This is a genomic window from Tenacibaculum ovolyticum DSM 18103, from assembly GCF_000430545.1.
In the GTDB taxonomy this organism is placed as follows: domain Bacteria; phylum Bacteroidota; class Bacteroidia; order Flavobacteriales; family Flavobacteriaceae; genus Polaribacter; species Polaribacter ovolyticus.
In genome coordinates, this window is sequence record NZ_AUMF01000016.1 from 1 (window position 1) to 115,343 (window position 115,343).

At 29.7% G+C, this 115,343-nt stretch carries 77 protein-coding genes, 1 rRNA gene, 1 pseudogene and 2 riboswitches (1 of these 81 running past the window's edge); of the genes and pseudogenes, 45 read left to right on the plus strand and 34 right to left on the minus strand.

Features of this window, described 5'->3' with window-relative positions; all coding sequences use genetic code 11:
• Positions 1-116: 116 nt before the first annotated feature.
• A 5S ribosomal RNA gene (gene rrf, locus H518_RS0105715) occupies positions 117-225 on the plus strand.
• A 310-nt stretch (positions 226-535) separates the two neighbouring features.
• On the opposite strand, the pseudogene H518_RS20775 reads toward rrf, so the two are convergent.
• Positions 536-661: pseudogene (locus tag H518_RS20775) on the minus strand (YggS family pyridoxal phosphate-dependent enzyme); the annotation flags it as partial.
• Positions 662-1,401: 740 nt separating this feature from the next.
• Here H518_RS20775 and H518_RS0105725 point away from each other — a divergent pair.
• The 24 genes from H518_RS0105725 to metF all read left to right on the plus strand — a co-directional run bounded on the left by H518_RS0105725 (position 1,402) and on the right by metF (position 32,877).
• A complete protein-coding gene (locus H518_RS0105725) occupies positions 1,402-3,735 on the plus strand; it encodes a GH92 family glycosyl hydrolase (protein WP_043706613.1) in 2,334 nt (777 codons plus the stop codon).
• A gap of 40 nt (positions 3,736-3,775) precedes the next feature.
• The gene (locus H518_RS19325; RefSeq protein WP_043706600.1) at positions 3,776-6,721 is read left to right on the plus strand and encodes a GH92 family glycosyl hydrolase; all 2,946 of its coding nucleotides are present in this window, start codon (positions 3,776-3,778) and stop codon (positions 6,719-6,721) included.
• A gap of 167 nt (positions 6,722-6,888) precedes the next feature.
• The gene (locus H518_RS0105735; protein WP_162143105.1) at positions 6,889-8,430 is read left to right on the plus strand and encodes a basic secretory protein-like protein; all 1,542 of its coding nucleotides are present in this window, start codon (positions 6,889-6,891) and stop codon (positions 8,428-8,430) included.
• Between the two features lie 65 nt (positions 8,431-8,495).
• Positions 8,496-10,358, plus strand: a complete 1,863-nt coding sequence (locus H518_RS0105740) for a helix-turn-helix domain-containing protein (RefSeq protein WP_155995170.1) — start codon at positions 8,496-8,498, stop codon at positions 10,356-10,358.
• A 280-nt stretch (positions 10,359-10,638) separates the two neighbouring features.
• Positions 10,639-10,763: riboswitch (SAM riboswitch) on the plus strand.
• Between the two features lie 122 nt (positions 10,764-10,885).
• Positions 10,886-12,160, plus strand: coding sequence for an O-acetylhomoserine aminocarboxypropyltransferase/cysteine synthase family protein (locus tag H518_RS0105745; RefSeq protein ID WP_028888178.1), 1,275 nt, complete (start codon positions 10,886-10,888; stop codon positions 12,158-12,160).
• A 98-nt stretch (positions 12,161-12,258) separates the two neighbouring features.
• A complete protein-coding gene (thrA, locus tag H518_RS0105750) occupies positions 12,259-15,657 on the plus strand; it encodes a bifunctional aspartate kinase/homoserine dehydrogenase I (RefSeq protein ID WP_028888179.1) in 3,399 nt (1,132 codons plus the stop codon).
• Between the two features lie 61 nt (positions 15,658-15,718).
• Positions 15,719-16,885 carry a trans-sulfuration enzyme family protein gene (locus H518_RS0105755; protein ID WP_043706603.1) on the plus strand — a complete coding sequence of 389 codons (1,167 nt, stop codon included), beginning with the start codon at positions 15,719-15,721 and terminating at the stop codon, positions 16,883-16,885.
• Between the two features lie 28 nt (positions 16,886-16,913).
• Entirely contained in the window at positions 16,914-17,321 is a 408-nt protein-coding gene (locus H518_RS0105760) for an RrF2 family transcriptional regulator (RefSeq protein ID WP_028888181.1), read from the plus strand.
• Positions 17,322-17,438: 117 nt separating this feature from the next.
• Positions 17,439-17,690, plus strand: coding sequence for a DUF2061 domain-containing protein (locus H518_RS0105765; protein WP_028888182.1), 252 nt, complete (start codon positions 17,439-17,441; stop codon positions 17,688-17,690).
• The gene (locus H518_RS0105770; protein WP_028888183.1) at positions 17,690-18,316 is read left to right on the plus strand and encodes a phosphoadenosine phosphosulfate reductase domain-containing protein; all 627 of its coding nucleotides are present in this window, start codon (positions 17,690-17,692) and stop codon (positions 18,314-18,316) included. Before H518_RS0105765 ends, H518_RS0105770 begins: the two co-directional genes overlap by 1 nt.
• 10 nt (positions 18,317-18,326) lie before the next feature.
• Positions 18,327-19,232 (plus strand): sulfate adenylyltransferase subunit CysD, encoded by a 906-nt coding sequence (gene cysD / locus H518_RS0105775; protein WP_028888184.1) that lies wholly within the window; start codon positions 18,327-18,329, stop codon positions 19,230-19,232.
• A 104-nt stretch (positions 19,233-19,336) separates the two neighbouring features.
• Entirely contained in the window at positions 19,337-20,584 is a 1,248-nt protein-coding gene (locus H518_RS0105780; protein WP_028888185.1) for a sulfate adenylyltransferase subunit 1, read from the plus strand.
• An 11-nt stretch (positions 20,585-20,595) separates the two neighbouring features.
• A complete protein-coding gene (locus tag H518_RS0105785) occupies positions 20,596-20,943 on the plus strand; it encodes a 4Fe-4S dicluster domain-containing protein (RefSeq protein WP_028888186.1) in 348 nt (115 codons plus the stop codon).
• A gap of 34 nt (positions 20,944-20,977) precedes the next feature.
• Positions 20,978-23,083 (plus strand): HEPN domain-containing protein, encoded by a 2,106-nt coding sequence (locus H518_RS0105790; RefSeq protein ID WP_028888187.1) that lies wholly within the window; start codon positions 20,978-20,980, stop codon positions 23,081-23,083.
• On the plus strand, positions 23,076-23,849 hold the full coding sequence (gene cobA, locus H518_RS0105795) for a uroporphyrinogen-III C-methyltransferase (protein ID WP_028888188.1): 774 nt from the start codon (positions 23,076-23,078) through the stop codon (positions 23,847-23,849). Before H518_RS0105790 ends, cobA begins: the two co-directional genes overlap by 8 nt.
• Positions 23,849-24,421, plus strand: a complete 573-nt coding sequence (locus H518_RS0105800) for a precorrin-2 dehydrogenase/sirohydrochlorin ferrochelatase family protein (protein WP_028888189.1) — start codon at positions 23,849-23,851, stop codon at positions 24,419-24,421. The genes cobA and H518_RS0105800 overlap by 1 nt, the downstream gene beginning before the upstream one ends.
• A gap of 74 nt (positions 24,422-24,495) precedes the next feature.
• Positions 24,496-25,551, plus strand: a complete 1,056-nt coding sequence (locus tag H518_RS0105805; protein ID WP_028888190.1) for an NAD(P)/FAD-dependent oxidoreductase — start codon at positions 24,496-24,498, stop codon at positions 25,549-25,551.
• 20 nt (positions 25,552-25,571) lie between these two features.
• Entirely contained in the window at positions 25,572-25,901 is a 330-nt protein-coding gene (locus H518_RS0105810; protein ID WP_028888191.1) for a 2Fe-2S iron-sulfur cluster-binding family protein, read from the plus strand.
• 1 nt (position 25,902) lies between these two features.
• Positions 25,903-26,643: a serine O-acetyltransferase EpsC gene (gene epsC, locus H518_RS0105815; RefSeq protein ID WP_043706606.1), complete on the plus strand. Its 741-nt coding sequence runs from the start codon at positions 25,903-25,905 to the stop codon at positions 26,641-26,643.
• A 3-nt stretch (positions 26,644-26,646) separates the two neighbouring features.
• A complete protein-coding gene (gene cysM / locus H518_RS0105820) occupies positions 26,647-27,537 on the plus strand; it encodes a cysteine synthase CysM (protein WP_028888193.1) in 891 nt (296 codons plus the stop codon).
• Positions 27,538-27,600: 63 nt separating this feature from the next.
• Positions 27,601-27,724, plus strand: a riboswitch (SAM riboswitch).
• Positions 27,725-27,772: 48 nt separating this feature from the next.
• Entirely contained in the window at positions 27,773-28,765 is a 993-nt protein-coding gene (locus tag H518_RS0105825; RefSeq protein WP_028888194.1) for a homocysteine S-methyltransferase family protein, read from the plus strand.
• Positions 28,756-31,434, plus strand: a complete 2,679-nt coding sequence (metH, locus tag H518_RS0105830; protein WP_028888195.1) for a methionine synthase — start codon at positions 28,756-28,758, stop codon at positions 31,432-31,434. Before H518_RS0105825 ends, metH begins: the two co-directional genes overlap by 10 nt.
• Before the next feature lie 11 nt (positions 31,435-31,445).
• Complete coding sequence (locus H518_RS0105835) at positions 31,446-31,688, plus strand: hypothetical protein (protein WP_028888196.1); 243 nt, start codon at positions 31,446-31,448, stop codon at positions 31,686-31,688.
• Positions 31,689-31,920: 232 nt separating this feature from the next.
• Positions 31,921-32,877: a methylenetetrahydrofolate reductase [NAD(P)H] gene (gene metF / locus H518_RS0105840; RefSeq protein ID WP_028888197.1), complete on the plus strand. Its 957-nt coding sequence runs from the start codon at positions 31,921-31,923 to the stop codon at positions 32,875-32,877.
• Between the two features lie 2 nt (positions 32,878-32,879).
• Here the strand turns inward: metF and H518_RS0105845 are convergent, their stop codons facing one another.
• On the minus strand, positions 32,880-34,442 hold the full coding sequence (locus H518_RS0105845; protein ID WP_028888198.1) for a hypothetical protein: 1,563 nt from the start codon (positions 34,440-34,442) through the stop codon (positions 32,880-32,882).
• Between the two features lie 132 nt (positions 34,443-34,574).
• Here H518_RS0105845 and H518_RS19330 point away from each other — a divergent pair, with 132 nt between their 5' ends.
• The 6 genes from H518_RS19330 (at position 34,575) to H518_RS0105875 (ending at position 45,035) form a co-directional block, all read left to right on the plus strand.
• Positions 34,575-35,750: a 2-isopropylmalate synthase gene (locus tag H518_RS19330; RefSeq protein WP_051263679.1), complete on the plus strand. Its 1,176-nt coding sequence runs from the start codon at positions 34,575-34,577 to the stop codon at positions 35,748-35,750.
• Positions 35,750-37,132, plus strand: a complete 1,383-nt coding sequence (gene leuC / locus H518_RS0105855; RefSeq protein ID WP_028888199.1) for a 3-isopropylmalate dehydratase large subunit — start codon at positions 35,750-35,752, stop codon at positions 37,130-37,132. Before H518_RS19330 ends, leuC begins: the two co-directional genes overlap by 1 nt.
• Position 37,133: 1 nt before the next feature.
• Positions 37,134-37,712 carry a 3-isopropylmalate dehydratase small subunit gene (leuD, locus tag H518_RS0105860; protein WP_028888200.1) on the plus strand — a complete coding sequence of 193 codons (579 nt, stop codon included), beginning with the start codon at positions 37,134-37,136 and terminating at the stop codon, positions 37,710-37,712.
• A gap of 11 nt (positions 37,713-37,723) precedes the next feature.
• On the plus strand, positions 37,724-38,839 hold the full coding sequence (gene leuB, locus H518_RS0105865; RefSeq protein WP_028888201.1) for a 3-isopropylmalate dehydrogenase: 1,116 nt from the start codon (positions 37,724-37,726) through the stop codon (positions 38,837-38,839).
• Between the two features lie 216 nt (positions 38,840-39,055).
• The gene (gltB, locus tag H518_RS0105870) at positions 39,056-43,567 is read left to right on the plus strand and encodes a glutamate synthase large subunit (protein WP_028888202.1); all 4,512 of its coding nucleotides are present in this window, start codon (positions 39,056-39,058) and stop codon (positions 43,565-43,567) included.
• Positions 43,568-43,571: 4 nt separating this feature from the next.
• On the plus strand, positions 43,572-45,035 hold the full coding sequence (locus H518_RS0105875) for a glutamate synthase subunit beta (protein ID WP_028888203.1): 1,464 nt from the start codon (positions 43,572-43,574) through the stop codon (positions 45,033-45,035).
• Positions 45,036-45,181: 146 nt separating this feature from the next.
• Here H518_RS0105875 and H518_RS19335 read toward each other — a convergent pair whose 3' ends face one another.
• Both H518_RS19335 and H518_RS0105885 read right to left on the minus strand, forming a co-directional pair.
• On the minus strand, positions 45,182-46,294 hold the full coding sequence (locus tag H518_RS19335; RefSeq protein ID WP_051263680.1) for an alpha/beta hydrolase: 1,113 nt from the start codon (positions 46,292-46,294) through the stop codon (positions 45,182-45,184).
• 67 nt (positions 46,295-46,361) lie between these two features.
• Positions 46,362-48,686: a TonB-dependent receptor gene (locus H518_RS0105885; RefSeq protein WP_028888204.1), complete on the minus strand. Its 2,325-nt coding sequence runs from the start codon at positions 48,684-48,686 to the stop codon at positions 46,362-46,364.
• Positions 48,687-48,806: 120 nt separating this feature from the next.
• On the opposite strand from H518_RS0105885, the gene H518_RS0105890 reads away from it, so the two are divergent.
• Positions 48,807-49,787 (plus strand): helix-turn-helix transcriptional regulator, encoded by a 981-nt coding sequence (locus H518_RS0105890; protein ID WP_028888205.1) that lies wholly within the window; start codon positions 48,807-48,809, stop codon positions 49,785-49,787.
• Positions 49,788-49,996: 209 nt separating this feature from the next.
• Here H518_RS0105890 and H518_RS0105895 read toward each other — a convergent pair whose 3' ends face one another.
• From H518_RS0105895 to H518_RS0105905, 3 genes are read right to left on the minus strand one after another with little or no spacing between them, the layout of a single operon-like run.
• Positions 49,997-50,575, minus strand: coding sequence for an NAD(P)H-dependent oxidoreductase (locus tag H518_RS0105895; protein ID WP_028888206.1), 579 nt, complete (start codon positions 50,573-50,575; stop codon positions 49,997-49,999).
• A 5-nt stretch (positions 50,576-50,580) separates the two neighbouring features.
• Positions 50,581-50,904, minus strand: coding sequence for a hypothetical protein (locus H518_RS0105900; protein WP_028888207.1), 324 nt, complete (start codon positions 50,902-50,904; stop codon positions 50,581-50,583).
• Positions 50,905-50,959: 55 nt separating this feature from the next.
• Positions 50,960-51,541: a Crp/Fnr family transcriptional regulator gene (locus tag H518_RS0105905; RefSeq protein ID WP_028888208.1), complete on the minus strand. Its 582-nt coding sequence runs from the start codon at positions 51,539-51,541 to the stop codon at positions 50,960-50,962.
• A 375-nt stretch (positions 51,542-51,916) separates the two neighbouring features.
• Between H518_RS0105905 and H518_RS0105910 the strand changes: the two genes are divergently transcribed.
• Positions 51,917-52,585, plus strand: a complete 669-nt coding sequence (locus H518_RS0105910; protein ID WP_155995171.1) for a hypothetical protein — start codon at positions 51,917-51,919, stop codon at positions 52,583-52,585.
• 262 nt (positions 52,586-52,847) lie between these two features.
• Positions 52,848-53,603, plus strand: a complete 756-nt coding sequence (locus H518_RS0105915) for a hypothetical protein (protein ID WP_028888210.1) — start codon at positions 52,848-52,850, stop codon at positions 53,601-53,603.
• A gap of 549 nt (positions 53,604-54,152) precedes the next feature.
• Here the strand turns inward: H518_RS0105915 and H518_RS0105920 are convergent.
• The gene (locus H518_RS0105920) at positions 54,153-54,884 is read right to left on the minus strand and encodes a tetratricopeptide repeat protein (protein WP_028888211.1); all 732 of its coding nucleotides are present in this window, start codon (positions 54,882-54,884) and stop codon (positions 54,153-54,155) included.
• A gap of 417 nt (positions 54,885-55,301) precedes the next feature.
• On the opposite strand from H518_RS0105920, the gene H518_RS0105925 reads away from it, so the two are divergent.
• Positions 55,302-56,270, plus strand: a complete 969-nt coding sequence (locus H518_RS0105925; protein ID WP_028888212.1) for an IS110 family RNA-guided transposase — start codon at positions 55,302-55,304, stop codon at positions 56,268-56,270.
• Positions 56,271-56,406: 136 nt separating this feature from the next.
• On the opposite strand, the gene H518_RS19340 is transcribed toward H518_RS0105925, so the two are convergent.
• The 6 genes from H518_RS19340 to H518_RS0105955 all read right to left on the minus strand — a co-directional run bounded on the left by H518_RS19340 (position 56,407) and on the right by H518_RS0105955 (position 62,854).
• Positions 56,407-57,072 (minus strand): HNH endonuclease, encoded by a 666-nt coding sequence (locus tag H518_RS19340; protein WP_043706610.1) that lies wholly within the window; start codon positions 57,070-57,072, stop codon positions 56,407-56,409.
• On the minus strand, positions 57,072-58,349 hold the full coding sequence (locus H518_RS0105935; RefSeq protein ID WP_028888213.1) for an AAA family ATPase: 1,278 nt from the start codon (positions 58,347-58,349) through the stop codon (positions 57,072-57,074). Before H518_RS0105935 ends, H518_RS19340 begins: the two co-directional genes overlap by 1 nt.
• Before the next feature lie 246 nt (positions 58,350-58,595).
• Entirely contained in the window at positions 58,596-59,423 is an 828-nt protein-coding gene (locus H518_RS0105940) for a hypothetical protein (RefSeq protein ID WP_028888214.1), read from the minus strand.
• Entirely contained in the window at positions 59,423-61,111 is a 1,689-nt protein-coding gene (locus H518_RS0105945) for a hypothetical protein (protein WP_028888215.1), read from the minus strand. The genes H518_RS0105940 and H518_RS0105945 overlap by 1 nt, the downstream gene beginning before the upstream one ends.
• Positions 61,112-61,644: 533 nt before the next feature.
• Positions 61,645-62,190, minus strand: coding sequence for an HD domain-containing protein (locus tag H518_RS0105950; protein WP_028888216.1), 546 nt, complete (start codon positions 62,188-62,190; stop codon positions 61,645-61,647).
• 190 nt (positions 62,191-62,380) lie between these two features.
• The gene (locus tag H518_RS0105955; RefSeq protein WP_028888217.1) at positions 62,381-62,854 is read right to left on the minus strand and encodes a nucleoside deaminase; all 474 of its coding nucleotides are present in this window, start codon (positions 62,852-62,854) and stop codon (positions 62,381-62,383) included.
• Positions 62,855-63,069: 215 nt separating this feature from the next.
• Here H518_RS0105955 and H518_RS0105965 point away from each other — a divergent pair, with 215 nt between their 5' ends.
• Positions 63,070-64,578 carry a hypothetical protein gene (locus H518_RS0105965; RefSeq protein ID WP_028888218.1) on the plus strand — a complete coding sequence of 503 codons (1,509 nt, stop codon included), beginning with the start codon at positions 63,070-63,072 and terminating at the stop codon, positions 64,576-64,578.
• Between the two features lie 141 nt (positions 64,579-64,719).
• Here H518_RS0105965 and H518_RS0105970 read toward each other — a convergent pair whose 3' ends face one another.
• From H518_RS0105970 to tssD, 5 genes are all read right to left on the minus strand, one after another.
• Complete coding sequence (locus tag H518_RS0105970) at positions 64,720-65,841, minus strand: tryptophan 7-halogenase (protein ID WP_028888219.1); 1,122 nt, start codon at positions 65,839-65,841, stop codon at positions 64,720-64,722.
• 97 nt (positions 65,842-65,938) lie between these two features.
• Positions 65,939-69,124 (minus strand): LodA/GoxA family CTQ-dependent oxidase, encoded by a 3,186-nt coding sequence (locus tag H518_RS19345; RefSeq protein WP_043706611.1) that lies wholly within the window; start codon positions 69,122-69,124, stop codon positions 65,939-65,941.
• Positions 69,125-69,561: 437 nt separating this feature from the next.
• On the minus strand, positions 69,562-69,999 hold the full coding sequence (locus H518_RS0105980; protein WP_155995172.1) for a hypothetical protein: 438 nt from the start codon (positions 69,997-69,999) through the stop codon (positions 69,562-69,564).
• Positions 70,000-70,283: 284 nt separating this feature from the next.
• Positions 70,284-70,751 carry a hypothetical protein gene (locus H518_RS0105985; protein WP_155995173.1) on the minus strand — a complete coding sequence of 156 codons (468 nt, stop codon included), beginning with the start codon at positions 70,749-70,751 and terminating at the stop codon, positions 70,284-70,286.
• A 1-nt stretch (position 70,752) separates the two neighbouring features.
• Entirely contained in the window at positions 70,753-72,366 is a 1,614-nt protein-coding gene (gene tssD, locus H518_RS0105990) for a type VI secretion system tube protein TssD (protein ID WP_028888222.1), read from the minus strand.
• Between the two features lie 592 nt (positions 72,367-72,958).
• On the opposite strand from tssD, the gene H518_RS0105995 reads away from it, so the two are divergent.
• Both H518_RS0105995 and H518_RS0106000 read left to right on the plus strand, forming a co-directional pair.
• The gene (locus H518_RS0105995; RefSeq protein ID WP_028888223.1) at positions 72,959-73,177 is read left to right on the plus strand and encodes a helix-turn-helix domain-containing protein; all 219 of its coding nucleotides are present in this window, start codon (positions 72,959-72,961) and stop codon (positions 73,175-73,177) included.
• Positions 73,174-74,007: a hypothetical protein gene (locus tag H518_RS0106000; RefSeq protein WP_028888224.1), complete on the plus strand. Its 834-nt coding sequence runs from the start codon at positions 73,174-73,176 to the stop codon at positions 74,005-74,007. The genes H518_RS0105995 and H518_RS0106000 overlap by 4 nt, the downstream gene beginning before the upstream one ends.
• Here H518_RS0106000 and H518_RS0106005 read toward each other — a convergent pair.
• Positions 73,971-75,818 carry an HsdM family class I SAM-dependent methyltransferase gene (locus H518_RS0106005; RefSeq protein WP_028888225.1) on the minus strand — a complete coding sequence of 616 codons (1,848 nt, stop codon included), beginning with the start codon at positions 75,816-75,818 and terminating at the stop codon, positions 73,971-73,973. The two genes, H518_RS0106000 and H518_RS0106005, sit on opposite strands and share 37 nt — an antisense overlap.
• A gap of 615 nt (positions 75,819-76,433) precedes the next feature.
• Positions 76,434-77,048, minus strand: a complete 615-nt coding sequence (locus H518_RS0106015; RefSeq protein WP_028888226.1) for a JAB domain-containing protein — start codon at positions 77,046-77,048, stop codon at positions 76,434-76,436.
• A 905-nt stretch (positions 77,049-77,953) separates the two neighbouring features.
• On the opposite strand from H518_RS0106015, the gene H518_RS0106025 reads away from it, so the two are divergent.
• Positions 77,954-78,934, plus strand: coding sequence for a hypothetical protein (locus H518_RS0106025; RefSeq protein ID WP_155995174.1), 981 nt, complete (start codon positions 77,954-77,956; stop codon positions 78,932-78,934).
• 95 nt (positions 78,935-79,029) lie between these two features.
• Here H518_RS0106025 and H518_RS0106030 read toward each other — a convergent pair whose 3' ends face one another.
• From H518_RS0106030 to H518_RS0106090, 13 genes are all read right to left on the minus strand, one after another.
• Complete coding sequence (locus tag H518_RS0106030; protein WP_051263681.1) at positions 79,030-79,617, minus strand: TMEM175 family protein; 588 nt, start codon at positions 79,615-79,617, stop codon at positions 79,030-79,032.
• 28 nt (positions 79,618-79,645) lie between these two features.
• Positions 79,646-80,158 (minus strand): hypothetical protein, encoded by a 513-nt coding sequence (locus tag H518_RS19350; RefSeq protein WP_051263682.1) that lies wholly within the window; start codon positions 80,156-80,158, stop codon positions 79,646-79,648.
• Between the two features lie 136 nt (positions 80,159-80,294).
• Positions 80,295-80,696 (minus strand): hypothetical protein, encoded by a 402-nt coding sequence (locus H518_RS0106040; RefSeq protein WP_028888229.1) that lies wholly within the window; start codon positions 80,694-80,696, stop codon positions 80,295-80,297.
• A 2-nt stretch (positions 80,697-80,698) separates the two neighbouring features.
• Positions 80,699-81,160, minus strand: a complete 462-nt coding sequence (locus H518_RS0106045) for an SRPBCC family protein (RefSeq protein ID WP_028888230.1) — start codon at positions 81,158-81,160, stop codon at positions 80,699-80,701.
• Positions 81,161-81,273: 113 nt separating this feature from the next.
• On the minus strand, positions 81,274-81,837 hold the full coding sequence (locus tag H518_RS0106050; protein ID WP_028888231.1) for an Lcl C-terminal domain-containing protein: 564 nt from the start codon (positions 81,835-81,837) through the stop codon (positions 81,274-81,276).
• 41 nt (positions 81,838-81,878) lie between these two features.
• Entirely contained in the window at positions 81,879-83,015 is a 1,137-nt protein-coding gene (locus H518_RS0106055) for a ferritin-like domain-containing protein (protein ID WP_028888232.1), read from the minus strand.
• Positions 82,997-84,637 (minus strand): GMC oxidoreductase, encoded by a 1,641-nt coding sequence (locus H518_RS0106060; protein ID WP_028888233.1) that lies wholly within the window; start codon positions 84,635-84,637, stop codon positions 82,997-82,999. The genes H518_RS0106055 and H518_RS0106060 overlap by 19 nt, the downstream gene beginning before the upstream one ends.
• Positions 84,634-85,173 carry a hypothetical protein gene (locus H518_RS0106065; RefSeq protein WP_028888234.1) on the minus strand — a complete coding sequence of 180 codons (540 nt, stop codon included), beginning with the start codon at positions 85,171-85,173 and terminating at the stop codon, positions 84,634-84,636. Before H518_RS0106065 ends, H518_RS0106060 begins: the two co-directional genes overlap by 4 nt.
• 15 nt (positions 85,174-85,188) lie before the next feature.
• Positions 85,189-86,796 carry a phospholipase D-like domain-containing protein gene (locus H518_RS0106070; protein ID WP_028888235.1) on the minus strand — a complete coding sequence of 536 codons (1,608 nt, stop codon included), beginning with the start codon at positions 86,794-86,796 and terminating at the stop codon, positions 85,189-85,191.
• Between the two features lie 864 nt (positions 86,797-87,660).
• Positions 87,661-87,798 carry a hypothetical protein gene (locus H518_RS21050; RefSeq protein WP_155995175.1) on the minus strand — a complete coding sequence of 46 codons (138 nt, stop codon included), beginning with the start codon at positions 87,796-87,798 and terminating at the stop codon, positions 87,661-87,663.
• 108 nt (positions 87,799-87,906) lie between these two features.
• Complete coding sequence (locus H518_RS0106080; RefSeq protein WP_028888236.1) at positions 87,907-89,613, minus strand: helix-turn-helix domain-containing protein; 1,707 nt, start codon at positions 89,611-89,613, stop codon at positions 87,907-87,909.
• On the minus strand, positions 89,613-90,464 hold the full coding sequence (locus tag H518_RS0106085; protein ID WP_028888237.1) for a thiopeptide-type bacteriocin biosynthesis protein: 852 nt from the start codon (positions 90,462-90,464) through the stop codon (positions 89,613-89,615). Before H518_RS0106085 ends, H518_RS0106080 begins: the two co-directional genes overlap by 1 nt.
• Complete coding sequence (locus tag H518_RS0106090) at positions 90,464-92,689, minus strand: lantibiotic dehydratase family protein (protein ID WP_028888238.1); 2,226 nt, start codon at positions 92,687-92,689, stop codon at positions 90,464-90,466. The genes H518_RS0106085 and H518_RS0106090 overlap by 1 nt, the downstream gene beginning before the upstream one ends.
• Before the next feature lie 313 nt (positions 92,690-93,002).
• Here H518_RS0106090 and H518_RS0106100 point away from each other — a divergent pair, with 313 nt between their 5' ends.
• From H518_RS0106100 to H518_RS0106125, 6 genes are all read left to right on the plus strand, one after another.
• Positions 93,003-93,506 (plus strand): UpxY family transcription antiterminator, encoded by a 504-nt coding sequence (locus H518_RS0106100; RefSeq protein ID WP_028888240.1) that lies wholly within the window; start codon positions 93,003-93,005, stop codon positions 93,504-93,506.
• 122 nt (positions 93,507-93,628) lie between these two features.
• Positions 93,629-95,740 (plus strand): non-ribosomal peptide synthetase, encoded by a 2,112-nt coding sequence (locus H518_RS0106105; protein ID WP_028888241.1) that lies wholly within the window; start codon positions 93,629-93,631, stop codon positions 95,738-95,740.
• Positions 95,741-95,831: 91 nt separating this feature from the next.
• Positions 95,832-100,766, plus strand: coding sequence for an aminotransferase class III-fold pyridoxal phosphate-dependent enzyme (locus tag H518_RS0106110; RefSeq protein ID WP_028888242.1), 4,935 nt, complete (start codon positions 95,832-95,834; stop codon positions 100,764-100,766).
• Between the two features lie 138 nt (positions 100,767-100,904).
• The gene (locus H518_RS0106115) at positions 100,905-113,462 is read left to right on the plus strand and encodes a non-ribosomal peptide synthetase (protein ID WP_028888243.1); all 12,558 of its coding nucleotides are present in this window, start codon (positions 100,905-100,907) and stop codon (positions 113,460-113,462) included.
• 84 nt (positions 113,463-113,546) lie between these two features.
• A complete protein-coding gene (locus tag H518_RS19355) occupies positions 113,547-114,974 on the plus strand; it encodes an aspartate aminotransferase family protein (protein WP_051263683.1) in 1,428 nt (475 codons plus the stop codon).
• An 11-nt stretch (positions 114,975-114,985) separates the two neighbouring features.
• Positions 114,986-115,343, plus strand: partial view of a cupin-like domain-containing protein gene (locus H518_RS0106125; RefSeq protein ID WP_028888244.1) — the 5' end (the start) only. It continues 530 nt past the right edge of the window; only the first 358 of its 888 coding nucleotides appear in the window; the start codon lies at positions 114,986-114,988; its stop codon lies off the right edge, out of view.

A 115,343-nucleotide genomic window follows, 5' to 3' on the forward strand; every position in this document is an offset into this window, starting at 1 on the left:
CCCATAGGCTTATGTATAGTTCCCGACCTTCGGGTCGGGACGCAAACTCTTTTGATAATTTACGATATGATTTTACTAATATGTTAACTTATACAGTTGAAATATACTGAACGATTTAAGGTGATTATCGCAATGGGGCTCACCTCTTTCCATCCCGAACAGAGAAGTTAAGCCCATTTGCGCCGATGGTACTGCCAATGGTGGGAGAGTAGGTCGTTGCCTTTCTTTTAAACCTCAATCTATAACTAGATTGAGGTTTTTTTTGCGCTAAATTGAAATCAAAACAAACAATTAGTATTTAATAAAACTACCAATCTAAGGGGTATGAGAATGTTGTTTTAATAAGAGTTGAATTTATAAGAATCTGTCATTAAGTACTTTTACTAAAGTATTGTTTGAGTAATATAATAGTGATTATAGCTGACTAATAAATGCATTTAAAGCTGTTCATTTTAGGTTTATATCAATGTGGCAGATGTGGTTTAAATAGATGTATTCCTACTTAATATATTTTGACGATAGATTTTTGGGTTTATCATGTCGTTTCATTCCAGTAATAACTATCAGGATAAATACGTTCGCCAAATATAGCAGTTCCTACTCGTACGATTGTAGCTCCTTCTTCAATAGCAATTTCTAAATCACCACTCATTCCCATAGATGTGACTTTAAGTTTTTACATCGAAATTTTAAATTTCCCTTAAATAAAATAATGTAATACATGTTGATATTCTTACAAATTAAACGTACTTCCAAACGTTTAGTTTAAACATTATTTATATAATGTGGTTCATTTAGAAATTTTAGAAAAAACTTGTTTCAAAATTTTTAAAAAAGACTAGTCAATAAGTATTAAAGTTTCATTAGATCAATAGCAAATTGATCTAAGAATTTACATGTAAGTCGTTAAAAAGTAAAAAGTACTCTAAAATTCATGAATTTTAGAGTACTTTTTTTTTTCAATTAGTTATTTTATATAGATTAATATACTTTCGATGACGAGACAATATCAAAAAAATTAAAGAGCATTGAGTTTTAGAAATGAAAAACTAGAAGTTGTTTGGACACATTCGAGTAACATCACTTAAGTGTATAGCAATTGTTAGAAGGTCAAGAGTCTGGAATTACTATTGCATAACAATTAGGGGATAGAGGTTTTGAAGCGATAAAAAAATAATGATCCTTTATTTGCTATTGATGGTAATCCTACATTTTCAGGATTAAATCAATGAGACCTAACGAAATTGAATCCATTCAAATTTTAATGGATGGTTAAACAAAATTCGGGGTATTAAATTAGCGTTTGAATTAGTTATTATCTTAAGAGACAATATTCCGTAAGGGTGTTGTTTTTTATTTAAAAAAAACAACAAAAATCTTATCAAAATTTTAATGAGTACTATGATTTTATCAAAAATTAAAGAAACAGTAATTTTCACACTATTATTGTCAACTTTATTTTCATGTAAGAAAGAAAAAGTAGAAAACATTGCAAGTAAGCCTAAAACAGATTACACAAAATATGTAAATCCTTTTATTGGTACGAGTAAAATGGGGCATGTGTTTCCTGGTGCAACAGCGCCATTTGGTATGGTACAACTAAGTCCACAAACCAATTTTGAAGTGATGTTTCATGACAACGGAAAATACAACGCTGAAACTTATGAATATTGTGCAGGTTATCAACATCGTGATTCTACGATTGTAGGTTTTGCACATACCAATTTTAGCGGTACAGGGCATGCCGATTTAGGAGATTTTTTAGTGATGCCAACTACTGGAGATTTAGTTCTTGAACCTTTAAAAACAGTAAAAGGTAAAAAAGGCTTTTATTCTGCTTTTTCGCACGATAAAGAAGAAGCTTCTCCTGGGTATTACAAAGTTGATTTAGATAGTTACGGAATAAAAGCAGAACTTACTTCTAGCGAACGAGTTGGTTTTCATAAATATACATTCCCTAAATCAGATGATGCTCATATTATTTTAGACATGGTGTATAATGTATATCATCATGATAATAAAAATGTATGGACATTTATTCGTGTTGAAAACGATTCTTTAGTTACTGGTTATAGACAAACTAAAGGTTGGGCAAGAACTAAAAAAGTGTTTTTTGCAATGCAGTTTTCAAAACCTTTTAAAAGTTATGGTCATAAAAAGTATAACAAAGAAACATATGACGGTTTTTACAGACGTTTTAATCAAAGTGAAAATTTTCCTGAGATGGCAGGAAAAGATATCAGAGCCTATTTTAATTTTGATACAGAAGAAGGTGAGAAAATTAATATTAAGTTTGCTCTTTCTCCAGTAAGTACCAATGGTGCATTAAAAAATTTAGAAGCTGAAATACCGCATTGGAATTTTAATAAAACGAAAGAAGAAACCAAAATTAAATGGAATAATGAACTTTCAAAAATAGAAGTTACTTCTTTAACAGAAGGAGATAAAACAAATTTTTATACAGCGATGTATCATTCCAATCTTTCTCCAATACTATATGAAGATGTAGATGGGAAATACAGAGGTTTGGATCAAAATATTTATACTTCTGAAGGTTTTACTAACTATACAATTTTTTCACTTTGGGATACTTACCGTGCCTTACACCCATTATTCAACATTACACAACCAGAACGTAATAATGATATGATAAAATCTATGCTAGCACATCATGATCAAAGTGTTCATAATATGCTGCCTATTTGGAGTCATTACGCAAATGAAAATTGGTGTATGATAGGATATCACGCCACATCAGTTATTGCTGATGCTATGGCTAAAAACGTTGGTGATTTTGATCATAAACGAGCATTACAAGCTTCTGTAAACACAGCAAAAGTGCGTTATTTTGCTGGTTTAGGAGATTATATGGATTATAAATATGTACCAGATGATAAAAGTAGTTCTTCGGTTTCAAAAACATTGGAATATGCATATAATGATTGGTGTATTGCGCAAATGGCAAAAGAAGTAAATGCACCTTCTGTTGAAGATGAATTTAGAAAACGTTCAGAATATTATAAAAATGTGTATGACTCTTCAATTGGTTTTATGCGTCCAAAATTAGCAGATGGTACTTTTAGAAAAAACTTTGATCCAATGGATACACATGGACAAGGTTTTATTGAAGGAAATGCATGGAATTATGGGTTATATGTACCGCAAAATATTAACAAAATGATTAGTATGATGGGAGGTAAAGAACGTTTTGCAAAAAAATTAGATTCTTTATTTACCATGGAAATAGAAGAAAAATATATTGCAAACCACGAAGATATTACACGTGATGGTATTATAGGTAATTATGTGCATGGTAATGAACCAGGACATCATATTCCTTATTTATATAATTGGACAGGGTATCCTGAAAAAACACAAGCACGTGTTCGTATGATCATGAATACTATGTATGCTCCAACAGTTGAGGGCTTATGTGGAAATGATGATGCAGGTCAAATGAGTGCTTGGTATATTTTTAGCTCTTTAGGGTTTTACCCTGTAACTCCAGGAGCTCCTGAATATGCTTTAGGTAGTCCGCTTGTTAAAGAAGCAATTATTCATTTAAATAATGGTAAAACATTAACTATAAAAACCGAAAATCAGCATAAAGAAAATATTTATGTACAAAAAGTAGTCATTAATGGAAAGGAAATTACTGAATCTATATTACGTCACAAGGATATTATAGAAGGAGGTACTATTACCTTTCATTTAGGAAATAAACCTAAAAAATAAAAAAGTACAATGAGAAGTTATTCAAAAAACCATTATTCTGATGAAAAAAATAGTTTTAAGTCTTGCGGTTATCTTAATAATAGCTTGTACAAAAGATAGTACAAAAACACCTGTAGATTATGTAGATGTTTTTATTGGTACAAAATCTCCTGGGCACACTTATCCAGGAGCTACATTGCCTTTCGGTATGGTACAATTAAGTCCAGATACGAGAAACGATCACACAAGCTGGCCTACATGTGCGGGTTATGATTATACAGATGCATCTATCTTTGGCTTCTCACATACACATTTATCTGGAACAGGAGTTCCTGATTTAGGTGATATTTTATTAATGCCAACAACTGGTAAAATTCATAAAGAAACAGGAACTATTGAAAATACTGAAGCAGGATACCGTTCTAAGTTTAAACATGAAAATGAAACTGCTTCTCCAGGGTATTACAGTGTTATTTTAGATGATTATAATGTAAAAGCTGAGTTAACTACTACATTAAGAACAGGTGTACATAGATATACATTTCCAGAAACCGATGCTGCTCATATTATTATAGATTTAGAGCATAGGGATCCTGTTATTGAAGCAGTGTTTAATATTATAAGTGATACTGAAATTTCTGGATATCGTAGATCAAAAGCTTGGGCAGGGAATCAACGACAGTATTTTGTAGCTAAGTTTTCAAAGCCTTTTGTTTCTTATGAAGTTCTTCATGGAAATACAACTTCTTCAGAAGGAAAAAAGTTCAAAAATAAAAAAATAATAGCGGCTTTAAATTTTGATGCCTCAAATAGTGAAATTTTAGTACAAGTAGCTCTTTCTGCGGTTAGTATTGAAGGCGCTAAAAAAAATTTAGATGCTGAATTTGCTAATTGGAATTTTAACAAAGTAAAGAAGGATGCTAAAGAAATATGGAATAAATCATTAAGCAAAATAGCGATTACTGATACGAATGAAGATAAAAAAGAAATATTTTACACTGCATTATATCATAGTCTTTTAACGCCAAATTTATATAGTGATGTAGATGGGAAATACAGAGGTATGGATGATGGTATTCATATTGCAGATGATTTTAATAACTATACGGTTTTTTCACTTTGGGATACTTTTCGTGGACTTCACCCTTTATTAACTATTGTAGAGCCTGAGGTTACTAGAGATATTGTAGTAACTCTTCAAAAAAAGTATGAACAATTTGGAGAACTTCCTATGTGGGAATTAGCAGGGAATGATACGCGTTGTATGATTGGTTATCATGCGGTTTCTGTGATGGCTGATGCCTATGTAAAAGGAATTACTAATGTCGATGCAAATAAAGTGCTAGAAGCCATGGTTGCCAGTGCAAATGTAGAAAAAAGAGGTATTAATTATTATACTCAATTAGGTTTTGTACCTACAAATAAAAGCAGCCAATCCGTTTCAAAAACATTGGAATATGCATATGATGATTGGTGTATTTCCCAAATGGCAAAAGCAATTGGGAATACTAAAATTTATGAAGAGTTCTCTAAAAGAGCACGTTTTTTTGAAAACTTGTTTGATGCGGAAACTAATTTCATGCGCCCTAGGTATTCTGATCGAAAATGGTATGAAGATTTTGATCCAACTTCAGTAGGACAAACATATAATTTTAATTTTACCGAAGGAAATTCATATCAATACAGCCTTTTTGTTCCGCATGACATAGCTACCATGGTGAACTTAGTAGGAGGGGAGAAACAATTTGATAAATGGTTAGATAATTTATTTAATGCATATTCAAAACAGGAAGAAGAAGATTCAGACGTTTCTGGTTTAATTGGTCAGTACGCACATGGCAATGAGCCAAGCCATCATATTGCTTACTTGTATAATTATGTAGGTAAACCATGGAAAACACAAGAAAAAGTTCATGAGATATTAAACAAGTTATATACATCTGAGGCAGATGGTTTATGTGGTAACGACGATGCAGGTCAAATATCTGCTTGGTATGTATTAAGTAGTTTGGGCTTTTATTCTGTAACTCCAGGAAGCCCGTATTACGTTATTAGTAGTCCAACTTTTACAGAGACTACTCTTAATTTAGATAATGGCAAAAAATTTACTATTAAGGCAAATAATGCTTCAAAAGAAAATATTTATTTTTCTTCTTTAACTTTAAATGGAAATCCATATCCATACTCTTATTTAAAGCACGAAGATATTTTAAAAGGAGGTGAATTGATTTTTGAAATGACTAATAAACCAAATAAACAATGGGCTACAGAAAAAGAATATTGGCTACTTTCTGATACTCAAAAAATAGTTAAAATTCCATACCTAAAATCTGATCACAATGTGTTTTTAACTGATTTGATTATTGATTTAGATTGTGATACAAAGGGTGCGGAAATTTTTTATACCACAGATGGTTCAGATCCATCAAAACAGAGTGAAAATTTTACAAAACCTTTTAAAATTAATAAAAGTACCACTGTAAAAGTAAAAGCTTTTCATAACAGTTTAAATCCAAGTTATACTGCGACTTATACATTAGAAAAGCAAAAACCAGTTAGTGATATAGATAAAAATGAATTGATACAAGGGCTTAATTATAATTACTACGAAGGTATTTTTCGCTCGGTTTATGATTTTTCAAGAGAGAAACCAATATGTATAGGTACGATTAATAATGTTAACATTTCTAAAAGATTACGTGATGAATGGATCGGTTTTTATTTTGAAGGTTATATTGATATTCCTAAATCAGGAACTTATAATTTTGAAATAGCAGCAAATGATGGAGCTCAACTTTTAATTGATGGAAAAGAGTTATTTGAAAGTGATGGTAGAAAGTCTTTTAGTTTTACTCAAAAAAATGATATAATTCTATCTAAAGGATTACATCGATTTGAAGTTAAGTATTTTCAATGCTCTGATAATATTGGTATATCTGCATTTTGGCGAGGACCTAATTTTGAAAGACAAGAAATTCCAATAACTTCTTTTTATAGTAAACGATAAGTTTAAAAATATTTAAAGTATTAGTAAGTGACAATTTATTAATTAGCTGAAGAGTAATGATAATAAATCTTTTTTTGCTAAAAAAAATATAAACTTTTCTGTGCATTCAAAATATAAAAATAAAATAACCTTCACTTTTTATGAATAAAAAAATAAAATTTAAACAAATGAAAAAAATTACTTTGCTTATAGCTATGCTATCCATTGTTTTTGCAGGATGTGAAAACAAAAGTAAAAATGTAAATCCATTTAAACAAGGCTATAAAAATATTGTAGATGAACAAACGATAATAAAAAGTGAGCAATCAAGTTTTAGTAAAACTGAAAGTTTAAAAAAGGTATTTGATACAGATAGAAATACCAAGTTTTTGGTTAATAAACCTAAGAATATAATAATTGTAAAAAATAAAGCTAAATCAGTACTTAAAAAGTATGCGATTACCTCGGCTAATGATGCTCCAGGGAGAGATCCTAAAAATTGGACATTAAAAGGATCAATAGATGGTGTTTCTTGGAAGATTTTAGATAAAAAAAATAATCAAAAGTTTAAAAAAAGAGGTATAACTAATCAATATTTTTTAAAAAGTAATGAGGAGGCATATTCTATGTATAAACTAGAGGTAGAACATTCACATACTTCTGTTTTTGGAGACGATTATCTACAAATAGCAGAGATTGAATTGGTTGCTTTAACTAATGAGCCAGTTGCTGAGTTCACAGTAAATTCTACCAAAGCAAAAATAAAAGATACAATTTACTTTAAAGATGTATCAGCAAATTCACCAGATACTTGGCATTGGGTTTTTGATAATGGAATACCTAATACAAGTAATTTACAAAATCCGACTGTTGTTTATAATATACCAGGTAATCATAATGTTACCTTAATTACAAAAAATAAGTTTGGGATAGATACTTTATTTATAAAAAGAAAAGTAAAAGTTTATGACCCTAAAAACCCGTGGAAAGGTTTTTATTACCCTGAGATAACATTAACACCAACGGATACGGTTTCTGATGGTTATAAGAGAGCAATTTCTGTAATTCCAGATTTTAAAAAGGCGATTAATGAAGTTACTTTAGGTGTTTGTAAACAATTGTATCGTAATATATCCGAAGTCCCTGACTTTGAAAAAGTAAACTTCACTTTTAATTGGAGTAATGTTTTGGCTGCTAGAGGAGGTAATGGATCAGCTATGGAGCTTTGGTTTAGTACAAAATATATTCAAAATGCATTAAAAAATGAACCAGATGGGGCTGTAAAGTATGAACTGTATGGTGTACTTTGGCATGAATTAACGCATGGTTATCAGTTTAGCCCATCAACTGTTGATAATCAATATAAACGAGGATATGATTATTTTGCTTTTCTGGAAGGAGAAGCAGATTTAGTAAGAATTAATGCAGGGTATCATAAAACAAGACATCCTGATTTGGGAGTTGATAAACATAAATATCTTTCGGGGTATACTTCTTCGGGGTTTTTCTTAAAATGGATTGTAGATACTTATGATGATGATTTTATTTATAAGTTTAATGCTTCTGTAAAAACTATTAAACCATGGAGTTATAAATTAGCAATACAAGAAATTTTAAATAAGGATATTGATGATTTATGGAAAGAGTATGAAGAATATATAGCTACTTATAATAAAAATAAGAAGTCTATAAAGAAGAAAAGAATAGATTGGATTAATATGGAGGGGTAAAAGGTAATAGCTTTATTGACTAAGTTTGCATAACAATAGTCGTAAATTTAAAAGTATAGATCAAATTGAATATTTTTTATAGAACATTATTGATAATAGTATGTCTTCATGGTAGTTTGTTGCTTCATTCACAAACTACCAGAAAAGATTCAATACATGATTATTTTAAGCGAGTTAAAGCTTTAATTGATGAAACAAATAAATTAAAAAAGGAAGAATTACCTGATAAGGTACTCTTAAATAAGGTAGAAAGCACAGAAGATAGAGAAAAGGTAGATGTACTCTTGGATCTTTATACATTTTATAAATACAAAAACATTAGTTATGCGAGTAAGTATAATAACGAAGCTTTAGAACTTTCTACAAAAATAAAATATAAAAAAGGTGAATTAGAAGCAAGTTGTAACAATGCTTATCTATTGTTTGTCAACGGGGCTTTTGAAGAATCGATTAGTTTATTAAATAGAATTGACTTACCGACAAATTATGCTACTTTTCCTAATTTACATTCAGATGTTATTTGTTTAAAATCATACATTTACTCAGAAAAGGGGGAGTATGATATTGCTTTAGACGTATCTTTAAAATTATTAAGTTTAGGAGAAAAAGATAATAATGATTACGTTTTAATGAGAGCACATGGTGCATTATTTCATTATTATTTAAGAAATGAAAATTATTCTAGAGCATTAAATCATTGTTTAAAAGGTTTAGACTATATAATTAAAATTGAAGAAGTTCAATACCTATATTTTAAAATTGATGAAATTGCTAGGCTCTTATTTAAACTAGGCGATACAGAAGAAGCTATAAAAACTTATAAATTCTATTTAAAGTTAGAAAGTGAAATGCCTCATTCAGGAGGGTATATACAAAGTATTGTATATATGAATATGTCTGATATTTATACTTCAAATAATCAATTTAATGAAGCTCAAAATTATATATCAAAAGCTTTAAATCTAAATTATAAAAATGATTTTAGATTTAGAATTCCAAGAGCTCTAATTTTACAAGCTAAGTTATATTTAAAAGAGAAAGATACTATAAAAGCAATAGAATTTTATGAGAAAAGTTTAAGTGCAGCAGAAGATATTAATGCTTTTGATGTAGTTCAATCGACAAGCAAAATTTTAGGAAATTTACATGAAAAAAAAGGAGATCCTTCTAAAGCTTACGAGTATATAGCGTTGCATAACTCTATTAAAGATTCACTTTTCACAAATGAAAAAGAGCAAAAAATTGTTATTCTAGAAGCAAAAAGAAAGTTAAAAGAGATTACACAAAAACAAAAAATTTTGGCACTTGAAAACAAAGCTCAAAAAGCTAAAATCCAAACGATAATAAGCATTTTATTAGGAATATTTATTTTAAGTTTAATAGTAGTTTTTGCATATTTAAAAGTAAAAGGTAAAAATAAATTATTGTATATAAGAACAGTTGAGTTAGCAAAAATTCAATTAGAAATGCGTGATAAAATTGCAAAATTAGAAAGTAAATATTGTTTACAAGAGGTTAATCAGTCAGAGCAATTTTTAACAAAATCAAGTACAAATAATGTAATAGATGACAATGTAAAAGCAATTATATTGAATAAATTAAATAAACTAGAAAAAGAATTATTTTTTATTGATCAAAATTGTACACTTAGAAATATTGCAGCGGAATTAAAAACAAACCCAAAGTATTTATCGCAGGTAATTAATCAAGAAAAAAAATCTAATTATAGTAATTACATAAATGAGTTAAGAATAAACTATTTATTAACGAAGTTACTTAAAGAAAAAGATTTTAGAGAAAGCAAATTAAGCTATATAGCGGTATCTATAGGTTATAATAATTTGAATACGTTTAATGCAGCTTTTAAGAAAAGACAAGGGATATTGCCATCTTATTTTATTAGAGAACTGATACAAGAAACTACTTAGTTTTCTAAAATAAAGAGGTTGTAACTACCTATAATTTTTTACTTAATTTTATACTTGTCTGACTACTTTTTTTAGATTGTAGAGTCGGTAATATATTTATTATGATAAAAAATAACGTATTTCTACATATAAAAACACAAAAAATAAGTCTTAAACGCTAAGATTATTGGGTTGTTTAGGAGGAGAAATAGTTTTTTTTAAAAAAAAAGTAAAATAAATTAGGATATTAACTTTTTATAATTGAATATTTGCAGACACGAAGTTCAATAACTTATTGACAATGTTATCAAGAAAGGTGGAGGGATTAGACCCTGTGAAGCCTTAGCAACCCTTTGTTTTAGACAAAGTAGGTGCTAAATTCTACTTAATTTTAGATTCATTTATCTAAAATTGGATAGATAACTCAAAAGTAATTACTCATCTGTAATTACTAAAATTCTTTATAACATTTTTCTAGTAAGTACATTCATTTTATGGATGCATTTGGCTTTTGTTTTAATTTTTTATTAACTCAAAAAACAAGAAAAATGAGTACACAAAAATTTGCAACCAATGCGTTGCACGCAGGACATGATGTAAAACAAACAGGAGGTACAAGAGCAGTTCCTATTTATCAAACAACATCATATGTTTTTAATGATTCAGATCATGCAGCAGACCTTTTTTCATTAAAAGAACTTGGATTTATTTATACACGTTTAAATAATCCAACAAACCAAGTTTTACAAGAACGTTTAGCAGCTATAGAAGGTGGTATCGGAGCTGTCGTTTTTGCTTCAGGAACATCAGCAATTTCAACAGGACTATTAACATTGTTAAAAGCAGGTGATCACATTGTAGCTTCTAGTAGCTTATATGGTGGAACATACAATTTATTAAGCGTTACATTACCTAGATTAGGTATTACAACAACTTTTGTTGATGCTTCAAACCCAGATAATTTTGCTTCAGCTGTGCAAGATAATACCAGAGCTTTCTTTGTAGAATCGTTAGGAAATCCAAAATTAGATGTATTAGATTTAGAAGCTATTTCGATACATTCAAAAGCAGCCAAGGTTCCTTTTATTGTAGATAACACAGTGGCAACTCCTGCATTATTAAATCCAATTAAACACGGAGCTGATATTGTAATTCACTCATTAACAAAATATATTGGAGGTCAAGGTACTTCTTTAGGTGGTGCAATTATTGATGCTGGAACTTTTAATTGGGCAAATGGTAATTTTCCTGAATTTACTGAACCTTCAGCGGGTTACCATGGTTTAGTATATCATGAGGCTTTAGGAGCAGCCTCTTATACTTTTAAATTAATTTTAGAAGGATTACGAGATTTTGGAGGAGCATTAAGTCCAACAAACGCGTTTAACATTATTCAAGGATTAGAAACATTAGAAGTTAGAATTAAAAAGCATAGTGAAAACGCATTAACTTTAGCTAAATGGTTAGAAGAGCAAGATAAAGTAGTTTGGGTTAATTATCCTGGTTTAGAGAGTAGTAAATACAAGAAATTAGCTGATAAATATTTACCAAATGGGCAAAGTGGTATTGTAACTTTTGGAGTAGAAGGAGGTTATGAGGCAGCAAAAACAATAGCTGATACAACTAAACTATTTTCATTATTGGCTAATATAGGTGATACTAAATCTTTAATTATTCACCCAGCAAGTACAACTCATCAACAGTTAAGTAATGAAGCACAAGCAAGTGCTGGAGTTTCGCAAGATTTAATAAGATTATCTGTAGGGCTTGAAAATATTGAAGATTTAAAAGCTGACTTAAAAGAATCATTTTCTAAAATATAAAAAGATAATAGTCTAAGACCGAATGTTTTTGAGTTTTTTGAAATGAGAAAATAATTCTATGTAAATCGTTCGGTTTTAAATATTAAAAAAATAACAAATTGAGAGATAATCTACCTTATATAAATATTCTTAAGTTTAGTACTGAAAGCAATGCTTTTTTTGATGAAATTCCGTTAAGCTATGAAGTTTTTGGAAGAGAATTAGGTACTGCCCCTGTAATATTAATTAATCACGCATTAACAGGTAACAGTGATGTTGCCGGTGAACATGGTTGGTGGAAAGACCTAGTTGGGCAAGAAAAAGTAATAAATACTGAAGCATACACTGTTTTATCTTTTAATATTCCTGGAAATGGGTATGATGGTTTTTTAATTGATGAGTATAAAAAATTTGTTGCTCGTGATATTGCAAGATTATTTTTATTAGGAATTAAAGAACTTAAAATAAATAAATTATTTGCTTTAATTGGAGGTTCTTTAGGAGGAGGAATTGCCTGGGAAATGGTTGTGTTGCAACCACAAATTACTGAACATTTTATTCCGATTGCTACCGATTGGAAATCTACTGATTGGTTGATTGCAAATTGCCAAATACAAGAACAGTTTTTAACAAATTCGAGTAAACCTGTTCATGATGCTCGTATGCATGCAATGTTATGCTATCGTACACCAACTTCTTTTAAAGAGCGTTTTAAGCGCTCAAAAAATGAAGATTTACAAGTGTTTAATGTTGAGAGTTGGTTGTTACATCATGGTGAAAAATTACAAGAGCGGTATCAATTAGCTTCTTATAAATTAATGAATCAATTGTTAAAAACGATTGATGTCACAAAAGGTAGAGTGCATCAAAAAGTATTAGAAACTATAGATGCTAATATTCATATTATAGGAGTTAATTCTGATTTGTTTTTTACAGCAGAAGAGAATAGAGAAACTTATAAACAGTTAGCTTCCATTCATAGTAATGTAACCTATAGCGAAATTAATTCGGTACATGGTCATGATGCTTTTTTAATAGAATACGAACAATTAGAAAAAATTATTGAACCAATATTCAATAAAAATTCAAAAAATAAAAAAATGAAAATTTTAAAATTTGGAGGGAAATCATTATCTAATGAAGGAATACAAAATGTAGTTTCTATTATTGAAGATAAAATTAATGAAGGAGAAAAAATAGCTGTTGTAGTTTCTGCTAGAGGTAATGCAACTGATGAGTTAGAAGGTTTACTAGAGAAAGCTTCAAAGGATGAGCCCTATAAAGAACATTTAGAATTATTTAGAAATTATCAAACTAAAATAACACCATTAGTTGATTTTTCTAATGAATTTTTAAGGTTAGAAGAGCTATTTGAAGGGGTTCGTTTGTTAGGTGATTACAGTGAAAAAATAAAAGATGAAGTACTTGCTCATGGTGAGTTATTATCAATAAAAGTAGTTTCAGAATTATTAAATGAAAGAAATGTAAATGGGCTCGTAACTGACGCAAGAGAGTTATTAAAAACTGATGAGAGTTTTGGTAATGCTTTGCCAATAATAGGATTGTCAAAAGAAAATGTAATTCATCATTTTAAACAATTTAAAGAGAATACAGTAGCTATAATACCAGGCTTTATTGCCTCTAATTTGAAAGGTGAAACAACCACACTAGGTAGAAATGGTAGTAATTATACAGCTTCATTAATTGCAAATTATTTAGATGCAGAAGAGTTACAAAATTACACACATGTAGATGGAATTTTTACAGCAAATCCTGATTTAGTTTCAGATGCTATAAAAATAGAAGAACTATCATTTTCTGAAGCAAACGAATTAGCAAACTTTGGAGCAAATATTCTACATGCAAAAACAATTATTCCATTATTAGAAAAAAACATTAACCTACGTATTTTAAATACATTTAATCCAAAAGATAATGGAACTTTAATTACAGCTAAATCTACATCTAAAGGAATAAAATCACTTTCTGTTTTAGATAAAGTAGCGTTATTAAATTTTGAAGGAAGAGGTTTATTAGGAAAAGTAGGTGTCGATGCACGTATATTTAGAGCCTTAAGTAATGCTGGAATTAGTGTAAGTATAATTTCACAAGGTTCATCAGAGCGAGGTATTGGTTTGGTAATTGATAAAGATAAAGCAGAAGAAGCTGTTAAAGTTTTAGAGCAAGAATTTGAAAATGATTTATATACAAAAGATGTAAATCAGATTTCAATTGTAGATGATGTATCAGTAATTTCTATAATAGGGCAAGATTTAAGTGAATTTCACCACCCTTATAATTCTTTAATAAAGAACCAAATTGTGCCTTTATTATTTAATAATACTATTTCAGGTAAAAATGTAAGTATTGTTGTTAAAAAAGATGAATTACATAAAGCACTTAATGTAATTCATGGTCAAGTTTTTGGAATAGCAAAAAAAATAAACATAGCAGTTTTTGGAAAAGGCTTAGTTGGTGGTACTTTAATAAATCAGATAATAGAAAGCTCTAAATCGGTTTTAGAACGACGAAAAATTCAATTAAATATCTTTGCGATAGCAAACTCTAAAAAAGTATTGCTAAATAAAAATGGAGTTGCTGAAAATTGGGAACAAAACTTAGAGGAAAGCGCTAATGATAGTTCAATAGTAAATTCGATTATAGCATATTCAAAAAAGCATCATTTAGAAAATTTAATTGCAGTAGATAATACAGCAAGTAGTGATTTTATAAAAAATTACATTCCTTTAGTTGAAGCAGGTTTTGATTTGGTTTCTTCAAATAAAATAGCAAATACAGTTTCGCATTCATTTTATAAAGAATTAAGAACATCATTAGATAAAAACAACAAATCATATTTATATGAAACAAATGTTGGTGCTGGCTTACCATTAATTGATACAATAAAATTATTACATGATTCAGGAGAAAACATAACTCGTATTAGAGGTGTATTTTCAGGATCGTTAAGTTACTTATTTAATAAGTTTTCTTCTGAAGAAATACCATTTTCAACAGTATTACAAGAGGCAATAGATAGTGGATTTACTGAGCCAGATCCTCGTGAAGATTTATGCGGGAATGATGTAGCAAGAAAATTATTAATTTTAGCTAGAGAGTTAGATTTAGAAAATGAGTTTGAAGATATTTCTATTGAAAATTTAATTCCAAATGAATTTAGAGATATTACTTCAAAAGAATTTTTAGCGAATTTAGATAAATTAAATTCTCATTTTCAAAATGAAAAAGAACTTCAAAAAGAAAACCATGTGTTGCGATATATTGGAGACTTGCATGGAGATTTACAGCAAAGTAAAGGAAAATTAGATGTTAAATTAGTTTCTGTGCCGGTAGTTTCACCTTTAGGAAGTTTAAAAGGTTCGGATGCTATTTTTGAAATATTTACAGAATCATATGGTGAGCAACCTATTGTAATTCAGGGAGCAGGAGCAGGAGCAAAAGTAACAGCAAGAGGTGTTTTTGGAGATATATTACGATTAGCAAAAAATAATAATTAGGCATTAATGTCATAAAAATATAAGAGGTATTGCATAAGTAGTACCAGTAAAAATAATAAATATGAGTAAGAATTTTGAAACACAAGCGATAAGAACACAAACAGAACGTTCACAATTTTCAGAGCATTCAACACCATTATATTTAACATCTAGTTTTGTTTTTGATGATGCAGAAGATATGAGAGCATCATTTGCAGAAGAAAAAGAGAAAAACTTATATAGTAGATTCTCAAATCCTAATACTACAGAATTTGTTGATAAAATAGTTGCTATGGAAGGTGCTGAAGCTGGTTATGCTTTCGCAACAGGTATGGCAGCTGTGTTTTCTACATTTGGAGCATTGTTAAATGCAGGAGATCATATTGTTTCATGTCGTTCAGTTTTTGGATCTACTCATAGTTTATTTACCAAATATTTACCAAAGTGGAATATTGAAACTAGTTATTTTAATATTACTGAAGTAGATACAATTGAGAGTTTAATTAAACCAAATACTAAAATTTTATATGCTGAAACTCCAACAAATCCAGCTGTAGATATTATTGATTTAGAATTGTTAGGTGAGATAGCAAAAAAGCATGGTTTGTTATTGGTTATAGATAATTGTTTTGCTACTCCGTACCTACAAAATCCTATTAAGTTTGGAGCTGATTTAGTTTTGCATTCAGCAACTAAGTTAATTGATGGACAAGGAAGAGTTTTAGGAGGTGTAGCTGTTGGACGTAAAGATTTAATAAAAGAAATTTATTTATTTTCAAGAAATACAGGGCCAGCAATGTCTCCTTTTAATGCATGGGTTTTATCAAAAAGTTTAGAAACATTAAGTATTCGAGTAGATAGGCATTGTGAAAATGCTTTAAAAGTAGCCAACTTTTTAGAAGAACATCCGAAGGTAAATTTAGTAAAATACCCTTTTTTAAAATCGCATCCTCAATATGAAATAGCAAAAAAGCAAATGAAATTAGGTGGTAACGTTGTTGCTTTTGAAATTAAAGGAGGTATTACTGCGGGAAGAAATTTCTTAAACGCAATTAAAATGTGCTCATTGTCTGCAAACTTAGGTGATACAAGAACAATTGTAACGCACCCAGCATCTACAACACACAGTAAATTAAGTATTGAAGATCGATTAGAAGTGAGAATTACAGATGGGTTAGTAAGATGCTCTATCGGTTTAGAAAATGTAGTAGATATTATTAATGATTTAAAACAAGCTTTAGAGAATTAACAATTAAATAAAAGTGTATTTTTGTAGTATGCTTTCTAAAAAAACAAAATACGGCTTAAAAGCGCTAGCATTTATTGCTAGGCAAGAAAAAGGAGATAAAGTTCAAATAGCAACGATCTCTAAGAGCGAAAATATTTCTCATAAATTTTTAGAAAGTATATTACTTACCTTAAGAAAAGCTGGGTTTTTAGGAGCTAAAAAAGGAAAAGGTGGAGGTTACTATATGTTAAAAGAACCATCAGAAATAAAAATGACAGATGTTATTAGAACCCTAGAAGGACCTATAGCAATGTTACCTTGTGTAAGTTTAAATTACTATGAAAAGTGTAGTGATTGTCCTGATGAAGATGCATGTTCTGTTCACAAATTAATGATACAAGTTAGAGATAATACTTTAAAAGTACTTCGAAATAATACACTAGCTGATTTAGTTTGATTCTAAATAAGGTTTTAATAAATTAATTTTTTTAATAAATGTTTTTTAATTTAAAATGAATAGATACATTTGTTGAATCTTAAAACCTAGTTACCCGATAGGGAATAGAATTTAAAAATGATTTTAGAACAGTTAATAGAAAGAAAGAAAAATTATAAATCTGATAAAAACTCAGAAAATCCATGGAGAAGTTTCGTTAAATCGGTTAGTTGGAGAGTAATTGGAACTATTGATACAGTTTTAATTTCTTGGTTAATAACTGGAGAACTAGCATTAGCTTTTTCTATAGGGAGTATAGAGTTGATAACAAAAATGGTTTTGTATTTCTTTCACGAGAGAATTTGGAACAAAATAAAATGGGGAAAATAATGAGCTTACAAGATGAATTTAATGTTGAAGAGTTAAACAAAGGACTTGAGAAATTAAGTCCAAAAGAAATTGTAGAATGGGTTTTTGAGTTAAACAAGAAAACAATAATTACTACTAATTTTAGACCTTACGAGGTAGCTCTTTTACATTTAGTAACTAAAGATAATCCATCAATAAAAGTTGTTTGGTGTGATACAGGTTATAATACCCCTCAGACATATAAGCATGCAGAAGAGTTAATCGATAAGCTGAGTTTAAATGTTCGTTTATATGTGCCAAAACAAACTGTGGCTCATCGTAATATAACTATGGGACTTCCTTCTGTAGAAGATGAAAATCATGAAAAATTTACAGAACAAGTAAAGTTAGAGCCTTTTAAAAGAGCAATGGCTGAACATCAACCAGAAATATGGTTTACTAATTTACGTAAAGGGCAAACAGCTTTTAGAGATAGTATTGGGGTAATTTCATTTAGTAAAGAAGGAATTTTAAAAGTAAGTCCTTTTTATAACTGGTCAGATAAAGATTTAGATGAGTATTTAAGCGACAATAAACTACCAAACGAGTTTAAATATTTTGATCCAACAAAAGTAGAGAGTAACAGAGAGTGTGGTTTACATATTTAATAATTTTATTATGAGTACAAGAACAATAAAAGTAGGCCCTTTAGAAAGTGAAGCCATATATATATTTAGAGAAGTAGTTTCTCAGTTTGAAAAACCAGTATTGTTATTTTCAGGAGGAAAAGATAGTATAACATTGGTAAGACTTGCTCAAAAAGCATTTTATCCAGCAAAAATCCCTTTTCCTTTAATGCATATAGATACAGGGCATAATTTTCCTGAAACTATTGAATTTAGAGATCGTTTAGCAAAAGAGTTAGGTGTTGAATTAATTGTTAGAAACGTTCAAGACAATATTGATAAAGGAAGAGTAAAAGAAGAAACAGGTAAGTACGCTAGCCGAAACATGCTACAAACCGAAACATTATTAGATGCAATTGAAGAGTTTGGTTTTGATGCATGTATTGGTGGCGCGCGTAGAGATGAAGAAAAAGCAAGAGCAAAAGAACGTATTTTTTCTGTTCGTGATGATTTTGGTCAATGGGATGAAAAAAATCAACGACCAGAATTGTTTGATATGCTAAATGGAAGAATTGATTTAGGACAAAATGTACGAGTTTTTCCTATTTCAAATTGGACAGAGCTAGATGTTTGGTCATATATTAAAAGTGAAGAAATTGAAATTCCATCAATTTACTTTGCACATAAAAGAGCTACTTTTTTAAGAGATGGATTAATATGGTCAGCAGAAGACGATGTTGTTTATAGAGATGAAAATGAAGAGGTAGAAGAAAGAATGGTGCGTTTTAGAACTGTTGGAGACATGAGTTGTACAGCAGCTGTACTTTCTGATGCTGTTGATATAAATACAGTTGTAGATGAAATTAAAGTATCAACTATATCAGAGAGAGGTGCTCGTATAGATGATAAACGATCAGAAGCAGCAATGGAGAAACGTAAGCAACAAGGGTATTTCTAAAATTCACTAAAGTGAATTTTCCATTTAACTAAAGCATTTTAGTCTTTAGTAATTTAAATATAGGCAAATAGTAAAATATAGCTATGAGCCAAAAGCATAAAAAAATGAATGTATTAAAAATAGCAACAGCAGGTAGTGTAGATGATGGTAAAAGTACCTTAATCGGACGTATTTTATATGACACTAACTCATTAACAGATGACAAGCTAGAAGCAATTGAAGAAAAAAGTAAGCAAAGAGGTTTTGATTATTTAGATTTTTCATTAGCTACAGATGGTTTAGTTGCAGAAAGAGAACAAGGTATTACGATTGACGTAGCACATATTTATTTTTCGACCCCAAAAACGAGTTTTATTATTGCTGATACTCCAGGGCATATTGAGTATACACGAAATATGGTTACAGGAGCTTCAAACTCACAAGCATCAATTGTGTTAATTGACGCACGTAATGGAGTAATTGAGCAAACTTACCGTCACTTTTTTATAAATACACTATTAAGAGTTGAAAACGTAGTTATAGCTATTAATAAAATGGATTTGGTTGATTTTTCAGAAGAAAAATTTAATCAAATAAAAAATGAAATTGAATATTTAGCAGGTAAAAGCTCTTATAAAAGTCAAAAATTAACTTTTATACCTATGTCAGCTTTACAAGGAGACAACGTTGTTAAAAAATCAGAAAATACACCTTGGTATAAAGGAGAAACATTATTAGACCATTTAGAAGGTTTAGTTTCTGAAGATTTACAAGAAAAGTCTCAAACACGTTTTCCTATACAAACTGTTATACGACCTAAAACAGATAAATATCATGATTTTAGAGGATATGCAGGTAAAATTTATGGAGGAGATTTAGCTGTAGGAGATTCGGTAACCGTATTACCATCAGCAACAGCATCTAAAATAAAGAGTATTCACTTCTTTGATAAAGAGTATTTAGAAGCTAAAAGAGGAAGTTCGGTAACAATTACTTTAGAAGATAATGTAAATGTAAGTAGAGGTGATATGTTGGTGAAAACAAATGAACAACCAACAGTTGCTAAAGAATTAGATGCAACTATTTGTTGGATGGATAAAGATCCTTTAGAAGCTTCTAATAAGTATTATGTAAAACATGGAGTAAACGATGTGCAAGCAAAAATCATGTCATTATCATCCATTATAAAAACTGATTTTTCAGGAGCAGAAGAAAATCCATCACAATTAACATTAAATGAAATTGGAGATGTAACTTTAAAATTAAGTAAACCATTATTTTTTGATTCTTATGATAAAAATAAAGCAAATGGAACTTTTATTTTAATCAACCCAAAAACAAATAATACTGCCGGAGTTGGCTTTATTAAGTAATTCAGAATAGTATGGCAATTATAATAACCGACGAATGCATCAATTGTGGGGCATGCGAACCAGAATGCCCAAATACAGCTATTTATGAAGGGGCTGAAGATTGGAAATATAGTGAAGGAACTTCATTAACAGGAAATGTTAAATTAAAAGATGGTATTGAATTAGATGCAGATGAAACACAAGAAGCTGTATCTGACGAATATTATTTTATAGCACCTGATAAATGTACAGAATGTATAGGGTTTCATGAAGAACCACAATGTGCGGCGGTATGCCCAGTAGATTGTTGTGTGCCAGATGACAACCATGTAGAAACAGAAGAAGAATTATTGGCAAAACAAAAATTCTTACATAATTAAAAAGTAACGCTTACGAGCTTTAAGATATACAGTAATGCAAAGTTTTAGAACCGAAATAGAAAACCCAATTGTAGAAAAAGATATTCTAGAATTAGAGAGAAAAATCCAACTTTTTAAAGAAGGAAAAATAGACGAAGAACGTTTTAGAAGTTTACGTTTGGCAAGAGGAGTTTACGGTCAGCGTCAATTTGGAGTACAAATGATTCGTATAAAATTACCTTATGGTAAAGTTACTAGCGAACAATTACATAGAATTTCAGACGTTTCAGATGAGTATTCTCGTGGAAGATTACATATCACTACAAGGCAAGATATTCAAATACATCACGTAAGTTTAGATAGAACGCCAGAATTATGGGCGCAACTAGAAAAAGATGATATTACCTTAAGAGAAGCTTGTGGTAATGCAGTAAGAAATATTACAGCATCAGAAACAGCTGGGATTGATGTAAATGAGCCTTTTGATGTTTCACCATATGCAGATGCTACGTTTAAGTTCTTTTTAAGAAATCCTATATGTCAAGAAATGGGACGTAAGTTTAAAATGTCTTTTTCAGGAACAGATGATGATACTGCTATTAGTTTTATTCATGATCTAGGATTTATTGCAAAAATAAAAACTGAAAACGGAGTAACTAAAAAAGGATTTAAGGTCTTATTAGGTGGTGGTTTAGGATCACAGCCAAGACATGCAGATGTTATTTACGACTTTTTAGAAGAAGATGTTTTAATACCAACAATTGAAGGTGTTTTAAGAATTTTTGATCGATTTGGAGAGCGTGCAAAAAGAGCAAAAGCAAGGTTAAAGTTTTTAGTTAAAGAATTAGGTGTTGAAGCTTTTTTACAATTAGTTTCTGACGAAGTTAATGCTTTAGAGAATAAAACATTTAAGGTAGATACAACTGAATTTGAGAAGCCTATACTTTTTCAAGAAATAGCAATCCCTTCAGTAAAAATTGAAGATGAAGATGCTTATGGAAAATGGAAAGAAACGAATGTAATTAAACAAAAACAAGAAGGTTTATTTGCAATTGGAATTAAAGTTCATTTAGGAGATTTTTACACTCCAAAAGCAAGATTGTTAGCCGATTTAGTTAAAAAGTATGCAGCAAATGAAATTCGTTTAACATTACGTCAAAATATTTTAATTCGTCATATTAAAGAAGAATTGTTACCTTTTTTCTATGTAGAATTACAAAAATTAGGCTTTGCAAAAGCAGGTTATAATTCTACAGCTGATATTACAGCGTGTCCTGGAACAGATACTTGTAATTTAGGTATTTCTAGTAGTACAGGAATTGCTGTTGAGTTAGAAAAAGTATTAGAAGAAGAGTACCCAGCATATTTAAACAATAAAGAAATAGCTATTAAAATTAGTGGATGTATGAATGCATGTGGGCAGCATAATATGGCGCACATTGGTTTTCAAGGAATGTCTATAAAAGTAGGTAATTTACAAGCACCGGCTTTACAAATTTTAATAGGAGGAGGTATATTAGGTGATGGAAAAGGTCGTTTTTCTGATAAGTTAGTTAAAATTCCAAGTAAAAAAGGACCAGAAGCATTACGCGTCTTGTTAAATAATGTTGCTGAAAATCAACAAGAAAAAGAAACTTTTTTAGAATATTACGATAGACAAGGAAAAACGTATTTCTACGATTTATTAAAAAAATTATCTGATACAAGTGATTTAGTACCAAGTGATTTTATAGATTGGGGACATTCAGAAAACTACGTAAAAGCAATTGGAGTAGGAGAATGTGCAGGAGTAGTAATTGATTTAATCGCAACACTTTTATTTGAAAGTGAAGAGAAAATAACCAATTCAGAAGAAGCATTAAAGGAAGGTTTATTTTCTGACAGTATTTATCATTCATATACATCTTTAGTTAATACAGCAAAAGCATTATTAATTGCAGAAAATGTAAAAACAAATACACAAGCAGGTATTATTACTAGCTTTCAAGAGCATTTTATAGCTACAGATAAAGTTAGTTTAGAGACCAGTTTTGAAGATTTTGTATATCAAATAAAGAAAGAAGCACCAACAAAAATATTTGCAGAGAGCTATTTAAACGATGCGAAAGCATTTTATAAAAAGATTGATGCTTATAGAAAAACAGCAGTAAGTAATGTATAATAAGATTCCGAAATTAACCGTTGTTGGCGCTGGTCCAGGAGATGTAGATTTAATTACGCTAAAAGCTATTAAAGTTTTAAAAACTGCAGATGTTGTTTTGTATGACGCCTTGGTTAATGAAGAGTTATTAGATTTTATAAACCCAAATGCAGAATTAATTTTTGTAGGAAAACGTAGAGGTTGTTATAAATACCAACAAGAACAAATAAACGAGTTGATTGTTGAAAGAGCAAAAACTCATGGACATGTAGTTCGTTTAAAAGGCGGTGATCCTTTTATTTTTGGAAGAGGAGCAGAAGAAATGGAGTTTGCAGCAGCCTTTAATATAGAAACAGCAATGGTTCCAGGTATTTCATCTTCTTTAGCAGTACCAGCATATCAAAATATACCTGTTACAAAACGTGGAAGCGCAGAAAGTTTTTGGGTAATTACAGGTACAACAAAAGAACATAAACTATCTAACGATGTAGCTTTAGCAGCAAAATCTAAAGCTACAGTAGTTGTGTTAATGGGAATGGGGAAACTAGCTGAAATAGTAGCATTATTTCAAAAAGAAGGTAAAAATGAATTACCAGTAGCTATAATTCAAGACGGAACAACTTCTAGAGAGAAGGTAGGTATTGGAACTGTAGATACTATTTTAAATATTGTAAAAGAAAATGAGTTAAGTAACCCTGCAATTATTGTTTTAGGAGAAGTTGTAAAACATAGAGAAGCTTTAAAAAAGGCAAAAGAAGAATATTCAAGAGAGTTAATAGCTGTATAATGGAACAAAACGAATTATATCCAATTTTTTTAAAAACCAAACAGTTAGAAACACTTATTGTAGGAGGCGGTTTTGTAGCTTTAGAGAAATTAACATTTTTATTAAAGTCAAGTCCAAATTCTAAAGTAACAATGGTTTCTACATTTTTTAGAGAGGAAACACAAGCGTTAGCAAATAAGTTTGGTATACAAATGGTTATTAATAAGTATGATAGCTCTTTTTTAAAAAATAAACACATGGTTATTGCAACAACAGACAATGTTGATGTAAACGTGCAAGTTTATAAAGATTGTAAGCAAAGAAATATTTTAGTAAATGTAGCTGATAATCCACCATATTGTGATTTTTTTATGGGAGGTATTGTAACAAAAGGAAATGTGAAAATTGCAATTTCTACCAATGGTAAATCACCAACTACAGCAAAAAGATTACGACAATTCTTTGAAGAAATAATTCCAGAAGACATTAATGAATTAGTTCAGAATTTAAATAAGTTCAGAAAAACAATTAAAGGAAACTTTGAAAATAAAGTAGTGCAGTTAAATCAATTAACAAAAAGTTTAATAAGTTAAAAGATTGTAACTTGTTATAAAATAAGAAATAAAAGAATTAAAGTTCCTGTATCGCAGGAATAATACAAATACCAATGATACATACAGATATATTAATTATAGGGGCAGGACCTACAGGATTATTTACCATTTTTGAAGCAGGATTGTTAAAATTAAAATGTCATTTAATAGACGCATTGCCACAACCAGGAGGACAGTGTTCAGAAATATACCCTAAAAAACCTATTTATGATATTCCAGCATATCCAGAAATTTTAGCAGGAGATTTAACTGATAAGTTAATCGAACAAACAAAACAGTTTAAACCTGGTTTTACTTTAGGAGAAAGAGCAAATACCATTGAAAAACAAGAAGACGGAACTTTTATCGTAACGACAAATAAAGGAACAAAACATCAAGCACCAGTAGTTGCTATTGCAGGAGGTTTAGGTAGTTTTGAGCCACGTAAACCACCGATTCCTAATATTGCTGATTTTGAAGATAAAGGAGTTGAGTATATTATTAGAGATCCAGAATTATATAGAGATAAAAAAGTAGTAATATCAGGAGGAGGAGATTCAGCTTTAGACTGGGCAATCTTTTTATCTGACGTAGCATCTGAAGTAACGTTAATTCACCGTAGAAATGAGTTTAGAGGAGCTTTAGATAGTGTAGATACAGTACAAGAGCTAAAAAACTTAGGAAAGATTAACTTAATTACTCCAGCTGAAGTAAAAGGAATTTTAGGAAAAGAACACGTTACTGGTGTTGCTGTTGAGAAAAAAGGAGAAGAACCTTTTATTATAGATACAGATCATTTTATACCATTATTTGGTTTGTCTCCAAAATTAGGACCTATTGCAAATTGGGGGCTAGAAATTGAGAAAAACGCTATAAAAGTTAACAATGCTTTAGATTATCAAACAAATATTCCAGGTATATTTGCAATTGGAGATGTAAATACATATCCAGGAAAATTAAAATTAATTTTATGTGGATTTCACGAAGCAACTTTAATGTGTCAAAGTGCTTATAAACGTATTCATCCAGATAAAAAATATGTAATGAAGTATACTACTGTAGGTGGTGTTGAAGGTTTTGATGGAACTAAAAAAGAAGCACCAAAAGCAGTTGTAAAAGCAATTCAATAAAACGATTTAATATTATTATAATGTCAGATATCAACATAAAAATAACAGATAGAGAAGGAGTACTTCATGAAATTTTAGCGCCAACAGATATGGCAATGAATTTAATGGAAGTAATTCGTTCATACGAATTAGCAGAAGAAGGTACTGTTGGTGTTTGTGGTGGTATGGCAATGTGTGCTTCCTGTCAATGTTATGTGAAATCAGAGCATGAATTACCAGAAATGGGAATTGATGAAGATATGATGCTTGCAGAAGCGTTTCACGTAGAAGATAATAGTCGTTTAGGTTGTCAAATTCAAATGAAGCCAGAATTAGAAGGATTAGAAGTTGAATTAGCACCTGAAATGTAACATGTCATTAAATAATTATACACTTACTTTAAAAGATACCGTAGAAGAGTTTACAAAGAAATTATTTTACGCCCTTTTTGATGAGCAGTATTATAAAGAGAATATAAAAACGGTAGAAAATTTATTTTTCGATATAACTGGTAAATTAGATATAAAAGAAGCAAGTATAACTTGGTTACTTTATAAAGCTAAATTTAAAGAAATTCGTCATAAATTAGATTTAGATGCTATTGCTTTTGAAAAAACCGACCCAGCTGCAAAAAGTTTAAGAGAGGTGTATTTAGCATATCCTGGCTTTCATGCGATAGCAGTGTACCGTTTAAGTCATGAATTAATAAAATTGAAAGTACCAGTTTTACCAAGAATGATGAGCGAGTACACGCATGGGGTAACAGGTACTGATATTCATCCAGGAGCAACTATAGGAGATTCTTTTTTTATAGATCATGCTACAGGAATTGTTATTGGTGAAACTACATTGATAAAGGAGAATGTAAAAATTTATCAAGGGGTAACATTAGGAGGAATTCAAGTTAAAAAGAGTTTAGCAGAAACAAAAAGACACCCAACAATAGAAAGTAACGTAACTATTTATGCGAATGCTACTATCTTGGGAGGTGAAGTTATTATTGGTGAAAGTAGTATTATAGGAGCTAATGTATGTGTTACTGAATCAGTACCACCAAATTCATTAGTGATTTATCAATCAGAAAATAAAATTGTTTCAATAGAAAAAAAGTAAATTATGAAGGCAAAAAAAATAACTGACTTTGTTGGAAATACACCTTTAATTGAGGTAAGTAACATCCTTAATAAAAAAGGGGTACGATTGTTTTTAAAATTAGAAGGAAATAATCCAGGAGGAAGTGTTAAAGATAGAGCTGCTTATAATATGATTTTTGAGGCTTTAAATCGAAGAAATATAAAAAAAGGAGATCATTTAGTAGAAGCAACTAGTGGAAATACAGGAATTGCTTTAGCTTTTATATCTAAAGTATTAGGGTTGCATATGACATTAGTAATGCCTGAGAATGCAACTGAAGAAAGGGTTAAAACAATGAAGGCTTACGGAGCTGAAGTTTTATTAACATCTAAAGAAGAAGGAATCGAAGGAGCTAGAGATTTAGCACAAAAGCTACGATATAAAGAAGGGTACTTTATGTTGAATCAATTTGAAAATAATGATAATTGGAAAGCGCATTATAAAACCACAGGGCCAGAAATTTGGAAAGATACTGAAGGGGAGGTAACTCACTTTGTATCAGCTATGGGAACTACAGGAACCATAATGGGAGTTTCTACCTATTTAAAAGAACAAAATCCAAATATTCAAATTATTGGAGCACAACCATCTGATGGTTCAAGAATACCAGGAATTAGAAAATGGTCGGAAGAGTATTTGCCAAAGATTTTTGATAGATCAAAAGTTGATGAAATTATTGAGGTAAGTGAAAATCAGGCAAGAAATCAGGCACGTAAATTAGCGAGTCAAGAAGGTGTTTTTGGTGGAATGAGTAGTGGAGGTGCTGTACATGTTGCGCTTCAAGTTGCAGAAAAAATAGAAGAAGGTATTATTGTAGCTATTATTTGTGATATTGGCGATCGATATTTATCATCAAATTTATATAATTATTAAAAAAATGGTGTAAAAACAAAAAAAGTTTGTTTATTTGCACTGTAGTTCATTAACTTAATACGAATGTTATCAAGAAAGGTGGAGGGATTAGACCCGTTGAAACCTTAGCAACCCTCTGTGTAAACAGAGAAGGTGCTAAATTCTACTTTTATGCTGTTGTAATTTCAGTATTAAAGAGAGATAACGGAAAGAATACTCCTCTTTTCCTGATAACTTCTACTATAAAATATCAGGAATGTCAAAAATTTATAAAGAAATACAAAAACGAATTCTCGTACTCGATGGAGCTATGGGAACTATGCTACAAGCATATAAGTTTACTGAAGAGGATTTTCGAGGAGAACGATTTAAAGAATATCCAACACCACTACAAGGCAACAATGATTTATTGTCTATAACGCAACCTAAGGCAATTAAAGAAGTGCATGCAAAATATTTTGAAGCAGGTGCAGATATTATAGAAACGAATACTTTTTCAGGGACTACTATTGCAATGGCCGATTACCAAATGGAAGATTTGGTATATGAATTAAATTATGAGTCTGCAAGAATAGCGAAAGAAGTCGCGAATGAATTTACCACAAAAGAACCCCACAAGCCAAGATTTGTAGCAGGCTCAATTGGACCAACAAATAGAACTGCAAGTATGTCTCCAGATGTTAATGACCCTGGTTATAGAGCGGTTACTTTTGATGAATTACGCATAGCCTATAAACTACAAGTTGAAGCTTTGATAGATGGTGGTGCTGATCTTTTATTAGTAGAAACTGTTTTTGATACATTAAATGCTAAAGCAGCTTTATTTGCAATAGAAGAAGTAAAGGATGAACGTAAAATTGACATTCCAATAATGTTAAGCGGTACGATTACCGATGCAAGTGGTAGAACTTTATCAGGACAAACAGCTGAAGCATTTTTAATTTCGGTATCTCATATTCCATTATTGTCTGTAGGATTTAATTGTGCACTAGGTGCTAATTTATTACAACCACATTTAGAAGCAATTTCATCAAAAACAGAATTTGCGATATCTGCGCATCCTAATGCAGGACTACCAAATGCTTTTGGAGAATATGATGAAACTGCTGAGGAAATGGCAGATCAAATTGAAGATTATTTAAAGAAAGATTTAATCAATATTATAGGTGGGTGTTGCGGAACAACACCTGAGCATATTTCTGCAATTGCAGAATTAGCAGCTAAATATCAACCAAGAAAATGCAAATAAAACAAGATAAATATTTAAAGCTATCAGGTTTAGAACCTTTAATTTTAAGTGAATATACTAATTTTATTAATGTAGGTGAACGGACTAACGTTGCTGGTTCTAGAAAATTCTTACGATTAATAAAAGAAGAAAAATTTGATGAAGCATTAGCAATTGCTAGGCATCAAGTAGAAGGAGGCGCACAAATCATTGATGTAAATATGGATGATGGTTTGATTGACGGAAAGGAAGCAATGGTTCGTTTTTTAAATTTGATTGCTGCCGAACCAGATATTTGCAGAGTTCCATTAATGATCGATAGTTCGAAGTGGGAAATCATTGAAGCAGGTTTACAAGTTGTACAAGGAAAATGTGTTGTGAATTCTATTTCTTTAAAAGAAGGAGAAGAAAAATTCATATGGGAAGCAACTCAAATAAAACGTTATGGAGCAGCAGTAATTGTAATGGCATTTGACGAAGTTGGTCAAGCTGATAATTATGAAAGAAGAATTGAAATTGCTGAACGATCTTATCGAGTTTTGGTTGATAAAGTTGGTTTTGCATCCGAAGATATTATTTTCGATTTAAATATTTTTCCTGTAGCAACAGGAATGGAAGAGCATCGTAAGAATGCTATTGATTTTATTGAAGCAACACGTTGGGTTAGAGAAAATTTACCAAATGTAAGTGTAAGTGGAGGTGTGAGTAATGTGTCATTTTCATTTAGAGGAAATAATACTGTTAGAGAAGCAATGCATTCTGTTTTCTTGTATTATGCTATTCAGGCAGGAATGAATATGGGAATTGTAAACCCTGCATTGTTGGAGATTTATGATGATATTCCGAAAGATTTATTAGAACATATTGAAGATGTTGTTTTAGATCGTAGGGATGATGCTACTGAGCGTTTATTAGATTTTGCTGAAACAGTAAAAGGTGTTAAAAAACAAGATGAAACAAAAGTTTTAGAATGGAGAAGTTTCCCTTTACAAGAAAGAATTACACATTCTTTAGTGAAAGGAATAGATGAATTTATTATTGAAGATGTAGAACAAGCAAGACAAGAATCTGAAAAACCAATTCAGGTAATAGAAGGTCATTTAATGATTGGAATGAATGTGGTTGGAGATTTATTTGGTGCAGGGAAAATGTTTTTACCTCAAGTTGTAAAATCAGCTCGTGTAATGAAAAAAGCGGTAGCGTATTTAAACCCATTTGTTGAAGCAGAAAAAGGAGAGAAGCAACAAGCTTTAGGTAAAGTTTTAATGGCAACGGTAAAAGGTGATGTGCATGATATTGGTAAAAATATTGTGAGTGTTGTTTTAGGATGTAATAACTATGAGATTGTTGATTTAGGAGTTATGGTTCCGCCAGAAAAAATTATTGAAGCTGCTAAAAAAGAGAATGTAGATATAATTGGTTTATCTGGCTTAATTACACCTTCGTTAGATGAAATGGTGTATTTGGCAAAAGAAATGGAGCGCCAAGATTTTTCGGTGCCTTTGTTAATTGGTGGAGCAACAACATCAAAAGCACATACGGCTGTAAAAATAGATCCACAATATAAAAATGCTGTAGTGCATGTAAATGATGCTTCAAGAGCAGTAACTGTTGTAAGTGATTTATTAAATAAAGAAACAAGTAATGCTTACGTAACGAAATTGAAAAAAGATTATGATGAGTTTCGTGAAAAGTTTTTAAAGAGAGGAAAAACCAAAGCATATGTTTCTATAGAAGAAGCCCGTAAAAGGAAGCTTAAAATAGATTGGGAAACTACGATAATTGGAAAACCGAAAGAATTAGGTATTCAAACATTAGAACAAGTAAGTTTAAAAGAACTACTGCCGTTTATTGATTGGAGTCCATTTTTTAGAAGTTGGGATTTACACGGTAAATACCCAGATATTTTAACTGATGAGGTAGTTGGTGAACAAGCAAGGCAATTGTATGAAGATGCGAAGGTGATTTTGGATAAAATAATTACGAAACAATTATTAAAACCAAAAGCAGTATTTGGGTTATTTGAAGCAAATACAATTAATGATGATGATATTTCTATTCAGAAAAAAGGTGAAGAAATTGCTGTTTTTAGAACCTTACGTCAACAACTTAAAAAGAGAGAAGGAAAACCAAGTATTGCTTTGTCAGATTTTATAGCACCAAAAGAATCTAAAAAGCAAGATTATATGGGAACATTTTGCACGGCTATTTTTGGAGCAGATGAATTGGCGAAAACGTATAAAGAAAAAGAAGATGATTATAATGCAATTATGGTACAAGCAATTGCTGATCGTTTTGCTGAAGCATTTGCAGAATATTTACACCATAGAGTTAGAACTCAACATTGGGGATATGCAGCTGATGAAACATTATCAAATGATGAATTAATAAAGGAAACTTATAAAGGAATTCGTCCTGCACCAGGTTATCCAGCCTGTCCAGATCATTTAGAAAAAGAAACGATTTGGGATTTATTAAAAGTTGAAGAAAAAATAGGAGTAACATTAACAGAAAGTCTAGCAATGTGGCCTGCAGCAGCAGTTTCAGGGTATTATTTTGGTAATGAAGAAGCAAAATATTTCGGGTTAGGAAAAATTACAGATGATCAAGTACGTGATTTTGCTAATAGAAAAGGAATTAAGCTAGATAAGGCTAGAAAATGGCTTCATCCTGCAATAGCTGACAATTAAAAATAAACATAATGAGTGTAAAATTCATAGAATTAAATTTAAGGAATCACATTATTTCTCATGGATATGATGAAAATAATAAAGAGATAACTGAAGAATTTATTGCAGATGTTTTCTCACCAAAAACAATTGCCATTAGTAGAATTAAATCCTTGAGTGATAAATACGTTTTAACAGATTATATAGATGGTAGATGGATTTATTGGGAATATGAAGAATCGTACGAATTGGTTAAAAACGAATTATTAAAATAATAATATAAAACATAAAAAATAAAGCGTATTTAATTAACAATAAATTATCCTTTAGGTAAGATTAAAACTGAAAAACGATAGTAATTTTGAAGCATAAAAAAATCAATAAAATTAGAACAAATGAAAAAGTATAGTTTAGAGATTAAGTTTGTGATTCAGATACTTATAATGTTTACGGTGTCATTATTTATAGCGTCATTTATGTAGTTAAATATGCCTTTGTACTTAAATTATGAAGGTAACTGAACATATTAAAAAAGCAAAAGGGAAAACATTATTCTCATTTGAAATAATTCCGCCAAAAAAAGGAAATAACATTCAAGATTTATATAATAATATAGATCCGTTAATGGAATTTAATCCACCTTTTATAGATGTAACAACATCTAGAGAGCAACATTTATATATTGACAAAGGAAACGGATTATTAGATAGAAAAATAACCAGAATGCGACCAGGAACAGTAGGTATTTGTGCGGCAATAAAACACAAATATGATGTTGATACTGTACCGCATGTTTTGTGTGGAGGATTTACCAAAGAAGAAACAGAATATCTGTTGGTAGATTGTCATTATTTAGGTATTGAAAATGTAATGGCTTTACGTGGAGATGCAATGAGTCATCAACGTTATTTTGAACCATGTAAAGATGGCCATAAATACGCATCTGAGTTAGTAAATCAGATCCAAAGTTTAAATAAAGGAAAATATTTACACGATGTAGTTGAAGCGAATCATAAAGCTGATTTTTGTATTGGTGTTGCTGGTTATCCAGAAAAACATTTAGAATCACCATCTTTACAAACAGATTTAAAGCGATTGAAAGAAAAAATAGATGCAGGTGCTGATTATGTGGTAACTCAAATGTTTTTTAACAATCAAAAGTATTTTGAATTTGTAGATGCAGCAAGAAAAATAGGAATTACAGTACCTATTATTCCAGGAATTAAGCCAATCTCGGTTAAACGTCATTTACAATTATTACCACAAGTATTTAAAATAGATTTACCAGAAACTTTAATAAAATCAATAGATAGTTGTAAAAATAATAAAGAGGTAAGACAAGTTGGTGTAGAATGGTGTATACAACAATCTCAAGAATTGTTAGCAGCAGGAGTACCGCTATTACATTACTACTCTATGGGAAAAAGTGATAATGTTAAAGCGATTGCTAAAGCATTATTCTAAAATTATCTTTTATTTTGAATAAGTTTTTGCTTTATAATTACTGCAACTGGTTTATTTTCTATTTTAGATTCTAGCCAAGAAAGTATGTCTAAATATAAAAAAGCTCTTTTCTCATAAGGATGATTTTCATAAATTTTTAAACGATCATATATCTTTTTAAACTCTTTTTTAATTTGATGAGGAAAAACATCACCTAGCGCTTTTATTGATGAAATGAATTCTTTTTGAACTTCTTGAAGATTTTCCATTTTTAATAAAAAGCGATAGGTGTCCTTAAATTGTCTTTCAAAATCGTAATCTAAACCACATTCATAATGCGCAATTAAGCTTAAAATTCTAGCAAAACATTGTAAATCTTCAGCAACATGAATTTTTTTAGATTTAATAATTTTATTTAAATAAAAAATACACTCTTTATTTTTGTTCATACCAAAGTATAAACTGGCTATTTTATAAAATAAAACAACAATGTGATGGTTATCAAGCCTGTTTTTATATATTTCAATTTTAGTATTTATTGTTTCTACTAAATATTCACCTTCAGAAAAACTACCCTCTAAAAAATGTAAGTGTAATTTATTAGCATAATAATATTGAAAAATTAAAATTTCGGTATTACTATTTATTGGTATTAAGTTATTTTCAATTTCTTTTTCAAAAAAAGTTAGCTCTTCTTTAAATTTAGAATAGTGTTTTATAAAAAATAAACTTTCTAGTAAGTAATTTTTTCCTTTTAGATAAAAAACGGGGTGAATAGCAATGTTTTTAGAATTGTTTTTAAATAAATCTACCCATTTGTTAGCATATTTATAACTTTGAAGAAAATCTTGTGTTAAAAAACTATGCCATAAATTAGCTTTATATAGCCATAACCTTTCTCTAAAACCTAAGTTGTCATATTCATAATTAGGTAATTTAGATTCAAAATAAAAATTAACTTTTTTAAGCTCGGCATCATTTCTTACATATCCAGTTTTTAATAAAGTACCGTATAACTGTAGCGATAAATTAGAAAGCTTACTAGCAATTACGTTTTGCTGACTTAATTTTTTAGCCTGAATAGTTAGTTCATCAGCCCTAGTACTAATACTCCTAGTTATGTACTGACTTTCAATAACTTTTTCTAACTCAACAATTTCATAAGCAATATTTTTTTCCTCATTATCAATAGCAGTATTCTTAGCTTTGTCTAATAATTTTAAACTTTGCTTATATAGTCCTTTTTGATATAGGATAGTAGCAAAATCTAGTAGCTCTCTTATTTGAATTCTTATATTTTTATGAGCAGGGTTCATTCGCAAACTAATTAATATTTGCTTATATAAATGAGCTTTTAAATTAGAAAGTTGTTGTTTACTGACAATACCGCTTTTTATAATTATTTTTTCATCATACTTTTTTTGTTTGTCTAAAAACTTAAAAAGAGAAAAAAATTTAGCGTCATTATTTCCATCTAAACGACCTACATAAAGATTAAATTGACGCTTTTCAGACTTAGATAAAGATTTTATTAAAACAAAAAGAGCATCGTTTTGTTGGTTGGATAGTGTAATGAGTTTCTTCATAACGTACTTGTTTTCAGTCTTTTGTGTTTTAATTTTTCAATTTTAATGTCGTAGGCAATAAGTTTGTAAACGACTTATTGAAGAATCTAATATATACATTTGGATTAATAAAAGGTAAATAAATTAATAGAGATGCAAAACGATAAAGTCCAAATTTTTGACACCACTTTACGAGACGGAGAGCAAGTCCCTGGATGTAAATTAGATACTAAACAGAAGTTAGTTATTGCTGAAAGACTTGATTTTTTAGGAGTTGATGTTATTGAAGCGGGTTTTCCTGTTTCTAGTCCAGGAGATTTTGCATCAGTAAGTGAAATAGCTAAGATTGTAAAAAATGCTACAGTTTGTGGGTTAACAAGAGCGATTGAAAATGATATTAAAGTTGCAGCAGAAGCTTTAAAATACGCTAAATTACCTAGAATTCACACAGGAATTGGAACTAGTGACTCTCATATAAAATTTAAATTTAACTCAACAAGAGAAAAAGTAATTGAACGTGCAATTGGTGCAGTTTCTTATGCTAAATCATTTGTAGAAGATGTAGAGTTTTATGCAGAAGATGCTGGTAGAACAGATAATGCTTTTTTAGCTAAAATATGTGAGGAAGCAATTAAAGCAGGTGCAACTGTTTTAAATATTCCTGATACTACAGGATATTGTTTGCCAGAAGAGTATGGTGCTAAAATGAAATATTTACGAGAGAATGTAAAAGGTATTGAAAATGTAATTTTATCTTGTCATTGTCATAATGATTTAGGAATGGCTACAGCCAATTCTATAGCAGGAGTTATGAATGGAGCACGCCAAATAGAATGTACAATTAACGGTATAGGAGAACGTGCAGGGAACACTGCTTTAGAAGAAGTAGTTATGGTTTTAAAACAACACCCGTATTTGAATTTACAAACAGACATTAATACTCAGCTATTGTATGATACAAGTATAATGGTTCGTGAAAGTATGGGAATGCCAGTACAGCCAAATAAAGCAATTGTAGGAGCAAATGCATTTGCACATAGTTCAGGAATTCATCAAGATGGTGTGATAAAAAATCGCGAAACATATGAAATAATGGACCCTGCTGATGTAGGTGTAACTGAAAGTGCTATTGTATTAACAGCAAGAAGTGGTAGAGCAGCATTAGCATATAGAGCTAAAAAAATAGGATACGAGTTAACCAAATTACAATTAGATTCAGCTTATAAAACTTTTTTAAATTTTGCTGATAAACAAAAAGAAGTAATTGATGACGATCTTCATTTAATTATGCAAAAAGTAAATAAAATATCTAAAATAGTAATGGCATAATGGGAAAAACATTATTTGATAAAGTATGGGATGCCCATGTGGTAGATTCAATAGAAAATGGTCCACAGATTTTATATATAGACAAACATTTAATTCATGAAGTTACAAGCCCTCAGGCTTTTAATGAATTGAAGGAGCGTAACATACCAGTTGCACGTCCAAATAAAATTGTTGCAACGGCAGATCATAATACGCCAACAGAAAACCAACATTTACCAGTTAAAGACGAATTGTCTAGGAATCAGTTAGAACAATTAACGAAAAATTGTAATGAAAATGATATTACTTTATATGGCTTAGGACATAAAAATAATGGAATTGTACACGTTATAGCTCCAGAATTAGGGGTTACACAACCAGGAATGACAATGGTTTGTGGAGATAGTCATACCTCTACACATGGTGCTTTTGGTACAATTGCTTTTGGTATTGGTACAAGTCAAGTAGCTCAAGTATTTGCAAGTCAATGTTTATTATTACAAAAACCTAAGAGTTTACGAGTTTCTGTTAATGGAAAATTAAAGAAAGGAGTATCTCCTAAAGATGTTATTCTTTATATTATAGCTCAATTAGGAACCAATTCAGGTACAGGTTATTTTTGTGAATATGCAGGAAATGTATTTGAAGAAATGTCTATGGAAGGTCGTATGACAGTTTGTAATATGAGTATTGAAATGGGAGCAAGAGGAGGAATGATTGCACCAGATGAAACTACTTTTAATTATGTAAAAGATAGAGAATTTGCACCAAAAGGAAGTGAATTTGAAAAGAAAGTAGCTTATTGGAAAACATTACCATCAGATGCTGATGCTAAGTTTGATCAAGAATATAGTTTTAATGCAGAAGACATTGAACCAATGCTTACTTATGGTACAAACCCTGGTATGGGGATTAAAATTTCAGAAACCATACCTAATGAAGTTGATGCTTCTTTTGAGAAATCATTAGCATATATGAACTTTAAAAAAGGGGAAAGTCTTATTAACAAAGAAGTTAATTATGTGTTTATAGGTAGTTGTACTAATTCTAGAATAGAAGATTTTAGAGAAGTAGCTAATTATGTAAAAGGAAAGCAAAAAGCAGGAAATGTAAATGCTTGGTTAGTACCTGGCTCACAAAAAGTAGCGCAACAAATTCAAAATGAAGGACTACAAACTATTTTTGAAGAAGCAGGTTTCGAATTACGACAACCAGGATGTTCAGCTTGCCTAGCAATGAATGATGATAAAATTCCTGAAGGAGAATATTGTGTTTCTACCTCTAATAGAAATTTTGAAGGAAGACAAGGACAAGGAGCAAGAACAATTTTAGCAAGTCCTTTAATGGCAGCCGCAACTGCAGTAGAAGGAAAGATTATTGATATAACGAAACACTTAAATTAAGATGGAAAAATTTGTAAAATTAATTGATACAGCAGTTCCATTAACAACTGAAAATGTAGATACAGATCAGATTATTCCTGCTCGATTTTTAAAAGCTACAGATAAAAAGGGGTTTGGAGATAATGTATTTAGAGATTGGCGTTTTCATAAGGATGGAAGCATAAATAACGAATTCATTTTAAATAATAAAAACTATAACGGAAGTATATTAATTGCTGGTGATAATTTTGGATGTGGATCAAGTAGAGAACATGCAGCATGGGCTTTAGCTGGTTATGGATTTAAAGTAGTTATAAGTAGTTTTTTTGCAGATATTTTTAAAGGAAACGCATTAAATAATGGTATCTTACCAGTACAAGTTTCTAAAGAGTATTTAGAGAAATTACTAAAAAAAGTAACAGAGAAGCCAGAAGCAGTTGTAATTATTGATTTAGAAGAGCAAGTAATTAAAACAGATGTTGGTATTAGTAAATTTGAAATTAATCCATATAAAAAATTATGTATGATTAATGGATATGATGACATTGATTTTCTAGTAAGTAAAAAAGATAAAATAGAAGCTTTTGAAGCATCATTATAAAAAATATAAGAATGAAATTTAATATAGCTGTAATTCCAGGAGACGGTATTGGACCAGAAGTAACGATACAAGCTCAAAAAGTTTTAGAAGCAGTTGCAAATGTATACGATCATACGTTTATATTTAAAGAAGCGTTAATGGGCGCTTGTGCTATTGATAAAACAGGTAATCCTTTGCCTGATGAAACAATTACTTTGTGTAAAAAAAGTGATGCTATTTTGTTTGGTGCTATTGGAGATCCTAAATATGATAATGATCCAACGGCAAAAGTTCGTCCAGAACAAGGTTTATTAAAACTAAGAAAAGAGTTAGGTTTATTTTGTAACGAACGACCTGTAAAAGCATACCAGCAGTTAATTGAAAACTCTCCGTTAAAAAGAGAAATTATTGAAGGAACTGATATTACAATTTACAGAGAGTTAACAGGAGGAATTTACTTTGGAATTAAAGAAATTAGTGATGATAAGCAAATAGCTTTTGATGGATGTTCTTATTCAGTAGAAGAAATAGAACGTATTGCTCATTTAGCTTTTAAGGCAGCACAGAAAAGACGTAAAAAACTAACATTAGTTGATAAAGCAAATGTTTTAGAAACTTCAAGATTATGGAGAAAAACAGTTACTGCTTTAGCTAGTAATTATCCTGATGTAGCGTTAGATTTTATATTTGTAGATAATGCAGCAATGCAGTTAATTTTAAACCCAAAACAGTTTGATGTAATTCTTACCGAAAATTTATTTGGAGATATATTATCTGATGAAGCTAGTGTTATTGGAGGATCTATAGGTTTATTAGCATCGTCATCTATAGGAAAAGAGAATGCGTTGTTTGAGCCAATTCATGGATCTTTTCCACAAGCAAAAGGAAAAGATATCGCAAATCCATTAGCATCTATTTTATCGGCAGCAATGTTATTAAAGCACCTCGGTTTAAACGAAGAAGCTTTAGCGATTGAGAGCGCTGTTGAAAAATCATTAGAATTAGGAATAACTACAGAAGATATTAGTTCTGATAAGAATTTTGGAACAAGTAAAGTTGGAGATTTTATTGCAGATTATATTTACAATCAAGAAGATAGTAACCTCAACTTTCAAAATATTCATACAGGTCAGAGTACAATTATTTAGACGCTTATAAAAGAATACATTTTAAAACACTACTATAATTTTCATTTTGATAAATTATAGTAGTGTTTTTTTATAATCTATTAAATAATTAATTAAAGAATGTGTATTTATTTTTAATAAAAACCTGTTTTTTATGTGTTTAATTACGTCTTTCGTCTATTTTGTTAAATTATTTTCATTAAATTTTGTATTTTGCTGAATATAATTTAATTTAAGATGAAGAGACAAGGTTTATATTTACCCGAATTTGAACATGAAAATTGTGGTGCAGGTTTTATATGTAATTTGAATGGAGAGAGGACGAATCAAATTATACATGATGCTCTAGAAATTTTAGTGAAATTAGAGCATAGAGGAGGAGTTAGTTCTGATGGAAAGACAGGAGATGGAGCAGGTTTGTTAATTGATATTCCTCATGCTTATTTTAAAAGAGTCTGTAACTTTTCTTTACCAGCACAAAGAGAGTATGCAGTTGGAATGGTTTTTCTTCCCAAAAACTTAAATCAATACAATTTTTGTAAAACAACTTTTGAAAAAGAGCTAGTATCTCAAGGGCTTTCTATTTTAGGTTGGAGAGAGGTTCCTGTCGATTCTTCTCAGTTAGGAGAAATAGCATTAGCATCTGAACCAAATATAGAACAACTTTTTATTGATAAAGCAAAAGATATAAGTGAAGCTACTTTTAAAGCAAAATTATATGCAGCACGTAAAATAGCAGAACATATAATTAGAAAATCTAAAATTTCTGAAAGTGCATATTTTTACGTTCCAAGTTTGTCTATAACAACCATTATCTATAAAGGTATTATAATGCCAGAAGATATTGGTCCTTATTATAAAGATTTACAAGAATTAGATTTAGTTACGCGTTTAGCATTAGTACATCAACGTTTTTCCACTAACACAATGCCAACATGGGAGTTAGCACAACCTTTTAGACATATGTGTCAGAATGGAGAAATAAACACATTACGAGGTAATGTAAGTCGAATGAGGGTACGAGAAGAAATCATGAAAAGTGATGTTTTCGGCCCTCAAATCGATAAATTATTCCCAATAATTTTGCCAGGTAAATCCGATTCAGCTTCTATGGATATGGTTGTTGAATTGTTAACACATACCGAACGGTCATTACCAGAAATTATGATGATGATGATTCCTGAAGCTTGGGAAAAACATGAAACAATGTCTGAAGCTCGAAAAGCATTTTATGAATACAATGGTTGTATTATGGAACCTTGGGATGGGCCTGCATCTGTTCCTTTTACAGATGGAGATTATATTGGTGCTTTATTAGATAGAAATGGTTTAAGACCATCAAGATATACTGTAACTAAGAGTGGTAAATTAATTATGTCTTCAGAGATAGGGGTTGTTGATGTAACTCCAGAAGATGTAAAAAAGCATGGAAGATTAGAGCCAGGAAAAATGTTTCTGGTTGATATGAATGAAGGTAGAATAATTGAGGATGAGGAAATAAAAAGTAAAATTGTTTCAGAACGACCTTATCAAGAATGGTTAGATAAAACACGATTGCATTTAAAAGATGTTCCTTATACAAGTGAAACTTGCCCTATAGAATCTATTGATATAAAAACACGTCAACGCTTATTTAATTATACTTTTGAAGATATTCAAGAGGTAATTACGCCAATGGCTCAAGTAGGTAAAGAAGCTTTAGGATCAATGGGAATTGATACTCCTTTAGCTGTTTTATCAGATAGACCTCAATTAATATCAAATTATTTTAAACAATTATTCGCGCAAGTAACAAATCCACCTTTAGATGGAATTCGTGAAAAAATTGTAACAGACATAAGTTTAAACTTAGGAAAAGATAGAAATATCTTTAGTATTACAGAAAGACAATGTAGAAAGTTAGAAATTCAAAACCCTGTTATTTCTAATGATGATTTAGAAAAAATTAGAAACATTTCTGTTGAAAGTTTTAAAGCTGAAACACTTCAAATTTTATATCCAAAAGCAGAAGGTCTTAACGGATTAGAAAATGCTCTTGACAATATTATTATTCAAATAGAAAAAGCATTAGAAAGAAAGACAAATATTATTATTCTCTCAGATAGAGGTGTAAATCAAGAATTTGCTCCAATTCCGGCGTTATTAGCCTGTTCGTTTGTTAATCACCAATTAAACCGATTACGTAAGCGTTCTTTTTTTGATATTATTATCGAATCGGCAGAACCACGTGAACCACATCATTTTGCAACTTTATTTGGTTATGGAGCAAGTGCAATTAATCCGTATATGGTAAATGAAATTATTCGATCTCAAGTAAACGAAGGTTTTATTGTTGGAATGGATGAGCAAAAAGCTGTTGATAATTTTAATACAGCAATAGGAAAAGGAATCTTAAAAGTGATGAATAAGATCGGAATCTCAACATTACATTCGTATAGAGGTTCTCAAATTTTTGAAATAGTTGGTTTTAATTCTCAATTTGTAGAAAAATACTTTCCGTATACTGCATCAAGAATTGAAGGTATTGGTTTATATGAAATAGAAAAAGAAATAGACCAGCGTTATAAACAAGCATATCCTAACAATCAAATAGATAAAAATTTAAGTTTAAATATTGGAGGTGATTATAGATGGAGAAGAAATGGTGAACGTCATTTATTTAATCCTACAACTGTAGCAAAACTGCAACAAGCTGTTAGATTAAGTGATCAAGATAGTTATGATGTATATGCAAAAGCAATTAATGAGCAATCGGAAAGTTTAATGACTATTCGAGGACTGTTTCAGTTCGATAATTTAGATCCTATTCCGCTAGAAGAAGTAGAACCTTGGACAGAGATTGTGAAACGTTTTAAAACAGGAGCAATGTCATATGGATCTATTTCTCGTGAAGCTCATGAAAACTTAGCAATTGCAATGAATAGAATTGGAGGAAAATCTAATTCAGGTGAAGGAGGTGAAGATAGAAAACGTTTTCAAAAAGATGTAAACGGTGATAGTAGAAATTCAGCAATAAAGCAAGTAGCATCAGGTAGGTTTGGAGTAACTTCTCATTATTTATCAAGTGCAAAAGAGATTCAAATAAAAATGGCGCAAGGTGCTAAGCCTGGTGAAGGAGGGCAATTACCTGGTGAAAAAGTATTACCGTGGATTGCTGCCGCAAGAAACTCAACTCCTTTTGTAGGTTTAATTTCACCACCACCACATCATGATATTTACTCAATAGAAGATTTAGCACAATTAATTTACGATTTAAAAAATGCAAATCGTGAAGCAAGAATTAATGTGAAATTAGTTTCTGAAGTTGGTGTAGGTACTATTGCAGCTGGTGTTGCAAAAGCAAAAGCAGATGTTGTTTTAATTTCTGGTTATGATGGAGGTACAGGAGCTTCTCCACTTACTTCTTTAAAACATGCAGGTTTACCTTGGGAACTTGGTTTAGCAGAAGCGCAACAAACATTGGTTTTAAATAATTTAAGAAGTAGAATAGTTGTAGAGTGTGATGGGCAATTAAAAACAGGTAGAGATGTTGCGATCGCGGCACTATTAGGTGCTGAAGAATTTGGTTTCGCTACCGCTCCTTTAGTAGCTTCTGGGTGTATTATGATGCGTAAATGTCATTTAAATACTTGTCCTGTAGGTATTGCAACTCAAGATAAAGAATTGCGTAAAAATTTTAAAGGAACTCCAGAACATGTAATAAACTTCTTTTATTATATCGCTGAAGAGTTAAGACAAATAATGGCGCAACTTGGTTTTAAAACCTTAAAGGAAATGGTTGGTCAAACGCATAAAATAAATGCAAATAAAGCAATTAAACATTATAAAGCAAAAGGGTTAGACTTGTCGAGTATTTTACATAGACCTACTGGTTATAAGAGTATGATTCTTAAAAATACAGAAGGGCAGGAACATAACTTAGAAAATGTATTAGATTTTACAATTTTAAAAGATTCTCATAGAGCTTTGTATAGAAAAGAAAAAATGAATCTTACGTATCCAATAAAAAATACAAATCGTACAGTTGGAGCAATAGTTAGTAATGAAATATCAAAAATTTATGGACATTTAGGTTTACCTGAAGATACCTTGAATATTAATTTTACAGGCTCAGCAGGACAAAGTTTTGGCGCTTTTGGCGCGTATGGATTAACATTTACAGTAGCAGGTAATACCAATGATTATTTAGGAAAAGGATTATCGGGGGCAAAATTGATTGTAAAAAAACCTGATAAGGCAGATTTTATAGCAGAACAGAATATTATTGTTGGGAATGTTTGTTTGTTCGGAGCAGTAGCAGGTCAGGCATATATTAACGGAATTGCAGGAGAGCGTTTTGCTGTTCGTAATTCTGGAGCTACGACTGTTGTAGAAGGTGTTGGAGACCATTGTTGTGAATATATGACAGGAGGTAAAGTTGTTGTTTTAGGAAAAACAGGAAGAAATTTTGCAGCAGGTATGAGTGGTGGAATTGCATACGTTTATGATGTAGAAAATGAATTTATAAACGGACTCTGTAATACAGAAACAATCGAGTTTGAAGATATTTCAAATGAAGATGCTGAAGAATTAAAGTTAATAATAGAGAAGCATGTTTTATATACTGGAAGTAAAAAAGCTGTAGCAATTTTAGCAGATTGGAATACTAGTTTAAAAAACTTCGTAAGAGTAATGCCAATTGAATATAAACGAGCTTTAAAGCGTTTAGAAACAGAAGAAACAATGTTTGAAGAACTAACAATAGCATAATGTCATGGGAAAAGTAACAGGATTTAAAGAGTTTGAAAGACAAGATGAAACATACACTGCTGTAAAAGAACGTGTAAAAAATTATAAAGAATTTACAATCGCTCTTTTAGAAAAAAAATTAGAGAAACAAAGTTCTCGTTGTATGGATTGTGGTGTTCCTTTCTGTCATAGTAGTTGTCCGTTAGGTAATCTAATTCCAGATTTTAACCATATGGTACATCAAGGAGAATGGAAAAAAGCTTCGTGGTTATTACATTCAACAAATAATTTTCCAGAATTTACAGGACGGTTATGTCCAGCTCCATGTGAAAAATCATGTGTATTGGGTATTATTGAAGATCCTATTTCTATTGAAAATATTGAAAAAAATATTGTAGAACGTGCTTTTAAAGAAGGTTGGATTAAGCCGCAACCCCCAAAAACAAGAACAGGAAAAACAATTGCTGTTATTGGTTCAGGGCCTGCTGGTTTAGCAACAGCTCAACAATTAAATAGAACGGGGCATATGGTAACAGTTTTTGAAAGAGACGATGAGGTTGGTGGTTTATTACGTTATGGAATCCCTAATTTTAAATTAGAAAAAGGTATCATAGATCGTCGTGTCGCAATTTTAGAAGCTGAAGGAATTGTATTTAAAACTAATGTAAACGTTGGTGTGAATTATGAAGTAAAAGAGTTGAAAGTTTTTGATGCTATTGTTTTATGTGGAGGTGCTACAGAAAAGCGTAGTTTGCCAACGCCAGGTATAAATGCTAATGGGGTAGAACAGGCAATGGATTTTTTAACACAACAAACAAAAGTATTGTTTGGTAAAGAGGTGAAAAATCAAATAATGGCTACAGATAAAAATGTAATAGTTATTGGAGGTGGAGACACAGGTTCAGATTGTATTGGAACATCAAATAGACAAGGAGCAAAGTCGGTAATAAATTTTGAAATTATGCCTAAACCTCCGGGGCATCGTTCACCAACGACACCTTGGCCGTATTGGCCTTTACAATTAAAAACATCATCTTCTCATGAAGAAGGCGTAGAAAGAAATTGGTTAATTAATACAAAAGAGTTTGTAACTGATAAAAATGGTAAATTAATAGCTTTAAAAACGATTAACGTTAAATGGAAAATGATTCCTGGGCAACGACCTCTACTTGTTGAGGTTGAGGGAACAGAAAAAACATGGCCTTGCGATTTAGCTTTACTGGCTTTAGGTTTTACTGGTCCTGAGAGTACGCTGGCTGATAAGTTAGTTATTAAAAAAGATTCCCGATCTAATTATAAAGCTGAATATGGAAAATATCAAACAAACATTCCAAATGTATTTGCTGCAGGAGATATGCGTCGTGGACAATCATTAATTGTTTGGGCAATCTCTGAAGGTAGGGAAGCTGCAAGACAGGTTGATCTTTATTTAATGGGGAAATCTGAATTGCCTTCTAAAGATATTAGTGGTGATTTGGTAAGTCTTTAATAAATGAATATTATGTGATGTATTATTGTATAATAAACGATACTATTCTCTTTTTTGAAGAATTATATCTAATAAAATAAAAATCTCAAGTTAATAATTAACTTGAGATTTTATAATTTATATAGATTGTAGAAAAGTCTTATTAGTTACTTTGACTGTAATACTTTGTCTAAAGCTAATTTTGCATGTGTACTGTTAGGATACCATTTCACATTCATTTTTAAAAGTTTTATAGCACTCTTATTTAATTTCTTCTTAATGCAATAGTTGGCTATCCAATCTACTCTCGCTTCAGAAGGTTTCATTTGGGTTCCTATTTTTTTTGATAGTGTTTTAAATTGAGAGGCTAGAATTTCTGGATTTTGAGCAACTGATTTAATAGGAGCTTGGTAATTTTCGAAAATAAAGCGTAAACCTTTAAATTCAGCAGGTAAAGAAACAGTACCATGATCTTCATTTTTGAAAAAATTAAAGGCCCATCGTAATTTTAAATTAGATGCATCTTTTAATAAAGAATGAAATTTCTCAATTTTTTCTAAATGTTTAGTTACGTTTTTTTTATTGAGTTTTGTGTAGTTGTTTTTTGGTTGTATTAAGTTATCTGCCCTTGCTAAATAAAGAGACTTTTTGTTAAACTGTTTTTTAGTAAGTTTTTCTTTGCCTTTTTTTAAAAAATAAGCATTATCCCACCATATACTTGGGTCTATTGAGATGTAAGCATCAAATAATTCAGGTTTTTCTAGTAAAGCATTTAAAACCGCGATCCCTCCAAAAGAATGCCCAATAAAAATAGAAAACTCACTAGTTTTATATTTTTTATTGATCGTTGGTTTTAATTCACTTTCTATGAAATTTAAAAACTTACTATTATCTCCACTTGTTGGAAAGTTTTTTAAACCACTATTTGGTTTATTCATTTTCGTAGGTGTGTAATCTTTGGCTCTATCTTTACTTATAATTCCTACCATAATCATTTCTGGTAATGAACCATAGGGCCCTTTAATTAAAAAATCATGTATACCTGTTATTGAATGAAAATGTCTACTTCCGTCTAAAAAATAAACCACAGGGTATTTTTGAGGAGCATAAATTGTATCATTATAACTAGGAGGTAGATATACCCAGTAATCTTTTTCTTCATTCATTTTTTTTGAAAAAAGACGATGCTTTGTTCCTATTTCTATCTTTTCTTGCGCTATTGTAGTTTGTGAAAAGAAACAAATAGTAAGTAATATTATAAAGGCTGATAAGTGTTTCATTTATTATGGTTTAAGAAACAAACTCTCTTAAATTAACTTTAAGAGAGTTTGTTTTTTGTAAAAAAGATTAAAATTTATAACTAAAAGTAATAACAGTATTCTTTGTTCTTTGTGGTTGTATATTGGCTCCCATATTTGCCCAATACTTCTCGTTAGTTATATTATTAAACTTAAGTCCTACTCTAAAGTCATTATGATCATAGAATAATGAAGAGTTTATAACTGTGTTTCCGGGAATGGTTAACTTATTTCGATCACTTAAAAAAGAATCACTTGTATGGTTAAGACCAAAACCAAAACCAAGACCTTTTAAAACAGTTCTGGGTAATTTATAGCTTGTCCAAAAATTTAAAGTAGTTTCAGGTGAAGCATAAGGAGTATTTCCTATAATTGATTCTTTTCCTTCTAAATATTCACTATCATTATAACCATATCCAGCGATTAAATTCCATCCTTTAAAAGGGTTTGCTATTAATTCTGCTTCAAATCCTTTACTAGCTCTTTTACCATCCTGAATTCTAGACCAATCACCTTTATTATTTTCCCATCTTACGGCATCGTCTATTATAATATCGTAGTAGCTTAAAGTAAAACTCAATTTGTCATTAAACAATTCACTTTTTATACCAGCTTCAATTTGTGTTGCATGTTCAGGGTTAAATTTAGTCGTTTCTTCTGCTGTAATTTCTGGAGCAACGTTTTTAAATCCATCCATATAATTAGCAAAAACAGATACTTTATCTTTTACAATTTGGTATACAGCTCCAAACTTTGGAGATAAAACAGTTTGTTTGTATTCATCTTCTTTATTGTTAAACCAATCTACACGTAAACTCGCCATTATTGATAGATTTTGAGTAACTTCGGTAACGTTTGAGGCGTATACACCAAAACTAGATTGATCTCTTTGACCAATTCTAAAGGCATCATTTTGTGCTAGAAGCGCTTCATACTTTTTAGAGTTAAAATCTAGTTGAGGAGTATTTGCTCCAATACTATCATATATTAATTGTGTTCTTCTGTAGGGAGTTTTTATCTGATAATTGTCAATACCTACTAATAGTTTATTATTTACATTTCCAACTTTAAATTGACCTTTAATGTTTTGTTGTATTTGTGTTATGTAAAATTGACTTGTAATATTCATAATCCTTCTTTTAGCTTCACTATTATTAAAGAAGTCTAAAAACAGGTAATTAGCGTTATTATCAACATTAGAAGAAGATACTATTGTTTGTGATTCCCAATTGTCAGATATTTTATAATTTGCTTCAGCAAAAATACTGTAAGAGTCAGATGTACTGCTTAAATAATCACTACCGTATGAATTATCAAAGTTGTAGTTTAAATCTTCAATATTAGTGATTTTAGAACGACTTATATTAAAGTAAGTACTAGGTGAATTATTTTTATAAAACTCTCCTTCTATTGTTAATTGAAGTCTTTCAGATGGTTTATAAGTTAATGTTGGCGATACAAAAAGATTTCTTGTTAAGCCATAATCTTGAAAGCTATGTTCGTTATGTTTTGCTGCATTAACTCTAAAAAGAACCGTTTTTTCTTTGTTAAGAGGAGTGTTAATATCTGCAGTAATACGAGATAAACTATTACTACCTGTATTGTAGGTAATAGTTCCTTTAAATTTATCATGTGCTTTTTTAGTAACACGATTAACAACACCACCATATGAGTTTGTTAAATGATTTCCAAATAAAGTACCAGACGGCCCTTTTATAACCTCTAAACGTTCAAGATTAGCAGGGTCAGTACCAGTAACAAACGCTGTTGAAACACCATTTCTCATAGCAATATCAGCACTAAAACCACGCATGTTAAACCTAATTCCAGTTCCTCCAGAACCAACACCTTTCATTACATTATTAATACCTGGGGCATTTAGCAAAGCAGCTTCTACATCAACAGCTTGCGTTTCTTCTAATAAAGCAGAAGTTATTACTGAATAAACCTGAGGGTTCTCTATATTTTTTAAAGGAAGTCGTGCTACATATTTTGTTTCTTTTCTATTGAATTTGTTTTTTCGTTTTGATGTAATTGTTATTTCATTTAATACTTCTTGACTTATACTTAAGACTATATTATCAATAGTAATTGTTTTGTTTTCAATTACTGTAACTTCTATTGACTTGTTATTTAGTCCAATAACAGAAAAATTAATTTTTTTAAGACCAACTGGTATGTTTGTTATTTCATAGTTCCCGTTCTCATTTGATACTGTACCTTTATTTGAGTTTTTGATGTAAACAGATACATTTTTTGCAGGTTGATTATCGTTTGTTAATAATCGTCCTTTTATGTTACCTGTTTGTGATACAGCTAGTGCAGACCATAAACAAGTTATAATGAAGGTTAAAATAAATTGCCTTTTATTCATTTTTATTTAGATTAAATATTAATTGTTTTTTCAGGCAAAAGTAAAATCTTATTTTTGTTCGTTGACAACGTAAAAAGTCATAAATAATACGCAAAAAGTAAGTTTTAAAAGTAATAGATTATGAAGTCGGTATTAAGAGGAGAGATGTATGGAAAAGGAAAATTGATAAAAGAATACCCTATTGATTTTAAGGTTGATAAATTTTTTGAAAAAGATCTAGAAATAGATAACATTAATGAAAAAGGAACAATAAAAACAATTAAATTAAAAGGGGTAAGAATTATATTAAGAGATATTAAAACAACCCCTTTTTCTATTGAAGTTTCTCATGATTTTCCTTTTTTTAAACTTCAGTTTGAAATTGAAGGATCGAGTTTATACACACCTAAAAATAGTAATAACAATCAGGTTTATATTTCTAATGGTAGCTATAATTTATTTTATATACCAAAAGTAGATGGAGTTTTAACATATAATACAACATATAGAAAAACAGTTGAAATTGTTTTTACTGAATGGTATTTAAAAACATTGATAGGAAATGATTTTAAAGATGATTTAGTTGAGTTTGGCAAAGCTATTTCAAATAAGAAAATGTTTAAAATGTGGGAAAACAGTATGCCTATATCTGTAGAAATGCAAAAATATTTAGAAGAAATAATAGATTGTAAGTATACAAAAGGTTTAAAAGAAGCTTATCTAAGAACAAAAATTAATGAACTTTTATTAATGTTATTGGCTAAGACCAATGAAAAGGATTATAAGAATAAGACACTAAAAGTTAGTGATAGCAAACAGATTATTGAAATTGAAAATTATATTCGAACTAATATAAAAAAAGAACTAACAATAAATGAACTGTCTTTGAAATTTGGAATAAGTGTAACTAAATTAAAAAATAATTTTAAAACAGTTTATTCTAGAACTATTTTTAAACACTTAACATTTTTGCGGATGGATAAGGCTAAAAAGATGTTAGAAAAAGGGATTCCTGTTTCTGAAGTTTCATATGATGTTGGTTATCGAAATCCGCAGCATTTTACAGTTGCATTTAAAAAAACGTATAAAGTGCTACCTAGTATTGTATTTGAGAAAAAATAAAATAGAAGTTCTCTTAATTTATTTAAGAAACTTCTTTTTAATTCTATTCTGATTTTAACTGGGGATATTTTTAATATACAAGTGTTTCTTTAAAGTTTCTGAAAATAATGCTTAAGTGTTTTGGTATGACTAGGAAAAATAAGCCCTTTTTTCCTACTCAATAAAATAGTATTTTTCTCTCAATTTGTTTTAAAACTGGATGATAGTTGCTATTTGTTCATTTCACCTAGTTTTTCAACCTTTTTTAACCACTTTTCTCTAAATTTTTCTTTAGAAAGTCTTATAGGTTCTATGGTTGTAATTCGTACTTTTTTTACTCCAATAAAGTTTAAAGTTCCTTTTTTAATAGCGTTATGACTTGGGTTTCCATAAATCCACTTATAATACCATGCTGGTTGGTCTAGTGTACAAATTATTCTTGCTGTTTTCCCAATAAAACAAGCATCGCTAAATAATGAGTTATCTCTTTTGACAAAAGCAAATCCAGGAAGTAAAACTCGATCTAAAAAACCTTTCATTATTGCAGGAACAGCACTCCACCAGATAGGATATACCCAAACTAAATGATCAGCCCATTTTAATTTAACTTGTGCTTTTAATAAATCTGGTTCTAATTCTGTACGCCTTCTATATCCAAACTCTAGGTTTGGGTTAAAGTTTAAATCTCGGATATTAATTTCTTCTATCTTAGCATTTGAAAATTCAACTCCTTTTTTATAGGAGTTAGAAAGTGCAAAACTGAAGCTTTCTTTGTCTGGATGTCCGTTTATAATTAGTATTTTTTTCATCTGCTTTAAAAGTATTTTTTTATTTTATTTTCAAATTGAGTGTTTGTTAAGTTCTCTATTTTGAAAAATTTATAAAGAATAAAGCAAGCAGGAAGGGTTAAAAAGAAATTACAAATAATAAAGGAGGCAACACTACAAAAAATAGCTAAGATTTGTAAGCCTTGTTCACCGATATAATTTTGCGCTATAAAATAATAATAGGTGGTTTCAGAATAATTATAAAATTTAATTGATAGCTCATAGAGTAACCAAATTGGGTAAAACCATTTTCTAATAGATTCCCACCATTTTCCCCATACTGATTTGAGTTGTTTATTTTTTTCTTCCATTTTTTATTGTTTTCACAAAAGTCAAACTAATGGAAGAATTATCATTTGATATAAATCAAATTCGGTTTTTGGGGTTTCTAATTCTGCTTAGGGTTTCAAGTGTCATTCCTAAATAGGATGCAATATGGGTGAGTGGAATTCTATTTGAAATTTTAGGATAAATACTTAATAAGTGCTTATATCTTTCAGCTGCTTTGTTAAATTGAATAGTATATAACCTTTCACATAAACCTAACATGGTTAGTGTTACAACTTTGCTAATAAAACGCTCAAAATCATGGTGTTTGTTAGAGAGGTTATCAACGGTGTCTTTTGAAAATTCAATAACGATAGAATCTTCAATAAATTCAATATAATGAGGGCTTGGTTCTTCACTAAAAAAGCTAACTATCGAGGCCATTATTTCGTTTTCAAAAGTAAACCAATCTGAAATATCTTTACCATCTTTTAAATAATATGCTCTTGAGCAACCTTTTACAATTAAGTAGCCTTTTTTAGAAAATTGTCCTTCTCTAACAATTATCTCTCCTTTTTTAAATGTGCAAATTTTAGAGTTAGCAATGAGTTCTTGCTTACATTTATTTGATAAAGGAGAGTAAATTTCTCCAATTTTATTTAATGTTTTTTCAATATCCATTTTTATATACCTATCTTAAGTAATTTATAAAAAGGTAGGTTGTTTATCTCTTGAAATAATCTTTGCTTTTGTAGATTTAAAAAAACACTCAATTATTGAGTAGAATATTGAAAATCTATTATAGAATTTATCAGTGTTTGAGCCCATTTTTTTATTTATTTGCAACAGATTATTCTTATGAATAGCGTACTTGTTTCATAAAACTAAAATAGTTAAAAAAGTAATGTTTTGTAGTGTTTAAGAAAAAAATAAACAATAGTTCGGTTTATTTTGTGGTAGATTAAGGTTTAGATAGTATTTTAGATTAAATTTATTCTTTTTTAAATACCGAATAATAAATTTAAAAAAATCATATCTAGATAAACTACTAATAATATGAATAAAATTCTGATACCATTTGTAATTCTTTCTTTTTTCTTGAGTAATCAAAAAGATAAAAACTTGAATTTTGTAAAAATTAATGAGAAAGTAAAAGAAAAGGAAGAAGTTGTTTCTTTGATTGATACAGTTTCAAACGGGAAGTTTTTGAAAATTTATTCAATTGAAAAGGGTAGAGGAAGTTTGATCGCAGAGTATGGGAATAAAGAGATAAAGCATAAGGTTAATTTACGTGGAGAAAAATATCGACTACTTAGAGCATCTTCAAATGTTGAATGGATTACTGAAAAAAGTTTTTCTGTAGTAGGAGGTTGTGGTTCAGGTTGTAAATATGTTATGATTTTTAACATAGATAGTAAGGAGCCGTTAATTGAAGAGGTTTTGTATTATCTAAAAAATGACGGACAAACTAGTTTTGAAACTGATAATCCGAATTTATACATTGCGACTAATAAAAAAAATCAGGGTGGTTTAAGTTTCGTTATTGTAGATACTGATAGTCAAAAAAGAGATCTTATTTCTTTGCCAAAGAAATGGAATCGTGGGTTAGGTACTGTTTTTAGTGTTGTTGATAAAATTAAAATTAAAAACTCGAAAATTGATGTTTATCAAAATCAAGAAAACGGAGAGATAAAAAAAGTTAGCAAAAAAATAGTATTAAAATAATTATAAGTTAGCTAATAAAGTAGTGTTCTTTAATTGGAAAGGGGGGGCTTATGATAAAAAAAATATTCTGGTATTGCCTAAATAAGTAGTTTTTATCTAAAAAATAAAAGCTCAAAATACGAAGTAGTAGCATTTTGAGCCTAGAATAAAATTGTATAAACTTAATGAAGAACTTATTTGGGGTTTACCTCAGTTTTTTGTTGTCCAACGTTATTCTTGTAACAAATAATTATTTTTATCGTCTTCAGATTAAATAACTGATATGAATTACCCACTAATCAAACCTAAATATTACTTCTCTTTATTTAAAGAAATTCTCCACTTCATTAAAAATCCTACAAACGATAAAAACAGCACAAAATCAACAAAGCAGAAAATTTTTGATACTATTGGTTTACTGATTTTAAAAATGCTTTTCTTGATTCCTGTTGTTTTGTTTTTTGCAGTTGTATATGATCCAGAAAACATACAAAAGGGAAATATGTCTGAACGTTTTACTCCAATTATACTTTTGTTAGTAGGAGTAGTAATTCTGCCGTTTCTTGAAGAAACTCTTTTTAGGCTTTCATTAATATTCAAACCCATTTATTTGGCTTTGACATCAAGTGTTTTTTGCTATTATATTTTGACTAAACTTGTATTTTATACCAAAATTAGCTCTGTAGATGAGAGTTTTTTTATAAGGATTGCTGTTTCAACTTCATTAGGAATAGTTCTTTATTTTATATTCAATATCAAGTCAATAAAAAATGGATTGATTATCTTTTGGAGTAATAACTTTAGAGGTATTTATTATATCGTTTGTTTGTTTTTTGCTTGGTTACATTACTCGAAATACGAGTTAAACTGGACTAATACTCTCTTACTTCCTATTCTAACTTTACCACAATTAATGAGTGCCATAATTTATGGATATATTAGAGTATCTTTTGGATTTCGATATCCATTATTATTGCATATGTCAAATAATTTAATAGGGTTTAGCATGTCTTTTTTGCTATCTACAGATTTAATTTAACTAACTAGGACTAACTTTGTTAATGTTAGCTTCGGCTCAGTGTATGAAACGTAGCGTGTAAAAAGATACTACATTTTTGGGTTTAGCACATAGTCAATTTTTTATAATTTAACTTACCCGTTTTTAAAGCTAAATTAAAAACTTGGTAGCCTTAATGAATGAGTACAAGTATTTGTTTTTGAAGTGATTGATTTTGTTTTATATATCACTTAAATTAGTGATTTAATAAAAAAAATAAATTTAAGAGTTCTAAATTAGAAAGGATAAAACAAGCAAATAAGGTAATACACTTATCTGCTGTTGCTTATAATTTAAAGAAATACTTAAAATCCATTATTAAAAAGGAGAAAAATGATAGAGGAGTATCGTTTTTACATATTTTATCTAAATATGTCTTTAAAAACAAACAAATGTTTGTTTTAAGCTCACTTGATTTTAGTTTTTAGAAAGCCTGCACAAAAAATAAAAGCCCTAAAAGGGGCTTTTTTTATCGTTGTTTTTATAAGATTATTGGCTTGTGTAGCGGTTACCATTGTTAGCCACTGCCTTTTATTTTTTGCAGTATTTTTTAATTCTATTATTAGATATTGAGTCTCCGTGTCTAGCCGCAATTATCCAGTCTTTACATCCTCCAATTTTGTCTCCAGTTTTAAACTTTGCAATTCCTCTATAGCGGTATTTCCAGGCTTTATTTGGATTGTTTTCGTCTTTTTTGGTAAACCTAAGATATTTGTAATCTTCCATTGCACCATTATAATCTTTGAGCTCAACCCTCAAAGTACTTCTCCAACTTCTGGCTAGGTAATAATTATTCCATATGTTGATTGCGTTATTAAAGTCTGCATGTGAGCCGTTATAATCAGCTAGCTTATATTTTAGCGTTCCTCTGAAAAAATAGAAGTTTGATTTATTAGGGTTTATTAAAATAGCATTGTCAAAATCTGATAATGCACCTACAAGGTCTCCTAAATTTTCTTTTGATATTGCTCTATCCCAATATGCATATCCAGTATTAAATACTGAATCGATTTCAATTGATTTTGTAAGGTCAATTATTGCAAGATTATGATTTTCATTTCGAGCATGAAGATTCCCTCTTCTCCAATATAGTTCGGCTGAATTTTTATTCCATTTGATTCCGCTATTGTAAATTTTCATAGCTCCCTCATGATTATTTATTAATTCCTCCCGATGTCCTTTTTCTGCAATATTATTAGCCCACTTGACAGAACAACTAGTCAACAGTAATGCAAAAATCAGTATTTGAAATATATTTTTCATTTTTGGGTTGTAGCTAACGGTTAGTATAAGAAACGTAGGGCAGGTTATAAGTACTTTCGTTTCGGTTTATTACTGAGCTAAATATAAATATTTTGCTTCTATTTTTAGTTTAAATGCCAAATTTTATATTTAGCAGACTTCATAAATAAACACAGAACTTTGGAGTTAACACAAATGCCCTATGTTTTTTATACATCTTAAGTTAGCAATTTAATAAAAAGGTTAAATTTAAGAGTTATAAATCAGAAAGAATAAAAGAGAGAATTAAGGTTAATTTATACGGTGAAGCATTGACTTCGACAACATTGGTAATCCTCTCTCTTTTCTACTAAAAACCACGTTCAGTTCTGTGAGACCTAGATCTCGATTTCAAGTTGTTGTGAGTCAAGTAGACTATTCTTTCATAAATCATTTCTTATGAATAAATATAAGGAAATTTTTGGAGTTGACATTAGCAAAGACGTATTTGATATTCATGGAAGTAAAAGCGGTCATGATCAATTTGAAAATAATGCATCTGGTTTTAAGTCTTTTCTAAAAAGTCTTTCTAAAGAATCATTAGTTGTAATGGAAGCAACAGGTTATTATCATTATCGGTTAGCTCAGTTTTTATTTAAACAAAATATTTTAGTTTCAGTAGTAAACCCTTTATCAGTAAAGCGATTTATTCAAATGAAATTAGCTAAAGTAAAAACAGATAAAAGTGATGCAAAAGCTATTTGTGAATATGGTCAAATCAATGATGTTCCGTTATACAATGCACTAACGGATGTTCAAAGTGAATGCTTACAATTGTTTCGTTTAATGGATAGTTTTTTAAAGAAAAGAAGAGCAACAAAGAATAAAATACATGGAGAAGAGGTTTTAGGTATTCCATCAAAATGGGTTTATCGTTCTTTAAAAAGAGATAAAAAACATTTAGATAAAGAGTTAAAAGGAATTGAAGAAAGGTTATTGTCTCTAGTGAAAAAAGAGCAGCAAGTACAGTTAACATTATTAACAAGTATTCGAGGAATCGGGCTTAAAACAGCTTTATTTATGCTTATAATCACCGATGGTTTTACCAAGTTTGAAAGCTCGAAACAACTTTGTAGTTATGTTGGTATAACGCCTACAATACGAGAGTCAGGGAGTAGTGTAAGAGGTCGAAGTAGCATAAGTAAAGTTGGTAATAGAAAGTTACGGAATCTTTTGTTTTTATGTTCCTTTAATGCATGCAAACACAATAAAGCATGTAGAGATATTTATGAGCGTATTGTAAACAAAGGGAAGAGTAAAAAACTAGCTTTAATAGCTGTTTCAAATAAGTTAATCAAACAAAGTTTTGCTATTGCAAAATCGGGTTTAACTTATGATGAAAAGTATGTTTCCGTTTTGTCAAAGTAAGTAGTGTTTATCAAAAAAATAAAAGCTCAAAATACCAAGTAGTAGCATTTTGAGCCTAGAATAATATTGTATAAATTTAATGAAGAATTTGTTTGGTTTTTACCTCAGTTCTTTGTTGTATGTCGTTTTTTATTCATTAAATAATAGCGTTTTGTCGAATAATTCGATTTCCATTAATGTCTAATGAATAATAGGTTCCATCAAAAGAATCTCTTATTGCTGTTATCACTTCTGGCTCACCACTAAATATTTTTATCCAAATTGAATAAAACCCACTTCCCTTGGCAGTAAGTGCAATTTGATTTGCCATTTCTGGTGTTGATTTACAATTCCAGTTTTCCAGAGATTTTTTGGCAATTAACCAAGCTTGAAGTCTAAAAATCCATCTTGAATCTGCATCAGTTGGTTCATTAGGAAAACCAGGATTCCTATCCAACCCCATAAGTTCTATGGTATTTAAAGCTTCTATTTGAATATTGGCATTAAGAACTCCAATTCCAGCAGTCTCAGAATAATCAAAAGCTAAGTCTGAATTATCTTTATCAGGCCATATATAACCATTTCTGGATGGATTACGAGCTCCTTTAATAGTATTACAATATTTACAAGACAGCAGAAGATTGTCCCAGCTTAGTGGATCACCTCCATTGTTACGGGGAACTATATGTTCTACTTCTATCATATTGGTAATAGGCATTTCACAATATGAACAATACCATCCAATTTGTTTTCCTAAATCATTTCTTGCTTCCTTGTATTGATTGTAATTTTTAGGAGCGGTTCCTTTATCTACTGGTCTCATTAATCTTTAGAATTTTTTATTCTTTCTTGTTCCAATAGAGCATCAAATGCAGGATTCATAGAAAATGGCTTTAATAATTTTGAAAGTTTATTTTTATCTTCATTGTTGATTTTATCACCTTTGGAAATGGCAGATAAATAACCCTTAGCTGAATTATAGAGTTCTGTTTTTTTATTACTCCATTGTGGCATTTCTATTTTTTGCAAAAATTCAGCAATGTCTTCTATACTTAGGTCACTAGCTCCTTGTATTCTACTTAAAGAACAATTATCCAAAACAATCAGCTGATTCATACTTGCTTCTTGAATAAGAAATGGAGAATGAGTAGTTACAATAAATTGGGTTTTAGGGAAATTCTCTAAAAGTTTATTTAATACTGTCTTTTGCCATTTAGGGTGTAAGTGTAAATCTAGTTCGTCTATTAAGACAATACCGGGAGTGTTTTCAAATACAGTAGCTCCTAAGTGTGGGTTAAGTTTGGCATATCTCCAGGCCAAATCTGAAATCAAAGCAAAGAAGCTTCTTAATCCATCACTTAGAAAATTGAATGGCAGAATTCTACCATCATTAAATTTCAAACTTACCCCACGATTTATATCAGGATTGAAATCATAAAAAACATCAGAACAATCAGGTATAGATTTTATGATAATATTCTTGACGACCTCAAATGAATCATCTTTTTCTTTTCTTTGCATTTGAGACAACTCTTTCGAAATAAACCAGTAATTAAAGTATTCTAAATCTGCAAGAGCATTTAAACTTCCGATATATCCTCTAAATCTTGAGCCAATTCCTTTCGGTTTTCTAATTAAACTTTCTAATTTTCTAGGTTTGATAAAGGCATTGTTTCGAAGTGATGAGTAAGATGCTATTACTGGAAGAATTACCTCCTTGTTTTGTCTGACATTGTCTTGTAAGGTTGCTCCAATTTCTTTGAAAATATTTGATTTTCTTGTTTGCGCTCCACCGTTAATAGATTCTTTATTCCTTGTCCATTCGATGTGTCTATCATTGAATAAACCTGATGAAGTAACCTTTAATGGCAATGCATATTCTTGATTAGGAAGAATCCTAATTTGTTCTTGCTTTACTGTAGATACAGGTACGTGTTGGATTCCAACAAATAAAGAACCTATTGCTAGATTAATAGCTTCTAAAACAGCTGTTTTTCCACTTCCATTATCTCCAATGATAATATTAAGATTTGAATCTAGTTCTAGATTTAGTTCTTCAATACCACGAAAATTTGTTATCGAAATGGATTTAAGTTTCATAATTAATTTATAATTTATTTTCGTTTCTCAAATGACATACAACGTTTCGTATAATAAACGTAGGGTAGGTTAGAAGCACTATGTTTAGTTTTATTACTTAGCTAAATATAAATATTTTGATTTTATTTTTTACTTAAAAGACCAATTTTATATTTAGCGGACTTTCTTAATATTTCTAATGTTCAAATTTAACAGAATTGCCCTATGTTTTTTATACTTTGTTGGCAGTAGTTTTTGTTTTCAACTTTAAGATAGTTGGTATTCAGTCTTAATTAGGTTTTTACATTTAACCCAACTACCAGATTCAGGAATTGTATTGTTAGCCTTGTCAATTTTAGAATGGAAAATTCGCCATGTCTTCTTGAAATATTCATTTTCTATTTCAGTTGTCCAAGTTGGATTACGCCATGAAGTAGCCCATCTATTAGCCATAACTTCAAATAATTTTTGATTATACGAAACAACGAGTGTAGTGCAAATTGAAGCAATCTTCTGCAATTGTCCGTAACCAATAGTTATGAATTGTTCTTTATTTGAAGATGGTAAATCTAACATTAGAGCATTTTTTCCAGCTAAAATTCTTGCTGAATGTACTATTCCATGTCTTAATTCACAAATTTTATTAAATTCATTGAGAATAGGAACTAAATCGCTTTTGTTTAATTCTGTTCCAATGTATTTGCGTGTCATTTCTATTATTTTTTTTGAATCTGAAAACGATACGTGTTCAAATGCACCTCGCTCTATTGATTCATTTGGATGCCATAAAACAGATCCAAAATTTATGTTGTTTTCGGCAGCTTTTTTCTTTGATTGTGGGCAAATGATAATCATTTTACCTAATATAGATCGAAAATAATTTTCGGTAGTTGAAATTATTGCTATAGCGTTCATAGAACCATGCCAATCTGTTGAAACCATAGATGGTGCACTAAGAGCTAGTATTGTTCTGACCTCATTGTAAAAGTCATCAATAGGGGAATTACCAGAATTCATTTTATCTTGAACAAAATCAGTAAGATTACCAAGTTGTTCTTGTCCTACAGTTTGTGATATGAGTTTTTTCCAATCCATTAAGCAAAAAATTCTTCAGCGTAAGACTTAATTCTATTTGCCCATTTTGGTCCAATTTGAGGTACCATTCGTAACTGTTTATTATCAGTATCCATTAATAAATCTTTTATACAATTGATATTTGAATTCTCTTTAATAGAGTTTGCTCTGTTAATTGTAATTGGTAATAATGTAATGTCTTGTTTAACAATACTTTCAAATATTGAGGCATCTTTTAATTTTGTTCCACAACTAGAACAAAATTTAGACTCTTCCGAAATTCTTGGTGTATTACAATTAGGACATGCAGGTAAAGAAAGCTTAAACGTAGTGTCACCATCCAATTCAGAGAGTATACCACTGACAGAATATCTAGGGTAATGATGGTTTGGTCTATTTGCAAAAGCAATACTGTATTTTTCTACATTTACACCTCTACTACTGAAAAAGACATTACGATCAATAATACCTGAATAGTGTAATTCATAAAGTTCATAAGCTCCTTTGTCTCCACGGTTACTTATACCTTGATATGAAACTAAGCCAGCATATTGAAAGAATCCTAAAACTTTTGTTAGCTCAGATGGAACTGGGCGTTGTATAGCGATTATTCCACTTTGTTTTTCTGGACTTCCTCCTTTATTAAAGTCTTTATTAATACTAAGAAAACGTTCATAAACACTTCCACCTATGTCTATGAACCTTTCATACATAGGAAGTTTTATTCGTAATGAATCATATATTTGATATGTGCGATTGAAATTATCTTTAATAACTCTTAAAACTTCTTTGTTTGTGAGTTTGATTGTAAAGCTAGTGTCAGAAATATCTGACTTGTAGAATTTTGAGATCATATTCAATAACGACCTTGGTATACCATAAGCAGCGAAACATAATAAATTTAAATTATTTTTAGTTTCTAGAAGCTTATTAAATGGAATTTCTCCTATTCTTGTCTTTAATAAAGAGTGCATGAATTCAAGATATCCTTCGGAAGTAGGTTTTAACCAAACATCTATTTCTTCAGCATCATGTCCAATGTGGAATGAAGAAGAATAATTTGTTACTCCAGGATATACTGCGGCTTTTGGAGAAATAATCTTTGTCTTGAGTTCTCTAAAAAATTCAAAGAAATCTTGCTGTTGTTCAGAAGAGAATGCGTGACCAGCATCATCTAGTAAAAGAACACATCTAGTTAAATTTAGTTCTTTGACTACAATTTCAATCGTTTCAATTAATAGAGCAGAAGTGAGGGTTTCACTTTGAATGTCATCGATATTTCCTAGTTCTAATAATTTGATTACTGACTCAATTCGACCTTTATTCTTAAAAGGTTTTACTTCAATATTTTTGAAGTTTTTATTCTCTAATGATTCATATAAACCGAAAAGAACTTTATAAAGTAACCATTGATTAAACCAATGTGCAGCGTTAGTGTTATTTCTATATAAAGGTTCTAATTTTAAAGATGATTTATAATTGACATAAATAGGCAAAGCTTTTGAATTCGAATCATTAAGTAATTTCTGATTAACTTTAAGTAATAATGTTGTTTTACCACATCCTCTAGGACCAGTAATTAGTTTAGCTCCAGCTTGACTAAGTTTTCGTATAATATTTCCTTCTTCATGTAAGGTAGTTGCCCATTTTTCAAATGAGTCTTGTGAAAGGTATTCAGCTTGTTCAGTAAAAACTTCTTCGTTAATCATGAATATTTGTCTTTTCGTTTGAACTGTTGTTTTTATTATTATTTATAAAATATGTGAATTTACTAATATTTTTTTTATTTTTAATTACTGCCAACAACGGGATATATGTACCAGTACATATATTTCCATTATTTTTAATAACAAATTTAACACAATTGATAGAGTTTATGACACCAAACACTAAATTTTATAGCGTGTAAAACAATATATAACCCCTGTACTACAAGGTTTAATAGGTAGGTGTTTTAGAGGTAGATAGAATATGTGTAGAATTAAACGTTTAATAGACGTTTAATTCTACACATAAAAGAAAGAGGTTTTAAGATAGGTTATTGATATTAAAGGAAATTTGTAACATTTTTATAATTAACAAGAAAATTTGTACAGTTTTTTTTAAGATAGTTTTTTATGTACAAGAGTGCAGTGTTCAATGTACAGTTTTTAATGGATTAGAAAAAACTGTACAAATGCATTTTAATTTTTATTAATAAATTTTTTAAACTCTCTAAAATAATTCTTGATGCGAAATTTTATTACTGAGATTTGGTTATTAGATCTTCATACTCCTTAATTTTTAAATCAAGACGTTTATTCAAATAATCATTTTTATTAGAAAGCGTTTTTGAAATTAATTTAGCTTCATTACAATAGTTAACAATTTTTTGATGACTCCAATGACTAGGAGGAGTTTGTAAATTTGTTATTCGATCAGCTATTTTAACCACCCCAACCTCTTTTTGTAATTTATTTATTCGAGATAAACTATCTACCATTCTATCCTGCTTTAAAAGTATCTGTTCATCTTTCGTTAAGGCGGCTACAGCCTTAGCTATTTCTTCTCCAAATTCATTTTTAATATCTTTAAAACTAGCATCAGTATCTTCAATAGTATCGTGAAGTATGGCTATTTGTATGGCAAAGTTTATATCAAAACTATTATCATAATGATAAGCCATTAAAACTTCCATGGCTACATTAGAAATATGTAAAAGGTAATTAGAGTTTGTACCAGGAACTTTTTGTTCGCTGTGTTTTTCTCCAGCATATTTCATTGCTTTTTGATATAATTCTTGTGTCATTTTATTAAATTTTAGAGTGTAGATTTTCCATTTTATAGAGCTGATATACGCTAGTATTATACTTAGATAGCCTTTGTATTAATACTGGTTTTTATGAATGATTAGCTAAGTTATCGAAAAATTACTTTAATTGGATACTATATTTAATAGCACAAAAAAATCCCAAAGGTTAGTTTGGGATTTTTTGTTTTTAATATTCAATTTTATCTTGTTTCTCAGTCCATTTTTCAAAAGGCTCTAAGGCAATTTTTCTTCCAATTTGTTCAAACGGAATACTTCTTTTTTCATATGGTAATGGAATCTCTTTATAAATAAATTCATCATCAAAACCTATGTTAGCCGCATCTTGTTGGTTACTACCGTAATATACTTTATCTGGTCTGGCCCAATAAATAGCACCTAAACACATTGGGCAAGGTTCGCAAGAAGTATAAACAATACAACCGTCTAACTGAAAAGAACCAATGTTTTTACAAGCATCTCTAATAGCAGTTACCTCAGCATGTGCAGTAGGATCGTTTGTTGAAGTAACTTTGTTATTTCCACGACCTATAATTTTTCCGTCTTTTACAACAATACAACCAAAGGGACCTCCTTCATTATTACTCATTCCTTTTAAAGCTGCTTTTACAGCTTCACTCATATACTCTTCGTGTTTATTCATTTTTTTGTTTTTTAAAAAAAGGGATTACAAAACTAATTGATTTCTTTTATCTAATAGGTTAATTAACTTAATTTTTTATGAGCCGCATTTTTTAGATACACTTAATGTTGATATTTTTCTTTTCATACCCGTAATTATGAGCTTCATGACATTTTTTTTAAAAGGTGTTGCTAAAATTAACAAATTTGTAAAACAACTGTATAAAACTAACAAACATGAAATTAGCATTTAAATTTACTTTAAAAACAGTACTTATATTGAGTATACTGTTTTTAAGTTCTTGTAAAAAGAAAAAAGAAGAACCTGTTAAAAAAACAACTAAAGTTGCTTATAATAAAGTTGAACTAGAAAGTTTATGTGAAAGTGATTGGTTTCCGCATTCACAAACTCCCAATCCAGAAGAAGGAGTAGGAAGTCCGTTTGATACCATTAGTACTACCAATGCTATTTTTCACCAATGGTCTTGGCAAAAGTTTTTATGGTTAACAAAACCAGTGTATCAAGTAGAAAAATTAGTTGTAGAGTTAGACGGAAAAGATGTTCCGTTATATATAGGGGAAACTTTACCTTTATTTTTAAATCCTGAGAAAATGCATCAAGTTAATTCAAGTATGCAACCCGTAAAACAAAAAGAAGGAGCAGCTTTAGTATTAATTGATACGGTACAGGCAGGAAGCGCTCATGGAGTTTTAAAAACTAACCCTGCGTATGGTGAAAATAAAAAATCAGAAACAGTTTTTTATTCAATTTACGTAGACCCAATAATGAAAAATGCAGCTACGAAATTTAGAGACTCTATATTAAAAGGAACTTTACCTAAAGATAATTTATCTTCTTTTCCTGTAGGTTCTTTAGAGTTAAAAGTGTCTTGGGTTGCAAAAAGTGCTATTTCTAAAGATAAAATTAAAAATTATTATACAACTGTAGCTGCTGTAAGTAGAGACGGAAAGGTGTTTAAAAACACTGAAGTTGCATTATTAGGAATGCATGTGGTTGGAGTGGTAGAAAACCACCCAGAATTTATTTGGGCAACTTTTGAGCATGATGATATGGCGCCAAATTATAATTGGAAAGATAATAAAGCAACATCATCAACAAATAAATTATTATTTGCAGAAGGAACAACTACTGGTATTAATGGAATTGTATGGAACAAAACAACAAAAGAGCCTGTAGAAAAATTTAGAGTTTTCGATTTATTTGAATATGGAGTGCCAAGAGATAGTGTTGGTGGTTTTATGAAAACAAGCCAAGAAGAGCCAATAAACTTTAAAAATATTACAAATATAAATACTTGTGTAAAAGCTAATTTAGAAAAAGAAGCTGGCCCTTGGAAAAATTACTTTTATAATGGTTCTATTTGGATTGATACAGATGGTTTAAATACAAATGAACAAGCAAAATTATTAGTTAAATTGGGAGATACAATAGGGGCAGCGACACCAAAATCGTACGCTAGGGGTTCTTTAAATTGTGCTAATGTTACGATGGAAACTTTTACACAAACATTTAAAGATAGTATTCAAAAAATTGATGTTACTAATTTAGCAAATTGCTTTAGTTGTCATAACCCAATAAGTTATAATAGTAATACATCACCTATATATTTAAGCCATATTTTTGATGCATTTATGAATGCCGCTGAAGGAAAAACTTCTAGCGAAATAGAAAAAATGAAAGCAAAACAAGAAGTCGTAGAGTTTATAAAAAATAAATTAAAATAACGTTTTAGATTGATTTTTTTTAGAAGACCTCTTTGGCAATTTAATTGTTGAAGGGGTTTTCCCTCTTTTATAGTGCTATGTTAAAGAGAAATAGCAACTTGTAGGTCACCATCAAATTAAATATTTTTTACGGTATGTGTATTAAGAATTTCTTCTTTTCCAAAAAGGAGCGTCTTTCCATCTTTTTTCAGCGCTATAAAACAAGTTTTTATGTTTTAGGTAATGATTCCATACTTGTTTTATTTGATTAGAATATAGTATATTAAAATCTTCCATTTTTGTAACACTAAAATCTTTTATAAAATTAAAATTTGTTATTAGTTCTTTAAATTGCATTGCGTTAGCCATGGCATTAAACATTCCTTGAGAAGATAAAGGGTCGAAACTAATAGCGGCATCACCTAAAGCAATCCATTGCTTACCTGCTGGTTGCTCTAAACGTGTTGAATTAGCACTAACAGTTCCATGAAAAGTAATTTTCTTTTCGTTTTTTGCTAGTAATGATTGCATTATTTTATGCTGTTTAATAAGCGTTAAAAAAGAGGTTGAATTTTTAAGTATAGCTTTATCAATTAGGTCAGCATCTGTTTGAAAAGAAAGAATTCTTTTATTATTAGGTAAAACAGCACTATACCACCAACCTAATTCATCAGCAACAATGGTACTCATGGTATTAATATTTGTATTAGGCATGCTTATCCAACATGAAATTAATTTATCAAACTGAACTCGTTTAATTCCAATGCTTTTAGCAAAGTGAGATTGCCTACCAGTTGCATCAATTACAAAAGTTGCATGAATAGTATGCGTTGTTCTATTTTTTAAATCATCAGATTTACCTGTTACTTTCCATAAGTTTTCTTCATAAGAACTATTAAAAAGACGGATACCCCATAAACAGTTAACACCTCTTTCAAAAGCTTTTTGTCTAAGATATACTTCAAAATTCTTTCTATCTAAACTTCTAGAAAAACCATCAGGGTTTTTAAGGTGATCTACTATGTGAAGTTGATCACTTCCCCAGTAAGATTGCATACCAAGGTTATTACTAAATAACGATTGTTTAAAATCATCAGATTCATTTTCTAAAAGATCTAATTTTTTTAAGACTCTTTGAGCTGCAGGTGCTAAAGATTCACCAATTCGATCAACAGGTGTTGTTTTTTTGTCTATTAAAGTAACATTATAGTCGTTAGCCAAAGAAATAGCAGTAATACAACCTGCAATACCTCCGCCTATAATAAGTATATCTGTTTTTTCCACAAAGTGATGTTTAAATAAATTAATGGTTTACTAATTAAAAAAACAACCTTGTAAAACTACAAGGTTGTTAATTGTATTAAACAATTATAAAAATATATTATTTAGGCGTATATCTTGAAAAACGTGTCATTTTTTCAGGAATACCAACTTCTACTTTTACAAGAGTTTCTTGTTGATGTGAATCTGATTGTTTCATTGTATGTAGCTTAGAAGCAATAAGGTGTATCGTATTGGTAACATTTGTTGATGTTTTAAAATCTTTAGTTAATTCATCTTCAACCAATGTTAATAATTCTCCTTTAGCACCTTCTAATAAAAACTGCTCATTTAGTAAATTGTCATGAGAAAGTTTGTCTACAGCTGCATACAATACATTTTTAGTCGTATCATTTAAAGTATGATTGCTATTTAAAATACTATCTAAATCAACTAAAGTAGCTTTTAATAATTCAGCTTCTTGTTCAGGAGTAGGCGTAATTCCAACCTGCATTTCTTTTGGGAAATTAGGGTCGTGTGTAACACCAGGACGTTTTTGAACTACAGCTAACTTATCAAAATATTTAATCATACTATTAATTTGATTTGTATACGTAGGAGCTCCTCCATCTAAAGGAAGGTCATCTAGCCATTCTGAGCGGAAATTAAACGCTTGAATACGTGTTTCTTCAGCTAGTTCGGGATTGATAACTTCTTCATAACGATCTTCATTTAAAATGTTATTAGGCACTCTAGCAGGCCAAAATGTAGGTAAATACGGATCATAGTCACTTGTGTAGCCATCTCTACAACTAGCCGTATCAGTTTGCCAAGGAATAGCCATCCAACGAGTAATACTACCAGCAACTTGTCCTCCTAAAATAGGTCCTTTAGCTAAAGGCAGTATATCGTTATTCATCATTGCACCATAATACATTGTGTTAACAGGTGGTGTTTTAGGAGCATGTTTTATTCGAAAAGGTGCCATATACATTCCTGAAGAACGCATTGGCCATGTCATTTCACAACCAGGGTGAAAAGCATCCGCTAAACAAAACTCCATGGCAGCTTTGGTAAGCATATCTGGTTGCTCAGCTATTGTTAGTTCATCAATTGTTGGAGGAGTAGGTATATGAGGGCAGCCAGTCATATCAACATAGTCGGCATCAAAATCACCTTTAACCCATTGGTCTAAAAATTCTAATTGTAAGTTAGATAAAGTAGCATGTTGACGAACAGAGCCAGTAGGAGGAATACTAATAGCATCACCATATAACCAAGGCCATAATTGCGGAGCTTCTGCTCCAGAGACTTCAAATCGACGGAAATTATTAGAAAGCGTACGTCGCATTTCCATATAAGCAGAAGATGGGTTCCCTAATTTTTTTATCCATTCGATGGTTGTGTAATTAAATTGCCCTCCAAAACCAAAAGCTCCAGCAAAACCTGCATTTACCCATTGTAAATCGGTCATACGTTGAAATATTGGTAAAATATCTTTAGTAAACGATGGTCTTGTAGGGCGAACTAACATATTCGATTTTACGGCTACATCACGCATTAAATCCCACATGGTACGTACCGATTTTTGCATTGGTGCATAATCTGGTGGCGCACAAATAACCCAAGCAGGATCTACGGTAATTTTATTTCCGTTATATTCAACTTCAGCAGTAACAGGGCCGTCAGAAATATCATCGTACCAACCTTCATTATTTGCAAAAGTAATAGCAATATCTCCGTTAATATTTTCAGATTTTCCATGCCCACCTAACATAACTAAGCGTCCTTTTTCATCGGTATGCATTTCACCTAAATACACTTTGGTAGTTAAAAATTCTCCTTCAAAAGCATCACTTTTATTATTGATACCCGAAATAGATTGAGCACCTCCGTCGATTAGTAATGATTCACGATCTTTTACATCGATATTTCGTAACATAGATGGAGGAACATCAGCTGCTTCAGGAATATCTAAAGCAATGTTAAATTGATACCATGAAGATTTTTGGTTCGATAAATGACTATGCCATGTAATGTTTGAGTTTTCGGAAGTTAATTCTTTTACAGCTTTACCCGCTGCATTAAAACCGTAAATTCTAAACTGAGCAGCTTGTCTTTTTAAAGCACCCGTTTTATCTCTGTATGCATACGGATCGGTTTGCGGTGCTGGATTATCAACCAAAGGACCTAAAAAGTATTCATCTTTACTATTTCCAACTCTCATAACACCAATAGGAGGGTAGATACCTGCTTTTACAATACAGTCGCTATCTTCATCTGTGTTTCCTTTAAATTCGGGGTTTATCTTTGTTGGTTCTTGTAATTGTTGTCCATTTGCTTGATGTCTTGCTTCAGCACTCGCAGCATATACTACTTTTCTTGCTTGTGCAATAGAGCCTAATGGTTCGTGTTGCGGTAATGTTCTCCAAATATTAAAGGCTAAATTACTACCAAATTCAGCTTGCCCAATCGCTGATACATCTTGCTGAGGTAAATGTAATTTTGCAATACATATATACGGACTTTCTTCTGTACTCCATACAACTTGAGCGTCATCTAACGGCATAGTAGCATCGTTAGTTCTTAGCTGTATTTCAAAACGAAAAGTTGCTTCTTTTTTTACTAAACGTTGTTGTAAATCCAATCCTAGGTAATTGGTGTCGTTAAAGGGAGTTCCTTTATAAGTATCTTCAGGTACTAGGCGGTATCTTACAATTTGAGAGTCTCCTAATTTAAAAGGAAGTATTGCCCAATAGCTTGCGCTTAACACACTAGCTTCTTCTTTGGTCATGGCCTGTAAAATACTTGCCAATTCAGGATGTTTATTTATGTAAGTGTCATAATCGTGATTAATAACGCCAGCTTTAGTAAAGCTGCACATTTGTTGTGCATCACGTGCAAAAAAACGATCTATATTTTGAAAAATAAAATCAGCATTAGTACCATCGCCTAATAGTTTAGGTCCATCAACACCAAATAATTTTAAACCTACTCCTAAAGTTGAATGCAAGTCAGGAGATGTTGGCCCTGTATCACTTGAAAAACGAACGGCACATTCGTAGGTATCACCAGCGAAAATTCCGACTTTAAATTTTTCGTCAATGTCTTTATTTATTTCAAAACGACCATATGCTATACCGTGTTGTTTTCTAAATACAGCTCTTTCTGCAGGTTTTTGCCCTTTTTCGATCCTAGTTTTTTGTCCCATTTCTACAAACATCTCTTTAAGACGTTGTGTAACTAAGGTAATATCTCCATCGCAGTTCCAACACGAAGCAGATTTTTTATTTGAAGGTTTTGTCATTGTTAGTTTGTTTTAGTTTTTATCAAATAATTATTGAATAAGACTAAAAATAATTCATAATCAGCTTCATTGTAATTTAATAACCTTAAGTGTATTTATTTTAGGTATGAGTGAGAAAGGGGAGATGGGTAAGTGATAATTGTAGGAATAGAAAACAGTTCCTTTATAATCAATAGGATATCCTCGTTTATAAAGTTTGTAATTAACAGTTTTCATGCGTTCTAAAAAACGAAAGTTTGCTTCGGAATTGAAAACAAATTAAAGTAAGCCGCCTTTATTATAGAATATAGGAACACCCTTATATTTGTTAAAATCTTTAGAGTAAAAAGTTTCTACTGTTAATAGGTCTACTACATGTCCCAAAAAATGTAATTGTGATTTTGCCAGAATATTTGTCTCTTTTGAAATAACTTCAAGTAATAACGTAAAACATTTATTTAATCAATAGGAACGTTTTTGCTATGTAATTCGATATATTTTTTACGTGAAATCCCATTTATTGAATCTCTTATTAAAGTGATTTTAATTGGATTTTTTAAATTATTAAAAAATATTTTTTTAGGTGCACAGCCTTCATTTGCTACATATATATATGAATTTTTATTAATCAATTCGGACTTAAAATCAGGAAAAACAAAATTACTATCAAAATCAGATACTGAGTAATCTTTGATAGAATCATTATAGTGTAACAATAAAATAGCTATGTGTGATTTACCAAGACTTGGAGGGGTAAATACCTTACCTATAAGATGTTCTTTTTTTCTATAGTTTTCTTGTTCTAAGAAAATAGATTTTGGTTTAACTTTTGTTACTACCATTTTCTTAGAACAAGAAAATGATAATAACAAAATAATACATAATATTTTTTTCATCATTTATATAGAATAATATTTTTTTACTTCTTTATACATTATATCCCATTGCCATTTAAAAAAAAATCTTTAAAATCATTATAGTAATCCATAAAACTTTTAGACGCTCCAGCGTATATAACCCAATAATATTCCCCAAAATCTTCAAACTCATATGTTAGATTACATTTATGAAACGCAAACTTCAATTAGGTGAGCGGTCGTATAGGAGCCCCGAACGTACGTTGGTGTGAGAGGCGCGCCCCAATTATTTTAGTTGGAGACGTCAGCTCGATTATAAAACGTTATTTTGGCATTCCTAATGAGCTATCAAACTGTAAATGATTGCTTTTTTGATATATATTATTATCATTCACTTTATAACTTTTCATTATACAATATTTTTGAACTGTAACAGCTGTTCCTCGTTCAATTTCACCAATTTGAAAATCAGATAGTTTAAAAATTAAAGTATCGTTAAGCACAAGTTTGTAATCGTATTTTGTTTTTAATAAACCAGAAGTACGTATATGTAGCTCATCTTTATTATTAACATCGTAAGGATTTACAATATCATTTATTGAGTATAAATTTAGTTCGTTTTTATAATCAGTTTTACTGTATTCATATATAACTACTTTTTTAATGATTGAATTATTTTTATTCCACCCATAAATAAATATGTCTGAGTTTAGAGTGATTGAATCTTCACACTTTTTATCAAAATTGCAGGAAAACATAATCAGTGAGAATATGAACAATACTTTTTTCATACTATTTTAGTTTTAAATAACCATAATAATTATTTCTAAATGAGGCTTTTGATAATCTTAACTTTTTTTTATCAATACCTTTATCTCTTTTAAAATCTCCCCAAGTTACAATATCAAAATTTATGTCTGTAACTTCATCATAATCTGTTTCTGATTTCCCCTTAGAATTTAAAATTTCAAGATTACCCTCATACGTTATCCAATGATATTCTCCGAAATCTGTTATATCGTAATCAGGTTTATTATACATCATATCAGCATCAATCATCATACAGATTTCATATCCGTTTTGGTAATCTTTGTTAATATCTTCTTCTAATATTCTTACTTTTTCGTCTGAGCCAAAGAAATCACGTACATATGATTTGTTTACTTTGTAATAGTCCATTTCTACGGTTTTGTAACCTAAAAGTTTCTTTCCTAAATTGGTCATTAACCATGGCCAATTTATAGCCGAAGCATCTTGTCCTTTTTTACCTGTATAACCAAAACTACTTTCTTTACTTCTTGTGGTTGCCATAGTAATCCAGTCTACTTCAGGAATCCAAGGGTGTTCTTTAGAAGTTTTAGGGTTTGTATTATACATTTCTTCTTTTGAATCTTCACTAGGCTCTACAGTATATCCATTATGAATAGATTTTCCTGTTCTATGAAGTGTTTCAACAAGTTTTTTATAACCTTGTTTGTCGTTTTTAGCGAAGATATAGAATAAACACGCCATACCACAAAGTGAAGTTCTTCCTTGATTTATTTTCCAAGGTTTCTTTAATCTTTCTTCTATTTGTTGTTCAATTATTTCTCTATCAAACCATCTAAAACGGTAATGGTGAAAAACTTCTAAACTTGCTTCATTTTCTTTATTTTTAATGTAGGCATAAAATGTAATATTGTTACCACAGAAATCTAAATCATCCGTTTTAAAAGTTATAATGCCTCCCGTTTGTTTTATATTTCCTATTGTAGCCACACCTTCTGCATTCGTATAACTATATGACCATTTTACTGTTTTGTTATCATTTGGAAGTTTATTGTTTTTATATTTACTAACTTTTAAACGGTATTCTTTACCATAAATTATTCCTAGTTTTTTATTTGAGCCTCCATTTTTTGAGCCTTCATCTAAATTTTCAATTTTTATTTCTTCAACAAAATACTGTTCTTTCTTCTCAACAGCCTGCACAGGCGATTTGTAAGCTTCCTCTTTAATAGGTGTTATATGCCAGCTTCTATGAAGCTTACAACCATAATCTTGAATAGCAGGAGAAATTATCATTTCTACCCTCATTCCGCCACCGTTAGCATCAAATTTAAACTGATAATAAACAACAGGCGCATCTTTAAAATACCAGTCTTTTAAATTGTCGCCATTTGCATCATAGAAAACAATTTTTCCATCATCAATAGGGTATCCTCGTTTATAAAGTTCATAATTAACAGTCTTCATACGTTCTAAAAAACGAAAGTTTGCTTCGAAATCGAAAACAAATTTAAGTAAGCCGCCTTTATTATAGCGTATAGGAGTACCTTTAAATTGGTTAAAATCTTTATTGTAAACGGTTTCTACTGTTAATAGGTCTACTACATGCCCTAAAAAATGTAATTGTGATTTTGCCATAATTTTTTTCCTTGCAATTAATAAGTGTGTAAATCATATGTGTTTGGCTTGAGAGGTGTTGTTCTTTGTAAAAAGAACATTGCTTTTTTTTTACAAATGTATTTCATGAAAAAGAGAAAAGGCATTAAAAAACCGTAAAAAAAGTAAGGGAGAACCTTTCTTTTTTTACGGTTAGGATTAATAATCAAAGCAATTAAAAGGAGCTCTGGCTTTCGGTTTACATATTATCTAAATATGTTTTTAAAAACAAACATGTGTTTGTTTTAAGCTCACTTAATTTTAGTTTTTAGAAAGCCTGAGAAAAAAATGAAAGCCCTAAAAAGGGCTTGTTTTATTGCTGTTTTTATAAAACTATAGGCTTGTGCAACGGTTATCGTTGTTGTAAGTAGTGCTTTTTTCATTCAGCTTGTTTTTCCGATGTTTGTTATTTAATTCAGAAGTGAGCGTTGGCAAGACATACTCTTTTGCAATTTTGGGTCGTGTATTGGCTGGATCGAATTGCAAATGTGTATGGTTTTTTAGTGTTGAACTTATTTATAAATGTTACTTATAGTCTTTGATTTATAGTCAACATTTTCTCAACTTTGTATTCGTGGAAATAAAGTCTAAAATAGGAAATCGTATCAAAGAATTAAGAGATGTCAAGGAGATGTCTCAAAAAGATTTAGCTTATGCGTCTGATTTAGATAGAAGCTATATTGCAAGTGTAGAAAACGGACAAAGAAATATTTCAATTGTTAACATTGAAAAAATTGCTGTTGCGTTAGGAGAAAACTTAATTACTTTTTTTAATTCAAAGATATTTAAATGACATTACAAAATTGTGTAGATAATATTAAGACAACAGTAGAGAGTGCTATTATAGCTAATGGTACAGCAGGAAAAACGTCTGTAATTAGGTCGCAAGGTGTAATTAATGTTTTACACGAAGTTGTAAAAACATCACTTATACAAAATGGTGTGAATGCTAATTTAGTTCATCCTCCATTAGGTCAATCAAATGGCGAAAAGACATTAGCTGGATTTTTAAAGTTTAAAAAGCAAGATATTTGTGTTTTTCCAAATAACAAGCTTCAAATTATTGAATCATTAGATTTTAATGGATTATATGCTACTGGTGTTACAGAACCTTATGGCGAATTATTTACTGAACATATTTTGTCTGTAAATGTTCGAAGTCAATTAAGTAGTATTGGAAACAATATTGATACTATGTATGAAAGAACTTATGCAGAACCTTTGAATTTGCATAGAAGACTTCCTAAAATGGTTTTGGGAGAAGTATATTTACTATCTGTTAGAGAATTGGACTCCACACAAGTTGCTTTAAATAATGTAGTCTATAAACCACATACACTATCTGTTGGTAGATATATTGAAAGATATATTAAAGGTTTTTCAGCTTTAAATATGAGAAATAGTCAAAGAGATGACGATTTTAAATATGAAAGAGTAGCACTTATATTAGCTGACTTTTCTCAAACTCCAGTTAAAATTTATAATAGTAATGCAGAATTAAATGCAGATGGTATTCTGCCAGCTGGTTCAACTGCTGATATGACGAATTTGTGTTATACTGGTTTTGTTGATAGGTTAATCGAAGTTTATGATAAAAGATTTGGGACAGGAATTTTAAGCTGATATTTATCAATTAAGAATTCGTCAATTTCTATCTTATTTTTAAGGTTTGTTAAAATACCAATTTCTTCTTTTGTGAAGTTTGGGATTGTAAACTTTTCAATGAAATTCTTTTGATAACAAGGAAAACCACCTTGTATTGAAACACTTGTATTACTAACATAATAATCCATAATAATGGAATTAAGTATTTTTTTAACTAACAATAAGTTTTCTTCTTTAGAGAAAATATTTTCACTTTTTTTATTAAAATAGATGCCATAACCATTTGTATAATAAGCATCTTCTTCAGGAACAAATAAAAACCTTGGATGTTTACTAAATGTTGGATTTATAATTTTTTTACCAAATCTTGTAATTCCTTGTGTTCTTCCCCAAACATAAAATGGTGAAAAAACTTTTTTACCTTTTCCACGACCTTTTAATTTTTCTTTTTCTGAAAGCAAAAACTCATAACATTTAGGGAATTTAGCTAAAAATTCATTTTCCAAAATTGGAATTGCATTTTTGGAATCTGTATGATATGGAGTAATAATTCTTAAAGTATTGTTTTCAATATCTTTTTGGCTTTTAAATTTAGATATTTTATAAACAGGTCTTGTTATTTTTTTTTCAATAAGGAACGTTCCGTTTTCAGTTGTTTTTGTTAGAAATCCATTTTTTTCAATTGCAGAATCTACAAAAAAGACTTCATCTTTTAAGGTTGCAATTCCAGCAGCAATGTTGAATAACTGTTTTATTGGAGTTCCAATTCTCTCAATTATTTTAATATTTTCTTGTTCATTTGTTTTTAGTAGTCTCCATTTACTAACATCCAAATTTTCTAAATAATTAGGCGAACCATTTGCTGAAATTAAAAAGTCAGAACAAGATTGTTCGTCTTTAATTTTATCGAATAAAATAGAATCGTTAGCCTTTTTATTAACAAAAGTAATTGCTGTGTATGTTTGAGCATCAAAAACTTTTTTGTGTCTAAAATCTACAATTCTTGTTACGCATTTATTTTGTGAAAAATATTGACGAAGTGATAAGGCTGATAACGAAGTGAAATAATTATTTGGAGTAATATATCCTAACTTTCCTTTTGTAGTTAACAATTTATAACCTAATTCAAAAAATGCGAAATACAAATTGAAAGTTCCATTTTCAATACTTTTCCAATTATTAATTAAATAAAGTCTATTATCGTCACTTAAATCTTGGAATTTAACATAAGGAGGATTGCCAACAATTATTTCAAATTCACTTTTCCAGTCTGCTTTTAAACTATCTTGATTATATATGTTAAAGTCAGATTCTTCAATTATTTCATTGTTTAAAAGTCCAAAAAGTGATAAGATTATTTTTGAGCGTTTTACATTATAATTTAATATATCAGAGCCATAAACATTTTCTTTGATAGTTTTCTTTACGCTTTTATTGAAAGTCTTTTGGTAATATTCTACCAAGCCAATTAAAAATGCTCCACAACCGCAACTTGGGTCTAAACATTTGTCTTTGTTTTTTGGAGAAACTTCTTTAATTATAAAATCTACAACATAAGTAGGTGTGAAGAACGCTCCGTTTATTTTTCTATCATTTGTCGGAATTAAAAGTTCAAGATAATTTTCTAATAGTTTTAGTTCTTTGATTTTAAGTATTGAAACAAGAAAATAAATTTCTGGTTCAGTTTTGAAATCAGCGAACAGTTCTGAAATTATCGGACTTTTACTTCGTTCTAAATCATTATTTTGAAGAAAAGAATAAATGAGATGTTTCTCAATGAGTGCTATCTCGTGAGAATTCAGTAGTTCATTTATAGTGCTTTTGTTCATTTTTTATGCTGTTGACTATGAGTAACAAATTTACTGTTTTTATTTGGACTACACAAATTTTAGCGTTGGGAAGAAACAGCTCTTTTATTTTTTTTGAGCGTTGGACTTTAGCGTTGATAAAAAAATAAATGTGTTGTTTGTGCGTTGGATTTTTTAGTTCAAATGTTTAATTTTAGCTCAATTTTCGCATTACTTACAATAATTAAATAAGAGCACCTTTTACAATAAAAGGTGCTCTTATTTCTGTTTTATGGTCACTAATATATTTAATTTAAGGAACTTAATTATTGTTTTTTAATATTAATTACAAGATGCGTATAAATTTCTCTAGTTTTATTGCTAGAAAGCTCTGAAACTCGAAAATAAAGAGAGTAATCGTTAAAAAAATACTAAACATATTACTAAAATTAAACTGAATTAATCGTTTTGCTACCGCGAGCATTTTGCTTGTAACAGCATGAGTAGGAAAAGAATGTAAAGATAATAGAAGTGAAATATATGTGTTATAAATTAGTATAATATCACCAGCCAAAACGCTTACACTTGCAGAAGCTATTGTTTGTTATTTTAAGTATTTTATGATAAGATAATAAGAAAATACGAAGCCTTAAAAAACTAAACTTTTAACTTTTCAACCTCCTTAACAGAAAGCCCTGTTGATAATGCAATTGTTTTATAATCAACCCCATTTTTTTTAAACTCTTTGGCTATTTCAACAGTTTTGTTTTTGTTAGCAATTTTAATAGCTTCTTTTTTTAATTGTTGTTCTAATACATATTTAGGTACATACTTTGTGCTTTCTTTTAATTGTTTTAAAAGACCCGTATCAGCAAAACTTAAATAGCTTTTATCAGATATTATTAAATGGTCAAGCACCTCGGTGTCTACAATAATACCAACTTGCATTAATCTATCAGAAATATCCTTATCCTCTTCCGAAGGTTTTAATTCACCGCTAGGGTGGTTGTGACATAAAATTATTCTTACAGCTCTTTTTTGCAAAGCAAAACTAAAAACCTCCATAGGTTCAACAAGTGTTTTGTTAATGCTACCCAAACTAATAAGTTCTATAAAAAGAATTCGGCTGTTATTTGCCAAGCCAATAACCCAAAAATGTTCTCTGTTTTGGTCAATTTTATTTTCTCGAAGCAGCACCTTTTGCATAATCCCGTATATATCTTCAGAGTTTAATACTTTAATTTTTTCTTTTTCTGTTAATTTTATGTCCATAACGTAAATGTAAGCCTTTTTTTAAAAAATGTAAACCTGTTTTTTTGCGCTTATAGGTTTGCATTTACTATTATTGGCTACATATTACAAATTGGCGATAGCGGGTAGCAGGTTATGCACCGCTTTCGCAAGTATCTTGCTCGTGCTGGCATAAGTAGGAAAAGAATACTAAGATTAATAGAAGTGAAGTACAAGGGGTGTTAAATAGTATAATAGCATAAGCGAGACGCTTGCGCTAGCAGGGGGTTAAAAAACCGTAAAAATAAAGGAAGGTTCTTCGTGAATAAGGTAGTTGCTCTTTGCAGTTGGTACGCTAATACTTGCAGCGTGGTAGTTGCTCTTTGCGGGCGGTACGCTAATACTTGCAGTGAGGTAGTTGCTCTTTGCAGTTGGTACGCTAATACTTGCAGTGAGGTAGTTGCTCTTTGCGAGCGGTACGCTAACACTTGCAGCGAGGTAGTTGCTCTTTGCAGTTGGTACGCTAACACTTGCAGTAGGGTAGTTGCTCTTTGCAGGCAGTACGTTAATAATTACCTTAAAGAGTTTGTTGTTTATGCCTTTTTATAATCCTTAACCGTGTTTAAGTAAAAAGCTATTAAAAGCATATTGCTATAGGCCTATTAAAAACATAAAATAAAGTTAATGTGTTGTATAATAGCTGTTAAATATGTAATTTGGCACTGAAAAAGAAAAAGAAACAAGCTTAAAAATTGCTATTACTATACACCATGTTTTAAACATATACTCAGTAAAACCGCTACTTATTAGGTTTTATTAAACTGCTAATAGTTTTTTTGGCATCACTCTTATTCTTTAGTATTATTATTATTTAGGCAATGTTATGAGCCTAAGTAATGTTAACGCATTTTAAAACAAAAAAATTAATAGTAAAACAAAAAATGATTATGAATAACAAAAGAAATTACAAAGGAACAGATGTTTATATGGCAGAAAGCGCGCGAACTGTTTATAACTTATTAGTAGAAGATTTGCCTAAGTTTACAGCCTATAATACCCGCTTTACAGTTGAATATGCGAATGAATTTTTAAATCAGATTAATACGGCCGATACCATTATAACCGATGTTAGCATATTAGCTAAACAAGGGGTAGAAACACAAAAAGTACTTACCGCTATGCAGCAAGCTCGCCAACTGTATAACCGTATAAAAAACCATGCACAATGGGCTTTCGAAAAAACGAGCCCAGCGATAGTAAAAGAATTTACTTCGGGTTACAATAAAATAGGACGCAACCAACCTAAAATGTTATTATTTTTAGAAACTTTAGAAAAAGTAATAAATACACATATAAAAGAACTTATCGATGTAAATAAAGGAGGTATGCCACGAGTTATTTTAAGTGAATTAATAACAATAAAAGAACAACTAAAAACAGCAAACGTACAACAGGAAGTATATAAGAAAAAACGATTGGTAATTACAGAAACGCGTGTAAATACATTAAACAATTGTTATGCAACGATGGTACAAATAAATAATTTAGCACAATTAGTATTTAATGATCAACCAGCTAAAAGATCGCAGTACAGCTACCGTTGGAGTTCGGGAAATAATAAATTAAGCGATTTTGTAGGCAACGTAGCTCCAAATGAAACCAAAGTAATAACCTCATTACCATTTATGGCGGGTACTTATATAAGTTTTGAAAATAGGGGCGTAGTACCGTTGCAGTTTGATTTAAGTATGAATGAAACCACTTTAGAGGGTAATATGGTTGAGTTAGAAGGTGGTGCTATAAACAGCCAAGCAATGGAGTGGTTATTAGCCGAAGGCGTTAACGGAACAAACGTAAATGTATTGGTACATAACCCATCAGAAAACGAAACAGCAAGTTATTTGGTAAGTACCGATACAGCGTATTAGTACAAGCTATTTTAAACAGTAACAATAAAAAATCCACAACATAGTTGTGGATTTTTATTTACAATCATTTTATATCTGAATTGGTATTAGTTCTGTTACTCTTTTATAGCGGTAATATTTAGTTCTATTACCTTAAGTACACCTACTAATAAAAAGCAAGCCATAGCAACATATACATTAATAAAAACAAATAATAAACCAAAAGTATAAATAAAGAAACATGCAACATCTAACGTTTTTTTATTTAAATAAATACCTATTTCAGATGTTTTACCATGAAGTTTAATAGCGGTTTTTCTTAAAAAAATAAACGATAAATGGCACATTAACAATACAACTCCGTATGAAATAACGGGAATAACATCAGTATGATGATTTCCGTCACCTATCCAATCGGTTGTAAATGGGATAATAGATAACCAAAATAATAGATTTAAATTTGCCCATAAAGTTTGTGTGTTTATTTTCTTTGTTATTTTAAATAATTGGTGATGGGTAACCCAGTATACACTAACGTATAAAAAACTTACAAAATAGCTAATAAAAGTAGGCAGTATATTTATTAGACTTTCTATTGTATAGTCTTTTGGTACCTTTAATTCTAAAACCATTATGGTAATAATAATGGCAAGTACACCATCACTAAAAGCTTCTAATCGTTCGGAGGTCATTTCATTTTTCATTATGAAGAACATTAATACTTTTAAAAAACTATTTAATTTTTTCGAAGTCTAATTGAATATTTATTTTTTTACCTGAAATAGTAGCATATATTTCATCACCCTTTTTCCAATACTTTATTTTATTCGGAGAATCGAGTTTTTTATTCGGATAATTTTTTAGGTTATTCTGACAAATGAATTCTTTAGAATTAGAACTTGTCATTTTAAAGGAAGAAGGTGTTAATTCTCCTTTTAATTGAATTTCAAAATCCCAATTATCATTAGATTTTATAAGTTTAAACTTTTCTTGGTATATGGTATCTGTATTTTGAGTTGTATAACTAAACCCGATGTATTCGGTTTTGCTTATTTTTTTCCAATTCTCAAAGGTTTCTTTACCAACTACTTCGTTAGTTCTTTTCCACTTACCTAATAGCCAATCAAAATTATCGACTGTTTCAATAGGTTTAGTAGCAGTTTTTGTTGTTTTAGCTTTTTTTGTTTTCTCAGAATTACAAGAGATAACTAAAAAAAAAATAAGTAGCATAAATATTTTTTTCATGTTTCTGTTTTTAGATAGCGTGTAAAATTTTAGAATTATTATAACTTCTATTCTTTAGTAATAATTTTCAATGCCCATTTAAGTATTCAAAATAGACATTGAAAAGACTAAGTGTTACTAAAATTAAATAGTGCTTTTATTTATAATAATTTCGATCATCTGGTGCTTCATTTAAAGTAAATGTATGTTGGTATTCAGGATCGTATACATTTAAAATAGTATAGGTTCCATCAGTTTGCCACGACTCTCCATCCCAAGTACCATCAGCACTTAATGCTTTGTAAATATGTTGAGATTGAATAAGAACACGCCCCCAGAAAAGCCATTTTCCATTTATATTATGTACAAAATATACTCGTACAGGATCCATTTGAAAAATTCGTGCACTTGGTTTGTTTTTAAACTCAAATACTTTTCCTTTAACATCCTCTAAAGTAATAGGATGCTTTTTATGTTTTTCTAATTGAAAAATAGTTACAGGAAATCCCTGATCAGTGGTTAATTCTAATGTATCATTAATTTCTACGAAACTTCCCATTTTTATATGTTTTGGTTATTGATTAATCTTCCTCCAAATTTGTTTATCAAACTGTTAAATCCATTTTGATAAAATTGCGTTAGTCCATCTTCAGTAGCATAAAATTTAGAAGACCATTGTACCAAACAACGTTTGTCTAATTCAGTTTCTATAACTTGAATTTGAGCATGGTATTTTTGTGTTGTTTCTCCCCATGCACCTTTATGCCATTTGTATTTATAGCGCATATTTTCATTATCCATAAAAACTAATTCTTCCCAGGTTGGAGTTTGCCCTGGAAAACTTAGTTTTCGGCGAATATCTCTTTCTTCTCCTTGTTCTTCAGGAACTTCACAAATTGGAATATCTGGATGCCATTGATTAATATTGTAAAAACCTCCTACTAGATGCCATACTTTAGCTGCTGAGGCATTTAGTTCACATACAACAACCACGCGCCAATTTTTATATTCTTTTGTGTTCATTTTATAATGCTTTTATTTATTGTTAGTTAGGTTTGTTTAAATTTTTATTAGCTAAGCATTGGTATAAATAAGCTTAGTTTAACAGCGCCTTAAATAATAGTATTTATAAGTAATTAAAATGAACGAACTGCTCTTACGCGACAACTATGGTTTTTAAGATCGGTAAATATATTACCCTCTAAAAAGTATTGAGCCCACGCAAAGTTTAGGTCTAGTTCAGTAGAACTCCAATAAAAATCACTCGCAAAATTACCAACTTCTTTATTTGGAGGATTAGCACCACGACCAATATTTGTAAACATTAGACTTAGTTCTTTTTTTGATGGTAAATACCAATCTGAAAAACCATTTAATTCTAAATCATAACAAAGCTGAGCTGCGTATGGTTTAACACCTTGACTTATAATAATTTTCTCTGTATTGGCTTTTCCTGAACCAACAATACTATCAAAAGTTTTGGTATTCGTAAAAGCTCCATAATGCCATTGGCTACCTGTACTTTGATCTTGAGGAGCACAAACTAACCCGTGTTTACCTGTTGCATCTAAATAGAATATAATTCCTCCTAGTTCTGAAACATTTTGACCGATACGATATTTTGATGTATTCTTACCTTGAGCAAAGAAATTGAAAGTAGCAAAAAGTAAAAAAGCGAATAAAATATGTTGTTTTTTCATTATTATAATTTTTATTAATTATTGGTTTGGTTGAGGTTGTTTTAGATAAGTCTGAAGCTAGGTCCGTAATTTTTAGATTTCCCAGGAATTGGAATTTTCATTAATGGTAATGCATATTTTTCTAGTTTAAACATTACTTCGATAGCATTAACTAAGGCAGCTTGCCCTCTTCCATCAATTGCCCAAGCTTCTTCTAAAAACTTAACTAATTCGGTATACACTTCATCAAAACTATTTGTTAGGTGCCATACTTCTTTAGTCACATCAGCTTCTTTGTATCCTCCTTTTGGAATTCTTGCAATAGTGTAGGTTTCAGGACGTGGATTTGGATCTTTAAAGTAATATTTGTCACCCTCTTGAACAATTTTCTTTTGGTAAAAAACTTCCCAAAAACGATAGAAATGAGCTAAATTATCCATTCCTGTACTTGCAGGTGTTACATCTTCAGATCCTTCTCCTTGTTCTTTTATCATATCGATGGCTTTTGAAACGCTACCAGCATCTGCCATTACCCACCAAGATAAAGGCCCTGCTAATTGACGTTCAACATTCATCTTTGGTTGAAGTTCTTGAAACAATTCATTAATTCGATCGTATAATTCGCCAATAGTTGTGTTGTGCGAATAATCTTTATTGTGCTTTCCTTTTTGTAGAATTCCATTCTCATCAGGTATGTTTCCAATATCTACCAATTCACCTGAATCGTAATCGTAAATATCAGCAACTTCTTCTGGCAATTCTATTTCCATAAAATTACGGAGAGAACTATCATTTAACCCTTCTAAATATAAAAACAGTTTAGGGTGTACACCTCCAGGAAGCCCAGAAGGAAAGCTCAACCTGTTTTCGGTATTATAAATTTTTGGTTCTCCGCCAATTCCGGCAATCATATTACAAACCATTGCCATATGAAGCATTTCTTCTTGAAAGATATTACGAATAGATTTTGCTACTTCACATTTATTATCTTTAATAGTCCACATTGCTTGCAAATAAATAGGAATAGTTGCGAACTCAAGAATAACAGCATTATTAAGCAATTCTTTTAAAATAAACATTTTGTCATCATGCTCTTCGCATGCAGTTTTTTTAGAATGCGCTATAAGTTCTTGTACATTGTTAATTTTAGAAGCTTGCTCTTGAAATTTATTTTTAAAATTTATAGTTGATGTTCCCATTCTTTCTTTTTAGATGTTTCTGTTAATTTTGAAGGATTAGTAAGGTGTTCAACCAATCGAAAGGCTAATGCAGTAAGTGTTAATGTTGGGTTTACTGCACTTCCTGTAGGGAAAGCAGCATTTGAGCATACATATAAATTGTCTGTATCATGTACACGCATAAATTTATCTGTAACACTATTGCTTGGAGATGTTCCCATTCTTGCAGTTCCGGTAGTATGATGGCCACCTGGTTTATCTACTCTAGATGAGGTGATTTCTAAGCCCATTTTTAGAATAATTTCTTCTAGCAATTGTAAACGGTCTTTAGCATTCGCCATTTCTTCATCTGTACGACTAAAATGTACTGTTGTTTGTGGTAACCCAAAACGATCTACTCCAGGTCTTGCCTCTAAGCGATTACTATGTTTTCCTTTCTCTTCAAGAAAAGCTTGAATATTAACTTCCATTTCACCATAAACAATAGCATCAATTTCTTCACGCGTTTTACCATCAATCATAAGCTGAGCTATATCAGTATTCGGTGTAGTTCGATTTTTAAACATAAAAATCTTACCTTTTTTTTGATGCTCTTTAGTATTGTAGCTATGTGACATTAACGTTGGGAAATCATACTCTTGAAACCATCCGTTAGGATTTGATTTAGCTTTTCCAACAACATTTAACATAGAGTGAGATACTACAAAACGCCCAACTAAATCCTGGTCGTTACCAATACCATCTTTCCAGTAGTTATTTTTAGAAGCTCTTAATAGTTTAGGAACATTGTAAGCGCCAGAAGCTAATATTACTGTATCTCCAGCGACCGTATGTTCTTTGCCATTATGATTATCTGTAAAAGTAACAGAGTCTATCTTTGATTTTGAACTTACATTTACATGATGTACTGGTGAATTTACTAAGACTTCAAAGTTTATAAAACGAGGATCATTTTTTAAATCATCTAATACATATTGCGCATTAAATCGCCCGCCAATAGGGCAGTACTTGCAGGTACCTGTGGTCATACATTTACGATAACGTGCAACAGGCATTTTTCCAGATTTTATTTTACTTTTTGTCCCTGGGTTTATATCTCCGTCTTGATATTTAACATCCAATTGTTCCCAAGCTTTAATCATTTCACCATCTGCTGCAGTCCACTGAAATGGGGGCACAGGATATGGTTTTGATCTTGGTACCCAATTTTCATTTTCATCTCCACAAACTGATAAATAAGATTCAGCGTCGTTGTAATAAGATTCTAAATCTTCATAGTTTATTGGCCAATCAGCTCCAAGACCTGTATTGGTATATAAATTAAAGTCTTCAGGTTTAAATCGTAAAGACCAAGCTCCCCAGTGCATTGTAGAACCTCCATAGGCTTTTACACGAACACCATCTGTTTGGTATTCTATGTTTCCTGTAGAACCAGCTTCAAATTTTTGATCGTAGGTATATGTATACGGTCGTTCACCTTTTGTTATATAATCCCACCAAAAACGTCTGTCTTTTGCTTTAACTTCTGGGCCAGCTTCTAAAATTAAAATTGATGTATCGTGTTTATGTAATAAGAGTCCTCTTGCTACTGTTGCAGCTGCTACACCAGCACCTACAATTATATAGTCATATTTATTTTTCATAGGTTTTCTTTTTTAGAATAAATAGGGTCTTCATCAAAAGCACGGACTCTAGGGGTACGGTTATAACGTGTGCCTGCTAAAAAGCCATGGTAATTTTTGGCTTTTTCGCCACCATTTGCGTCTCCCCAACTTTTAAAACCTCCTGCGGTAACCTGCATTCTTATAAATTCATTAACAACAAATATTTTGCAATGTGCTAAACGGGTTGTAGGTGGAGCACTATTATCAACGCCACTTTCAAAAAATAATTTATTTAAGGCGTGTTTTTTACCATATTGAGCATATAATTCATTTAAAACATATATAGCATTAACATATTCTCCTGTGTAATTTGGAGCATTATCAGTTTTAGCTTTAAGCATTTCAAGCCATGAGCTTTTTTGGTTATTAGAATCGTAAATCGTATTCTGCCAAGCCTCTCCAATAGCTTCGAAAATTTCCCATAGAACTTCTTTATTTTCATGGGTAAGTTTTTGACCTTCAGCAAATATTAGGCTTGCAGAAATTTGTTCGTTACAAACGGAACCTCCTATCATAAATTTCTGTTTTTATTATTTATATAATTCACGTTCCATATAATGCTGCGTGCCTTTTTTAAAGTGAATGTTTGTCCAAGAGTTATCTACAGTTAAATAGTCACTAAAGTATGCTTCATCGAGCCCATGATTAGCCATTTGATCACGGAATTCGTAATGGTTAAATAATCGAGAGAATTCAGTAAGATAAATATCGACTACTTCTGTATTTCCTCTAATAATAACCATATTCTCATCGTTATTTTTTGTTGAAGCTTCCGAGAAGTTTGCTGATCCTGTTATTAGTGTTGGATCATCTGATAATGGATCTAAGAATAAGTATTTTGTATGTAGGTATTTTACATGATCATTTAATCCTGTAAGGTGTTCTGTTTCCCAATTTTTTAAGCCTTCTTCGTTTATTTCACTTTGGTTTAAAATAGCACCTAGTGCTATTCTATTATTTTTAGTGTCTTTAAAGGTGTCAAATGTTTTACCTTCATGTTCTAATAAAATGTAACGTAAAGATTCGTTTTCTTTACTCATAATATCAGCAAAATCTTGATTTACGCCAAATGCAGCAGTAAACCCAATAGATTTATTAGCTTCTTTTATTTGTTGTCCGTACCATTCTAATACACTTAAGTCTTCTCTAGGACTAAAAATTGGTGTAATTCCTTGATCGACTTTACCTGAAGGAGTTGGTGTGTGTTTATCATTTTCAGGACGAATTTCTTTCATTTCTGGATTTTCAGAAAGGCGTGTCCAATATTTAAAATAATCAGCAGCTATTTTTTCATCTCTAATAATATGTCCAACATTTGACTGTCCAAAAATTCCTCCTTTGGTAAAGTTGGTTGATCCCATCCAAACTTCTATTGGTTTTCCTTTATGTAGTAGTACAATGTATTTATTATGTTTAATTGAAGAGTTTGCTGATCTTGGAATCATTAATTTTTCAACTCCAGGAACTTTAGCTGTTGCTTTGTCAGTACTTTCCCATGGGCCTCTTTTTGAACGGTCGTATATAATTTTTACATCTGCGCCTTTTTCTGAAGCGTTAAATAGTGCTTGAATTACAGGTACGTGATCAAATTCATATGCAGCTACTCGTAATGAGTAGTCTTTATTTTTTGCTTCAGAAATAAAAGCTAACATAGCTTCTTCTAAACCTCTTGATAACCATTTGTAGGCTTCGTTATTAGGTATTTTATCAGGGCTTTTATTCTCAAATTTTTTAGAGTAAGCCTGACCTACGGTACCGCGATTAAAAAAGACTCCGTGTGTTCCCGAATTAGGATTTTCTGTAGAAATTTCTACAACAATTTCGGTTCCATCTTTTCTGTTTTTGGGAGTTCCATAAACAGGTGTAGCTGAATATTGATAGGTTGTATTGGGGGTAGCAGTATAATCACCCCAAAAAAAAGTTTGAATAAGGTTTAAGTCGCTTTTATTTTCTTGTTTTTCAAATTCTTTAAAACCTTTTAGATTCGTTGTTTTTCCTGTTAAAAGGTCTTTACGTTTTAAAATAAAACCAAGTAATTCTTTTCTGGCATCAGTATTTACATCTAAACAGAGTAGTACAACGTGAGTTCCTGTTATTACGTGTAATGAAACACCATCTTTTTTGTTTCTTAATCTCATAAATTCTGTAGTTAGTTTATTGTTCTTTTTGTTTGGTATTAGTGTTTTGACTATCGTTAGTATAGGAATTATAAATGCTGTTTTTTAGCGTTAATAATTAGAGAGGTATTAACAATAATCATTGTTTTTAGTCTTTAATTTTTTAAAAGACTATTGAGAGAGGAAAAAAATAATTCAAAAATATTTTTATACATATAATTTTAGGTTAGTTAGTTATTATTTTTTGTTACTAGTAATAGCTGTGTTTAGTATAATGGGGGTTATTTCTAGTAATTTTATAGATAATCTTTTGTTGTTATATGTTTATTTAAATTAATAGATGTTTGTTTTATGTGTAGTTTTATTTGCTTTGTGTTTTGTTTTTAGTAGTTTTTTTGGTGTTCCCTTAGTTTTTGTTGAAATCAAAAATACTTTTTAATAATAAAAAAAGAGACGAAAAAACCGTACTTTAAGTAAGGTAAAACCGTAATTGTTTTTCCAAATTTGGGATAAAAATAATGAGGTTTGTAAAAAAATGTTATTACAGATTATTATTTGATTATGAGGGTAGTATAAATGGGTATGAAAGAAGTTTTTTAGAATATTGTAGTTTTATATTGGATGTATTTAAATATAAAAAGACTTTACTTTGATAAATTAAAGAGTGGATAATGGTTTCTTATTCGTTATTTAATAACTAATAATTAGAATTCTTATTTTATTGCTTTGTTTAGTGTAGGAGAGTAGTAAGTAAAATATAATGTAAAATAGCATCTGAGATTATAAATTTTGAGAAGCTATTTTACATTAATTAAGTTTATTTTTTATATATAAAAGTAATGAGGTTAGTTAATTTATATATTTAGTTAATAAAATAATTACTTTTTAAATTGAAATACCTTTAGTGTCAACAGTATCATTATTTGCATTATCACCACCAATTATTTTATGTAGGTTTTTAATTTTTGCAATTTGAAATTTTTTAAGACTTAATTTACCTTTTTGTTCTAGTTGTTTTTTCATTAGATTATACCTTTAAGTTTCAACAAAACTACCTATTAATTTTACGCTTTTTGTTTTATTTATATTGAAATTGATAAATTTCAATATAAATAAAACAGAGGTAAGTGGTTAGTAATCAGTTTTTTTTGATTCGTTTATTTGGTTGATGAAATAGACGATAGAAATTCCAGTTTGCTTTTGAAAAGCTGTTGAAAATGATTGAGCTTTATTAAAACCAACCTCTTCAGCGATAGCTTGAACAGTATAATTCCTAAAAAGAGTATCAACTTTCAATTTATCTATTGCATAGTCAATTCTTAATTTATTTATGTAATTTGGAAAATTAACTTGCTTTGAGCTATTTATAATTTTAGATAAATAAGAGCTATTTGTTTTTAGTTCTTTAGCAAGTACATTTAAAGTGTAATTTTTTTTTATGAATTTATTAGATTTTTCAAAAAGTAGTAATTTATGTAAAATGTCTTTTACTAATTTTTCAGATAATCCAGTAGTATTGGTAGTTGTAATTTCTATTAATTTTTTATTATTAGATGTTTTTTTCTTGTTTTCATGCTCATGTATTAATGTTAAAAACCTTTTTTTGTTTATTCTATTTTTTTTAAAAAAATAAAAAGCAGAAAATAAGAAAAGGGAAGTCAATATAATTAAAACTAAAATACTTGTTTTATTAAAAGAGTTGTTTCTATTTAATTCTGAAATGAGTCGTTCCTTTTCAGTAAGAAGAAGTGGAATTTCATATTTGTAAACTATTTCTTTATTTAAATCACTATGTTTAATTTTAATAATACTATCTATATTTAATAAGCTTTCTATGGTTTTTAAATAACTATTGCTATTATTATTTTTATAATGCTTTAAGAGAAATTCATAAGATTCTTTAGCTTGAAAAATAATTTCTGGATTTATTTTATATAATGAATCATTTTTTTCTAAGTACTCAATAGCTTTAGAAATATTATTTTTTCCAAGAAAAGACTTATATAAATATAAATTACTTCCAGCTAAAACTGTTTTCTCGTTTCTTAGTAATTTATTACTTTTTAGTAAGCTGTCAATAGCTAAATCATATTGCTTCTTAAAGTTTTTAGTAATTCCATAAGATAATAGAAAATAAGGGTATAAATATTTTTCGTCATCCTTTAGGCTCTCTAATATGCCTCTTTTATTAATTATTTCAGCAGAATCTAATTTTTTATTTCTATTGTAAGAATCTGCAAGGGCAAATAATGATTTTAGATATTGTTTTAAATGCTTTTCCTGCTTTTTTTTAGTATCAAAAAATAATAAATTTTTTCTGAAAATTATTAAAGATTCATCTGACTTATTAATTTTATTTTTTAATAATCCAATATAATGTTTAACACATAATTGTCCATATTCATCATTAGAAATTGCATAATATTCATTTGCCTTTAAATAATTCTCTAATGCCTCAGAATGTTTTGCTAAATAATATAATTGAATTCCTTTTTGCAAATAACCTTTTGCTGGATAGGAACTGTTTTTTCTTTTTATATTAAGAGATAAAATACTATCAGTATACTTTATAGCTAAAGGAGTGTGTTCATATAAATTTGATAAAAGGTAGTAACTATCAGCTATTTTAATAAAATCTTGTTTCTTTTTAGCTTTTGATAATGAAGTTTTAGCATTTCGTATTTTAATAGAATCAGAAAATGATTCTTTATAGTCGGTTACTATAGGATTAAAATCTTGATTATATAATGAATCTAACTGTTCTTCTTGAGCCTTAATTGTTGATATAATAAAAAAAAGAAGAACAAGGAAAGAGTTTTTTTTGAAAAAAAGAATCATTAACAATGTTTTTTTTGGTTAATAATAAAGTTATAAAATCGATATAAGTTATCATAACAAACTAATTCATGTAAGCGTTGTTGATCTCTAAACATCCGATTGATTGTCATATGTATGTAATTAGATAATAAATGATTAATATTATCTTGTGTATTTTTTTTACAGATCATTTTCTTAAGAGTTTCGAGTTCTTTTTTCTTAGTATGTAATAAATTAATTAAAGGTTGGTATTCAATATGATTTTGCATTTCAAGAAATGTAATAATTTCTTTTTTTAAACCATTATGTTTTTTATAAAGTTGTTTATTCAAGTTTTTATTTGCGTTAAATTCAGCTTTAAAAGCTTCTAAATTTTCTTTTACAAAAGAGAGTTTAGTTTTGGTATTAAAGTCAAAAACTTCAAAAAGAGTATTTATAGAGCGTAAAGCAAACATAAAAAGGACGGTGTCGTCTTTTATTAAATCTAAAGATTTTAGACATGTGTTACTATCTATAAAAAAAAAATGTTCAGTTTCTTCAATAGTATTTTCACCATATCGTTCTATTTCTCTAGTATAAGTATCAGCTTGTACTTTCCAAATTAAATCATTTTTCACATAATTAGATATTGCTTTGTTAATGTGGTTTATAATGAATCCTAGTTTATTTATGTCATTAAAATGAAAACGAATACGTAAATGTGGATTTGGATCTGTATATCTAATAAAAAACCATTTATCTATTAATTTTTTTTCTAATAGTGCTTCTGTAAGTGGTTTTATAGAATCGACTAAAACCATGTCAGCTGTTCTTTTTCCACAATATAATTTATAGTACAACCATTCATCTCCTAATATAAAAGTTCGTTTCATTATAAATCTATCTGGTTTAGTTTTTCTTGATTATACAGTGTCATAATACACTCATTTGTAAATTTTTCATTTTTTCTATTTACTATAGTTTCTTCTGTAAATAAAAACTCTTCTAGAGTGCACTTTTTTTTATTTTTTACACTTGTTAAAAGGAGTTGTATACTCTTAAAATGTTCTAAATCGATTAAAAGTGTATTATCTTGTTCTACTAATTGAACATACTTTGGCATTTGTAAACGAATTCTCCATTTATGGATTATTGATAATAATAAAACCTCAACATGAAAATGGACCATTAATGCTTTAATATCTATTTCTTTAACATGCCATTTGGCTTTTGATAAAATAGACTCTTTATAAGTAACTCTTGGTAAAAAAGAATGCTTTTCTGTAATTTTAGGCCATGAAAAACCTAAGTATAGCCTTTCTTTTTGAGATTGTAAGTCACATAAAAAATGATAAATAGGTAATCCTTTTAATTCATAATTGTGGGCATTAGTAAGTTTCGGTAATACTTCTTTGTTTAGTTTTTTTGATGTAAGAATAATCTTGTTGTTTTGTATAGATATCCATAAATCATCAATTGAGATTTGTTTAGATAAAGGTAATGTCGATTTTGCTAAATAAGGAATTTCATAAGCTCTTAAATGAGGTCTTTTTAAGATATTACCAGTTCTCGCTTCTGGTAGATGCGTAATTTCTGCTATAATTTTATCGGGTTGTAATTGTTGTTCTAGGTTGGTAATTTGTTTTAAATGTTCTAATAGTTCTGCATCTCCATAAGAAAATCGAGCCAATAAATTTCCAGCATTTGCACTTAGTCCATGTACGATAAGACATTCTTTATTATTAATTTTTAAAACTTCTGTAAAAGCAGATAGAGTATCTGGTAAATCATTCCAATTAGATTCAATATGTTCAAAATCGTTATCAGTAAGTGGTATTGAAAATTGATGGTTATTTTCTGCTTTTAACAATTTTTGATAAATAATTTGGTCAATTTCATTCCAAAGAATATTTTCTTCTGTAGTTGTTTTTTTTTGAGGAAATACATCTTCTAAAAAAGGAGTAGTGCCAGAAATAGAATTATGTTGAATATAACCAATGCCAAGTTCTATGTCTAACACTTGTGCTAAAGGCATTTTTCTAGTCTCATAACGTTCTAAAAATGATTTTTTGAATTCTTCTAGTTTTTTATTAAGCTTTAAAGGAGAAAGTTTATTTAATAAAGGAAGCAATTTTTTAATAGTGTAACCATGTGTGGTAGCTAAAGAATTTGCAGTTGTTTTAATAAATAAATCTGTTTGAAAAATATATTTTTCTTCATATGGTGCACCTATTTTTTTTATTGAAGAAAAACTATTTTTATAGGGAGTTGGTGTATTTCCTATTTTCTTATCTATTGTAGTTAAATGTTTTTGTAATAAGGTTAAAAGTGAAGTGTTTTGTTTTGTCCTTTTTAATGAACTTATCTTATTAACGAATAAATTTAGGCAATCATTTCCTGTAATGTTTAATTCTAATTCGCTTACGAGTATTTGATTATCTATTAATGATGTAATAAAATTATTAGCATTATCAAAAGATACATCATTATCTATAATTTTATTTATTAATTGAAGAATTGTCTTTCCTGTTTGAGCTTCTTTGAGTATCTTCTCTAAATAAAAATTATGTTCAACGGCCTCAATACTGTAATTTTTATTTGCTTTTTCTAACTGATACTCTATATAACGATATTGATTTGCAACTTTATAAAGTGTAGAATTCGGAAAAAATAATAATTGGTTTTTAATTACAGGATTAGTTAAAAAACTATTTAATAGAGAGGATATATAATTTGTATCATACTTGGTTATTCTTTGATGCTGTTCAATAGGCGCTAACTCAATTTTAGAATTTTTATTGAAACTTCCAATAGAAATACCTGCAAATAACCCGAAGGGGGTACATCTAGTCGAAGCTCTAATTGCATATTTTAAAAGTGTATTACTAAGGCTTCTTTTTTCTGAAGAAGTATTTATGTTTTTTACGAAAGAGTTACATAGCTTTTTATATACATAAGGAGAGGCTAAGTAAATAGCTTCTTTTAGTATCTTATTTTCCCAAATATTTCTTAAAGGTTTATTTTGTGTAAAGATACTTTCATGAAAATTTATGGACAAAATAGGTGTTCTTAAGCAGTATTTTTCTGAAAAATGGTACGGATTTTTTGTTCTTTTCATAGAGTAAGTTAGCAGTTTGGTATACAAATATAACTCTTTTTATTTTTTTTAAAGACTTTGGGTTATTGTGTTGTTTTTGAGATTTTTAGGTGCTTTTTTGATGGTTTATTTTTATGAATTTCAATAATGAAATTCATAAAAATAAAGATATATCATTACTAGATTCAAAGACTTATATGTTTCTTTGGATTGAAGAAGTTCGGTTTACAGTAATTAAAAAATCAAAACTCTTTTTCTGTTTTTATTTAATAGTACTCACTGTGACTGAGAATAGCGAAGCTATATCCAAAAATTAATAAAGTAATATTTTCATATGAATTTTAATATAGGTTGGCATGTATTATATGTTAAATCCCGTTGGGAAAAAAAAGTAAATGAATCTTTACAAGAGCTTTCTTTAGAGTCATTTTCACCAGAAGTGAAAACAATTAGACAATGGAGTGACCGAAAGAAAGTAATTTTAAAACCTCTATTCCCTTCATATGTATTTGTGAATATTAATTCCTCTTTGGAGTTACATAAAGCATTATCAGTCAATGGAGCTTGTGCTTATATACGTTTTGGAAAAGAATATGCCAAGGTTACCGAAAAAGAAGTGAAGCAAATTAAACTTTTGATTAATATTAATGATATTAAAGATGTTGGAATGGATACAAAGAAACTTAAAATTGGAGAAATTAAACAAATTACTAATGGTCCCTTAAGTGGATTAGAATGTGAAGTGCTTAAAGTGGGGAATGCTAATAAGATTAGAGTACAAATAAATTCATTACAGCAAAATATTGTGGCTACAATTTCAGAGAGTTGTCTCATATAAATTTAAAAGGATATTTAACATTCGATTCTCTTGTTATAATAAATTTTCATGGCAATAGATTTTGATGATTATTGCGTGACCTCAAATAAATTGTATAATTGATTCTTGCAAAATAACGGAAAATGCAAACAGAAAATTACATTTGCAAAACTCTTATTGATGTTTTGTATAGTCAATCGAAAGAAATTAAAAAAGGAATTCGATTTATAAAAAGTAGTAACGAAGAAGAATTTATTTCTTACTCTAAATTTTATATACAAGTTATAAAATATTTAGGAACCTTACAAAACACAAAGAATTTAAATAAAGGAGATGAAGTAATTATTTATGAAGAAGATAATCATAAGTTTTTAATAGGATTTTGGGCTTGCTTACTAGGAGGTTACATTCCAGTTCCAGTGGCAGTAGGAAGTAAAGAAGCACATAAACTTAAGTTTTTTAGAATATGGGATAACCTTACGAATCCAAATATTTTTACCTCAATAATAAATTTAGAAAAATTAGTAACCTTTGAAACAAAAGAATTACAATTAATAGATAGTTTTATTTTAGAAGAAAAATTTTTAGATTCTTCTGAAGTTTTTAAAGGTGAAGAAATGGGGATAACTGTTGAAGTCTTGCCTAACGATATTGCTTTTATACAATACTCATCTGGTTCAACGGGCAATCCAAAGGGTGTGATTTTAACGCATGAAAATCTTAGTTATAATATTTATGATTTAAAGGAAAGCTTTGAGTTAGACGCAGAGGATGTTTTTTTTTGTTGGATTCCATTAACTCATGATATGGGTATGATTGCATTTCATCTAACAAGTTTAGTTACAAATTGTAATCAGTTAATAATGCCTACCGATTTATTTATAAGAAGACCTTTATTATGGATGGAGAAAACTAATGAACATAGAGCTTCAAAATTATGTAGTCCTAATTTCGGTTATCAATATTTTTTACTTGCATTGAATAGAAAAAAAGAAAATGAAATTGATTGGGATTTATCAAGCGTAGAAACAATAATAAATGGAGCTGAACCTATTTCAGCGAAAATTTGTTCAGATTTCACAATTGCACTTTCAAAATATAAAATGCATAAACACTGTATTTCTGCATCTTATGGGTTAGCAGAAGCATCAGTAGGTGTAAGTGTTAGTAAAACAAAAAAACCTATAAGAGAATTTTATGTTTACAGGGATTCTCTTTCTATTGAAAATAAAATTCAATTTGCAGATGAATACCGTGAAGGGAAAACATTAAACTTTGTGGGTGTTGGAGAATTATTATTAAGTACCAAAGTTTCTATAAATGATGAAAAAGGAAACCCTTTAGGTAAAAACACATTAGGTTTTATAGATATTAAAGGCAAAAATGTAACTAAAGGATATTATAAAAACCCAGAAGCCACAAAAGCTGTATTTGTTAAAAATGATTGGTTACGTACAGGTGATTTAGGTTTTGTTTTAGAGGATGATACTCTAGTAATTACTGGAAGGCATAAAAATATGATCATTATTCAAGGGCAAAATTATTATGCGCACGATATTGAAAATATGATTATTGGTACGGCTGATATTTCCTTAGGAAAGGTTGCGGTATGTGCTGTTTCTGGTAACGGAGAACAAAAAGAAAAACTATTAGTTTTTGTATATTATAAGAAAAAGGCAACTACTTTTTTAAACACCATAATTACTATACAAGAAAGATTATCTAATGCTGTAGGTATTATTCCAGAAGCAATTATACCAGTAAGAGAAATTCCGAAAACTACTAGCGGAAAAGTACAACATTCTGTTCTTTTAAATAAATATAAGAAAGGTGATTTTAATGAAACTATAAATGATATTAATGAAGGCTTTGTTGAGTATACCATTGAAAACTGGATATCATCAACAAATCCAATAAAAGAGATAAGTAATTGGCTAGAAAAACAATCAAAACAATTACTTCATTTAAAAGATTTGAACTTAAATTTAGATATTCCACTTGCAGATCAGGGATTTAAATCTATTCATGCATTACAATTAAGTCAAATTATAAAAACAAGATTGAGCATAAATACAACACCAACAATTTTATATAAATACCCTACGGTGTATAAACTATCAGAATATATATATAGCGAATTGTTTGATTCAGATAAAGATAGCTTACAAGAAAACATCATCAAAGATGATACTGTTTTATTAAACGAAATAGAATCTCTTAGTGAAGAAGAGGTTTTAAGAATATTGGAACTCTAATACCTGTAAAATTCAAAATAGTATTCCCTACTATTTAAGTTTAAGTAGCAAGTAACACTACTTATTCGTTATTATTCAAACTATTTAAGAGATGAATTTAAAAGAAGAAGAACGGTTTAATAATTTAAATCCGTTGAAGAAAGCTTTATTTAAAATTGAAAAGTATAAAACGGAATTAACTCGTTTAAAAGCAGAAAGTAAAGCTGAAGATATTGCTATAATAGGAATGGCTTTAAATTTTCCTGAAGCAGCATCTCCTGAGCAATTTTGGAATAATATACTAGATAAAAAAGACGCTGTTTCTTCGTTTTCAAATGAAAGAAAAGAACAATTAGCTAGCTATTATCATCGAAAAGGAATTGCAATTGAAAATATGGATTTTCAAGAAGCTGCTTATTTAGATAATATAGATAGTTTTGATTATGATTTTTTTAAATTTGCTCCTTCCTCTGCTATAACAACTCACCCACTTCATCGCTTATACCTAAATACTTCATGGAGAGCATTAGAAAATGCAGGGTATTTACAATCATCTAATAAAGAAATAGGAGTGTATTTTGGATCTTCTGGAGATATTACATATTCTCAATATTTAGATATTGTTGAAGAATCAGACAATACAATAACTGCTGCATCTTTAACTGGGAATACAAATTCAGTTGCTTCTAGCAGATTATCTTATTTTATGGACCTAAGAGGTCCAGCAGTTACAATAGATACGGCATGTTCATCATCTTTAGTTGCGGTACATCAGGCATGTAATTCATTATTAAATGGAGATTCTAAAATAGCTATAGCTGGTGGTGGAAAAATTCATTTATTACCTGAAAAAGGAAAATATAATGTAGGTTTTGAATCTCCAACAAATAGAACAAAACCTTTTGATATTAATTCTGATGGAGCTGGTATTGGTGAAGGAGTTGCTGCTATAGTCTTAAAAAAACTTAGTGATGCTGTTAAAGATAATGATAACATTTATGCAGTTATAAAAGGAACGGCAATTAATCAAGATGGAACATCTTCAGGTGTTGTAGCTCCAAACCCAAAAGCACAAACAGCAGTAATAAAAGAAGCTGCTAAAAAAGCAAATATAAATTTAGAGACTTTAAGTTATATAGAGACTCATGGAACTGGAACACAATTAGGTGACCCAATAGAATTTCAAGGATTGAGTGATGCTTTTAAAGAAAGTACACAAAAGCAATTTTGTGCATTAGGTTCTGTAAAAAGTAATATTGGCCATTTATTTGAAGCTGCGGGAATAGCAGGTTTAATAAAAAGTGTACTAGCATTACAAAATAAAGTAATTCCACCTTCAATTAATCATACAAAAGCAAATAGTAATATTGATTTTGAAAACTCTCCTTTTTATTTCAATACAGAAAAGAGAGAATGGAAAACTGATAGTATAAGAAGATGTGGTGTTAGTTCTTTTGGAATAAGTGGAACTAATGCTCATGTTATTTTAGAAGAATATCAAGAACCAGAAAAAACTGAAGAACCAGAAGAAGAATTAGCCTTATTTACCTTAAGTGCTCATAATAAAGAGACATTAGATTTTTTAATTAGTGATTATAAAAAATGGGTATCTAAATATAGATTTAGAGAAAATTTAAGTGATACTTGTTATTCAATAAACAAAAAAAATGGTGTTTATAATTGGCGTTTTAGCGTTTTGGTTAGTTCTATTAATGAGCTAAAAGAAGCATTAAGAAATCCAGAAAACTATATAACAACAACTGACTTTTTATATAAAAATCATAAAGATCTTATTCCAGAAAATAAAGAAGCCATTCTTAAAGATTATAAAAAAGGAGCTATTATTTCTTGGAAAGATTATTATAAAGATAAAAGGTATAAAAATATAGCATTACCAATATATCCTTTAAAACAAACTTCTTGTTGGCCAAAATTCGAAAAAAAGATAACTGTAAAAACAGGTATAAAAAAAGAAGAAATTGGTATAGAAGAAACCCATGAAAATCTAAATTATTTTAAAGTTTATGAGCAACTTTCTACAATGATTTTTGCTGATACTGGTATTCGATTATCCCAAGAAATGAAGGATGAGAATTTGTTTGATTTAGGAATAGATTCAATTATCATCTTACAGTTTATTCAAACTATTAAAAGGCAATATAGGGTTGTACTTGAAATGGGGCAGTTTTATGAAACAGTAGGTACGTTAGAAAAACTAACTAATTATATTGTTACAAACGGTATTGTAAAAGGGAAGAAATCTACAAACAAAAAACAAGGAAGTACCTATGCAAAAGCAGAAAATGTAGATTACTTTGTTCCGTATAAGGAAATTGTAAAAAATACATCAAAATCTTTAACCGATAAACAATCTGAACATTTAGATGTGTTAACAGATAAAATTGTTACACAAACTAAAAAAACAAAAGATATAACGCAAGAGTACAGAACTGTATTAGCAAATAATAGAAATGTTGCAGGTTTTAAACCCGAAACCAAAGAAATAACATATCAAATAATTGCTAAAAAATCAAAAGGTTCAAAAATTATTGATCTTAATAATAATGAGTATGTAGATTTAACAATGGGGTTTGGCGTAAACATTTTAGGTTACAATCCAGATTTTATTGAAAAAGCTTTACAAGAAGAATTAAAAAAAGGATATGCAGTTGGCCCGATGAATGAAATGGCAGGAAAAGTGGCTGCATTAATTAGTGAGCTCACAGGAAACGAAAGAATAGCATTTTACAATTCTGGGTCAGAAGCAGTAATGGTTGCATTAAGATTAGCTAGAGCAACAACAGGAAAATCTAAATACGTAATCTTTAAAGAATCATATCACGGAACTTTTGATGGTATTTTAGCTTTAAGTAATCCTTTAGATTTAGATAATTCAATACCACTTGCTCCTGGAGTTACAGATAACTTTATAAACAATACAATTGTTTTAGAATACGGAAGCAAAGCTTCTTTAGAATATATTAGGGAAAATGCGGATGAACTTGCTGCAGTTTTAATTGAACCAGTACAAAGTAGACGACCAGATTTACAACCAACAGAATTTATACAAGAAGTTAGAAAAATTACAAAAAGTAGTGGAACTGCATTAATATTTGATGAAGTAATAACGGGTTTTCGAATTGCATTAGGAGGCGCAAAAAAATGGTTTGATGTTGAACCAGATTTATGTACTTATGGAAAAGTTGTTGGAGGTGGAATGCCTGTAGGTGTTGTTGCTGGGAATGCTCAATTTATGGATGCCGTTGATGGTGGAACTTGGCAATTTGGAGATGATTCTTTTCCTAACAAACCAACTACTTTTGTTGCCGGAACATTTAATCAACACCCATTAACAATGAGAGCTTCCTATGAAGTGTTATCTCATTTAAAAGAGCAAGGAAATCAATTACAGGAAAACCTGAATAAAAAAACGACCAATTTAGTTAAAAGGATTAATACTTATTTTAAATCGGTAGGAGCCACCGCAAAAGTGGTAAACTTTGGCTCTTTATTTCGTTTTAATTTTAAAGGAGGTTGGGATTTGTTTTACCAACATTTATTAGCCAATAAAGTTTATGTTTGGGAAGGAAGAAACTGTTTTCTTTCTACAGCGCATACAGATGAGGATATTGAATTTATTTATCAGGCAATTGTTAAAGCAACAGATGCAACTATGCAATCTGGTTGGGTAAAATTAGAAGAAACAAAAGAAAGAACAACTATTATTCCTTTTTCAGAAGAACAAGAACAACTATACGCTTTAAGCACAGTAAGTGAAGAAGCGATGAGTTCTTTTAATGAAAATCAAATTGTTGATTTAAAAGGTGATTTAGATATAGATAGTCTAAAAAATGCTTTTATAAAAGTAGTTAATAGGCATGAAGCTTTAAGAACTAGTAAAATTAATAATTTAGGATTCCATATATCTAAAACAATAAGTCCAAAGATTAATGTACTGGATGCTAATCAAATAGATGGAATTGAAAATATAGCTGATTTTGATACTTTTTTAGGCAAACAAGGATCTAACTCTTTTAGTTTGGAAGAAGGACCATTTATAAGAATGCTAATTATTAAAGTTTCAGACAAGCATTATAAAGTTTTATTAACCTCTCATCACTTAATTGCAGATGGATATTCAATAGAATTAATATGGAATGAGTTATCTAAAGCATATTCTAGTGAGCTTAAAGGAAAGTTGTTGGGTTTATTACCAGCAGCAAAACTAAGTAGTTTTAATAAGTGGTTAGAAAAACCAACAGAGGAAATAATAAATGCTAATAAGTTTTGGAAAAATGAATTTTCCAAAAAGTATCCTAAAATTACATTACCAAGTAATAATATTGGTATTGCAAGTAGTAGCAGAAAAGGAAGTCTTACAAGTAAAATTATAGATAAAGAATTACAACAGGCATTACTAACATTTGCTAAAGAAACAAAATCAACAATTTTTAATACTTTATTTACAGTATATACAATTTTACTTCAGCGTTTATCAGGTCAAAATGAATTTGTTGTAGGAGTTCCTTCTGCTGGTCAATTATTAGTTGGTGAAAAATATTTAGTTGGTCAATGTGTAAAAATGTTACCGTTATACATAACTATAAACGAAGAAGAGTCTATAGAAAATTACCTCAAAAAAATAAGATTACTCATTGCAAACGCTGTAAAGTATCAATATTGTTCTTTTAATAAACTAATTCAAGAGCATGCAATGCTATCATCTCCTAAAATTACAACTGAAATGGATATGAATAGTGTTAAAAATAATTTGAATTTTGAAGGTTTAGAAACAACATTTTTATTTCCAGAAGTAGATTATGTAAAGTACGATTTAAGTATAAGCATTATAGAAATGAACGATACGATTTCTTTAGATTTTTATTACAATACACAATTATTTGATGAAGAAACTATTGAAAACTGGGGAGAAAACTATATAACCCTTCTTAAAAACATTCTTAAAAACACTAGTGTAAATTTATCTGAAATAACTATAGAATCTAAAGAAGAAGAGAATGCTTTTTCTGGGTGGAATAACCTATAATTATTTTAAAAAGACATTAAAATATCCTTTTTAAGATTTCTATTAAATACAAGAAATCAATTCCATATTACAAAAAAACAAAAAATTATCTTTTAAATAAGTAAAAGATAAACACAATCAATTTCAATTGACGCAAAGATGAATCAAGAGCAAACCTTTCTTTTTAACCTTTCCTTTTTAAATCAGAAAGTATCTGAAAACATTGCTATCAATTACCAAAATGAATCTATAACTTATGGTAGTTTATGGTCAAAAGTTTCTGAAACAAGCCTTAAACTTAATAAACTTAACGGTCGTTTAGTTTTAGTTGATTTTCAAAATCCAATAGAACATATAATATATTTTCTAGCTGTTATTGAAGCTGGAGGAAATGTATTAGTATGTAAAACTAAAGAACTTTTTGAAGAAGATTTTGGATTAGAAAAATTAAGTGATGAAAATATATTTCTTTTTACAGATAATACACAACTTCTTTCTTTAGAAAATAAAAACGTTATAACCAGATTATATATAAATGCAATTGAAAATGGTAAAGATGATATTTATAATAAAGGAGGAATAATTATAGCTAGTACACAAGAAGCTTATTATTTAAATTTAGAAACAATTCAAAGCCATATAGAAAGCGTTACAACTTCTTTTGGGTTAAGGGATACTGAAAATGTTTTCGCATATGAGAAAGATTTAAGAATAGATGTTTTAGAATTATTATTACCTGTTATTAATAGTAATGCTACCTTAAATATTATTAATAAAACGATTAAAGAGTTTTCAGACACTTCTGGTATTCTTAAAATAAATAAAGAAAAATTAAATGAAGAAATAGATTTACTAAAAATCAAAAGTTATGATTTCTCAACTATTATTCTTTCTTCACATTTACGAATTACAGAGTCTACTGTTTACCAATTACAAAATGTTTTCAATTTTAAAGAATTAATAGTTACGTATCAGTTAGAAAACATAATGCTTTCTGTGATTCAATCTAATATTACGGAAAAACTTACAAAAAGTAACATTGAAAGTATAGCATATACTAAACCGTTTGGTAAATCTAACGTACAAATATTAGATAAGAAAAAACGTATTCCTGCTATTAAAGTTCCAGGTACTTTATGGTTTGAAAGTAAATGTATCTCAAACCCTATAGGTCAAAATAAATTGGTAGAGGTTTTTAATATTGGAAGTGCAAATAGAACTTTAAGAGCCTTAGACTACAGAGCTAGTTTTGAAGGGGATAAAAGTATAGTTTTACTTAATAACGCTAAAAGAGAAATTAATATAACCAGCAAATTAATTGCATTAGATATAACTGAAGAGTACTTAAATAATCATCCATCAATAAAGGAATCTTATTTAATTCATAAAAAAACCAAAGATCAAATAGTTGCATTTGTTGTATTTAAAGAAAATGAAATAACTGACCCATCAACATTAAGAAACTGGCTTAAAAAGTTTGTAAATTCAAAAAACTTACCATCTGTCATATCTGTCCTTGTTGAATTACCTAAAAATGTTTTTAATGAAATTGATTACACTGCTTTGAATCAATTACATATTGATTTTTCAAAAAAAGTGAATTTAACTTCAAATCAGCAACAGCTTATAACTATTTGGGAAGAAATTTTAGAAGTAAAAGGTATTGAGTTAGAAGATAACTTTTTTGAGTTAGGTGGTCATTCTTTATTAGCGACCCGATTGGTTTCAATGATTCGAACAAAAATGGACATAGAAATTCCAATTACTACTATTTTCTTATATCCAACAGTTGTTTTATTATCAGACGAGTTATCATCGAACCTTAATAAAATTGTATTACCTCAAATTATAATACAAGATAAACCAACAACTATTCCTCTTTCATTTAGTCAGCAAAGATTATGGTTTCTAGATAAATTTCAAGGTACACAAGACTATCATATTTCTGGTGGTCTAAAATTAAAAGGAGAAGTTGATTTTACTCTAGTTGAAACTACCTTAAAAATAATTATAGAACGTCATGAAATTTTAAGAACAGTTATTAATGAAAAAGACGGTATTGGGTATCAAAAAACATTAGCTACTAAAACATGGGAATTATCTAAAAATAATACTCAAGAAGGCATTTCTGATCAAGAATTAATAAGTAATTACGCTGAGAAATCTTTTGATTTAGCTAAAGATTACATGTTTAGAGCCTGTTTAAATGATTTAGGAGAAAATACTTACTTATTAGTTTGTGTATTTCATCATATTGCTAGTGATGGATGGTCTATTCAAGTATTTATTGAAGAATTTGTAAAAATATATACAGGTTTACAGGAAACAAAAGAAACTACATTAGCTCAATTACCTATACAATATGCAGATTATGCTATTTGGCAAAAAACACATATTAAAGGGCAATTATTAGATGATCAATTAACTTACTGGAAAGAGAAATTAGCAAATGTTACTCCACTTTCTTTAATAACAGATGTTGAAAGGAGTAAAATTCAAGGAACTGAAGGTGCTTCATTAGAAGTTTTTATAAATCCAGCGTTAGTAAATAAATTAAGAATACTTTCTTCAAGTAACGGTTGTTCTTTATATATGGTTTTATTAGCCGGGTTTAAAATATTACTTCACAAATACTCAAGACAAGAAGATATTTGTGTAGGAACTCCTATCTCAGGTAGAACACAGCAAAATTTAGAAGGATTAATAGGTTTCTTCGTAAATACGTTGGCTATGAGAAGTAATGTGAACTCAACAATGAGTTTTGAAGATTTTTTACAGCGAGTAAGAAGTACGGCTTTAGAAGCGTATAAAAATCAAGATGCTCCTTTTGAAAAGGTAATCGAAGTTACAAGAACAAATAGAGATTTAAATAAAAACCCATTACTTCAAGTAATGTTTTCTCTTGAAAATACAGGTCAAATACAAGATTTAATAACAGGAGATTTTCAAGTTGATTTAATTAAGCCAACAAAACTTCACATGCAAAGTGACCTTCATTTTCTTTTAGAAGAAGATGTAAAACGAGGTATTGCTTTAGAAATTCAATATAGAGAGGAGTTATTTGATACAACAGCGATTAAAAAATTAGCGAGACATTATGAAGCGTTATTAGTTGCTATTTTAGAAAACCCTTATCAAAAGATAGGTAAACTAAAAATGTTGCAAAATGAAGAAGTTAATCAATTATTAAATACTTTTAATACAACAAAAATTGCCTTTAATAAAGAAGAAACGGTTCTTGATACTTTTACAAATCAAACAGCAAAAAACCCTAACAGTATTGCTTTAATTCATGGAGAAACAGCACTTACATATAAAGAGTTAGACATACAATCTAACCAAATAGCATATTTATTAAAAGAAAACGGAATACGAAAAAATGATTTAGTTCCAATTTGTATGGAGCGATCTATTTTAACAGTAGTAAGTATTTTTGGAATATTAAAAAGTGGAGCTGCATATATACCAATAGATCATACAAACCCAATAGATCGTATTGCATTTATAATTGACGATACCTCTGCTAAATTAGTTATAACAAGTTCAGATATTGAAAAAAAATTAAAAGAAGGTAGCACTGTTAATTATATTATTATTGATACACTCAAAGAGGATTTATTAAAAAAATCATCAAAAAAATTAGATATAACCATAACACAATCTGATTTAGCTTATATAATTTATACCTCAGGAACTACTGGTTTTCCTAAAGGTGCTATGATTGAACATAAAGCTTTAAATAGTTTTATTGAATTTACAAATCATACACATCCACTTTCTAAAGGAGAGCATATGGCTTTTAAAACTAATTATGGTTTTGATATGGCTATACCAGAAATTTTTGGTTGGATTAAAGGTTGTGCAAGCATGGTGATTATTTCAGATAATGAAGTAAAAGATCCTGCACAATTTTTAAAAATACTTTCAAAGCAAAAAGTAACACAACTAAACTTAGTACCCTCTTATTTACCAATTCTTTTAGATGAGGTTTATAAAACAAAGGAAACATTACCAGCTTTGCGTCATTTATTAGTTGGTGGAGAAGTTTTACCTGTGAAAACAGTGCAACGATACCAAGATTCTGGATTATCAGCTATTTTAGATAATATTTACGGACCAACAGAAGCTTCTGTTTTTAGTACTTATTATAGTGTTAATAACTTACCTAAAAATGCGCAGTTTGTTCCTATCGGAAAACCAACACCAAATGCTCAAGTTTATATTTTAGGAGATAATTTAGAATTACTTCCAACAGGTGTTGTTGGTGAATTATGTATTGGAGGTTTGGGGCTAGGAAGAGGTTATATAAATAGAGAGGAATTAACTTCCCAAAAATTTATTAGTAATCCTTATAAAGAAGGAGAGCGTTTGTATTTAACGGGTGATTTAGCTAAATGGTCTTCAGATGGTGTTGTAATTTATGCTGGTAGAAAAGACGATCAAGTTAAAATTCGTGGATACAGAATTGAATTAGGTGAAATTGAAACTGTTTTAAATAAATGCATAGATGTTAAACAATCTGTAGTTATAACAAAAACATTTAACGGTTCAGATAAACAATTGGTAGCTTATTTAATTACTGAAACACAAAAAAATATTGATACTGAAATTCTTAAAGAAAACTTATTAGCAAAGCTTCCTGAATACATGGTGCCTTCTTTTTTTGTTTTCATGAACAGTTTTCCTTTAAGTCAGAATGGGAAAATAGATAAGAAACAGTTACCTGATCCTGATAAATCATTATTACTTTCAAAAACATTTATTGCACCAAGAAATGAACAAGAAAATAAACTTGCTGAGATATGGAAGCAATTATTAAGTTTAGAAAAAATTGGAATTCATGATAACTTTTTTGAGCTTGGAGGTCATTCACTATTAGCGACACAAGTTGTTTCAAAGGTAAGAAAAGAATTAAATATTGAAATTTCAATAAGATCAATATTTATATATCCGACAATAGAATTATTGTCTGAGAAGGTTCTTTTAATTTCAAAAAAACCAACATTACCTGCTATTATTTCACAAGAAAAATCAACATTAATTCCATTGTCATATGGTCAACAAGGAATGTGGTTTTTAGATAAATTACAAGGTACAAGAGAGTATCATGTTTCTGGTGGGTTACGTTTAATAGGTACTGTAGATTTTAAAATTTTAGAAACTGCTTTAAAAACAATTATAAATCGTCATGAAGTTTTAAGAACAGTTATTAAAGAAAAAAATGGTATTGGTTATCAAGAAATAGTATCAATAGATAAATGGAAACTTTCTACTATTAAAATAGAAGAGAGCGATAATGAAAAAGAAGAAATATCAAAATTTCTAAATATTCCATTCGACCTTAGTAATGACTATATGTTTAGAGCTTGTCTATATAATTTAGGTAATGATAAAAATATTCTTGCCTGTGTATTTCATCATATAGCTAGTGATGGCTGGTCTTTACCTATTTTTATTAACGAGTTTACGGAGGTATATAAAACTTTAAAAAGGGATCAAGAAATAGCTTTACCAAAATTACCTTTACAATATTCAGATTTTGCTATATGGCAAAGAAATAACATTCAAGGAGCCTTTTTAGAAAATCAATTATCTTATTGGGAAAATAAATTAAATGGTGTAATCCCACTTTCATTACCTACAGATTTTGTTCGTCCATCTATACAAAGTACAAAAGGGGCTCACATTTATTTCGAATTAGATAAATCTTTAAAAGATAGTTTAAATGCAATATGTAAAGAACAAGAAGTTACACTGTTTATGTTGTTACTATCTGCTTTTAAAGTTCTGTTACATAAATACAGTGGACAAAATGATATTTGTATTGGAACGCCTATTGCTAATAGAAACCAGACAGATTTAGAAAAGATGATAGGGTATTTTGTAAATACACTAGCTTTAAGAAGTAATGTCGATCAAAGTTTAAGTTTTCAAGAGTTTTTACAACAAGTAAAAGAAACAACATTAGAGAGTTATGAATATCAACATGCTCCGTTTGATAAAATTGTTGAAAGGATCATAGGAAATAGAGATACAAGTATTACTCAGGTATTTCAGGTAATGTTTGATTTACGAAATATTGTTGAACTTAAAGAATTAACAATAGATGACTTAAAATTAACACCTTATGCATTTGAAGAAGACACTGCTCAGTTTGATTTAAATTTTTCAGCAGAAGAACATAAAGAAGGTATTTCTTTTGACATGGAATACTGTACCGATTTATTTGAAAGAGTTACGGTAGAAAGAATGTTAAATCATTTTGAAGAATTATTAAGAAGTATTAGTATAGATTATACACAAACGCTATCCTCACTTAAAATTTTAACGCCTAAAGAAAAACAACAATTATTATACAGTTTTAATGATACCGATGTAGCTTATCCTTTAGATTTAACGGTAATTGATTTATTTAAAAAACAAGTAGAGCAAACACCTAATAATATTGCGTTGTCTTTTCGAGGGGAAAAGATAACTTATAAAGAGTTAGATGAAAAATCAAATCAAATTGCTAATTATTTAATTGAACAAGGAGTAAAAGAAGATGATTTAATAGGTATTTGCTTAGAAAGATCATTCTCTTTAGTTGTTGGTGTTTTATCAATTTTAAAATCAGGAGGAGCATATGTACCAATTAAGCCTGATTACCCTGAATCTAGAATTAATCATATTCTTGAAGATATTGATTGTAGTATTTTATTAACGGATACTTTTAGTAAAAAAATACTTGATAAAATAAGCTTAAAAAATACGCAATTATTAGTCTTAAATTCAAAAAATCCAGATTTCAAAAACTATTCAACTATAGAAATAGAAAAAGTATATAACTCCAATTCTTTGGCGTATGTAATTTATACTTCAGGTAGTACAGGAAAACCTAAAGGAGCATTAATAGAACATAAGGGGTTATTGAATCACTTGTTATTAATGATAGATGAACTACAACTGAATAATGAAACTTCAATTGCATTTACAGCTCCGTTTACTTTTGATATCTCAGTATGGCAAATTTTAACAAGTTTATTAGTTGGAGGAAAAACAGCTATTTATAAAGAGCAAGATTTACTAGAAACCAATGCTTTCATTAATTCTTTAACTGAAGAGAAAGTAACTATTTTACAATTAGTACCATCTTATACATCTAGCTTGCTAGAAACTACTAGTTCTAAAAAGTTAGAGGAATTAAATTACTTGCTAGTGACTGGTGAAGCTGTTACAAAAGACATTTTAGACAGATGGTTTGAAGCCTATTCTAGCGTGCGAGTAGTAAATGCTTATGGACCAGCTGAAGCTTCAGATGATGTAAGTCTTCATATAATGAAAGTAGCACCTAAAGAAGGTTTAGTTCCTATAGGAAAACCTGTTGCTAATACAAAAATTTATATTGTTGATTCTTCTGGGAATCCATGTCCATTAGGTGTTACGGGAGAACTTTGGATTGGAGGAATTGGAGTTGGTCGTGGATATTTGAATTTAGAAAAATTAACAGAAACGAAGTTTACAAAAAATCCATTTACAGAAAATGGACGTATTTATAAAACTGGAGATTTAGGTCGTTGGTTATCTAACGGAACTATTGAATTTGTTGGAAGAGAAGACGATCAAGTTAAGGTTAGAGGACATCGTATTGAGCTTGGAGAAATTGAAAATATTTTATCAAGTATTCCTAAAGTTATTAGTTGTTGTGTACTGGTTAAAGAAGATGAAAAAGGTAATAAAAATTTAGTAGGATATACTGTAAGTGATAATTCATTAGATAATGAATTATTTCAAGAAGCATTAAAGTCTAAATTACCAGAATATATGGTGCCTAGATTATGGGTAAAACTAGAAGAAATGCCACTGACTCCTAACGGGAAAATAGACAAGAAAGCACTTCAAAAAATTAAACCTAATAGCCAACCTACTAAAAACTATGAAGTAGCACAAACAACAACAGAGAAACACTTAACAAAAATTTGGAAAGAATTATTAGGAGCAGAAAAGATAGGAATTAATGATAACTTTTTTGAATTAGGAGGCCATTCTTTACTAGCGACAAGATTAGTCTCAACTATTAGAAAAGAAATGAATGTTGAAATTCCTATACAGCTAATATTTACTCATCCAATAATTGCTCTATTATCTAAAGAATTACTACTAAATTCTGAAGAGGTAGTTATTTCACCTATTACTTTACAAGATAAACCTACTAAAATACCATTGTCATTTAGCCAAGAGCGCTTATGGTTTGTAGATCAATTACAAGGTAGTTTAGGGTATCATATGTCTGGAAGATTAGAATTGAATGGTAATGTTTCTATACCAATGATAGAAGAATCATTTAAAAAGCTGGTAGAGAGACATCAAACACTTAGGACTATAATTATTAAGTCAGAAGAAGGTTTGGGGTATCAAAAAACTATTTCATCTGATTATTGGAAATTAAATGTAAGTGAAAAAACCTCTCAGGAAGAAATAGAAAAAGATATTTTAATATTTTCTGATACTCCTTTTATTTTATCTGAAGATTATATGTTAAGAGCACGTATTTACAATACTGGAACCAATCAATACACTCTTACTATTTTAATTCACCATATAGCAAGTGACGGATGGTCTGAAGGTATTCTTATAAATGAATTGGTGAGTATTTATAATGCTTTACATAAAAACGAAGAAGTACAACTTCCTTTACTATCACTACAATATGCAGATTATGCTATATGGCAACGTCAGATATTAACTAACGAAGTTTTAAATGAACAATTAATGTATTGGGAAAATTCTTTAAAAGGAGTTTTACCATTAGCACTACCTAAAGATTATCCACGTCCTTCTGTGCAGGATATATCAGGGTCTTTTATTCGTTTTGAATTAAAAAAAGAATTGACTAAAAACTTGTCTTCTCTTTGTAAAGAAGAAGGTGTTACTTTATTTATGTTTTTATTATCTACATTTAAAGTACTTTTATTTAAATATAGTGGGCAAAAAGATATATGCGTAGGAACTCCAATAGCAAATAGAACTCAGTCTGATATAGAAGATATGGTAGGGTTCTTTGTAAATACTTTAGCATTACGAACAGATCTCAGTGGTAACCCTAGTTTTAAAGAATTATTAAATCGAGTAAAAGCAACTACTTTAGGTGGACAAGGTCATCAATTAACTCCTTTTGAAAAAGTAGTTGATAAAGTGGTTAAAATTCGTGATATGAGTATAAACCCTCTATTTCAAGTGTTATTTGTATTAGATAATACTCCTAGAGTTTCCGATTTTAGTCTTGATGATTTAGATGTTTCATTATTAGATAATGAAAATCCAAGTTCAAAATTTGATATAACATTAAGAGTTGAAGAAAATAAAGATGTAATTTCTTTTGATTTTGAGTATTGTACTGCTTTATTTAAAGAAGATACCATACATCAAATGGTACAACATTATCAAGAGTTGCTAAAAGAAGCTATAAAAAACGTTCACCAACCTATTGGAGCATTAAAAATGCTAACGACAAACGAAACAGCTAAAATTATTAATACTGTAAACGATACAGCTGTTTTTTTTGAAAAATCTAATCAAACTATTGATCAATTATTTTCTAATCAAGCAAAATTACATCCTAATGAAACATGCTTAGTTGATGAAAATCAAAGGTTATCATTGAAAGAAGTTGATGAATTATCTACAACACTTGCTTCACATATTTTAGATAATGGTGTTACAGATACTTTAATTGCTATTTACATGGAACCTTCTGTAGAAGTTATAATAGCCATGTTAGCTATTTTCAAATCAGGTTCCGCATATCTTCCAATAGATACTGAATTACCTTCAGAAAGAATTCAACATATAATAAAAGATAGTGGAGTAAAATGGATGATTTCTAATAGTAAGTATATAAACAATATACCATTTGAAGGCACGGCTATAAATGTAGAAAATAAATCTAGCTGGACATATAACAAACGTATAAGTAAGTCATTAAATAATCCAGGAAAGTTAGCTTATGTAATATATACATCAGGGTCTACAGGAAAACCTAAAGGAGTAAAAATATCTCAATTACAACTAGTTAATTATGTACAATGGTTTACGAAAACGTTAAACTATAGTAATAAAGATAATTCAATTTTATTATCATCTTTTGCTTTTGATTTGGGGCATAGCGCTATATTTCCAACAATAGCAAATGGGGGAACATTGCACTTATTAAAGAAAGAGCGATATTTAAATATTAATTATCTAAACACCTATTTAGCTGAAGAGAAAATAACTTTTATAAAAGGAACACCTACATTATTTTCATTAATTATTAACGATTCAAATTTCGATTTAGAATCGCTATCAGAATTAAATCATTTAATGTTGGGAGGTGAATCAATTATTTATAATGATTTAACTACTTTTTTTAATTATTATCCAAATAAGAAAGTAATTAACCACTATGGTCCTACAGAAGCAACTATTGGATGTATTATTAAACCTCTTTGTAAGGATAACTACCACGAAGTTAAAAATAACTCAATTATTGGACGTCCAATAAGTAATATGAAAACCTACATATTAGATGATTATTTTAATCCAGTTGCTCCAGGAGTTTTGGGTCAATTATATTTATCGGGACTAGGAGTTTCAAAAGGTTACTATAAACATCCTGAATTAAATGAAGGTAAGTTTATAAATAATCCTTTTGTAAAAGAAGAACGTATGTATGCTACTGGTGACTTAGCATCATGGTCTTCAGATAATGAAATTATATTTAAAGGAAGGTTAGATGATCAATTAAAAATTAGAGGTTATCGTGTAGAACTGGGAGAAATTGAGAATGTTTTATTGAACTATTCAAGTGTTTTAAATAGTTGTGTCTTAGCAAAAGAAGATAGCACAGAAAACAATCGTTTAATAGGTTATATTGTTATAGAAGGTTCTTTTGATAAAGAAAAACTAGAAGTATTCTTATCAAATTATTTACCAGACTATATGATACCTAGAATTTGGGTAGAATTAAAAGAAATGCCATTTACGAATAATGGTAAAGTAAATAAAAAAGAATTGCCTGAGCCTGATATTGGTTTATCAAGTGCTGAATATGCTGCTCCAAGAAATGAGTTAGAAGAGTTATTGGTAAGTATATGGCAACAACTATTAAATATAGAAAAAATAGGAGTTTCTGATAATTTCTTTGAATTAGGTGGTGATTCAATAACAGCAATTCAAGTATCTTCTTACTTATATAAAAAACAATATAAAGTAGAGATTAGAGATATTATGCGTTTCTCTACAATTAAAGAAGTTGTTCCTTTTATAAAACCCTTAAACCGTATAGCAGAACAAGGACTTATTTCTGGAAATGTAGCTTTAACACCTATTCAAAAAGCGTTTTTTGAGTTAGAAAAGAAAGAAACTAATTATTATAATCAATCGGTAATAATAAGTTCTCAAAATAGAATAGATACAAATATTTTAGAGGAAACACTTGCTGTAATTTTGCGTTGGCACGATGCTTTAAGAACAACTTATAAAATAGAAGATGGTTCTATAACTCAAACAACACAAGGAGATATAATACCTGTAAGTTTAAAAATTTATGATCTTCCAACTGTCACTAATATTGATGGTTTTAAGAAAGAAGCTATCGAAGTTCAATCTAATATTTCACTAGAGAATGGTCCTCTAATGCGAGCTGCTATTTTTAAAACTAAAGAAATCGATTATATTTTAATAGCAATACATCATTTAGTTATAGACGTTGTCTCTTGGCGAATATTTCTTGAAGATTTTTACAATACCCTCAAACAATTAAAATTAAATGAGAAAATAGTATTGCCTATTAAGACAGATTCATTTAAGCTTTGGTCTGAAGAAATAGAGCATTTTATAAAGTCACCTAAATTTGATCAAGAAAGGTTTTTTTGGAATAAAAGAATAACAGAGAGTACACACACACATATTTTATACGACTTTAATCAAAGTGATAAAGCACAAGTAAATAATCGTACTGATGTTACTATTACATTAGAACAAGAATACGTTAGTTTATTAGAAACAGAAGGACATAAAGCTTTTAATACTGAGATAAACGATATTTTATTAGCCGCTCTTAGTGAATCAGTTTACAGAGAATTTTCATTAGAAGAAACCGCTGTAATGTTAGAAAGTCACGGTAGAGCTGAATTAAATGAAGCTTTAAGTTTTAATAGAACAGTGGGCTGGTTTACTAGTGCATACCCAGTGTACTTACCATCAACATCAAAAAAGCCTTTAAATAGTGTAATTAAAGATATTAAAGAGCACTTACATCAAATACCTAATAATGGAATTGGTTTTGGTTTATTACGATACAAAGATGAAAGTGAAATAGCAAACGATATAAAAACAATACCACTACCTCAAATAATCTTTAATTACTTAGGGAATATTGATGGAATGGAGGAAAATGGTTCTTTTAAATTAGTTGATAATCATTTGAATATTGATGAATCATCAAAAAATGAAAGTAACTATCCAATAGAATTTTTAGGGTATATGAAAAACGGCGCTTTAGAATTTAGCTTAAGTTATCATACAACTCATTTTAAAGAACAAACAATAAAAAAGTGGTTAGAAACTTACAAAACCACATTAAAAGAAATAATAGATTTCTGTATAAACCAAGAACATACTGAAGCTACACCAAGTGATTACGATTACACAGATTTATCTTCGGATGATTTAGTTGAACTAAATGATCTTTTCTAAAAGAAAACACTACTAATCAAACAGTAACATTAATTTAAAATATCGATTAATTAATGTTTTATTAAAAAACTAAACTTTATAAAAATGATAGAAGCAACACATAAATTTTCACGATTTCATTTATCAGAATCTGCTAATATTGTAAGTGATAGTATACCTGGAGAACGATCTAAAGAATTATTAGAATTACAAAAAGAAATAGAAGGTTCTGTAGTATCTTATCCTAAAAGTATGCCTTTTGCAATAGAAAGAGCAAAAGGAGCAATTATTGAAGATGTAGACGGAAACCAATTTATAGATTTTTTTGCTGGCTGTGGTGTTGTAAATGTTGGTCATTGTAATGAAGAAGTTCTTTCATATGTTAAAGAACAACAAGAAAAGTTAATTCATGCTTTAGATTTTCCAACAGAAAATAAATTAGAAGCAATTCAAAAAATTTTAAAAAACCTTCCTAAAGCAGTACAAAACGATTATAAAGTGAGTTTTGGTGGGCCAACCGGATCTGATGCTGTTGAAGCAGCGATTAAACTTGCTAAAATAAAAACAGGGAGAGATGGTATTATAGCATTTTCTGGAAGTTATCATGGTATGACATCTGGAGCATTAGCCGTAACGGCTGATACAGATTTTCGTAAAGAACTAACATCTTTAATACCAAATGTACATTTTACTCCTTTTAGTTATCAATATAGATGTCCTTCAAATGATGATGATCAAGCGTGTAAAAACTATGCGATAGAACGTTTAAAGTTTTTATTAGAAAACAAACATTCTGGAATTACTAAACCTGCTGCAATTATTGTTGAATCTATTCAAGGAGAAGGAGGGAACATTCCTCCAGTAGCAGGGTTTTTAAACGAAGTTGTAGAAGTAGCCCATAGAAATGATGTATTGGTTATTTTTGATGAAATACAAAGTGGATTCTTTAGAACTGGAGAGTTTTTAGCTTGTATGAATTATGGGGTAATGCCAGATATTATTACACTATCTAAAGGCTTAGGAGGAATTGGTTTTCCTATATCAGCTTTAGTTTACAAGAAAGAAGTAGAAGCTTGGGGACCAGGAGCACATATAGGAACATTTAGAGCGAATCAAGTTAGTTTAGCTGCTGCAAATGGAGCATTTAATTTTATTGAAAAATATGATGTAAAGTCGCACACAAAAGAAATGGGTGCGTACTTAATGGATGGATTAATGACTATTGCAAAAAAAACGCCCTTTATTGGAGACATTAGAGGAAAAGGATTAATGATTGGTGTTGAATTTGTAAAAGATGTATTTACCAAAGAGCCTTATCCTGAATTTGTAAAAGAGCTTAGAAACAATTGTTTACAAAAAGGGTTGTTGTTTGAAGTTGGAGGGCATTACAATAATGTACTAAGATTGGTTCCTCCTTTAACAATTACACCAAAAATAATTGATGAAGCATTACTGATTATGCAAGAGGTTTTAGACATAACTATTCCTAAAGATTTACAAGAGAGAAACAAACAACTTCTTCAAACTATTTAGAAAGAAAATTTATGAATACTGTTACAGTTGTTGATACAATTTCTCGTGAAGATTTTTATCGAAATTTTGTTAAAAAAAATAAGCCATTGCTTATAAAAAATCAGACTAGAGAATGGGCAGCCAGAGAATTATGGACTACCGATTATTTTAAAAATGAAAAATGGAATTTAGAAATGATTGCCAAAAAAGGTGATGTTTCTAAAGGAAATAGAGAACAGGTTAAATTGGCAGATTATATAGATAACTTAATAGCATATGAAAAAGAAAAAGCAAAAGGGACAGGTAAGCAATTAGAAAAGCCTGCATATTTACATGATGTTCCTATTTTCAATTTACTACCAGATTTAACGAAAGATATAGAACCTTTTC

Excerpts from the sequence above, each read along its gene's own strand:
- H518_RS0105725 (WP_043706613.1), top strand. The coding sequence starts at position 1,402 with ATGATTTTATCAAAAATTAAAGAAACAGTAATTTTCACACTATTATTG.
- H518_RS19325 (WP_043706600.1), top strand. The coding sequence starts at position 3,776 with ATGAAAAAAATAGTTTTAAGTCTTGCGGTTATCTTAATAATAGCTTGT.
- H518_RS0105735 (WP_162143105.1), top strand. The coding sequence starts at position 6,889 with ATGAAAAAAATTACTTTGCTTATAGCTATGCTATCCATTGTTTTTGCA.
- H518_RS0105745 (WP_028888178.1), top strand. The coding sequence starts at position 10,886 with ATGAGTACACAAAAATTTGCAACCAATGCGTTGCACGCAGGACATGAT.
- H518_RS0105755 (WP_043706603.1), top strand. The coding sequence starts at position 15,719 with ATGAGTAAGAATTTTGAAACACAAGCGATAAGAACACAAACAGAACGT.
- H518_RS0105760 (WP_028888181.1), top strand. The coding sequence starts at position 16,914 with ATGCTTTCTAAAAAAACAAAATACGGCTTAAAAGCGCTAGCATTTATT.
- H518_RS0105765 (WP_028888182.1), top strand. The coding sequence starts at position 17,439 with ATGATTTTAGAACAGTTAATAGAAAGAAAGAAAAATTATAAATCTGAT.
- H518_RS0105770 (WP_028888183.1), top strand. The coding sequence starts at position 17,690 with ATGAGCTTACAAGATGAATTTAATGTTGAAGAGTTAAACAAAGGACTT.
- cysD (WP_028888184.1), top strand. The coding sequence starts at position 18,327 with ATGAGTACAAGAACAATAAAAGTAGGCCCTTTAGAAAGTGAAGCCATA.
- H518_RS0105780 (WP_028888185.1), top strand. The coding sequence starts at position 19,337 with ATGAATGTATTAAAAATAGCAACAGCAGGTAGTGTAGATGATGGTAAA.
- H518_RS0105785 (WP_028888186.1), top strand. The coding sequence starts at position 20,596 with ATGGCAATTATAATAACCGACGAATGCATCAATTGTGGGGCATGCGAA.
- H518_RS0105790 (WP_028888187.1), top strand. The coding sequence starts at position 20,978 with ATGCAAAGTTTTAGAACCGAAATAGAAAACCCAATTGTAGAAAAAGAT.
- cobA (WP_028888188.1), top strand. The coding sequence starts at position 23,076 with ATGTATAATAAGATTCCGAAATTAACCGTTGTTGGCGCTGGTCCAGGA.
- H518_RS0105800 (WP_028888189.1), top strand. The coding sequence starts at position 23,849 with ATGGAACAAAACGAATTATATCCAATTTTTTTAAAAACCAAACAGTTA.
- H518_RS0105805 (WP_028888190.1), top strand. The coding sequence starts at position 24,496 with ATGATACATACAGATATATTAATTATAGGGGCAGGACCTACAGGATTA.
- H518_RS0105810 (WP_028888191.1), top strand. The coding sequence starts at position 25,572 with ATGTCAGATATCAACATAAAAATAACAGATAGAGAAGGAGTACTTCAT.
- epsC (WP_043706606.1), top strand. The coding sequence starts at position 25,903 with ATGTCATTAAATAATTATACACTTACTTTAAAAGATACCGTAGAAGAG.
- cysM (WP_028888193.1), top strand. The coding sequence starts at position 26,647 with ATGAAGGCAAAAAAAATAACTGACTTTGTTGGAAATACACCTTTAATT.
- H518_RS0105825 (WP_028888194.1), top strand. The coding sequence starts at position 27,773 with ATGTCAAAAATTTATAAAGAAATACAAAAACGAATTCTCGTACTCGAT.
- metH (WP_028888195.1), top strand. The coding sequence starts at position 28,756 with ATGCAAATAAAACAAGATAAATATTTAAAGCTATCAGGTTTAGAACCT.
- H518_RS0105835 (WP_028888196.1), top strand. The coding sequence starts at position 31,446 with ATGAGTGTAAAATTCATAGAATTAAATTTAAGGAATCACATTATTTCT.
- metF (WP_028888197.1), top strand. The coding sequence starts at position 31,921 with ATGAAGGTAACTGAACATATTAAAAAAGCAAAAGGGAAAACATTATTC.
- H518_RS0105845 (WP_028888198.1), bottom strand. The coding sequence starts at position 34,442 with ATGAAGAAACTCATTACACTATCCAACCAACAAAACGATGCTCTTTTT.
- H518_RS19330 (WP_051263679.1), top strand. The coding sequence starts at position 34,575 with ATGCAAAACGATAAAGTCCAAATTTTTGACACCACTTTACGAGACGGA.
- leuC (WP_028888199.1), top strand. The coding sequence starts at position 35,750 with ATGGGAAAAACATTATTTGATAAAGTATGGGATGCCCATGTGGTAGAT.
- leuD (WP_028888200.1), top strand. The coding sequence starts at position 37,134 with ATGGAAAAATTTGTAAAATTAATTGATACAGCAGTTCCATTAACAACT.
- leuB (WP_028888201.1), top strand. The coding sequence starts at position 37,724 with ATGAAATTTAATATAGCTGTAATTCCAGGAGACGGTATTGGACCAGAA.
- gltB (WP_028888202.1), top strand. The coding sequence starts at position 39,056 with ATGAAGAGACAAGGTTTATATTTACCCGAATTTGAACATGAAAATTGT.
- H518_RS0105875 (WP_028888203.1), top strand. The coding sequence starts at position 43,572 with ATGGGAAAAGTAACAGGATTTAAAGAGTTTGAAAGACAAGATGAAACA.
- H518_RS19335 (WP_051263680.1), bottom strand. The coding sequence starts at position 46,294 with ATGAAACACTTATCAGCCTTTATAATATTACTTACTATTTGTTTCTTT.
- H518_RS0105885 (WP_028888204.1), bottom strand. The coding sequence starts at position 48,686 with ATGAATAAAAGGCAATTTATTTTAACCTTCATTATAACTTGTTTATGG.
- H518_RS0105890 (WP_028888205.1), top strand. The coding sequence starts at position 48,807 with ATGAAGTCGGTATTAAGAGGAGAGATGTATGGAAAAGGAAAATTGATA.
- H518_RS0105895 (WP_028888206.1), bottom strand. The coding sequence starts at position 50,575 with ATGAAAAAAATACTAATTATAAACGGACATCCAGACAAAGAAAGCTTC.
- H518_RS0105900 (WP_028888207.1), bottom strand. The coding sequence starts at position 50,904 with ATGGAAGAAAAAAATAAACAACTCAAATCAGTATGGGGAAAATGGTGG.
- H518_RS0105905 (WP_028888208.1), bottom strand. The coding sequence starts at position 51,541 with ATGGATATTGAAAAAACATTAAATAAAATTGGAGAAATTTACTCTCCT.
- H518_RS0105910 (WP_155995171.1), top strand. The coding sequence starts at position 51,917 with ATGAATAAAATTCTGATACCATTTGTAATTCTTTCTTTTTTCTTGAGT.
- H518_RS0105915 (WP_028888210.1), top strand. The coding sequence starts at position 52,848 with ATGAATTACCCACTAATCAAACCTAAATATTACTTCTCTTTATTTAAA.
- H518_RS0105920 (WP_028888211.1), bottom strand. The coding sequence starts at position 54,884 with ATGAAAAATATATTTCAAATACTGATTTTTGCATTACTGTTGACTAGT.
- H518_RS0105925 (WP_028888212.1), top strand. The coding sequence starts at position 55,302 with ATGAATAAATATAAGGAAATTTTTGGAGTTGACATTAGCAAAGACGTA.
- H518_RS19340 (WP_043706610.1), bottom strand. The coding sequence starts at position 57,072 with ATGAGACCAGTAGATAAAGGAACCGCTCCTAAAAATTACAATCAATAC.
- H518_RS0105935 (WP_028888213.1), bottom strand. The coding sequence starts at position 58,349 with ATGAAACTTAAATCCATTTCGATAACAAATTTTCGTGGTATTGAAGAA.
- H518_RS0105940 (WP_028888214.1), bottom strand. The coding sequence starts at position 59,423 with ATGGATTGGAAAAAACTCATATCACAAACTGTAGGACAAGAACAACTT.
- H518_RS0105945 (WP_028888215.1), bottom strand. The coding sequence starts at position 61,111 with ATGATTAACGAAGAAGTTTTTACTGAACAAGCTGAATACCTTTCACAA.
- H518_RS0105950 (WP_028888216.1), bottom strand. The coding sequence starts at position 62,190 with ATGACACAAGAATTATATCAAAAAGCAATGAAATATGCTGGAGAAAAA.
- H518_RS0105955 (WP_028888217.1), bottom strand. The coding sequence starts at position 62,854 with ATGAATAAACACGAAGAGTATATGAGTGAAGCTGTAAAAGCAGCTTTA.
- H518_RS0105965 (WP_028888218.1), top strand. The coding sequence starts at position 63,070 with ATGAAATTAGCATTTAAATTTACTTTAAAAACAGTACTTATATTGAGT.
- H518_RS19345 (WP_043706611.1), bottom strand. The coding sequence starts at position 69,124 with ATGACAAAACCTTCAAATAAAAAATCTGCTTCGTGTTGGAACTGCGAT.
- H518_RS0105980 (WP_155995172.1), bottom strand. The coding sequence starts at position 69,999 with ATGAAAAAAATATTATGTATTATTTTGTTATTATCATTTTCTTGTTCT.
- H518_RS0105985 (WP_155995173.1), bottom strand. The coding sequence starts at position 70,751 with ATGAAAAAAGTATTGTTCATATTCTCACTGATTATGTTTTCCTGCAAT.
- tssD (WP_028888222.1), bottom strand. The coding sequence starts at position 72,366 with ATGGCAAAATCACAATTACATTTTTTAGGGCATGTAGTAGACCTATTA.
- H518_RS0106000 (WP_028888224.1), top strand. The coding sequence starts at position 73,174 with ATGACATTACAAAATTGTGTAGATAATATTAAGACAACAGTAGAGAGT.
- H518_RS0106005 (WP_028888225.1), bottom strand. The coding sequence starts at position 75,818 with ATGAACAAAAGCACTATAAATGAACTACTGAATTCTCACGAGATAGCA.
- H518_RS0106015 (WP_028888226.1), bottom strand. The coding sequence starts at position 77,048 with ATGGACATAAAATTAACAGAAAAAGAAAAAATTAAAGTATTAAACTCT.
- H518_RS0106025 (WP_155995174.1), top strand. The coding sequence starts at position 77,954 with ATGAATAACAAAAGAAATTACAAAGGAACAGATGTTTATATGGCAGAA.
- H518_RS0106030 (WP_051263681.1), bottom strand. The coding sequence starts at position 79,617 with ATGAAAAATGAAATGACCTCCGAACGATTAGAAGCTTTTAGTGATGGT.
- H518_RS19350 (WP_051263682.1), bottom strand. The coding sequence starts at position 80,158 with ATGAAAAAAATATTTATGCTACTTATTTTTTTTTTAGTTATCTCTTGT.
- H518_RS0106040 (WP_028888229.1), bottom strand. The coding sequence starts at position 80,696 with ATGGGAAGTTTCGTAGAAATTAATGATACATTAGAATTAACCACTGAT.
- H518_RS0106045 (WP_028888230.1), bottom strand. The coding sequence starts at position 81,160 with ATGAACACAAAAGAATATAAAAATTGGCGCGTGGTTGTTGTATGTGAA.
- H518_RS0106050 (WP_028888231.1), bottom strand. The coding sequence starts at position 81,837 with ATGAAAAAACAACATATTTTATTCGCTTTTTTACTTTTTGCTACTTTC.
- H518_RS0106055 (WP_028888232.1), bottom strand. The coding sequence starts at position 83,015 with ATGGGAACATCAACTATAAATTTTAAAAATAAATTTCAAGAGCAAGCT.
- H518_RS0106060 (WP_028888233.1), bottom strand. The coding sequence starts at position 84,637 with ATGAAAAATAAATATGACTATATAATTGTAGGTGCTGGTGTAGCAGCT.
- H518_RS0106065 (WP_028888234.1), bottom strand. The coding sequence starts at position 85,173 with ATGATAGGAGGTTCCGTTTGTAACGAACAAATTTCTGCAAGCCTAATA.
- H518_RS0106070 (WP_028888235.1), bottom strand. The coding sequence starts at position 86,796 with ATGAGATTAAGAAACAAAAAAGATGGTGTTTCATTACACGTAATAACA.
- H518_RS21050 (WP_155995175.1), bottom strand. The coding sequence starts at position 87,798 with ATGAAAAAACAACTAGAACAAAAAGGTAAATTAAGTCTTAAAAAATTT.
- H518_RS0106080 (WP_028888236.1), bottom strand. The coding sequence starts at position 89,613 with ATGATTCTTTTTTTCAAAAAAAACTCTTTCCTTGTTCTTCTTTTTTTT.
- H518_RS0106085 (WP_028888237.1), bottom strand. The coding sequence starts at position 90,464 with ATGAAACGAACTTTTATATTAGGAGATGAATGGTTGTACTATAAATTA.
- H518_RS0106090 (WP_028888238.1), bottom strand. The coding sequence starts at position 92,689 with ATGAAAAGAACAAAAAATCCGTACCATTTTTCAGAAAAATACTGCTTA.
- H518_RS0106100 (WP_028888240.1), top strand. The coding sequence starts at position 93,003 with ATGAATTTTAATATAGGTTGGCATGTATTATATGTTAAATCCCGTTGG.
- H518_RS0106105 (WP_028888241.1), top strand. The coding sequence starts at position 93,629 with ATGCAAACAGAAAATTACATTTGCAAAACTCTTATTGATGTTTTGTAT.
- H518_RS0106110 (WP_028888242.1), top strand. The coding sequence starts at position 95,832 with ATGAATTTAAAAGAAGAAGAACGGTTTAATAATTTAAATCCGTTGAAG.
- H518_RS0106115 (WP_028888243.1), top strand. The coding sequence starts at position 100,905 with ATGAATCAAGAGCAAACCTTTCTTTTTAACCTTTCCTTTTTAAATCAG.
- H518_RS19355 (WP_051263683.1), top strand. The coding sequence starts at position 113,547 with ATGATAGAAGCAACACATAAATTTTCACGATTTCATTTATCAGAATCT.